At 60.7% G+C, this 115343-nt stretch carries 98 protein-coding genes, 1 tRNA gene, 1 pseudogene and 1 riboswitch (2 of these 101 running past the window's edge); of the genes and pseudogenes, 44 read left to right on the top strand and 56 right to left on the bottom strand.

Annotated elements, in window-relative coordinates; all coding sequences use genetic code 11:
• Both CRI93_RS01175 and CRI93_RS01170 read right to left on the bottom strand, forming a co-directional pair.
• A protein-coding gene (locus CRI93_RS01175; protein WP_098061047.1) for a 3-hydroxyacyl-CoA dehydrogenase NAD-binding domain-containing protein crosses the window boundary here: on the bottom strand, nucleotides 1-372 show its 5' end (the start). Its footprint begins 1779 nt before the window's first position; only the first 372 of its 2151 coding nucleotides appear in the window; its start codon is at nucleotides 370-372; its stop codon lies off the left edge, out of view.
• 200 nt (nucleotides 373-572) lie between these two features.
• Nucleotides 573-1871: an acetyl-CoA C-acyltransferase gene (locus CRI93_RS01170; RefSeq protein WP_098060767.1), complete on the bottom strand. Its 1299-nt coding sequence runs from the start codon at nucleotides 1869-1871 to the stop codon at nucleotides 573-575.
• A 128-nt stretch (nucleotides 1872-1999) separates the two neighbouring features.
• Here CRI93_RS01170 and rlmB point away from each other — a divergent pair, with 128 nt between their 5' ends.
• From rlmB to CRI93_RS01140, 6 genes are all read left to right on the top strand, one after another.
• Nucleotides 2000-2782: a 23S rRNA (guanosine(2251)-2'-O)-methyltransferase RlmB gene (gene rlmB, locus CRI93_RS01165; RefSeq protein WP_098061046.1), complete on the top strand. Its 783-nt coding sequence runs from the start codon at nucleotides 2000-2002 to the stop codon at nucleotides 2780-2782.
• A gap of 486 nt (nucleotides 2783-3268) precedes the next feature.
• Nucleotides 3269-4531, top strand: coding sequence for a hypothetical protein (locus CRI93_RS01160; protein ID WP_141491510.1), 1263 nt, complete (start codon nucleotides 3269-3271; stop codon nucleotides 4529-4531).
• A 100-nt stretch (nucleotides 4532-4631) separates the two neighbouring features.
• On the top strand, nucleotides 4632-5507 hold the full coding sequence (locus CRI93_RS01155) for a hypothetical protein (protein WP_141491509.1): 876 nt from the start codon (nucleotides 4632-4634) through the stop codon (nucleotides 5505-5507).
• Nucleotides 5508-5588: 81 nt separating this feature from the next.
• Nucleotides 5589-5873 (top strand): hypothetical protein, encoded by a 285-nt coding sequence (locus tag CRI93_RS01150; protein ID WP_098060764.1) that lies wholly within the window; start codon nucleotides 5589-5591, stop codon nucleotides 5871-5873.
• Between the two features lie 449 nt (nucleotides 5874-6322).
• Entirely contained in the window at nucleotides 6323-8245 is a 1923-nt protein-coding gene (locus tag CRI93_RS01145) for an Hsp70 family protein (RefSeq protein WP_176521602.1), read from the top strand.
• A gap of 107 nt (nucleotides 8246-8352) precedes the next feature.
• Nucleotides 8353-9747 carry an alpha-amylase family glycosyl hydrolase gene (locus CRI93_RS01140; RefSeq protein WP_098060762.1) on the top strand — a complete coding sequence of 465 codons (1395 nt, stop codon included), beginning with the start codon at nucleotides 8353-8355 and terminating at the stop codon, nucleotides 9745-9747.
• A 250-nt stretch (nucleotides 9748-9997) separates the two neighbouring features.
• Here CRI93_RS01140 and CRI93_RS01135 read toward each other — a convergent pair whose 3' ends face one another.
• From CRI93_RS01135 to CRI93_RS01075, 13 genes are all read right to left on the bottom strand, one after another.
• Nucleotides 9998-11782 carry an ABC transporter ATP-binding protein gene (locus CRI93_RS01135; RefSeq protein ID WP_098060761.1) on the bottom strand — a complete coding sequence of 595 codons (1785 nt, stop codon included), beginning with the start codon at nucleotides 11780-11782 and terminating at the stop codon, nucleotides 9998-10000.
• A gap of 282 nt (nucleotides 11783-12064) precedes the next feature.
• Nucleotides 12065-12751 carry an HD domain-containing protein gene (locus CRI93_RS01130; protein WP_098060760.1) on the bottom strand — a complete coding sequence of 229 codons (687 nt, stop codon included), beginning with the start codon at nucleotides 12749-12751 and terminating at the stop codon, nucleotides 12065-12067.
• Nucleotides 12752-12780: 29 nt separating this feature from the next.
• Nucleotides 12781-14427: a bacillithiol biosynthesis cysteine-adding enzyme BshC gene (bshC, locus tag CRI93_RS01125; RefSeq protein WP_098060759.1), complete on the bottom strand. Its 1647-nt coding sequence runs from the start codon at nucleotides 14425-14427 to the stop codon at nucleotides 12781-12783.
• Between the two features lie 288 nt (nucleotides 14428-14715).
• Nucleotides 14716-15318 (bottom strand): bifunctional nuclease family protein, encoded by a 603-nt coding sequence (locus CRI93_RS01120; protein ID WP_098060758.1) that lies wholly within the window; start codon nucleotides 15316-15318, stop codon nucleotides 14716-14718.
• Between the two features lie 67 nt (nucleotides 15319-15385).
• Complete coding sequence (gene hisC / locus CRI93_RS01115; RefSeq protein ID WP_098060757.1) at nucleotides 15386-16489, bottom strand: histidinol-phosphate transaminase; 1104 nt, start codon at nucleotides 16487-16489, stop codon at nucleotides 15386-15388.
• A gap of 30 nt (nucleotides 16490-16519) precedes the next feature.
• The gene (gene hisD, locus CRI93_RS01110) at nucleotides 16520-17818 is read right to left on the bottom strand and encodes a histidinol dehydrogenase (RefSeq protein WP_176521601.1); all 1299 of its coding nucleotides are present in this window, start codon (nucleotides 17816-17818) and stop codon (nucleotides 16520-16522) included.
• Nucleotides 17819-17914: 96 nt separating this feature from the next.
• A complete protein-coding gene (locus CRI93_RS01105) occupies nucleotides 17915-18778 on the bottom strand; it encodes a purine-nucleoside phosphorylase (RefSeq protein WP_098060755.1) in 864 nt (287 codons plus the stop codon).
• Nucleotides 18779-18971: 193 nt separating this feature from the next.
• A complete protein-coding gene (locus CRI93_RS01100) occupies nucleotides 18972-20138 on the bottom strand; it encodes an AI-2E family transporter (RefSeq protein WP_098060754.1) in 1167 nt (388 codons plus the stop codon).
• 34 nt (nucleotides 20139-20172) lie between these two features.
• Nucleotides 20173-20826, bottom strand: a complete 654-nt coding sequence (locus CRI93_RS01095; protein WP_141491508.1) for a RecX family transcriptional regulator — start codon at nucleotides 20824-20826, stop codon at nucleotides 20173-20175.
• 163 nt (nucleotides 20827-20989) lie between these two features.
• On the bottom strand, nucleotides 20990-21439 hold the full coding sequence (locus CRI93_RS01090; RefSeq protein WP_141491507.1) for a hypothetical protein: 450 nt from the start codon (nucleotides 21437-21439) through the stop codon (nucleotides 20990-20992).
• A gap of 163 nt (nucleotides 21440-21602) precedes the next feature.
• Nucleotides 21603-22187: a hypothetical protein gene (locus tag CRI93_RS01085; RefSeq protein WP_098060751.1), complete on the bottom strand. Its 585-nt coding sequence runs from the start codon at nucleotides 22185-22187 to the stop codon at nucleotides 21603-21605.
• A gap of 94 nt (nucleotides 22188-22281) precedes the next feature.
• Nucleotides 22282-23538 carry a hypothetical protein gene (locus CRI93_RS01080; RefSeq protein ID WP_141491506.1) on the bottom strand — a complete coding sequence of 419 codons (1257 nt, stop codon included), beginning with the start codon at nucleotides 23536-23538 and terminating at the stop codon, nucleotides 22282-22284.
• Between the two features lie 478 nt (nucleotides 23539-24016).
• A complete protein-coding gene (locus CRI93_RS01075) occupies nucleotides 24017-25009 on the bottom strand; it encodes a cation diffusion facilitator family transporter (protein ID WP_245850243.1) in 993 nt (330 codons plus the stop codon).
• A gap of 87 nt (nucleotides 25010-25096) precedes the next feature.
• On the opposite strand from CRI93_RS01075, the gene mce reads away from it, so the two are divergent.
• From mce to CRI93_RS01055, 4 genes are all read left to right on the top strand, one after another.
• Nucleotides 25097-26257 (top strand): methylmalonyl-CoA epimerase, encoded by a 1161-nt coding sequence (mce, locus tag CRI93_RS01070; protein WP_098060749.1) that lies wholly within the window; start codon nucleotides 25097-25099, stop codon nucleotides 26255-26257.
• Between the two features lie 136 nt (nucleotides 26258-26393).
• A complete protein-coding gene (locus CRI93_RS01065) occupies nucleotides 26394-27680 on the top strand; it encodes an OmpA family protein (RefSeq protein WP_098060748.1) in 1287 nt (428 codons plus the stop codon).
• Between the two features lie 185 nt (nucleotides 27681-27865).
• Nucleotides 27866-28717, top strand: coding sequence for a mechanosensitive ion channel family protein (locus CRI93_RS01060; protein ID WP_245850241.1), 852 nt, complete (start codon nucleotides 27866-27868; stop codon nucleotides 28715-28717).
• Nucleotides 28718-28912: 195 nt separating this feature from the next.
• A complete protein-coding gene (locus tag CRI93_RS01055) occupies nucleotides 28913-29341 on the top strand; it encodes an OsmC family protein (RefSeq protein ID WP_098061044.1) in 429 nt (142 codons plus the stop codon).
• A gap of 228 nt (nucleotides 29342-29569) precedes the next feature.
• Here CRI93_RS01055 and CRI93_RS01050 read toward each other — a convergent pair whose 3' ends face one another.
• Nucleotides 29570-30664, bottom strand: coding sequence for a serine hydrolase domain-containing protein (locus CRI93_RS01050; RefSeq protein ID WP_217992480.1), 1095 nt, complete (start codon nucleotides 30662-30664; stop codon nucleotides 29570-29572).
• A 44-nt stretch (nucleotides 30665-30708) separates the two neighbouring features.
• Nucleotides 30709-31740 (bottom strand): metal-dependent hydrolase, encoded by a 1032-nt coding sequence (locus tag CRI93_RS01045; protein ID WP_176521600.1) that lies wholly within the window; start codon nucleotides 31738-31740, stop codon nucleotides 30709-30711.
• 133 nt (nucleotides 31741-31873) lie between these two features.
• On the opposite strand from CRI93_RS01045, the gene CRI93_RS15270 reads away from it, so the two are divergent.
• The 3 genes and pseudogenes from CRI93_RS15270 to CRI93_RS15555 all read left to right on the top strand — a co-directional run bounded on the left by CRI93_RS15270 (nucleotide 31874) and on the right by CRI93_RS15555 (nucleotide 34648).
• Nucleotides 31874-32335, top strand: a complete 462-nt coding sequence (locus CRI93_RS15270) for a hypothetical protein (protein WP_176521599.1) — start codon at nucleotides 31874-31876, stop codon at nucleotides 32333-32335.
• Nucleotides 32336-32607: 272 nt separating this feature from the next.
• Nucleotides 32608-32883 (top strand): annotated as a pseudogene (locus CRI93_RS15655) (amino acid permease); the annotation flags it as partial.
• A gap of 13 nt (nucleotides 32884-32896) precedes the next feature.
• Nucleotides 32897-34648 (top strand): amino acid permease, encoded by a 1752-nt coding sequence (locus tag CRI93_RS15555; protein WP_281252673.1) that lies wholly within the window; start codon nucleotides 32897-32899, stop codon nucleotides 34646-34648.
• A 120-nt stretch (nucleotides 34649-34768) separates the two neighbouring features.
• On the opposite strand, the gene CRI93_RS01030 is transcribed toward CRI93_RS15555, so the two are convergent.
• Complete coding sequence (locus CRI93_RS01030) at nucleotides 34769-35425, bottom strand: hypothetical protein (protein WP_098060743.1); 657 nt, start codon at nucleotides 35423-35425, stop codon at nucleotides 34769-34771.
• A 181-nt stretch (nucleotides 35426-35606) separates the two neighbouring features.
• Between CRI93_RS01030 and CRI93_RS01025 the strand changes: the two genes are divergently transcribed.
• The 3 genes from CRI93_RS01025 (at nucleotide 35607) to CRI93_RS01015 (ending at nucleotide 40018) form a co-directional block, all read left to right on the top strand.
• The gene (locus tag CRI93_RS01025; RefSeq protein WP_098060742.1) at nucleotides 35607-36350 is read left to right on the top strand and encodes an SDR family oxidoreductase; all 744 of its coding nucleotides are present in this window, start codon (nucleotides 35607-35609) and stop codon (nucleotides 36348-36350) included.
• Nucleotides 36351-36689: 339 nt separating this feature from the next.
• On the top strand, nucleotides 36690-39284 hold the full coding sequence (locus CRI93_RS01020; protein ID WP_098060741.1) for a M14 family metallopeptidase: 2595 nt from the start codon (nucleotides 36690-36692) through the stop codon (nucleotides 39282-39284).
• Nucleotides 39285-39631: 347 nt separating this feature from the next.
• Complete coding sequence (locus tag CRI93_RS01015) at nucleotides 39632-40018, top strand: hypothetical protein (RefSeq protein WP_098060740.1); 387 nt, start codon at nucleotides 39632-39634, stop codon at nucleotides 40016-40018.
• A 45-nt stretch (nucleotides 40019-40063) separates the two neighbouring features.
• On the opposite strand, the gene CRI93_RS01010 is transcribed toward CRI93_RS01015, so the two are convergent.
• A complete protein-coding gene (locus CRI93_RS01010) occupies nucleotides 40064-40729 on the bottom strand; it encodes a hypothetical protein (protein ID WP_141491503.1) in 666 nt (221 codons plus the stop codon).
• A 45-nt stretch (nucleotides 40730-40774) separates the two neighbouring features.
• Entirely contained in the window at nucleotides 40775-41326 is a 552-nt protein-coding gene (locus tag CRI93_RS01005; RefSeq protein ID WP_141491502.1) for a hypothetical protein, read from the bottom strand.
• A 264-nt stretch (nucleotides 41327-41590) separates the two neighbouring features.
• Between CRI93_RS01005 and CRI93_RS01000 the strand changes: the two genes are divergently transcribed.
• From CRI93_RS01000 to CRI93_RS00990, 3 genes are all read left to right on the top strand, one after another.
• Nucleotides 41591-43549: a T9SS type A sorting domain-containing protein gene (locus CRI93_RS01000; RefSeq protein ID WP_176521598.1), complete on the top strand. Its 1959-nt coding sequence runs from the start codon at nucleotides 41591-41593 to the stop codon at nucleotides 43547-43549.
• A 189-nt stretch (nucleotides 43550-43738) separates the two neighbouring features.
• Nucleotides 43739-46900: a sensor histidine kinase gene (locus CRI93_RS00995; RefSeq protein ID WP_176521597.1), complete on the top strand. Its 3162-nt coding sequence runs from the start codon at nucleotides 43739-43741 to the stop codon at nucleotides 46898-46900.
• Nucleotides 46901-47040: 140 nt separating this feature from the next.
• A complete protein-coding gene (locus CRI93_RS00990) occupies nucleotides 47041-47730 on the top strand; it encodes a response regulator transcription factor (protein ID WP_098060735.1) in 690 nt (229 codons plus the stop codon).
• 66 nt (nucleotides 47731-47796) lie between these two features.
• Here CRI93_RS00990 and CRI93_RS00985 read toward each other — a convergent pair whose 3' ends face one another.
• Complete coding sequence (locus CRI93_RS00985) at nucleotides 47797-50217, bottom strand: S9 family peptidase (protein WP_245850240.1); 2421 nt, start codon at nucleotides 50215-50217, stop codon at nucleotides 47797-47799.
• A gap of 145 nt (nucleotides 50218-50362) precedes the next feature.
• Nucleotides 50363-50458, top strand: a riboswitch (TPP riboswitch).
• 266 nt (nucleotides 50459-50724) lie between these two features.
• Between CRI93_RS00985 and CRI93_RS00980 the strand changes: the two genes are divergently transcribed.
• Complete coding sequence (locus CRI93_RS00980) at nucleotides 50725-51654, top strand: ABC transporter substrate-binding protein (RefSeq protein ID WP_098060733.1); 930 nt, start codon at nucleotides 50725-50727, stop codon at nucleotides 51652-51654.
• A 91-nt stretch (nucleotides 51655-51745) separates the two neighbouring features.
• On the top strand, nucleotides 51746-53050 hold the full coding sequence (locus tag CRI93_RS00975) for a hypothetical protein (RefSeq protein WP_098060732.1): 1305 nt from the start codon (nucleotides 51746-51748) through the stop codon (nucleotides 53048-53050).
• Nucleotides 53051-53359: 309 nt separating this feature from the next.
• Here the strand turns inward: CRI93_RS00975 and CRI93_RS00970 are convergent, their stop codons facing one another.
• Nucleotides 53360-53644, bottom strand: coding sequence for a hypothetical protein (locus CRI93_RS00970; protein WP_098061042.1), 285 nt, complete (start codon nucleotides 53642-53644; stop codon nucleotides 53360-53362).
• 200 nt (nucleotides 53645-53844) lie between these two features.
• Here CRI93_RS00970 and CRI93_RS00965 point away from each other — a divergent pair, with 200 nt between their 5' ends.
• From CRI93_RS00965 to CRI93_RS00950, 4 genes are all read left to right on the top strand, one after another.
• Nucleotides 53845-54399: an RNA polymerase sigma factor gene (locus tag CRI93_RS00965; protein ID WP_098060731.1), complete on the top strand. Its 555-nt coding sequence runs from the start codon at nucleotides 53845-53847 to the stop codon at nucleotides 54397-54399.
• Nucleotides 54400-54628: 229 nt separating this feature from the next.
• Nucleotides 54629-55822 (top strand): FecR family protein, encoded by a 1194-nt coding sequence (locus tag CRI93_RS00960; RefSeq protein WP_098060730.1) that lies wholly within the window; start codon nucleotides 54629-54631, stop codon nucleotides 55820-55822.
• A gap of 78 nt (nucleotides 55823-55900) precedes the next feature.
• Nucleotides 55901-58534: a TonB-dependent receptor gene (locus tag CRI93_RS00955; protein WP_098060729.1), complete on the top strand. Its 2634-nt coding sequence runs from the start codon at nucleotides 55901-55903 to the stop codon at nucleotides 58532-58534.
• A gap of 2 nt (nucleotides 58535-58536) precedes the next feature.
• Complete coding sequence (locus tag CRI93_RS00950; protein ID WP_141491501.1) at nucleotides 58537-59436, top strand: hypothetical protein; 900 nt, start codon at nucleotides 58537-58539, stop codon at nucleotides 59434-59436.
• A gap of 65 nt (nucleotides 59437-59501) precedes the next feature.
• Here the strand turns inward: CRI93_RS00950 and CRI93_RS00945 are convergent, their stop codons facing one another.
• The 7 genes from CRI93_RS00945 to CRI93_RS00915 all read right to left on the bottom strand — a co-directional run bounded on the left by CRI93_RS00945 (nucleotide 59502) and on the right by CRI93_RS00915 (nucleotide 63890).
• Complete coding sequence (locus CRI93_RS00945) at nucleotides 59502-60155, bottom strand: CvpA family protein (RefSeq protein ID WP_098060727.1); 654 nt, start codon at nucleotides 60153-60155, stop codon at nucleotides 59502-59504.
• Between the two features lie 30 nt (nucleotides 60156-60185).
• Nucleotides 60186-60644, bottom strand: a complete 459-nt coding sequence (locus tag CRI93_RS00940; protein WP_098060726.1) for a GatB/YqeY domain-containing protein — start codon at nucleotides 60642-60644, stop codon at nucleotides 60186-60188.
• Nucleotides 60645-60786: 142 nt separating this feature from the next.
• Nucleotides 60787-61086 (bottom strand): HPr family phosphocarrier protein, encoded by a 300-nt coding sequence (locus CRI93_RS00935; RefSeq protein ID WP_098060725.1) that lies wholly within the window; start codon nucleotides 61084-61086, stop codon nucleotides 60787-60789.
• Between the two features lie 28 nt (nucleotides 61087-61114).
• Nucleotides 61115-62095, bottom strand: coding sequence for a polyprenyl synthetase family protein (locus CRI93_RS00930; protein WP_098060724.1), 981 nt, complete (start codon nucleotides 62093-62095; stop codon nucleotides 61115-61117).
• Nucleotides 62096-62107: 12 nt separating this feature from the next.
• Complete coding sequence (locus tag CRI93_RS00925; RefSeq protein ID WP_098060723.1) at nucleotides 62108-62743, bottom strand: adenylate kinase; 636 nt, start codon at nucleotides 62741-62743, stop codon at nucleotides 62108-62110.
• Nucleotides 62744-62846: 103 nt separating this feature from the next.
• A complete protein-coding gene (locus tag CRI93_RS00920) occupies nucleotides 62847-63341 on the bottom strand; it encodes a hypothetical protein (protein ID WP_098060722.1) in 495 nt (164 codons plus the stop codon).
• 36 nt (nucleotides 63342-63377) lie between these two features.
• Nucleotides 63378-63890 (bottom strand): phage holin family protein, encoded by a 513-nt coding sequence (locus CRI93_RS00915; RefSeq protein ID WP_098060721.1) that lies wholly within the window; start codon nucleotides 63888-63890, stop codon nucleotides 63378-63380.
• A 205-nt stretch (nucleotides 63891-64095) separates the two neighbouring features.
• Here CRI93_RS00915 and CRI93_RS00910 point away from each other — a divergent pair, with 205 nt between their 5' ends.
• A complete protein-coding gene (locus CRI93_RS00910) occupies nucleotides 64096-64371 on the top strand; it encodes a NifU N-terminal domain-containing protein (RefSeq protein WP_098060720.1) in 276 nt (91 codons plus the stop codon).
• 134 nt (nucleotides 64372-64505) lie between these two features.
• On the opposite strand, the gene CRI93_RS00905 is transcribed toward CRI93_RS00910, so the two are convergent.
• From CRI93_RS00905 to CRI93_RS14995, 4 genes are all read right to left on the bottom strand, one after another.
• A complete protein-coding gene (locus CRI93_RS00905) occupies nucleotides 64506-65297 on the bottom strand; it encodes an ATPase, T2SS/T4P/T4SS family (protein ID WP_176521596.1) in 792 nt (263 codons plus the stop codon).
• Between the two features lie 236 nt (nucleotides 65298-65533).
• Nucleotides 65534-65809 (bottom strand): hypothetical protein, encoded by a 276-nt coding sequence (locus CRI93_RS15000; protein ID WP_141491500.1) that lies wholly within the window; start codon nucleotides 65807-65809, stop codon nucleotides 65534-65536.
• Nucleotides 65810-66354: 545 nt separating this feature from the next.
• On the bottom strand, nucleotides 66355-67167 hold the full coding sequence (locus tag CRI93_RS00895; RefSeq protein WP_098060717.1) for an RHS repeat-associated core domain-containing protein: 813 nt from the start codon (nucleotides 67165-67167) through the stop codon (nucleotides 66355-66357).
• Nucleotides 67137-67538: a hypothetical protein gene (locus CRI93_RS14995; RefSeq protein WP_141491499.1), complete on the bottom strand. Its 402-nt coding sequence runs from the start codon at nucleotides 67536-67538 to the stop codon at nucleotides 67137-67139. The genes CRI93_RS00895 and CRI93_RS14995 overlap by 31 nt, the downstream gene beginning before the upstream one ends.
• Between CRI93_RS14995 and CRI93_RS15550 the strand changes: the two genes are divergently transcribed.
• Complete coding sequence (locus CRI93_RS15550) at nucleotides 67526-67648, top strand: hypothetical protein (protein ID WP_281252671.1); 123 nt, start codon at nucleotides 67526-67528, stop codon at nucleotides 67646-67648. The genes CRI93_RS14995 and CRI93_RS15550 overlap by 13 nt on opposite strands.
• A 144-nt stretch (nucleotides 67649-67792) precedes the next feature.
• Here the strand turns inward: CRI93_RS15550 and CRI93_RS15265 are convergent, their stop codons facing one another.
• From CRI93_RS15265 to folP, 10 genes are all read right to left on the bottom strand, one after another.
• Nucleotides 67793-68365, bottom strand: coding sequence for a hypothetical protein (locus tag CRI93_RS15265; RefSeq protein ID WP_098060716.1), 573 nt, complete (start codon nucleotides 68363-68365; stop codon nucleotides 67793-67795).
• A 297-nt stretch (nucleotides 68366-68662) separates the two neighbouring features.
• Nucleotides 68663-69694, bottom strand: a complete 1032-nt coding sequence (locus tag CRI93_RS00885; protein ID WP_098060715.1) for a hypothetical protein — start codon at nucleotides 69692-69694, stop codon at nucleotides 68663-68665.
• A 36-nt stretch (nucleotides 69695-69730) separates the two neighbouring features.
• Entirely contained in the window at nucleotides 69731-70354 is a 624-nt protein-coding gene (locus tag CRI93_RS00880; protein ID WP_176521595.1) for a redoxin family protein, read from the bottom strand.
• 38 nt (nucleotides 70355-70392) lie between these two features.
• Nucleotides 70393-71892 (bottom strand): sodium-dependent transporter, encoded by a 1500-nt coding sequence (locus CRI93_RS00875; RefSeq protein WP_098060713.1) that lies wholly within the window; start codon nucleotides 71890-71892, stop codon nucleotides 70393-70395.
• A 130-nt stretch (nucleotides 71893-72022) separates the two neighbouring features.
• Nucleotides 72023-72766 (bottom strand): 6-phosphogluconolactonase, encoded by a 744-nt coding sequence (gene pgl, locus CRI93_RS00870; RefSeq protein WP_098060712.1) that lies wholly within the window; start codon nucleotides 72764-72766, stop codon nucleotides 72023-72025.
• 102 nt (nucleotides 72767-72868) lie between these two features.
• Complete coding sequence (zwf, locus tag CRI93_RS00865; RefSeq protein ID WP_098060711.1) at nucleotides 72869-74359, bottom strand: glucose-6-phosphate dehydrogenase; 1491 nt, start codon at nucleotides 74357-74359, stop codon at nucleotides 72869-72871.
• Between the two features lie 73 nt (nucleotides 74360-74432).
• Nucleotides 74433-75344 carry a phosphogluconate dehydrogenase (NAD(+)-dependent, decarboxylating) gene (gene gnd, locus CRI93_RS00860; protein ID WP_098060710.1) on the bottom strand — a complete coding sequence of 304 codons (912 nt, stop codon included), beginning with the start codon at nucleotides 75342-75344 and terminating at the stop codon, nucleotides 74433-74435.
• A gap of 593 nt (nucleotides 75345-75937) precedes the next feature.
• Nucleotides 75938-76588 (bottom strand): protein-L-isoaspartate(D-aspartate) O-methyltransferase, encoded by a 651-nt coding sequence (locus CRI93_RS00855; protein WP_098060709.1) that lies wholly within the window; start codon nucleotides 76586-76588, stop codon nucleotides 75938-75940.
• A 73-nt stretch (nucleotides 76589-76661) separates the two neighbouring features.
• On the bottom strand, nucleotides 76662-77456 hold the full coding sequence (gene cdaA / locus CRI93_RS00850; protein ID WP_098060708.1) for a diadenylate cyclase CdaA: 795 nt from the start codon (nucleotides 77454-77456) through the stop codon (nucleotides 76662-76664).
• 17 nt (nucleotides 77457-77473) lie between these two features.
• The gene (gene folP, locus CRI93_RS00845) at nucleotides 77474-78382 is read right to left on the bottom strand and encodes a dihydropteroate synthase (RefSeq protein ID WP_098060707.1); all 909 of its coding nucleotides are present in this window, start codon (nucleotides 78380-78382) and stop codon (nucleotides 77474-77476) included.
• A gap of 206 nt (nucleotides 78383-78588) precedes the next feature.
• Here folP and CRI93_RS00840 point away from each other — a divergent pair, with 206 nt between their 5' ends.
• From CRI93_RS00840 to CRI93_RS00815, 6 genes are all read left to right on the top strand, one after another.
• Nucleotides 78589-80160 carry a GH3 auxin-responsive promoter family protein gene (locus tag CRI93_RS00840; RefSeq protein ID WP_098060706.1) on the top strand — a complete coding sequence of 524 codons (1572 nt, stop codon included), beginning with the start codon at nucleotides 78589-78591 and terminating at the stop codon, nucleotides 80158-80160.
• A 463-nt stretch (nucleotides 80161-80623) separates the two neighbouring features.
• The gene (locus tag CRI93_RS00835; protein ID WP_098060705.1) at nucleotides 80624-81463 is read left to right on the top strand and encodes a sigma-70 family RNA polymerase sigma factor; all 840 of its coding nucleotides are present in this window, start codon (nucleotides 80624-80626) and stop codon (nucleotides 81461-81463) included.
• 178 nt (nucleotides 81464-81641) lie between these two features.
• Nucleotides 81642-81938, top strand: coding sequence for an Asp-tRNA(Asn)/Glu-tRNA(Gln) amidotransferase subunit GatC (gene gatC, locus CRI93_RS00830; RefSeq protein WP_098060704.1), 297 nt, complete (start codon nucleotides 81642-81644; stop codon nucleotides 81936-81938).
• 49 nt (nucleotides 81939-81987) lie between these two features.
• On the top strand, nucleotides 81988-84552 hold the full coding sequence (locus tag CRI93_RS00825) for a glycosyltransferase family protein (RefSeq protein WP_098060703.1): 2565 nt from the start codon (nucleotides 81988-81990) through the stop codon (nucleotides 84550-84552).
• A gap of 109 nt (nucleotides 84553-84661) precedes the next feature.
• Complete coding sequence (locus CRI93_RS00820) at nucleotides 84662-85972, top strand: glycosyltransferase (RefSeq protein WP_245850238.1); 1311 nt, start codon at nucleotides 84662-84664, stop codon at nucleotides 85970-85972.
• A gap of 70 nt (nucleotides 85973-86042) precedes the next feature.
• The gene (locus CRI93_RS00815) at nucleotides 86043-86879 is read left to right on the top strand and encodes a deoxyribonuclease IV (protein WP_098060702.1); all 837 of its coding nucleotides are present in this window, start codon (nucleotides 86043-86045) and stop codon (nucleotides 86877-86879) included.
• Nucleotides 86880-86911: 32 nt separating this feature from the next.
• On the opposite strand, the gene CRI93_RS00810 is transcribed toward CRI93_RS00815, so the two are convergent.
• Nucleotides 86912-86997 (bottom strand) — tRNA-Leu (locus tag CRI93_RS00810).
• A 303-nt stretch (nucleotides 86998-87300) separates the two neighbouring features.
• Here CRI93_RS00810 and CRI93_RS00805 point away from each other — a divergent pair.
• Entirely contained in the window at nucleotides 87301-88569 is a 1269-nt protein-coding gene (locus CRI93_RS00805; RefSeq protein WP_098060701.1) for a hypothetical protein, read from the top strand.
• Between the two features lie 167 nt (nucleotides 88570-88736).
• Here the strand turns inward: CRI93_RS00805 and CRI93_RS00800 are convergent, their stop codons facing one another.
• Both CRI93_RS00800 and CRI93_RS00795 read right to left on the bottom strand, forming a co-directional pair.
• Complete coding sequence (locus CRI93_RS00800) at nucleotides 88737-89744, bottom strand: choice-of-anchor J domain-containing protein (RefSeq protein WP_098060700.1); 1008 nt, start codon at nucleotides 89742-89744, stop codon at nucleotides 88737-88739.
• A 106-nt stretch (nucleotides 89745-89850) separates the two neighbouring features.
• Nucleotides 89851-93207, bottom strand: a complete 3357-nt coding sequence (locus CRI93_RS00795; RefSeq protein ID WP_098060699.1) for a TonB-dependent receptor — start codon at nucleotides 93205-93207, stop codon at nucleotides 89851-89853.
• 917 nt (nucleotides 93208-94124) lie between these two features.
• On the opposite strand from CRI93_RS00795, the gene CRI93_RS00790 reads away from it, so the two are divergent.
• Nucleotides 94125-94508 (top strand): high-potential iron-sulfur protein, encoded by a 384-nt coding sequence (locus CRI93_RS00790; RefSeq protein WP_098060698.1) that lies wholly within the window; start codon nucleotides 94125-94127, stop codon nucleotides 94506-94508.
• 211 nt (nucleotides 94509-94719) lie between these two features.
• On the opposite strand, the gene CRI93_RS00785 is transcribed toward CRI93_RS00790, so the two are convergent.
• The 5 genes from CRI93_RS00785 to CRI93_RS00765 form a co-directional block, all read right to left on the bottom strand.
• Nucleotides 94720-95475, bottom strand: coding sequence for a glucose 1-dehydrogenase (locus CRI93_RS00785; protein ID WP_098060697.1), 756 nt, complete (start codon nucleotides 95473-95475; stop codon nucleotides 94720-94722).
• Nucleotides 95476-95526: 51 nt separating this feature from the next.
• The gene (locus tag CRI93_RS00780; protein ID WP_098060696.1) at nucleotides 95527-96000 is read right to left on the bottom strand and encodes a CBS domain-containing protein; all 474 of its coding nucleotides are present in this window, start codon (nucleotides 95998-96000) and stop codon (nucleotides 95527-95529) included.
• A gap of 477 nt (nucleotides 96001-96477) precedes the next feature.
• Nucleotides 96478-98007 (bottom strand): 4-alpha-glucanotransferase, encoded by a 1530-nt coding sequence (gene malQ / locus CRI93_RS00775; RefSeq protein WP_098060695.1) that lies wholly within the window; start codon nucleotides 98005-98007, stop codon nucleotides 96478-96480.
• Nucleotides 98000-99757 (bottom strand): PH domain-containing protein, encoded by a 1758-nt coding sequence (locus CRI93_RS00770; RefSeq protein ID WP_098060694.1) that lies wholly within the window; start codon nucleotides 99755-99757, stop codon nucleotides 98000-98002. Before CRI93_RS00770 ends, malQ begins: the two co-directional genes overlap by 8 nt.
• An 88-nt stretch (nucleotides 99758-99845) precedes the next feature.
• Entirely contained in the window at nucleotides 99846-100412 is a 567-nt protein-coding gene (locus CRI93_RS00765) for a PH domain-containing protein (protein WP_098060693.1), read from the bottom strand.
• A gap of 1180 nt (nucleotides 100413-101592) precedes the next feature.
• On the opposite strand from CRI93_RS00765, the gene CRI93_RS15260 reads away from it, so the two are divergent.
• The 6 genes from CRI93_RS15260 (at nucleotide 101593) to CRI93_RS00735 (ending at nucleotide 107647) form a co-directional block, all read left to right on the top strand.
• Entirely contained in the window at nucleotides 101593-102657 is a 1065-nt protein-coding gene (locus CRI93_RS15260) for a sensor histidine kinase (protein ID WP_176521594.1), read from the top strand.
• A 53-nt stretch (nucleotides 102658-102710) separates the two neighbouring features.
• The gene (locus tag CRI93_RS00755) at nucleotides 102711-103601 is read left to right on the top strand and encodes an SDR family oxidoreductase (protein WP_098060691.1); all 891 of its coding nucleotides are present in this window, start codon (nucleotides 102711-102713) and stop codon (nucleotides 103599-103601) included.
• A 185-nt stretch (nucleotides 103602-103786) separates the two neighbouring features.
• Nucleotides 103787-105118, top strand: a complete 1332-nt coding sequence (gene egtB / locus CRI93_RS00750; RefSeq protein ID WP_098060690.1) for an ergothioneine biosynthesis protein EgtB — start codon at nucleotides 103787-103789, stop codon at nucleotides 105116-105118.
• 88 nt (nucleotides 105119-105206) lie between these two features.
• Nucleotides 105207-106220, top strand: coding sequence for an L-histidine N(alpha)-methyltransferase (egtD, locus tag CRI93_RS00745; RefSeq protein WP_098060689.1), 1014 nt, complete (start codon nucleotides 105207-105209; stop codon nucleotides 106218-106220).
• A gap of 72 nt (nucleotides 106221-106292) precedes the next feature.
• Complete coding sequence (locus tag CRI93_RS00740) at nucleotides 106293-106916, top strand: hypothetical protein (protein WP_141491497.1); 624 nt, start codon at nucleotides 106293-106295, stop codon at nucleotides 106914-106916.
• Between the two features lie 185 nt (nucleotides 106917-107101).
• Nucleotides 107102-107647 (top strand): inorganic diphosphatase, encoded by a 546-nt coding sequence (locus tag CRI93_RS00735; RefSeq protein ID WP_098060687.1) that lies wholly within the window; start codon nucleotides 107102-107104, stop codon nucleotides 107645-107647.
• A 311-nt stretch (nucleotides 107648-107958) separates the two neighbouring features.
• On the opposite strand, the gene CRI93_RS00730 is transcribed toward CRI93_RS00735, so the two are convergent.
• The 3 genes from CRI93_RS00730 to CRI93_RS00720 form a co-directional block, all read right to left on the bottom strand.
• Nucleotides 107959-108522, bottom strand: a complete 564-nt coding sequence (locus CRI93_RS00730) for a hypothetical protein (RefSeq protein ID WP_141491496.1) — start codon at nucleotides 108520-108522, stop codon at nucleotides 107959-107961.
• Between the two features lie 33 nt (nucleotides 108523-108555).
• Nucleotides 108556-109389, bottom strand: coding sequence for a ParA family protein (locus CRI93_RS00725; RefSeq protein ID WP_176521593.1), 834 nt, complete (start codon nucleotides 109387-109389; stop codon nucleotides 108556-108558).
• 477 nt (nucleotides 109390-109866) lie between these two features.
• Nucleotides 109867-110709: a ParA family protein gene (locus CRI93_RS00720; RefSeq protein ID WP_098060684.1), complete on the bottom strand. Its 843-nt coding sequence runs from the start codon at nucleotides 110707-110709 to the stop codon at nucleotides 109867-109869.
• Between the two features lie 472 nt (nucleotides 110710-111181).
• On the opposite strand from CRI93_RS00720, the gene ruvB reads away from it, so the two are divergent.
• Nucleotides 111182-112219, top strand: coding sequence for a Holliday junction branch migration DNA helicase RuvB (gene ruvB / locus CRI93_RS00715; RefSeq protein WP_098060683.1), 1038 nt, complete (start codon nucleotides 111182-111184; stop codon nucleotides 112217-112219).
• 334 nt (nucleotides 112220-112553) lie between these two features.
• Here ruvB and mltA read toward each other — a convergent pair whose 3' ends face one another.
• Both mltA and CRI93_RS00705 read right to left on the bottom strand, forming a co-directional pair.
• Nucleotides 112554-113732: a murein transglycosylase A gene (gene mltA / locus CRI93_RS00710; protein WP_176521591.1), complete on the bottom strand. Its 1179-nt coding sequence runs from the start codon at nucleotides 113730-113732 to the stop codon at nucleotides 112554-112556.
• A gap of 116 nt (nucleotides 113733-113848) precedes the next feature.
• The gene (locus CRI93_RS00705; protein WP_098060681.1) at nucleotides 113849-114247 is read right to left on the bottom strand and encodes a methylglyoxal synthase; all 399 of its coding nucleotides are present in this window, start codon (nucleotides 114245-114247) and stop codon (nucleotides 113849-113851) included.
• A 151-nt stretch (nucleotides 114248-114398) separates the two neighbouring features.
• Between CRI93_RS00705 and fdxA the strand changes: the two genes are divergently transcribed.
• On the top strand, nucleotides 114399-114743 hold the full coding sequence (gene fdxA / locus CRI93_RS00700; protein WP_098061040.1) for a ferredoxin FdxA: 345 nt from the start codon (nucleotides 114399-114401) through the stop codon (nucleotides 114741-114743).
• A 253-nt stretch (nucleotides 114744-114996) separates the two neighbouring features.
• Nucleotides 114997-115343 carry the start of a fasciclin domain-containing protein gene (locus tag CRI93_RS00695; protein ID WP_176521590.1) on the top strand. 1249 nt of this gene lie beyond the right edge of the window, so only the first 347 of its 1596 coding nucleotides appear in the window; the start codon lies at nucleotides 114997-114999; its stop codon lies off the right edge, out of view.

Raw genomic sequence — 115343 nt, 5'->3', positions numbered from 1 at the left:
GCCGAGCGTCATTTCGAGGCCGCCGCCCATCGCCGCGCCATGGACGGCTGCCACCGAGGGCGCATCGAGCGCTTGCAGGCGGTCGAGCAGCGCATGGGCCCGCCGCGAAAGCGCCCGCACATCGGCCGGCTGCTCAAACGCCTTCAACATGTCGAGGTCGGCCCCGGCGATGAACGTGTCGTCTTTCCCACTGATAAAGACGAGCGCCTCTACCTCGGACGTCGTCTCTGCCGCGTCGATCACCGCCTCAAACGCCGCAATCATCGTTTCATCGATGGTGTTCACCCGTGCATCGGGCGTGTCAATCCAGACGGTGAGCACGCCGTCGTCAAGGTCGGTACGGAGCAGGTCGGTATTGAGCGTTACAGGCATGGCAAGTTCAGGCATGGATTAAAAAAGGAGGATATGGGAGCGGAGCTGTTCTGCCGGAGGCGCACGCGGCCCCAGCTATGGCGTACATCATACGCTACCTCGTCGCGAGGCTCCGCCTCGTGACGGTGCCGTTTAGAGGCACTGCCCCGTTCTCTTCGAAATAGAGACAGCCGGAAGCGCCGGAGACGTGCACACAGGCGCTACCCCAGGCGCTCAATAAGCAAGGCGTGGCCCTGTCCGCCCGCGGCGCAGGCACTGACGAGCGCCCACTGACCGTCTTCTTCGTAGAGGCGGTTCACCGCAGTCGTCACCAGGCGCACGCCGGTCGCGCCGAACGGATGCCCAAGCGACACCGAGCCGCCCCGCGTGTTTAAGATGTCCATGTCCACGCGGCCCACCGGGTCGGCACGGTTCAAATGCTCCTCGGCAAAGCGATCCGAGGCCAGCGCTTCCAGCACCGCAAGCACCTGTCCGGCAAAGGCTTCGTGCAGTTCAATCACATCGATGTCGGCGAGCGTCATGCCTGCGGCATCGAGCACCTGCGGGATGGCGTACGCCGGGCCCAACAGAAGCTCGGCACCCGGATCCTGTGCCACATAGGTGTACTCACGCAGCGCCGCCCGCGGCGTGAAGCCTTCGGACTGGGCGTGCTCGTAGCTCATAATGAGCGAGGCCGAGGCGCCGTCGGTCAGCGCCGAGCTGTTGCCTGCGGTTACCGTGCCAAACGGCTTCACAAAGGCCGGACCGAGGCCGGAGAGTTTCTCCAGCGTGGTATCGGGGCGGACCACGTTGTCTTTCGTGATCGGGTCGAAGTCGGGCGGCACACTGGCCGGAAAGAGTTCTTTGTCGATGCGTCCGTCTTCCTGCGCCGCAGCGGCCCGGTGATGCGTAAGCAGCGCGTACTCATCCTGCTCCTCGCGCGAAACGCCGAACATCGCCGCAAGCTTATCCGCGCTCTCACCCATTACCTCTCCGGTCGAAAACTCCGCAATCGAGGGCGACTCAGGCAGCAAATCAGATGGGCTCAGGTCTTTCAGAAGCGAGAGAAACTCTTGCGGCGACTTGTACTTGCGCGCCTCAAACAGCTTCTTGCGCAGCGGACGCCGCACTCGAATCGGCGGGTCCGAAAGCGTTTCCGTGCCGCTGGCAACGACCACATCGCCCTGTCCTGCACGAATCAAATCCATGCCCGACGTGACCGCCTGGTTGCTGGAGATGCAGGCTTGCGTGACGGTGTGCGCGGGCACTGTGTTCGGAATGCCCGCCGCCAGCGCCGACTCGCGCGCCACGTTGCTCGTCTCTACGTCTTGCACCACCGTGCCCATAATGACCCGGTCAATGGTGGAGGCATCGAGCCCGGTGCGCATCAGCAGCCCTTTCAGCGCCATGCGGCCCATGTCGTACGCCATCAGGTCGACGTATCCGGTACCCGAACGCTGAAACGGGAGGCGTCCACCGTCAATGAAAACAGGAGTGCGTGCATCAGGCGAGGCAGCCATACGAACAGAACGGTTTGGGGCGAAGAATAGTCGAGGACTAACTTAACGCCGTTAAGTCTTAGAATCAACCTGTAAATCGGCGGGTACGTGCGTATCCAACATACTTTTCGCTCAACATGCCGCTCCACATGGCTTCCCCCGACGCAACCCGCTCCCGCATCATTGGCCGCCAGCCCGTTCTTGAGGCGCTGGAGCGTACTCCCGCTGCCATCGACAAGGTGATGATGCGCCACGCGCTTTCCGGGCCCGATGCCGATGCGGTACGCTCCCTCGCCGAGGCCGCCTCGGTGCCCGTGCAGTACGTGCCCCAAAAGCGTCTCGACCACGAGGCCGACGGCGCCGCACATCAGGGGATGGTGGCGTGGGGGGCGCCCGTGTCGTATCTCACCGTGAACGCGCTCATGGAGCAGGTGGCCCCCACGTGGGACGATGTACAGGCCCAGAAGCCGCTGCTGCTCGTCATCGACCACGTCACCGACACACGCAACTTTGGCGCCATGCTGCGTTGTGCCGTAGCGGCTGGCGTTGATGGCGTCATTGTGCCCAACAGCGGCATGGCCCCGCTTACCACCCCTGCCATCAAGGCCAGTGCCGGCACCGCACTGCGCATCCCCATTGCCCGATGCAGCGACCTGGCCGAGACGCTCATCTCGCTCAAAGAGCGCAGCTACTGGGTTGTGGGCGCGCAGCAGGCCGATGCCACCTCGATGTGGGAAACGGACTGGGACCGCCCCACCGCCCTCGTCATGGGCAGCGAAGGCAGCGGCCTTTCGCACTCAGTGGCCACCGCCTGCGACACGTTTGCCCGGATCCCCATGCGTGGCTCCGCCGACAGCCTGAACGTCTCCGTAGCCACCGGCATTCTCCTTACCGAAGCCACCAAATCCCGCGTAGCGGCTGAATCAGAATAGCAAGCAACACCATGTTTTTTTAGGGGGATGCGAAAGTCAAAAGCTGCGCCCCCATTCAGATGCAGCTCCCGTGCCTATGCGTGTCTGTGACGTTTGCCCTCATGCGTGAAGCCTCCCGACGCGGTGAGAGGCGTTGGCAGGCGTGGGGGAGATCTTTCGACTCCGCGTCTCCGGGGGGAGCCGCTTCGCTCAAGATGACAAGCTATGAGGGGTGTTGTACTGAGCGGGCGGCCCTCCCCCTTCAAAAAAAGATGTCATGGTGAGCGGACGGCGACGGAGGAGCCGGGAGTCGAACCATCTCCTGCTCAGTTGGCAGACGCTTTCGGGAGCGAGCCCCGCGCGAATCCCTTGCAAGCAATAGTCATTTTCGCTGCCTGTACCCCAGCAATTCGTCGACTGCCCCGAAACGATAACCCTCCTCGTACGTGCGCCTGACGTACCGAAAAAGCGCTTCGCATCCGTCATCCGCCATCTGCCCCAACGCCGATGTTGATCCGATACGCGCTCCGTTGCTTCGCCCTCCTGGCTCTTTTGCTTGTAGGCCTCGCGGCATCTCCCCTCCACGCCCAGGAGCTCGATTCGGCCGCCGTGCGAGCGGCATTTGACAGCACCGTCGCGGCCCACACCTACACAGCGACACTCGATGGCGACACCCTTACCGGACCAGGCGCCGACTGGCTCGTAGAGCGCGGGCGAGAGGCCGACCACTTCCTGATGGGCGAGCGCCACGGCACTGCCGAAATCCCCAAAGTGGCTGCCAGCCTCTATGAGCGGCTTGCCGAACACGGCTACGGCCCGGTCGCCCTGGAAATTGGGCCATTCGCTGCTCAAGCAACAGACGAAGCGCTCGAAGAGGGCGGCTACTCCACCCTTGAATCCCTGATCACCCGCTACGAAGGACCTGCCATCCCCTTTCTGAACCGACGGGAAGAATCGGAGATGGCCGCTCGCATGGCCGAGGCCGGCGCCACGATCTGGGGGGTCGACTACGAGTTCATTTTCAGCCTGCCCATGCACCTCGATGCGCTCGCCGAACAGGCCGAAACCAACCAAGAGCAGGAGGCTGTCGAAACCGCGCAGCAGCAGATGCGGGAAGAGTGGGGTGGAGCGGGCGGACGAGCCGTAGCCGCTGCCGATCCTGCCGCTCTCCAGTCGCTTCGTGCCGCCTTCGAACCCCGGGGCGATGAGACCGCACTGGCCCGTATCGACGAACTCCTGGAGAGCAACACGATCTACGCACCCTACGTCCGAGACGAAGGCACCTTCTTCGAGAGCAGCAACCGCCGAGAGTCACTTATGAAAGAGCGGCTGATCGACTCCATCCGGGCGTGGGAGGCCGAGCACGAGGAGGCCCCCAAGGTCTTTCACAAAAACGCCCATGTGGCCAAACACCACTCAGACCATCGATTTATCACCCTTGGGGGCTTCATGGCCGAGTGGGCACGCAGCCGCAGCGAGGAGACCTTCCATGTGGTCGCCGACTGCAACGGCGGGGAGATCCCACAAACCGGCCAGGGCGGTGGCGGCAGTTGTACGGCCTGGATCGGAGGGGAAGACAGTCCGTTTGCCGACCACCTTCGTGATGACACGGTTACCGTTATCGACCTGCAGGCGCTCCGCGCCGAGTACTTCGACTCCGATGTTTTACCGGATGAGTTGCGCTACACGCTCGTGGCATACGACGCCTACGTGGCCATCCCCGACGTTCAGCACTCCGAACCACTGAATCCCGTCCCACGAGGGGAATAGTCTCATCAAGCGGAGTCAGGACCTGTTGCGAGCAATCCAAGCAAGTACGCGAAGAGAGAGTATGCAAAGAAGCAGTCGTCCTACGATCTTCGCCTCTCTTGTGCTCGTGCTGCTCCTGCTGCCTGAACAGGTCGTAGCGCAGCCAGAAGCGGAGACGGATTCCTTGCGCCTGGAAGAAGCGCTCCAAACGCATCGGTATCCAGTCCACCTCAACGACGGAATGCTTCGCGGGAAGGGAGGCCACATGCTGCGTACACGGGCTGCCGAGGCCACAGTCACGGTTCTCGGGGAATCGCACGGAACGAAAGACATTCCCGCTCTCATGAGCGCGCTCCTCACGGATCTCCAGGCGCAAGACGAGGTGGACTATCTCGCGCTGGAGACAAGCCCCTGGACGACGGCCCGAATTGCCGACAGCCTCCAGAAGGGACAGGCCGCATACACCCGGCTCGTTGAGGCCTACCCCGAGGCCATTCCCTTCTACAATCTCCAGGCCGAGCGCGACCTCATTGCAGAGTTCGTTAGCCAGAGCGAACGAGCCCATCCGCTGTGGGGCCTCGACCAGATCTTTGCGTTTGCGGGTCCGCTCGCATTCGACCGGCTGGAGACGCTGGCGCCGTCCCCCCAGGCGCGCCGGTCGATAGACACGATCCGAGCCGCAGGAGTAGAAAAGAAGGCCGACGACCCCCGACTGCAAAACCTTCCTCCTTCGGTACCGGTGCCCATTACAGTGTATCCGCCTGCCACCTTCGATACACTACGCACCCAGTTTGCAGATCAGCCCGAGGCGATGGCCCTGCTCAACGAGCTTTCAACCAGCACAGAAATCTATCGTCTTAACGACACCGAAAACTACCAGTCCAACCAGATACGGGCCCAGTACCTCCAGGCCAACCTGCGCCAACACGTCGAACAGGCCACCGCCGCAGATTCTGCCCAGCTTGCGATCAAGATTGGAGGGCGGCATGCCTTCTGAGGCCGCACCCCAAACAACGCGCTGGATGTCGGCAACCAGGCAGTCGAACTCGCTCGACAGCAGGGCGGAGACGCCTTTAACGTGGCCTTCCTGTGCGGCCCCGGCTCCGAAGGCCGATCCTTCCCCAACCGGACCGCCCCATGCTGGCCCGACCGGCTCGGAGACCCGTTTCGGACACTCACCGAAGACCCGCCCAATGAAGCAGACGCTGTGTTCTTCGACCTCCAGGCCCTGCGTCCGCTGCTGCACGAAGGAACCGTACGCCCAGACGAACCGATCGAAGAACTTATCTGGGGGCTCGACGCCCTCGTGCTCATCCCGCAGGCCCGCCCTGCCGACCGCATCGTGCCCCTGCGTCAACCGTAGAGTTGGCCTTGGTGCCCCAATGCAGACTGGACTGGCGCAAGGTACCGCCTTTTAGGGGGTTGGAGGGACACACAGGCCCCAGCCTACGCCCTCACTCCGATGCAGCCCCATTGCCCCTACATTGCTACAACATGCGGCCTCGGACGTGAACCCGCCCGGCACGGTGAAGGGCGCTGGCAGGCGTGCAGGAGATCCTGCGACTTCTGCCGACGGCTGTCGGCATCCACTCAGGATGCCCCCCTATCAGGATGACACCCTATCAATAGAATGTGTCATGGTGAGCGATAGATGTTGACAATTTTTGCAATAACGGGTTTCTATGAGCAAGTCTGCGGGAATCTGTGGGGTACGCGTAACCATCTGGAAACTTGCTCCCGCCTCTTCTTTTCCACAGCATGGGCTATTGGTCGTTATCAGTTGGTTTTCATCATCGCTTTCCGTGCGTCTGTATGGCAATTGTTGGCATTGATCTGGGCACCACGACATCCGAGATCGCAATCTTCGATGAGAAGGAAGGCCCCCGCATCCTCAAAGATGCACGCGGCCACGAGATCGTCGATTCGTACTTCGGGTTCGACCAGAAGACCAATCAGCCCGTCGTGGGCGAGGGCGTAAAGTCCATCGCGCAGTCCGATCCCGAACTCGTCGTGGAGCAGGTGAAGCGCTACATGCGCGAGGATGTGGAATTCACCGTGGGCGAGCAGCGGTTCACCCCCGCCGAGGTCTCCGCCCAGATCCTCACGCATCTCAAGAAGAGTGCCGAGCAGCAGCTTGGGGAGACGGTGGACCGATGCGTGATTACGGTACCTGCCAACTTCCCCGATCCGGCGCGCCGCGCCACCAAGCAGGCGGGCGAGATTGCCGGTATGCGTGTGGAGCGCATCATCAACGAGCCCACCGCTGCCGCGCTCTCCTACAGCTACGAGGAGGACCTCGGGAACGAAACGATGCTCGTGTACGACTTCGGCGGCGGCACCTTCGACGTGTCGATTGTAGAGTATAAGGGCACTGTCATCGACGTAAAAGCGTCTTCGGGCGACACCAGCCTCGGCGGCAAGGACTTCGACCAGGCGCTCGTGGCTCATGTGGCCTCGAAGTTCGAAGAGGAGCACGACGTGTCTATTGCTAAAGATTCAGGCAACTACTACCGCCTCCTCTTTGCGTGCGAGGCGGTCAAGAAAGACCTGAGCGTGAGCACACACGCTACGGTCAACATCCCGTACTTCATGGTGAAAGACGGCGAGCCCATCAACTTGCAGGTGGATGTCCGGCGCGAAACCTTTGAGGAGCTCATTCGCCCCATGGTGGAGCAGACCGAAGCCGCCATCGATAAGGCCCTCTACGATGCCGAGATGACGCATGCAGACATCGACCGGGTGCTCATGGTGGGCGGAAGCAGTCGCATCCCGTTTGTGCAGCAGTTTGTGGAGCAGGTGATGGGCCTCGTGCCCCATAAGCAGATCGATCCCGACAAGGCCATTGCCCTCGGCGCTGCGGTCCAAACAGCCATGCTCGACGGTACCACCGACCGCACCATCCAAGACGTGTGCCCGCTCTCGCTGGGTACCGTGGTCGTGCGCCGCGACTACGGTCAGCTGGTGGACGGGCAGTACTCTGAGATCATTCCGACCAACAGCAAGGTCTCCAAAGAGTACACACGCGAGTATACCACGGCTGTAGAGGGCCAGGAATCTATTACGCTGGCGGTCTATCAGCGAGACTCACAGTCCGATTCGCTGCAGGCCGAGATCAACGAGCGACCGAATGAGGCCGAGGGTTTTACGCGTCTTGACCGCCGTACCATCGACATTCCGCCGGAAGCCAACGGCGACGACATCGAAGTGACGTATGTCTACAACCCTGACGGCATGCTCGATATTTCGGTGACGTTCCCCGGCACCGACATCGAACACACATTTCAGGCCCATGCCGGGCTCGACGATGCCGCCGTGGCTCGCTCGCGCCAGAAGGTCGAAGCCACGTACGCTGCTTCTGAATCCGGTTCGTCGTCTGCCGACGCAGCATCCAGCGATGAGACCGACTGGGACAACATCGACTGGCTGAGCGGTCTTGACACGGATGAAACCGCAGATCCTACCTCTCCGTCAGAGGCCGCTCCGAATGGCAGCACGGCCTCCGCATCCGACCTGCCCGACAAAGCCGCATGGACGAGCTCGGACTACTTTTCGGATGTCAAGTCGCTTCTCGATATGGCCGAGTCGGAGCTCAACAGCGGGCACCTGCATCCCAACGAAAAGGACAAGCTGCGCGGGCTCATCACCAAAATGAAGCACGCCCTGGCCGATAACGACGAAAACCGCGTGTATGGCCTCGAAGGGCGTATCATGGATATGGTGCTGGGGCTGTCATAGCAGCTGCAGGACAATTTTAGGGTGCGGGTAGACAGCGTCCCGTCTGGAGCTTATATTCAAATCTACGCCTAACTCGCTCCGCTTTTCGCACGCCCCTGCTGTCGTCTATGCCTACCCGCTCTGCATCACTCCGCGCGTTTGGTGCGGTGCTGCTTCTCGCTCTTCTGCTGGTTGTTGGATGCAATACGGAGACGCCGCCCAACACGCCCTCCGCATCCACGGCGGACTCCGCTTCGGTGCACGATGCGGTCATCTACGAAATGTTCATCCCCGACTTCTCGGAGGAAGGTACCTTTCGGGGCGCGATGGAGCGCTTTGATCATCTCGAAAAACTGGGCGTCAACACCATCTGGCTGATGCCGATCCACCCCATCGGCGAGGAGCGCGCCAAGACCGACATTGGGCCGCTCGGCTCGCCCTACTCCATACGCGACTACTACGCTGTAAACCCCAATTATGGCTCGGAGGCCGACTTCCGCGCGTTTGTCGATTCGGCCCATGCCCGCGACATGCGTGTGATCATCGACCTGGTAGCGAACCACACCGCGTGGGATCATCCGTGGCTCGACGAACACCCCGAATGGTACGAAGACGGCCCCATCAACGGCTTCACGGTGCCCGTGATGGACGGCGACACGACCGACTGGACCGACGTGGTGCAGCTCGACTACGACAACCCGGAACTGCGCAACGAGATGATCGCGATGATGCAATACTGGGTCCGTGAGTACGACATCGATGGCTACCGCGCCGATGTGGCGGGCCTGGTGCCCCAGGACTTCTGGACGCGCGCCATCGACTCGCTTGAAGCGGTCAAGGACCCGGTGTTCATGCTGGCAGAAGACGAAAGTCCCGCTATGCACGACGCCGGGTTCGACCTGACGTATGCATGGCCGTTCTACGGCGAGATGGTACAGACCTGGGAGGAGGGGCGCTCGCTCTCGGAACTGGTGGAAACTATCGAATCCGTTGAGGACGACCTCCCCGACGGCGCGCTGCGCATGCGCTTCTCCACAAACCACGACGAAACCGCTTGGGATGCCCCGCCGCCGGCGCTCTTTGGCGGCCTGGAAGGCTCGAAAACGGCGTTTGTCTTTGCCACCACGCTGCCGGGCGTGCCGCTCATCTACAACGGGCAAGAGCTCGGTGTGCAAGAACCCATTCCGTTCTTCGAAGCCACGCCCTACGACTGGGAGGCCGACTCTACTCTGATGCCGTTCTACACCGAGTACATGCAGGTATACACCGAGAGTGAGGCGCTGCGCCGTGGCACGCTCGACATCCTCACGCCCAATTCCGACGACGCTCTGCTGTATCGCCGCGTCGCCGATGCGGAGGAGCTGCTCATCGCGATCAATGTGCGGGATGCTGAGGTCCGCATCGACCTGCCGACCGATCATCAGGGACGCACGTGGACGGATGTGTTCTCGGGCGCAACCCTCACCCCCAATGGCTTCACGCTTGTTCCGTATGAGTATCGGATTCTGCGAGCGGCGGAGTAACCGGTCACTAACGCGCGGGACCGCACCACATGACGGTCATGTGCCGTGCTGACAGCTCCACAACTTGTCATGGTGAGCGGACGGCGACGAAGGAGCCAGGAGTCGAACCATCTCCTGCACAGATGGCGGAAGCCTGCGGGGTGAGAGGTTGTGCCAGACGTGAGGGGATGCTTCGACTGCGCTCAGGATGACAAGTTCACGAAACGCTGTCATGATGAGCAAAGGCCAACGCAGGATGCCTGCGTGGGCATCATGCTTGCTCGGGCCGAGTGGCCTCGTTGCGGCGGTGCTGCAACGTCCACAGTTCGGCGTAGCGCCCGCCCTCGGTCAGGAGCCGGTCGTGCGTGCCGGACTCAACAAGCTGTCCGTCTTCCATCACGAGAATGGTGTCGGCGGCTTCGATGGTGCTCAGGCGGTGCGCAATCACCACAGAGGTGAGGCCGTCGCCGCGAGCAAAGAGGCCGTCAAGCGCATCCTGAATGACCGCCTCCGACTCGCTGTCGAGGTCCGAGGTCGCTTCATCCAAAAGCAGCACCTGGGCCTCCTTCAAGATGGCGCGGGCAATGGCCACGCGCTGCTTCTGTCCACCCGAGAGCCGGACGCCGCGTTCGCCCACCTGAGTGTCGTAGCCGTTGGGTAGCGCCTGGATGAACGCGTGGGCGTTGGCCATGCGTGCGGCGCGTTGCACGTCGGCGTCGGTGGCGTCGGGCTCGGCGTAGCAGATGTTGGAGGCCACCGTCCCCGAAAACAGGGTTGGATCTTGCGGTACGAGCGCGATCTTGCGACGCAGCGCCTTCAGGTCGAATGTGCGCAGATCGTGACCGTCGAGCGTCACGGCGCCGTCTTGCGGGTCCCAGAAGCGCCCAATCAGGTTGGCCACAGTGCTTTTGCCTGCGCCCGAGGAGCCCACCAGGGCCGCTGTCTCCCCATGCGGAATCTGCATCGATACGCCACGCAGCGCGGGTTCCTTCACATCCGGATACGTAAAGCGCACGTTGTTGAGGGCAATCGTTCCTGAGGGCACATCGGTCCTGGATCCCCCCGACTCCGGCTCCGCATCCATCAGGTTCGAGAGGCGCTCCAGTGCGGCCATGCCCGACTGCAGCTTGTCGTTGAAGAACATAACGGATTTCACCGGACCCTGCAGCTGGCGCTGATACATGATGAACGCCGTGAGTTCGCCCAGCGTGAGCGTGTCGCCCACGACCATCCAGCCGCCAATTACAAGGAGCGCGCCCAATCCGTAGTTGGCTGTGATGTTAACGAAGCCCTCCATCTTGCCCACGTCTTTGCGGCGGTCCAGGTTGAGATCGACATAGGCCTGATTCTGCCGCCCAAAGCGCTGGCGCTCTTGATCTTCGCCCACAAAGGCTTTTACGACGCGGATGTTAGAGATCGCCTCGGTGGAGGTGGCGGTGAGGCGTGCGACCGTCTCGCGGATGTCGCGCGAGGCTTCGCGCAGCGGCTCCTGGTAGTGGTACGTGATGACCGCCATAAGCGGCAGCACCACCAGGTTCACCATCGCCAGTTGCCAGTTCATGACAATGAGGATCGCCGCCACCACCAGGATCGCGACCAACTGGCCCGACAGGCGCGACGCCGCGGCCTGAATCATACCCTCCAGCGCATTCGGGTCGCTTACCACACGCGAGCTGAGCGATCCTGACTGCTCATTCGAGAAGCGCGATACGGGCAGCGTCATGAGGTGGTTGTACGCATCCATGCGCACATCGCTCACCACATGCTGCGTGAGGGCAAAGCTCCAGTACATGCCCGCGTACTCAATGACGGCGCGGAACAGGTAGAATCCAGCAAACGCCGCTGCAAACCACAGGAAAAGCTCCGCATTGCCCTCCGGAATGACCGTGTCAAAGGCGTAGCGCACAAACTGCGGTCCGACGGCTTCAAGCGCCGCCGTAAAGCTAATCAGCGCCACCAGCGACAGCACCCGCGTTTTGTACGGAGCCAGCACGCCCCACAGCCGCTTCAAGATGGCGAGGGTGGACTGGCGCGGCTCGGTGTTCGGATCGGACATACGGGGTTATTTCGGATACAAAAAGAGGAGGCGGCGTCGAACGCCCTCAGCAGGGTTGAGAAGCGGCTTCTGTTTTTGGTGTATGCTATTGTGTGTGCTCATCGATCGGGAGATGGTTCGACTCCTGGCTTCGCCGTCCGCTCACCATGACAGCTGTTCGTAAGATGTCATCCTGAGTGGATGCCGACAGCCGTCGCTCCGACTCCTGTCGGAGGAAGGATCTCCCGCAATCCCAGCACCGCCTCACATCCGACAGGTATCTGCCCTGCGAGGGTGCAGCTGCTACACCGCCGGGGCATCGGTATCGGTGAGATGCGCCAGGCGGCGGTATTCAGCGTGCAGTCCCTCGCGGAGTGGCACCAGCTGCTCGGTTGCACGGGTAGCGGCTTCGGTGAGCACTGCGTGCAAGAACCAGCACTGCTGCTCGGGACCCGCACTCAGCGCCGTGCGTCCCGGTGCCGGGGTAAAGATGTCGATGCCCTGCTCCAGCGTCTGGTTCATCGTCCACACGTTGTGATGCTTATCCGCCAGGCTGATGGCCAACGCTTCATCGGGAGCGTCGGTCAGGTGCTCCACGTACGCCTCCTTGCGCACGCGCCACGGCAGCTTGTTGCCCGCGTCGTCGAGTTTGGGCTCGGTAACATCCACAACCAGGCGCGTCACGTCGTCTCCCACCAGCTCACGCAGTTCGTCCGATGTCATGCGCTCGCCGTGCGTGTTGGGGTCTTCGATGATATCGTGCAGATACGCCGCCGCCACAACCGGAGGCGTCCACCCCGCCCGGGCCACCGCCATGGCCACCGCCGACAGGTGCGCAATGACCGGCACCCGCACCGGCTCGGGCTGCTCAAAGGGCTCAGCGCGCCATCGGCTCTTGCGATAGCAGTCGTTGTGCCACTCCGATGCCAGTTCGATGGCATGCTCTACAAGCGGACTAAACAGCGGGGCGTTCGAGGCCGAGTCGGACATAGTTGTAGCGGATGCGATGCAATGAGACGTTACAACTGAATCAGGCGATGCGAGGCGTCATCCACGTCGATGTGAGCGCGGATCGTATCCAGCAGGTCCATGCTGTACTTGTTGAAGAAGTACGTCGGGTTCAGGGTTCGTTCTTGCAGATTCTGCGTGGGCATGAGGTTGACGCAGACCTTCTCAATCTGCGCGCGCACCTCGTCTTGCTGACGCTTTTCGGCCCGCACCACGCGTTGCTTCAGGTCGTTCATCTCGTTCACCACGGCTGCACGCGTCGCTTCTACCGAGCGCCCGAGCGTAGCATCCACCGCCTCGGCCGTAGGCTTTAAGTCGTTCAGCGCCTTATGGATACGGGAAGCGGTCTGCCCAAACGTCTGGTCGATATCCACCTCCATCGCATCCACTACGACCGATTGGAAAAGCTGCTCGGCGGTCTGGTGTTCGACGTCGCGCACGGACAGCTCGTACTTGTCGAGCACCTTCTGCACCTTGCTCTCCACGAGTGTCATGCTAGCACGCGGCACAATGAGCGGCATGGTGGTGTCTATCCACTCGTACACGCCTCGATACTGCGCAAAGTACGAAATCTCGCCCGGCCCCGCCACGTATGCCGCCGTGGGCAGCAGATGATCTTGCACGAGCGGACGCGTGACCACGTTGGGGCTAAACCGCTCGGGCTGCTCGTCGATGCGGCGCTGCAGTTCGTCACGGCTCCAGGTGCGTCCGTCGTGGCGCAGGGTGAAGGTGCCATCGTCGTTTGCGTCGATGGCGTAGCGGCCGTCGTCCTCCATCCAGAAGAAGTTGGTCGGGCGCGCCTGCACCTGCATGTGGTAGCCATCGGCCTGCAGCGCCTGCCCCGCCGTGTGCACGGCCTCAACGGCGGCTGCGCTGTGGTCCATGTCGTGCGCAATGAGCGGACGCACCAGTTGTTTGAGGCGGCGGTCGTCGGGATTCAGCAGCACGAGCCCGGTATCGGCAAACCAGGTGGCAATGAGTCGGGCAAAGGCGTCCTCCAAGGTACGCTCGGAGGTGTAGGCATCGGCGATGGCGCCGTAGACGCTCGGTTTGAAGTCGGACGGTGGCAGCGCTTCGTCGAGCGCGTTGAGCGGTGCACGGATGGCGTCACCCAGTGTGTGGGGACCTACGGGTCCGGCAGGAGCCGGGTCGGGAGCGTAGTCAAGCGTCACCACGTCGTTGCGGGACAGCACGTGCGTGTGGGCGATCTCCTCAAAGTCGTGGTCTTCGCCCTCAATCCAGAAGACGGGCACAACGGTGCGCCCTGTGGTGTCGGCCAGGTGTTTGGCCCACGCGAGGGCCGTGCTGGTTTTGTAGAGCGTGTAGAGCGGTCCGCCAAAGAGCCCGACCTGCTGCCCAGTAACGACCGCGATCGTGTCCGGGTCGCGCAGCGCGTCGATGTTAGCCTGCACCCCGCCGCTGTCGTTGCCCCAGGCCGCGTTCTGCTCAGCGAGGACATCGGCCAACACGGTGCGGTCTTGCGGGCGGGTGGCTGCCACGTCTGCAGCGGCCTGCTGGTCGCCTATGTCGTGGCGATCGTAGGCGAAGTACGAGGCGGCGGTGCCGGTGCCATCGGCGTAGTCGGCAGCAAGGGCAGGGATGGCGTCGAGATCGGCCCAGGGCAAACATCGGGCGGGGGTGTCGAGCGTGTTGGGCATGGCGGTCGGTCGGGGTCGATGCGAAAGGCAGGCGGCGGGGCAATGTGCGGGCAGCGACAGGTGCGCCCGGTAGGCATGTAGGTGCAGGCACGCGGCTGCTCCTGCGGCGGCCCATTGGCGGATTCAGCACCTCGTTTCTGTGTCGGAACACACGTTGTGTGACGAAAGACTGTAGGTTTTCCCTAAACTGATATTTTGGGGCTGGGCTCGTGCACTGCTGCACAAAAAAAGAAGCTCCGTGGGGCGTTCCACGAAGCTTCTTGGAATGCAGCGGGCCACGACGAGCGATTAGTTCTGGCTCTGTTCGCTTTTGAGCTGTTCAATCTGATCGCGCAGTTCGGCAGCGCGCTCGTAGTTTTCTTCTTCGATAGCCTTGTCGAGCTGCTTCTCCATGCGTTCGAGAGGCGTTGCATCGGAGGAGATCTCTTCCTCGGCACCGCCTTCTTCGGGCGCAAGGCTTGACATACCCTCGGCGCCCTCCTCGTCGGCCACGATACCGGCTTCGTCGAGCACGCCAGGGGCTACAAAGATCGGTGCATCAACGCGCACGGCCAGCGCGACGGCATCGCTGGGACGGGCATCGAGCTGGTCGTTGCCCCCGTCGTGGCTGTAGCGAATCTTGGCGAAGAAGGTGCCCTCGCGCAGTTCGTCGATGACCACTTCGGTTACGTCGGCCTGCATGGAGTCGAAGGCATCGCGCAGCAGGTCGTGCGTCATGGGACGCGGCGGCTGGATCTTTTCGAGCTCCAGTGCAATGGCCTGCGCCTCGAACGCCCCGATGATGATAGGCAGGCGCCGGTTGCCGTCTTCCTCGCCCAGCACCAGCGCGTAGGCGCCGCCGCTGGACGGACTGGTGGACAGGCCAATAATTCGTACCCGAGTGAAGTTCATTATACAGCGTGGAATATCAGTACAAAAGGGAGCGCCAGGGGGCGCAAATGCGGGGGCGTTGGGCTGATTAGAGCACAGCATCCAACGCATCCAAAAATGCCTTGTTCTCGGTTTCGGTGCCTGCACACACGCGCAGGTAGCCTTGCAACGCGTCGTAGCCGCCCATGTTACGCACGAGCACGCCGCGTTCGGCCAGGGCGTCTTGCACGGCATCGGCGTGCTTCGTTTGCGGCGCAAAGAGCACGAAGTTCGCCTGCGTGGGTACGGTGGTTACGTCGGAGCGCGCCGATAGCGCATCCACCAGGTGGCGCGTGTGCGCCTTGAGCTGCTGCACCCGCTCGTTGAGCAGGTCGGGATGCTGCAGTACGGTGCGCCCCACGGCCTCCGAAAAGCGGTCGACCATAAACGGCAAGCGCGCCTTCATAAGTTCGGTGACGACCGATTCGTGCGCCATGAGGTAGCCCAGTCGCAACCCGGCCAGCCCGAAGGCTTTCGAGAGCGTGCGCAGGATGATGAGGTTCGGATACGCATCGAGCAGTTCGGTAGCCGGCGGGTGCTCGTTGAACTCGACGTAGGCTTCATCAATCACCACAATGCCGGGCGTGGCCTGCAGCACGCGCTCCAGATCGGACGGCGGGAGTGCGAGTCCGGTGGGGTTGTTCGGGGTGGTGAGCACCGTCATGGCCGCGTTGGTGCGCGTTACGGCTGCAACGAGCGCGTCGATGTCGAAGTGCAGGTCGTCGCGCGGCGGGATGGTGGTGAGGTCGGCATCGTGCAGGCGAGCCACCTTCTCGTAGAGGGAGAACATGGGCGCGGGCAGCACGACCGGCGTATCCGGCGCAATAAATGCGAGGCCAAACAGGTACGTTAGCTCATTCGAGCCGTTGCCCACCAGCACTTGCTCGGGCGATACGTCGTTGTGCACGGCAAGCGCTTCCGCCAAATCGGACGGCTGCTCCGCCGGGTAGCGGTTAAACGCCAGGTCGTTGAGCGTCTCGATGAGCTCGGCCTTCAGCGCGGGCGGCAGGTCGTACGGACTCTCGTTCTGGTTGAGCTTGACCTCGGCACGGGGCGGCGCGCCCACCAGGTACGGCGATTCGTTGCGCACGCCGGGGCGAATGCGCTCCATCACGGTGTCGAGGGTCGCGGGGGATGCGGAAGCAGTATCCATAGCAATCGGGGAAACGTGGATGCAAAGGCGTTAGGCGGAGGCGTTGAGCTGCTTCAGGCGCTCACGGATGGCGTCGGCATGCGCCTGGAGCGACTCGGCTTCGGCAAACTGTACGATGTCGGGACCGGTTTTCGCAAGGCGGCGCGCCGAGTACTGGATGATGGACTGCGTACGCACGAAGTCGGATACGCGCAGCGCCGAAGCGTAGCGCGCCGTGCCGCCGGTAGGCAGCACGTGGTTCGGCCCCGCAAAGTAGTCGCCCACCGGCTCGGACGAGTACGGCCCGAGAAAGATAGCGCCGGCGTGCTTGATGTCGGAGCACACCGTCCACGGCTCGTCGGTAATGATTTCGAGGTGCTCGACCGCAAGTTCGTTCATCATATCAACAGCCTGCGCCATCGTATCGGTGACGATGCAGGCGCTGTAGTCGCGCAACGAAGCCTCGATGATATCGGCGCGCGGCAGGTCGGGCACGCGGTCGGCGATTTCGTCGCGCACGGCTTCGGCCAGTGGACGATGGGGCGTGACGAGCAGGGCGGAGGCACGAGGGTCGTGCTCGGCCTGGGAGAGCAGATCCGCAGCTACGAAGGCCGGATCGGCGGTATCATCGGCCAGCACGCCAATTTCGCTGGGCCCTGCCACTGAGTCGATATCGACACGCCCAAACACCTGCTTCTTGGCAGCGGCCACGTAGGCGTTTCCGGGTCCTACAATCTTATCGACGGACTGCACGGTGTCCGTGCCAAAGGCCAGCGCGCCTACAGCCTGCGCGCCGCCCAGGGCATACACGCGGTCGAGGCCCAGCAGCGCAGCGGCGGCCATGATGTGCGGATGCGGCAGCCCATCGTCTTGCGGGGGCGACACCATCGCAATATGCGGTACGCCCGCCACCTGTGCCGAAATCGCGTTCATGAGCACGCTGGACGGATACGCCGCCGTGCCGCCGGGCACGTAGAGCCCGACGCGCTCCAGCGGCTGCACGCGCTGGCCGAGCATCACGCCGTCGCCGTCGTCTTCGAACCAGGAGTTGGGGCCTTGCCGCTCGTGGAACCGACGAATGTTCGCCGCGGCCTCATCCATAATGCGCCGCAGGTCGTCGTCGATCTCGTCCAGCGCCGCGTGCAGGGCGGATTCGGGGACCTGCAACGCCTCCAGCGCTACACCGTCGAACTGCTCGGTGAAGCGATGGAGCGCCGCATCCCCCTCGGTGCGCACCGCGTGTAGAATGTCGCGCACGGCGGTGTCCACCTCATCGCTGAACGAGGCGCTGCGGCTGAGCACCGCTTGCAGGCGGTCAGCACGGTCGGCGTAGTCAATGACAGGAATCATAGGCGAAGGCATTGGGGCTATGGAGCGACGGCAACACATGCTCTATTCCGTGCGCCCGCCGAAAGGTTCAGCGGGGCGGTTCGGAGAACGTCATTCTCACGTCTTTTCTACGATGGCGCGCACCAGCGTACGCAGGTCGCCGCGCACCTGTTGGCCCACCTTGAGCACGTCTTCGTGTTCGAGGACCTCGTGGCCCAGCCCGGCCGCAAAGTTGGTGATGGTGGAGATGCCCAGCACGTCCATGCCCAGCGCGTGGGCCTGCAGCACTTCGGGCACCGTGCTCATGCCCACCGCATCGGCCCCCAGCGTGCTCAGCATGCGAACCTCGGCGCGCGTTTCGTACGAGGGGCCACGCGTCCAGGCGTAGGTGCCGCGCACGGTAAGCACGCCCTGCTCAGCCCCCACCTGCTGCGCCTGGCCGGTCCATTCCAGGTCGTAGTAGCCGGTGTGCAGCGGCGAAGCGGTAGATGCATGCACATCGCGACGCGCAGCGGTGTCGCGTGGGGACGCCATCTGCCCCTGCCCCGGATCGGCAAAGGCCATGTTCAGGTGGTCGGTGATAAACATGAGCTGCCCCGGCTGAAATGTGCGGTTGATGCCGCCTGCCGAGTTGGTTACGAGCAGCCGGGTAGCCCCGAGTGCGTGGCACAGCTCCAACGGGAAGGTGAGCCGTGGTGTGGGGTAGCCCTCGTACGCATGCACGCGCCCCTGCACGAAGACGACCGAGGTGCCTTCGAGCGTGCCAAAGACCAGCTGCCCGTGGTGACCGTCGACGGTGGACTGCGGGTAGTTGGGGATGCTATCGGCCGGCACCACGGTGGGCGCATCGGCCTCATCGGCCAGGTCCCCCAGCCCCGACCCCAAAATCAGGACCAGTTCGGGCGTGTGGTCGGTGCGTTGACGCACGGCATCCACAGCATCGGCAAGGGCAGGGGCAGGTTCGGCGGCAAGAGCAGACATCGGCAAAGGAGCATGTGAGTAGGACTACGAGAGTGCCAACCGCATAGGCGGTGCCTTCGCATCCCCCCGACTATTTCGTGCACACTTTAGGCACTTGTGTTTTTCAGGGGATGCGAAAGGAAGACGCCAACCGATTCGGCTTCAGTCGGACTATATAAGGTAGCCGTCTCATGCCGCACGATCCAGTCTCAGATTAGGGTGCGGTACGAAATATGTGGTAGTTTCGAACGCTCCACAGAATCTGGGCCCCGATCACGCGCACGATGGTGGTAAGGGGGATGGCCACGAGCATCCCAATGAGCCCGGCCAACTGCGCGCCTATGAGCACGACAAATAAGATGACGAGGGGGTGTGCGTTTGCTGCGCGCGAGAAGATATACGGCTGAAACAGCACGTTGTCGGAGAGCTGTGTGAGTGCCATAGCGGCCGCCACACCCAGCACCAGGCTCAGGTCGCCCGTCTGCGCAATGCCCACAACAGTGCCCACCAGAAATCCGAAGAACGGCCCAAAGTACGGAATGGTGTTGGCGATGCCCACGAAAATGCCGATGGCGAGCGCGTTGTCGAGCCCCACCATCCACAACGCAAACCACGCAACCAGCGCCACGCTCGTCGACTGCACCAGCAGCGCACGTCCGTATCGCCCAAGGCTTACCTCGGCTTTGGCAAGAACCGCAAGCGTAATTTCGAAGTAGCGATTCGGCACCCATTTCAGCAGACTGCGCTTGAGCTCCACCCCATCTTTCAGCAGAAAGAATGTGATAAACGGAATGATGATGACTGCATAGACGATGTTTGTAAACACCGACACCAGCGAGCTGATGGTCTGCGCCACGCGGTCGCCCTCCACCAGATCGCCCTGTGCCAGCGCCTGAAGCGCATCGCGCACCGTAGCTTCGATCTGCCCCGGCTCTACGGGCGCAAACTGCCCAGCCCAGGCTTCTACGTAGCGCGCAGCCTCGGTCGCCGCTTCCACCGACACCAGTTGGGAGAGGTCTTGAACCTGCTGTGCAAGAAAGGGCACAATGAACGTGAGTAGGATGGCAAACAGCCCCAGAACAAGCACAAACACCAGCAGGATGCTGGGCACCCGCCGCACTCCCATGCCCTGAATGCGATCGACCATGGGATGCAGGAAGTAGGCCAGCAGGCCACCTACGGCCAGATACACAAACAGCCCTGCAAAGTACCACACCGTAGCCACGGCCAGCGCCACGCTGAGCGCGCCCAGCCCCCAGCGTAGCGCCCGCTCACTACTCGACAGCCCGGGCGGCGGCTCGGGCGGCGACGGGGCGACCGTGGGGCGCGCCTCGTCTTCGGATGCTGCAGAAGACCGAGAAGGCAACGAAGAGATCTCCATGAGCGGTTGGAAAGTCGAAAAAGAGAGACGCACGCTATGGGGTCGCGTGTTCGCCTTGTACCGTTTCAACCGCTGCCCGTGCCATAGACGTCCCATAGCCACGGCGCACCAGATAGCCTTGCAGCTTCTTGGCCTGCTTCAGCGGATGCGACTCGTCGGCCACGCGGTGCCAGTACTTCTCGGCCAGGGCATGCGCCGCCTCTTGAAAGTCGACCGTTTCGTGGAGTCCAGCCAGGGCCTCTTCAATAAGCCCCGCATCCACTCCGCGCTCGCGCAGGTCGCGGCGCAGGCGGTGCGGACCGTAGGACTTGTTGGCGAAGCGGGCCTTTACGAAGTCGTGTGCGTACGCTTCGTCGTCAAGGTACGATAGCTCGTGCAGCCGCGTAATGACCTGCTCAATGATTTCGGACTCGTAATCGTCGCGCGCAAGGCGATCCCGCACCTCGCCCTCGGTACGCGGCTTGTGCGCCAGGTATTCCAGCGCGCACTGCTTGGCGTCAATGAGGCGCTCATCGGCCTCCAACTGCGCTTGCTCCTTGGGCGTGAGCGTGCGTCCAGTGTGCAGGTCGTATTTCACCACCAGGTCCTGATGGATACCGAGGGCAAACTCGCCATCCAGAAAGAGCGACACCCGATCGGGGTTATTCTTCTGTGCTTTCAGTGCAGTAACCGTGGCAGAAGGCGGCATGGCAAACGGGATAAGCAAAGGCAGCAGGCGGATGTCTGCTGTACGCCACACCGCAGGCGAAACGTTCCGGACGCCTGGCAGAGGAATCGAGCGTGTAGCTGTTCATTTCCGCGAGGCGCCCGGCGTCCCAGGATAGCTGAGCACTGCCTAACGGATTGTCACGTCAGGGCATTGTCAGAGCAACAAATGGCGTCACGATATAGCCCCCCAGTCCATCATTATACCGAAGATGCGTATCGAGGCGAAGTCCGACACGAAGCGGACGCAGGTCGTACGTGTACTGAAGGCCAAAAAGCAATCCGCCATACTCGCCCTGTATAGGGCGGCCCTGAAAGTTCTCGTAGTAGCGCCGGTACATCAGTCCGCCGTTGAGCCCTATCTGTTGACGTTCCTTTGTGACAACCGGGTACCGAAAGCGCAGCCGGAATAGGTAGTGGGTGGTATACTGACGGTTACCCGGGAAAAACTCGTCGTCATTCCGATATCGTTCATATGTGTGCCCAATGCCAAGCTCACCACTTACAATGAACCCCGTTGAGAGATGGCGCCCGGCCGCAACCGATATCAGGTACCCGTGATTACTGTCCTCCAAATCGGGAGTGAAGTATCCCACACTCCCTTCCACATCCCATGCTCCCACAGACTGTGTCTGGGCATATGCACGTGTTGGAGTCAACCAACCGAACCCCAAAAATACCAGTAGCAACGAAATTATCAGAGTAGACCGCATATCGACATAGAATAGCTTCAAATATAGTAGGCAACCACGTTGCTACCTACAGCGAAAACGAACTCTGAAGGCCAAAGAAGAAGATCCCAGTTCCGTCGTTATAATTGTACCCTTCCATATAGAGACCGAGTCGAAGCGCGGTCGTAATTCGTGTGCTATACATGACCTTGATGCGGGCCCCCACATCAGCCGAACGGCGTCGATCGAAGAAGATTTCTTGCTCGATAATTTCTCCTCCTCGGCGCCGGATCCGAACGCGATAGGCGTCATATTCCCATCGTCCTCGTGACGTTACCCCTGCCTCAAAGGAGAGCCGATGCCTTCCCAGTTCTACAGGATGCACGCCAATTCCCAGACTGGCGTCAAGATATGTGAGTCGATCACGACGCAGTAGATCCTCGTGATCCAATGTTGACAGGCGTGAAAATCGAATCTGTCCTTCCACATCCAGTACCGAAGCGACCGGATGAGCGTATCCAATATGCACAGATGGAATCAGCCGGTCTCCCTGCCCGACGATGCCCATCGACGTACCCACAGTTGTACGGAATCCCTGTTGCGCCTGAGCTGAGCCACAGAAAACGACAAAAAGAAAAATTGTTGTCAGCAGCGTGTAGTTTTTTAATTTCATTATTGCACACAAGTTAATTAGAAGCGTCAATCCGATAACAGAATGGGGAGAGCGGGCAACCGCCCTCCCCACCATAACCAGTCTTCAACCTTAATCAGTTAATCAGATTGGCCCCGAGGGTGAACCGGACGCTACTTCCACCTCCACGAATACAATTGCCGTCTCGCGTACCAAGATTGCGGCAATCATCTTGGTTAGTAGATGCAAATGCGTCTCGGTTTATCTTGATGTTGAATAATGGACTGCCGTTGTTGATGTCAAACGAACCCTCAGCACTTGCATCCACATCAACGCCGCCGACTTCTCCATCATAACCCACGCTGTACTCGATCGTCGTTTCTCCAAACCGGTCCCAATCGTAGACCAAAAAGCCATTTTCCTCATCGATTTGCTCCCAGTTCGAATCCCACACCGTCCCGACTTGCTCCCAGTCGTGATTATCGCAGTCATTACCGGAAAATTGGTTGACCTCAAAGTAGTTATCATACGTGTCCTCAGATGGGTCAACGGGATATTCATCAATGTCGGGCTCGTAGATGAACACACGATAATCTGGTCCCCCGCTAAAGATACTATCGGTGTCTTCACGACACTGCATCCAGTCGAGAAATGCTCCGAATTCGTCATCGGGAGAGATATCGTCTCCTGAGCCTTCATCCCCATCGTCTCCGTCACCAGGGCCACCAACACTTCCCCCTCCACAGTATGTGGTTATACCGCTTCGTACTCGGCTTAGCGCTGACTGCACTTCCAACCCATCACATGGAGCAATGATATACGTTGGATTTTCCATCGCATATGCCCTGTTTACCGGAACGCTATTGTGCTGCTCAACTTCTTCTTCCACCGGCTGCAGGCCATGAACTGTTAGCTCCGGGTTTGCTTTCTCCGCTTCAGGAGTCAGGGGATGAGCGGCCACAGTTGGAGACTGTGTCACATTTCTAAACCGATCATGGTAAGGCAGACGTATAATCGTACCACTATTGATCAGGAAAGCACGAAGTCCCTTAGCAGTAAATGCTCCTTCGCTTTTCTTAGCAGCTCTCGTAAGTGCCTGGTTGAAAGTGGCTGCAAACGGATCACGAATATCTACGTATGCCTGCAAAATCTGTGAATCGCGGGCAAGCATATGGGCAAACGATACGTTTTCATCGAAGCCCTGATCATCGCGCAGCTTCACTGCGCGGTAAAGCGCGTCTACTGCTTCTGGATCTCGCATTACGTCACTCATGACGCGTGTGGCCTGATTTAGGCGCTCACGCATGAATTCGACATCAGCCCCAGAAATCTGAACTGATGCGTCTTCTGGATTTGACGTCTCCGACGAATTTTCGGTATCAACTGGAGTCACTGCATCACATCCAGTAATGAATATGGCACCAGCTAATAGGCACCAAAAGATTGTACGATATTGCATGTTAACATAATGAGATGTTTATATTTTTGACTTACTCCACCGGATACTTTAAGTCTTCATCAAATCAATATCAAGCGACCAATATTTACAATCATGTTACGCGGAAGGGTTACAATTTAATTCTGTGATACCAATCAGGAATGAACCATACCTCGCACACGCCGACCGTCTCATCAGGAGTTTAGAGACGGGGTAGTGGATCACTACCAGAGGCCGAATCCTGGAATAGGTTCACAACGAACGTAAGCCCTTAGGCTCCGCTGAGACGTTTAAAGCTACCAAGCAGACGATCTTTGGGCATTAAGGAATCACCGCATTAGAGAGCAAGCGACGCTGAAGGCTTCTTAAGTGCCTTTAGGAAGAAAGACTAAATCGACGGATCCCACTCATAATGAACTGAGAAAAGACCTCCTTACCGCGAAAGGTCGTACAGCGGATCGTGGGGTTCGACGTGGTCGGGCGGGTGCGCCTGGTTGTGCTGACGGGGCTCCAGATGAGCGGTTACACGGACCTCGTCGTTGGCGAAGGCCTCGTGCAGGGCCGCTTCGACCTCGTGTGAGCGGGCGTGGGCCTCGCGCACCGACATCTGGCCGGGAAACAGCAGATGGTACTCAATCCAGAGTTGGTCGTCGGTGCGGCGGTGGCGTACCTGGTGGTAGTTGGCGATGGTATCGTCGGACTTTGCTTCGTTGAGCACGCGCAGCACGCGGCGGGTGGTGTTCGTGTCGGCGCGGTCCATGAGTCCACCCAGCGAGCGGCGCAGCAGGCGCCCGGCGGTCCACAAGATGTTGGCGGCCACCAGCAGCGCAGCTACCGGATCCAGCCAGAGCACACCCGTAAGTCGTACCAGGCCCACGCCCACGAGCACGCCCAGGCTCGTCCACATATCGGTGAGCACATGCTGGCCATTCGAAATGAGCACGAGGCTATTGTACGTGCGTCCGGTGCGTACCAGATAGAAGCCAAGGGCTGCGTTGCAGAGCGTGAGCACAGCGATGATGAGCAGGCCCGCATCGAGCTGCTGCAACGACGGGCCGCGCACGAGGTCGCCGATGGCCACCCAGGCAATGACGATTGCGGCGGCGCCAATGAGCACGCCCTCGAATGCCGACGCGAAATATGCGATCTTGCCATGCCCGTACGGATGCCCCTGGTCGGGCGGGGTTGACGCATACCAGAGGCTGAATCCTGAGAATCCAGTAGCAACCAGATGGATGACCGACTCCAACGCATCCGAAAAAATGGCAGCGCTTCCGGTGTACCATGCCGCCAGCGACTTTCCCGCCAGCATGACCACGGCGACCGCGAGACTCCATATCATGGCGCGACGCCGGGCGCGCTCGGCTTCTGAAGGCATGGCAATGACAAGATTATTGCGAACTGTATCGGAATCGGCTTGACGCACAGCGGTGGCGGATGTTCATTGAAATGGTGTGTTGCCGCTTGGGCACGCATACGAATCGCCGATTTTCCTTCTAATATAGCCGAATGCATGCTTCGCCTTGAACATGTGGGGCTGGCTGTGCGCGATGCCGACGCTGCACGAGCCACCTACGCCGCTGTTGTAGACGCCCTCTCCTACAAATCGGAAACCGTTGCTGAGCAAGGGGTTACGACACACTTTATGGCGGTAGAAAACACCAAGCTGGAGCTGCTGGAAGCGCTCGGGGAAGACTCGCCCGTGCATCGATTCCTGGAGCGGCAGGGCGAAGGCGTGCACCATCTGGCGTTTGAAGTGCCCGACATCGACGACGCGTTTGAGCGGATGACGGAGGCGGGCTTTACTCCGCTGTCCGATACGCCGCTCAACGGGGCCGATGGCAAGCGCATCTTTTTTTTGCATCCGAAGTCCACCCACGGCGTGCTCATAGAGTGCTGCAGCGGACAGCCTGTGATGCCTGATCCAGCGTATGCCGACACACCTGCTGGGGCGGTAGCATACTACACATGGGGCAACCCGAACCGTCCGACGCTGCTTCTGCTGCACGGCGCCGCCGGAAGTACGGAAACTGAAACGCATCGCCTGGTGCGCTATCTGGAGCCGTGTTTGCATGTAGTGGCGCTCGATTTTATTGGACATGGCGCGTCGGCCAATGCCTCCCCCAGCCAGCCGCTCACCCCCGAACTGTTTGCGCAGAATGCGCAGGCCGTGCTCGATGATGTAGGCGTGTCGCAGGCGCATGTATTTGGCTTTTCGATGGGCGGCAACATGGCGCTTCAGCTGGCTCATGACGCGCCCGACCGCGTGGCGCGGGTGATGGCCCACGGCGCCCACATCGACTGGACGACTGCGACGGTAGATGCGATGACACGCCGCCTCGATCGGGCCGATGCCCAGACCGATCGCATGGATGCGCTACACGGCGACTGGGAAGCGCTCGCAGAGGCGCTGCGCATCTTTATCGAACAGCTCCCCGGCGCTGCACTGCGCCTGCGCCGCCAGATGCAGACGGTACGGCAGCCCGTGCTTGTAAGCATGGCCGATGCCGATGACCTCTTTCCGTTGCAGGCCGCCCTCACACTGCATAATGCCTTGCCGAACAGCCGACTGGCCATTCTTCCGGGCGATCATCACGCGCTTCAGCACCAGCGCATCGCCCCGCTTGCCAACCAGATGCGTGCTTTCCTGGCGCCAAGTGAGCACGCCGACTGACATTCAAATACGACAGCATCACCGATGCAAATGCAAATGTCCTGAATGCAGGCCGGTCGGAACAGGATGTGAAGGTTTCATTGCTATGTTGTACCTTTAGCTTCCACTGCATAGCTCTTTTGCTCTTCTATCTGCCATGACAGGCCGTATCTGCGCCGTAATGGGTGTACTTCTGGTCGCCATCATTGGTCTCAGCGGAATCGGCGTCCATGCGCAAGACCTTACGCCATCCAGCCAAAGCTACCCCGATGGGCACGGCGGCGAGATCACGTTTCCGATGGGCGATCAGTCCTTTGCGGATGCGATTGAACACCAGATGGTAGGAGACCCCAGCGGCGGTGCGTTTTCGGAGCGCCCGGAAGCGCTGGTGGGGCCGCCTCGCTTTGAGGACGATGGGGCCGACGCGGTGTACACGCTTGGCTGTGGGGGAACCATAGAGGTCGCGTTCACCCAAAACACCCTCATCGACATTCCTGGACGTGACCTGTACGTCTTCGAGGTGGGGCGCGACATTGAGGCCATGGCCGTGGCCGTGTCGCAAGATGGGCAGACGTGGACCCGCGTGGGCATGGTAAGTGGAGGCAATGCCTCGCTCGATATCGGTCCGTTTACCCCGGCTGGCCATCACTACCGCTACGTGCGGCTGGTAGACCTGAAGGAGGTGTGCGAGGGCCGCACGCCCGGCGCCGATGTGGATGCAATTGGGGCCATTGGGGCGGCTACGCGACTGCAGGTCGACAGCGCTGTGCTCTTTGACACCGACGATGCCACGCTCAAAGAAGAGGCATTCAGCATCCTTGACGACATCATAGCGCGTATTCCCAACCCGCGCCAGACGCAAATCGAAGTGCTCGGGCATACAGACAACACCGGCGCAGCTGCGTACAATCAGGGGCTGTCAGAGCGGCGGGCCGAGACGGTGGCCAACTACCTGAGGCGTGAATCGGGCTTTGTTGATGATATGGTTGTACCGCGTGGATATGGAGAGACGCGCCCCATTGCATCAAATAACACTGCCGAGGGGCGCCGCCGCAACCGGCGCGTTGAATTTAACGTGCGCACCATGCACACCGTCCGCGACACCACCGCTGATGTACGCCAGGAGGTGCTTGGCGTGTGGAATACCACCGAGTATGGGATTCTTGAGATTCAGCAGCGCCTGGATAGCGGACGCGTGTTTGGCACATATAGCGAACAGCCCCGCACCATGACAGGCACCTTCACGAGTGCAACGGTTTTCGAGGGGATCTGGATGCAGCCGAACTCGCCCCGCACCTGCGCAACCGAGGAAGGCGGCTATCAGCACTGGGGCCGCGTACGCATGGAGTTCGACAGCACCGACCGCGATACCTTTACAGGTAGCTACAGCTACTGCGATGACCCGCCCGGCGAACATGTCTTTGAGGGACGCCGCATGATGTAGACAGCTAACCATTTGCATGTCAACGCGATAACGGTCTCGAACCGTACGATGCATAGATTGCCATACGAAAGCAAAACGCACGTTACAACAAGAAAACACCTCTCCATTCATTTGATTATGTGCTGTATCCTCTTAACTTTAGAGGGATCATATTCGCCACAACTTGAATGAACACCGCGAGCCTTATGGAAGCGTTACTGGAGCAGCTAAGCAACATCGAAGTGTCTACCGTTGTGTTTTACGCCGGTCGGTTGGCGGCAGCGATAGGTATCTTTGTGATAGCCCGGTGGATTGGCGGGCGCCTGCGCGACACGGTCCGATCGATGCTCGACAAGCCCGAGTACGACAAGACGCTGGCACGGTTTGGAGGCAACCTGCTCTACTACGCCATCATTATTCTGGCGGTGCTGGCTGCACTGAGCACCGTGGGCGTTGAGGTTGCAAGCTTCATTGCTATTTTGGCTGCGGCTGGATTCGCTGTGGGGCTGGCCTTGCAAGGTACGCTCGCAAACTTTGCTGCAGGCGTCATGCTGCTGGTCTTCCGTCCGTTTGATGTAGACGATGTGGTTGAAGTGGGTGGTGAGCGCGGACGTGTGCGCGACATCCAGCTGTTCTACACCCGATTGAATACCATGGACAACCAGCTGGTCATTATCCCAAACAGCGACGTGTTTGGCTCCAGTATCCGTAACGTGCTCTACAACGACGAACTGCGCGTAGCGTGCGAGGTGGGCACCGACTATCCCGCCGACTTAGATGAGGCGCGTGCCATCATCAAACAAGCGGGCGAAACTATCGACGAGCGCATCGAAGAACGGGGCGTGCAGGTGCTGCTTACCGAACTCGGCGGCTCATCCATCAATTGGGAAGTGCGCGTGTGGATCCGCCCGAATGGCTATGGCGATCTGCTCCGCGTGCGCGACGAACTGGCGCGTGCTGTGAAGTATGAGTTGGATGCGGCCGACATTGGCATCCCCTATCCACAGATGGATGTGCACCTGGATCGCGTTGACGCGGGTGGAGACGGTGCTGCATAACGTCGGCGTACCACACGGCACTGCCAGCACGTCGACACACGTGTGCGCCGCCTGCGCCTTGGACTGAAGATATGACGAGGGGCAGACCGGCCCACGCTGTGTAACGCATCTTTTGCGTTGCACCGGGAACGGATTTGGCGGCGCGCAGGTGTGCCTACTGACTACATACTTATCTACTCAGACAACTACCCCCTTATGCCAACACATTCCGCACAAGCCACCTGGAACGGAAACCTGCAAGATGGAAAGGGCACTTTTGAAGGCAGCACAGGAGCCATCAGCGGGGCCTACTCCTTCAAGTCGCGCTTTGAAGGCAACGACGATACGAGTCCTGAAGAGCTCATTGGGGCGGCCCACGCAGGTTGCTTCTCGATGGCGCTCTCAAACATCCTGGCTGAGGCAGGCCACACACCCGAAGACGTAACCACCGATGCCAATGTAACACTGGAAATGGTGGACGGCGACCCGACAATCACAACGATTCATCTGACCACCAAAGGCGTGGTGCCGGGCATTGACAACGATACGTTTGTACAGCATGCTCAGGCCGCAAAAGAAGGCTGCCCCGTTTCGAAAGCGCTGGCGGGCGTCACCATTAAGCTGGATGCAGAATTGGTTGGATAACCCTGCACGGTCTCGTGTGCAGCGAACCGCTACATGTTGATGCGACGCGCTCCCCATTACCGGGGCGCGCCCGAAAACTGAGCAGGAGTCCTCGACATGAGGCTCCTGCTTTTTTTGCGTTGGGTGGTGCTATACGAGCGTTGCTGTGGGATACGCGCGACCGTCCCTTCGGCGAACGAATCCGCCCTGTATCCAACATTCCTGCATAGCTAAGGAAGCTGGACCTGCTCATCCCCCTGTACCCTGCTCAGCAGCAGGGATAATCTCCTCCGTTACAATGGCCTGTAGCCGACGCCGGTGTTGGCGTCCGCCACTGGCGTAAGGCTGCGAGGTAGCCACGATTGTCAGCTCCAGCGTGGGCACAATAAACACGTATTGTCCGCCGTAGCCCCAGCCGTAGTGCATGCGGTGCCCCTGCTCGCGGCGCGTAAACCAGCTGTATCCGTACCCGGCACCGCTCCACCGCGACTGCGAGCGCTCGACCCACGACGCCCGCACCCAGTCTTGCGGCACCACGCGCTGCCCGTTGTACCAGCCGCCGTTGCGATACATCTCGCCAAAGGCAAGCAGTCCGCGTGCCGAGATACGCATGTCATTCCCACCGAAGTAGATGCCCTGCGGATCCGCCATCCACTGCGGAAGCGCCATGCCCATGGGCTCAGCCAGGTGCTCTTGCGCAAACGCCCAGGTGCTCTGCCCCGTGGCCTGCGTAAGCACTGCCGACAGCAGGTGCGAGTTGCCGGTGCTGTAGCTGCGCTCGGTGCCGGGATCGGACTGCATGGGGCGCTGCAGGGCATTGCGCACCCAGTTGCTACTGGAGACCCACGCGCCGTAGTTGCTTCCGGAGGTGCGCTGCAGCCCCGAGCGCATCGATAGCAAATCGCCCACGGTGATGTCGCGCTTGCGTGGATCGCTATCCTCACTCAGGTACTCCTCAAAAAACGGAGCGATGCGCTGGTCTACGCCCTCCAGGTGGCCCTTTTCAATCGCAATGCCCACCAGCGCCGACAGCACGCTCTTCGACACAGACTTGACGTTCACGGGCGTGCTAAGGCTGGGCCCATTGGCGCGGTGGGCCAGTTCGACCTGCCCATGACGCGCCACCATCAGGGCCTGGAGGTTGGGCAAGGTGTCAGCGCGATCGCGAGCGCGTTGCATGCGGTCGGCAGCCAGGCCCAGTGGATACGGAGCGTGTGCTGCAGCATCAGTCTCGGCGGGACTCGGTAGCGGATCGCGGTCGGGCGCGCAGCCTGCAAGCAGCCCAATCATGCAGACGCTCCACAAAAGATAGAGAACAGCACCGGAACGAGACGGAAATATCATGCACCGCATAAAAGAAGCTGAAGAAGGCAGTGAAGGCAACCACGTTACGCACTGGGATTCCCCCAGATGCGGTCCCAGAAGCGTGCCAGCAGCTCGCGGTCGGTCTGCATAGGGGGGCGGTCCTGCTCGAATCCGGTGACAGCCCCTGTGTCTGAGTCTTGCTCCAGGCGGAACGTAAAGATCGGCTCACCTTCGGCGCTGAGCCCCATATCCGAGCGCCCAAAGCGCAGGTCGTGTATGTAGAGCGTGCCGTTGGGGGACTGCGAGACGGTGTAGTAGCCGCGCGAGAACCAGCGGAGCCGCTCCAGCGCTTTCGTATCCGGAAGATCGGCCAGGAGGTCGTGGCGCTTCGGAATCCGCTCGAAGTCGGTGGGCACGCGGGGGTCGAAGTGCGAATACGATCCAACATAGAACGCCTCATCGGTTTCGCCAACGACCTGCCACAGCACGTTGTTGAATGCGGTGGGCTTGGTGAACATGCGCCCAACCGAGAGGCCGGCCTGCTCGAATCCCTTGCTAAATGCCTCTTGCGCCAGCATCTTGCTCGGAATGGTGAGCATGAGATATGCTGTGCTGATGAGAAGACCCGTCATGTTGGCCCAGTAGCGGATGCGGCTTCTGGGGGCGCGGCGCCAAGCCACAACGATGCCCAGCAGCATGGGCAGCGTGTACACCGGATCAATGATGAAGATGGTGCCGAAGATGACCGGGTAGTTCGTAATCGGAACGAATAGCTGCGTGCCGTAGGTTGTGAAGGCATCGAGCAGCGCATGCGTCGAGAGAATGAGTCCGGTGGTGAGCGTCCACTGCGTCCAGGGCACGGCCTCGCGCCGGTGCAGGCGGTGCAGCGCTGTACCGATGAGCAGCGCCCCCAGCACCCAGAAGACCACCGAGTGCGAAAGGCCTCGGTGAATCCCCAGCGCCGTCACGTTCGAGATGAACGGGTTCAGCAGCACATCCAGGTCGGGCAGCGTACCCAGGGCAGCGCCCCAGTACAGTGCTTTATTGCCGATCTGACGGCCCAGCATGGCCTCGCCCACGGCGGCGCCCAGCGTAAGTTGAGTTAGCGAATCCACAAAATGAAAGCGGTTAGTAGAAGCGGTGATCGGGTTGTCATTGATCTTTACGGTGTACGGCGGAAACGGACTCCCGGCGCTGCGGTGTATGCTGTGACAACTCCTTAACGTTTTCTGTGCTACGTACTTTCTTATGGACACCACCCCCGGATTTTTGCATAACGCGTCGGTGCGTGCCGATCGCGCCAACGATCTCGACGCGCTCATTCGTGCCCTGTTTGCACGTCGCCATCTGCGCTCCTCAGGCGCAGGTAGCCAGCAACAGATGTGGATGGTGGCGGAGTTTGTGCAACAGTTGCGCAAGCGAAGTGCCGTGTTCAAGCGCATCAGCAGCAAGATGGAGGGGCCAATTCCATTTGGGCTGGGGCACTGCACCGTGAAAGATGGCGCACTGGTGCCGGTGGCGCGTCCGCTGCCGCTGCATCACCCCGAGGTGTTTGCACGCGTTGTCAGCGAGTTTGTGGAGGCAGGGGCGGTCTGCTACGTGGCGCCCCCCGATGCATCGCCGCACGGCTGGCGCATCGACGGGGTGGATACACTCATTCCCTTGGATACGGAGGCACTGAAGCAGGTCGACACCTCTCTTGAAACGTAACAGGCCAGGGGCCAGGAAAAGATGCGGGACATCCCGTGCACAAACTGCGCGCTCCTGCTTGAGCCCGCTCATCATTGGGACGTGTACTGGGGGAAATACAAACATCTAAAAAATACGCGTCCATATGATGTTACGCCCCGAGCCGCACCCGCTCGCTGATTGACATTGAAGGAGGCGCCCCCTACCCTGCAACGGTAGATTCACTACACAAAAGCGTACGCTGCGTAGCAGGCGTGCGTCCTCTCGTCTTCTATTGCCTTATGTGATGGTCAATGGCCAAACAGGCAGGATTTGAGCGCAACGTCGGTCTTTTCATGGCGGTGATGATCGGCATCGGGGCCATGATGGGGCCGGGCGTCTTCGCCTTACCCAGCGAGGTTGCGCAGTCCATCGGGCCGCTCGGCATTATTGCGTATCTGTTGATGGGTGGACTCACGCTCTTCACAGCGCTCAGCTACAGCGAACTGGGAGCAGCCATTCCCATTGCGGGGGGCGGCTACTCGTTCGTGAGCCGCACACTGCCCGATCCGGTGGCATTCTTGACCGGATGGTTTTTCCTGGATTGGCAACACGCTGGCGTGTTCGCTCTACGCGGTCATCTTCGCGCTGACGATCAAGAACTATTTCTTCCCCGAAATCAGCGTGGTGCTGGTTGTACTGGCTACGACGGTGCTCTTCACGGCATCGAACTACCGGGGACAGGCCGAGGCACTGAAGGTGATCACGGTGATGAACATCGTGGAGCTTGCCATACTTATCGGGGTAGGCGTGCTCGGCGTAATGCAGGTGGAGCCCGCGAACCTGGAGCCGTTTGCTCCGATGGGATTGGGCCCGCTTCTGCCTACCATGGCGTTTATCTACATCTCGTATGTGGGATTCGACCTCATCACCGTGGCCGCGGAAGAAATCATCGAGCCCGCAAAGAACATCCCGCGCGCAATTCTCATCACGCTGGGGGTGGGCGTTGCGATTTACTTGCTCCTGCTTTACGTGATGATGGGCGTTGTGAACTACACCGAGTTAGCCCAGACGAGCACGCCGTTTATCTTCGTGGCAGATGTGTTATTCGGACCATGGGGCCGTTGGGCGGGCGTCATAGCAACGATCATGGCCAGCCTCTCGGCATTTAGCGTCACGCTGGGGGCCAGCTCGCGGGTGCTCTTCGCGCTGGGGCGCGATGGCTACGTGCCCGAGGTCCTGTCGCGGCTCCACCCAACGCACAACACGCCCCACATTGCACTCCTCGTGTGCGCGGGTATCGTCGTACTGCTGGGCGCGTCCGGTATCGTGCGGCTGTTGGCATCAGCCAGCAGCTTCGGCTACCTGATTGCGATTGGGGTCGTCAACTATGCGGTCATTGCACTGCACCAGAAGATGCCCGCCTTGCGGCGGCCCTTCAAGATTGCGCTTTACCCCACCATTCCCATTCTGGGCATCATTTCATGCTGGTTCTTCGTGCCCCTTCTGGAGCCGCAGAGTCTGCTGCTGGGAACCGGGCTCACGGCCGTCGGGGGCGTGCTCTACCTCATCCAACCGGAAAACCGCCCCGACCTTGGCGCACTCCCGGCGGTGGTTCATCGACTCAAGCTTCGCATTCAATCGTACTGGAGGCCTCACATGAATTTACTCATCATCGGCGGCGGCAGTCAGGGCCGCAACATTGCCGACCGCCTGCTCAAGCAAGACGAGTTTCGGATGGTCTTTCGGTCGTCCGAGTACCAGATCACCTTTATCGAGCAGGACGAGGCGACGTGCGAGTCGCTCGAACAGCGCTACAACGTGCCCATCTACCAGGGCGACGGCGCCAAGCAGGAGATCCTTGAGCAGGTGGAGCCGCACAAGATGGACGTAGCCATCGCTGCCACCAACAGCGACGAGCGTAACACCATCATGGCGCTTCAGGCCAAGCGGATGGGCATCGAGCGCGTGATCGCCATTGCGAGAGACCCAGACTACGTCTCCCTGATGGAGGACAGTGGCATCACCTGCATCAGCGCGCCCTACGCTACAGCAGCGATGGTAGAAAACTTCCTGGATCGCCCGGGCGTGGCTGATCTCTTTGAGATTGAGAGCGGCATCGCCAGCCTGATTGATATGGAGGTGCCTGTAAATGGAAAGGTGGTTGGGCGCATGATTCAGGACATAGACATCCCGGAGCAGTGCGTCGTTGCTGCGATCATCCGTGATGACAACTTCGTGGTGCCCCGAGGCCGCACAGAGGTCCGCAGCGGCGATCATGTTGTCTTCGTAGGACCCAGTGATGCCGTCCAAGAAGCACACAACACATTCTCGTCTGAGCAGGAAACGGCGTGACGGCGCAGAATGGGCTGAGACACTGCACCCCGCCTCGTTAGAAGCGGCTCCCGCCCGGCGCCCGTTCCCATTGACTGGTTCCAGGAGGCATCATGCACCTGCGTGGGCCCATGCCCCGCCTCACGCCCATCGGTTCAGCAGCTGTGTGAGGAGCGCGTCGCGCTGCAGGTCGGTGGTGGGTTTCTCGTTGGGCGGAAGCAGCGCGAAGGTGTGGCGGTGTACATCGTCATTAGGATGATGGCGGTGCACGCGTACGCCGATGCCTTCGCCGCCATGGGCCCAGAGTGCCGTGCGGGTGTGCGGACGCCGTGGAAACGGCTCGCTCTCGGGGAGTTCGTTCTGCATCGCGTCGAGGTGCGTGTTCAGCACGCTACGGGTGGCGTCATCCACGCGTACGAAGGCGTCCACGTCGTAGTCGCGGTTAAAGGTGACCTGCACCTGGCTCAGGTGCGGCGAAAAAGGCCGCCAGTCCAGGTCGAGCGCGCCCAGGCCGTCGGTTGCGGTGCGGATGGCGTCGCGCAGGTCCGGGAAGCTCTCGTTCAGCGCGCGGCGTGCGGTGCTGTAGCCGTGCATGGCGTGGGTGGCATCTTGCATGGCGGACGGCGGCTGCTCGGCAGCGATTTCGGAGGCGGTGGTGCGCATCCACTTCTGAACGGCAGATACACGCGAGAGGGCCTCGTTCGCCGCCCGCACCGACACCGGCAGGTGCGTGCGCAAGAGCTCGGTCCAGTTGGGCGAGGCGGTGTCGGCAGCTTCATTTTCGGGGACAGCGCACATAGCACAAGGGGAGACGGGAGGAGACGATCGTGAGCACTGCGTTGCACGAACGGAGGGGCAGGCCGTTTCACGTACGAGGGCGTCAGCGCTTGTGCAATAACGTTACGGTAGTGGGGCCGGATACGCTGTACGTTTAACATGCAATCGTTCCGATTTCCTCCAAACCAATCGACAACACACTATGGCAGAGCTGACGGATCAGGTTATCGTAATTACGGGTGCATCCAGCGGGATTGGCGAGGCCACGGCCCGCCTGCTGGCCGAGAAAGGTGCCCGCGTGGTGCTGGCCGCCCGCCGCGAGGAGCGCCTGAACGAACTGCGCGATAGCATCGAGGCCGACGGCGGCACAGCGCTTGTCGTGCCCACCGATGTGACAGATCGCGAGGCCGTGGGCCATCTCATCAACACGGCGCACGAGACGTATGGACGCCTCGATGTGCTTGTGAATAACGCGGGCCTTATGCCGCTTTCGATGATGGAGAAGACCCACGAGGACGAGTGGGAGCAGATGGTCGACGTGAACATCAAGGGTGTGCTTTACGGCATTGGCGCTGCGCTGCCCATTATGACCGAGCAGGGCCACGGGCACGTTGTGAACGTCTCCTCGGTTGCCGGGCGGCGCTTATTTCCGGGCGGAGCCGTCTACTGTGGCACCAAGTTCTTCGTGCGGGCGCTCTCGGAGGGCATGCGCAACGAACTGTCGAACAAGCACAACATCCGCGTCACCAGCATCGAGCCCGGCGCGGTGGCAACTGAGCTGACGCACACGATTACCGATGAAGACATCCTGGCCAACTTCGAAGGCATGGAGATGACGCCGCTCGAATCCATCGACATTGCTGAGTCGATTCTGTATGCGATTTCAGCGCCCGACCGCGTGAACGTGGAGGAACTGCTCGTCATGCCCACCGAGCAGGCGATGTAGCGCTGAAGTGTGCTGTGACTTGGCAGGCGCCCGCCAACTGAGCGGAGATGGTTCGGCTTCGCTCACCATGACATTTCTCGTAAACTGTCATCCTGAGCAAAGCGGCTCCACCTTGGAGACACGCAGTCGAAGGATCTCCTACACGTCCGGCAGCTTCCTGCGTCGGTCTTCGCTTCTCATGTCACCGGCGCCCCGATGCATGCCATCGGCGGGGCCGGTGGCGTTGGTGATTGCCCCGCGTGTCTGTTATTTTTGGAGATGCGAGGAGCGCCGCGCTGCGCCCTCATTGCACTCGCGCTCCGAACGATTCGCTGCTTGTCCACTTGACCAATCTCGTTTATGACTGCTTTGCCACTCCGTTATTTCGTCGCATGTGTGCTGGGCCTGCTCTTGGTGGCTGCGCCCGACGCGCAGGCGCAAGAGGTGCCGATTGCCATCGACACGCCGGTTGAGGGCATCGACCGCTACAACCCCGACATCCCCACGCCGCAAGACGTAATCGGCCACGAAATCGGCACGCGCCACACGCGTCCGGCGCAGGTGATCGACTACTTTGAAGCCGTCGCCGAAGCCAGCGACCGCGTCGTGATGGAGCGCCACGGTACCACCTACGACCACCGTCCGCTCATCCACGCCGTGGTAGCCCCGCCCGAGGACCTGAGCCGCCTCGACGAAATCAAAGCCCAGAACCAGGCGCTGTCGTCAGATCCCAGTTCAGTATCGGATGCAGACCTTGCCGACCTGCCCGCGGTGGCGTACATGGGCTACTCCATCCACGGCGACGAAGCCAGCGGCACCGAAGCCGCCGTCCTGCTGCTCTACCACATGGCCGCCGGTGAAGGCCCCGCCGTTGACGCTGTGCTTGGCGATGTCGTCACGATCATCGACCCGCTCTTCAACCCCGACGGGCGCGCTCGCTTCGTGAACTGGGTCAACGGCAACCGTGGCGAAACCGCCACCGCCGACGACCAGGACCGCGAGCACAACCAGCCCTGGCCCGGCGGACGCACCAACCACTACTGGTTCGACCTGAACCGCGACTGGATGCCCGTGCAGCATCCGTCCTCGCAGGCCCGCATCGCGCTCTATCAGGACTGGCGTCCGCAGGTGCTCACCGACTACCACGAGATGGGCTCCGAAGCTACCTACTTCTTTCAGCCCGGCGTACCCAGCCGCACGAATCCGAACACGCCCGATGAAAACCAGGAGCTGGCGGGCGAACTCGCCGAGTACCACGCCGACTTCTTGGACGAAATCGGCTCGCTCTACTACACGCGCGAGCAGTTCGACGACTTCTACTATGGCAAAGGCTCCACCTACCCCGATGTGCAGGGCACCGTGGGCATCCTGTTTGAGCAGGCGTCCTCGCGGGCGCTCAAAAACGACACTGACAGCGGTGTGATGAACTATGCCTTCACCGTGCGCAACCAGTTCCTGGCGTCGCTCTCCACGCTCCAAGGCACGGTTGAACTGCGCGAGGACCTGCTGCGCTACCAGCGCGACTTCTTCGCCGACCGCGACGAATTCCTCGACGACGCGCCCATGACGGGCTATCTCATCAGCAGCGAGCGCTATCCGCAGCGCGCCCAGGCGCTTGGGCAACTCCTCATGCAGCACCGCGTGGAGCTCTTTGATCTGGAGGAGACCGTTGAATCCAACGGACGCACCTATCGTCCCGGCTCCGCCTACTGGGTGCCGCTCGACCAAGAGCAAGGCCGCTTCGTGAAAGGCGTCATGGAGCAGCGCACTACGTTTCAAGACTCGCTCTTCTACGACGTGTCTACGTGGACCCTGCCGCTGGCCTTTGGCACCGACTACAGCGAGCTGACGTCCACACCCGATGGCGTGCGCGGCGAGCGCATCACCGACATGTCGTACGACGGCGGACGCGTAGTTGGCGGCGAGGCCGAGGTCGCTTACGTGATGCCGTGGGGCCGCTACTTTGCTCCGCGCGCGCTGTACCAGCTGCAAGACGCCGACATCACCACCCGCATGATGCCTGATCCATTTGAAGTGGAGGTCGGCGGCACCACACAGTCCTTCGACCGTGGCGCCATCGTCATTCCACTCCAGCAGCGCAACGCCACACGCCAGGAGGTCCACGCTGCCGTGCAAGAGGCCGCTTCGGCACACCACGTCGAAATCATGGCCGTGAATCGGGGCCTCACCCCGCAGGGCCCCGACCTGGGCTCGGCCAGCAGCACCGTGCTTCAGAAGCCCGAAGTCGCACTCGTCACCGGCAACGACGGACGCTCCCGCTGGGGCGGCGCCAGTGCAGCCAACGCCGGCGAGGTGTGGCACCTGCTTAGCGAACGCTTCGACATGCCCGTATCGCTGCTCGACATCAGCTACATCGAAAGCCTCGACCTCAGCGAGTACAACACGCTCGTAATGGCCGGCGGCAGCTACGACGGACTCGATGCCGAGCGCGTGCAGGCATGGGTCGAAGACGGCGGTACGCTCATCGCCTCCCACACCGGCGTGCGCTGGGCCGTAGACCACGAAATGGTCGAACTCGAAGCCAAAACGCTCGACGTCGACTCGCTCGTGGCCGATCAGGACTACGCCGACCTGGGCGAGGCCCGCGGTGCGCAAGGCATTGGCGGCTCCATCTTCGAGGCCCAGCTCGACACCACCCATCCGCTGGCCTTCGGATACGACGAAACGATCCCCGTCTTCCGGCGCGGCACACGGTTCTACGAGCCGCATGAGGAGCCCGGACACACCGTGGGCACGTACACCGACACCCCACGCATCAGCGGCTACATCTCGGATCCCGTTGAGGAAATCGCCCAAGAAAGCGCTGCTCTCGTGGCCGAACAGCGCGGCAGCGGACAGGTTATCCTGCTCATGGACAATCCTAACTTTCGCGCCTTTTGGTACGGCACGAACGGCCTGTTCCTGAACGCCTTATTCTTCGGCGACACGTTCTGATGGAACGTCACGCAAACGAACTGTCATGGTGAGCGGAGCCCCGCCCCCAGTGGCTCCGACCACTGTCGGAGGAACCATCTCCTGCTCAGTTAGCAACGGCCTCCGAACGGGCAAAGCTAACATCCGGCTACGTTTTTAGGGGGAACACAAGGCATTACGCCCCATCCGCAGGATCTTCCGCGCTCCGGGAGGTCCTGTTTTTTGTGATAGGTCCTATTCCAGCGGTAAAGCGATGGCGCGCTGCTCCCCCATGCGTCGCAGTTGCCCAGTCTCCCGAACCCACCGCGCAGCGTCTCGTTAAGGCAAATCGCTTACGCAATTTTACGTACTGCATCCCCTGCTCAACCATGCTATCCGACGACGCCATTGCCGCGCTCGAATCCGCCGTATCCACCTGTGATGCCGCCCGACGCGACCTGGAGGCGGCCCTTACCCGCGCCGAAAAAGCCAGCGACGACACCGACCACAACGAAGCGCTGCAGGCCATTGCCACCGCCATCCAGGAGTGGGGCGCCGGACAGGAGCAGTTCGCCGACGCCGTGGACGCCTCAAACGCGCCCGACATTCCGATGGCGGCGCTGCTCCTCAAAAACGAAACTGGCACCGATGCCATGAACGCCCGGCGGGGAGTGCCCGGCGTCTCGGTCGACGGCACCGACCAGCCCTTCGACGTCGACCTCTCGGGCATGCGCGGCAGCGCCCTCACCGATGCCATTACCATGTACGTGGAGTAGCGGTACAAGCACAGACATGCATGACTGGGAGATCTTATGCCGTCGCTAAAATGCGCCCACAGTCAGCGTCAGAGTAACCATAGGGCGGTGCACAGTTGGGGCATACCCGGCATAGGCGCTCACCTTGATGCCGCCCCTTGTATCCCCCTGGGCGCGGATGATGGACAGGGCACGCATCCCCAACGAATGAACGCCTGCTTCGCTTACACCAATGCCGATTGGAGAGGGGGATTTGAACGCAAGTGTATCATACCGGTACCCGAGACCCACCGCAGCGCCCAGCCGGGGGCTGTTGTAGGTGCGATGCTGAAGAATGATCTGTCCTTGCTTCAGAGCAGACAGAGAGACTGTCAGATAGTTACGCCTCCACAGTTGCGTAGTGGCATCAACGCCGACCGTAAACAGACCAAGCGTAAGCCCCGCCCCATATCGGCCCGCTGAATCAAAGCCGGCAAGGTAGAGTCCGCCACTGAAGCGGCTGGGATTCACAGGCTCCCGCGACAGGTTCTCATCTGTCGCGACATCTCGGGCCAGGTGCTGCGTGGGCGAATATGTGCCCGTTACACCTACGCCCATCGTGTTCTGATGCGAAGGATACGTGGCCCGATCATGAAACATGGCCGACTCGCTAACGGGCGTATGCGAGACACATCCGCTGGTAGCAATGAGCAGCACTCCGAGGGCGAGAATAGGCTTAACACGACATATCATATTCTGTAGCAGAACTGATGATGGGAGATTGCATCCGCATCAATACTAAAACGCATATCCGAAGCTGATGCCGCCAGATGGCACAAACCGCCCGTTGGATCCCACAAACGGGGTAAACCCGATACGAAAGAGGAAGCCACGTTCGATCGGCTGGTAGCGGTAGCCCACGACAAATGACGCCGCGATCCCCGAAGTGCTGGTGTCATCCGTGTTATGCGGTCGCAATCCAGACGGGCCGTTGCCCCTCACCAAGGTGGCACCGGCGCCGAGTTCGAGGCCATGTGTGGTGTTGGATACGAAGGCCAACTGTACGGGCACCATGTGGGCGCGACCATTAAACAGGAAATCGCTCATCAAGGTGGCGTAGCCTCCGCGAAGGTGCAGGCGCCCAACGAGATGACGATCGTAGTTGATGCTGTACAATAGACCCGCACCGCCCAGTTCAACATACAGAGCATTGCGAGCAGGCTCCGCCGCCGCTCTGGCTGTCGAATCTGAGACCGCGGTAGTCTGCTGCGCATAGGCTGGGGCAGACAGTACAACGAGGCCGAGCAGCCCGATGATAAAGGCGACACGTCGTGCTGGAAAGAGAGACAAGGGTATGTGAAAACTGTGAGACAGAAATATATGAAAGACTACATGTCTTCACGATGAAAATATAATTGCCCGTGCATCGTATTGCAACAAGACAGCTGCGCGTAGGGCGGACTCATATCCTAAAATAGAACCGCAGTTCTAAGAGAACGACACACAGGTAGCATGTAGCGGAAGTATGGGGGCAGTACGTTCAGAGAGCATAATGGAGTGCACCAATGCGGCGCTCTATATCAGCCTGTTTTCCCTCTCTGTGATGATATGCCCATGACACATACCATACAATCCTCGCAAATCTCTCTTGACTCCTGCAGCGCGTTTTGTGCTCCACAGCGCTGGCTTGTAGCGCTCGTATTGGGCCTGCTGCTCATGGTGGGCACGCTCCACAGCGCATCAGCCCAAACCACGACCATTGAGCGCCTGACGTCGCCCAATGCACGGGGCGGTGGCTTCTACGGCTTCAGCGTCGACTTCGACGCAGCGAGCGGCAACTTCATGGTCGGCGCTCTGGCAGAAGGGGTCAACGTTTCGTCTCCACGCGGGCGGGCGTACATCTACGGCACCTCCGTAACCGCACCTCCGTTTTTACGTGCCACGTTGGATCCTCCCATAGGTCCAATCGAAGGCAGTTCGCAATGGGGGCGAAGCGTGGCTGTAGGGACGTCCGCTTTTAGCACGTCCTACTTCGTTGGTACACCGCTTGACAACAACACCACACTTACACCGGGTTTCCCCGTCGACAACACCGGCTCTTGGTCACGGTTCGAGTTTCTGAGCGGAAGCTACAGTCGGGTTCGGACGTACGAACTCGGCTCCAGAGACCGAGCACGGCGTTTGCTTGGCATCGGGCTGGCACTCGACGGCACGACGCTCGCCGCCGGGGCGTCCACAAGTGCCGACTCGTTCAGTCCTGGCGGACGCGTGCACATCCGCAACCTGACCGGCGTCACATCGGGGTCTAACGGGGCTACCATTGCCAGCCCGTCGCCCCAGGAGAATGCGCAGTTTGGGCGCGGCCTGGCCCTCGATGGGGACCGCCTCGTCGTCACGGCGCTCAACTACGACGATGGAGGCCTCACGAATCGAGGCAATGCCTATTCGTTTATCCGCGATCCGGCGACCTCGACATGGAGCCAGGAACAGCAACTCGTGCCCACAGGCCTTACCGACGGGGCTCAGTACGGGCGTGCGGTTGCGCTTGCTGGAGACGTCGCGTTCATCTCGGCCTCCGCACAGGACGTAGGCGCCACGCCCGATGCCGGAGCCGTCTACGTCTGGATGCGCGACCCCGCAACGGGAACATGGAGCTATATGCAGACGCTCACGGCGGCCACGCCCGAGACGGATGCCATCTACGGCTACGACCTCAGCTACGACACATTCACCGGTACGCTGTATGTTGGTGCTCCGCGCGAAGATATTTCCTCGCCCAGCGCTGTTACTGATGCTGGGGTTGTGTATGCCTATCAGCAAGATGGGAGCGGTACGTGGCAGGAGCAGCTTCGCTTCGCGTCCACCAACCCGCAGTCGGGGGCGCTTTTCGGTGCGGCCCTCAGTGTAGACAGCGACAAGCTCATTGCGAGTGCTTACAGCGAAGACATTCCCGATGGCGCAGGCGGCACGTTCACCGACGCGGGGGCCGTCTACGTCTACGACATGGTCTCGGCGCTACCTGTTGAGTTGGCCACCTTTGAGGCACGCCTGCAGGGCACCACCGCTCATCTGCAGTGGCGCACCCTGAGCGAAACGGACAATGCGGGCTTTCATGTTGAGCATCGCGCTCCCGGCGCGCGCTTCCAGGACGTGGACTTTGTGTCCGGGGCCGGAACGACGGGTGAGCCGCAATCCTACGCGATTCGCATCAAAAACCTGAGCGCGGGCACGCATGCGTTCCGCCTCCGTCAGGTCGACCTCGACGGCACCGCAACGCGCAGCGATGTCCTCACAGTCGAGGTGCGCACGCCTGCTGGCGTCTCGCCAGTATGGCCCAATCCGAGCCGCGGACTCGCACAAGCCGAAGTTACGGTTGGCGCACCCGGGCGGGTGCAGGCAGCCGTGTATGATTTGCTCGGGCGCCGCGTGCTCACCGTGCACGACGGCCTTGCCCGGCCCGATGCCCCTGTAGCGCTTCAGATTGCGACCGATGCGCTGCCCAGCGGTATGTACCTGCTGCGTGTACAAACACCGCAGGAAACCACCCTGCGCCGGTTTACCGTGGTGCGGTAGAGGGTACATGCCAGAGAGAAAGCTGCTGTCTGCCCAGGATCCACGATAGCAACCCACAACAGAGCTGCCGTCTGGACGATCCAGGCGGTGGCTCTTTTTCTTTTTGGATGACAGGCCATGCGACTTGAGTCCGACGGATGCGGCGCGTAGCTTAGGGCATCGTATTTCCGCATGCGGCTTTCATTCATCATGACCTATCATCTTTTTTTGGTTGGGCTCATTCTGGGGCTACTTGGCGCCGACCTTGCCGTGCAGGCCCAGCCCCAAGGGCAATCGTACCGGTTTATGCATCTGGGCGTTGACGACGGCCTCTCGCACCGCACGGTTACTGCACTCGCGCAGGATAGCACCGGCTACCTGTGGATTGGCACCAAAGCCGGGCTGAACCGCTTCGATGGACGCGCCATGCGGGGGTACCATCATGTGCGTGGGGATACGACTGCCTTGCCAAGCTACCACGTTGCGGCACTGCTTGTCGATCCGGAAGGTACGCTGTGGGTGGGCACCAACGGGGGATTGAGCCGCTTCGACCGGACAACCGAGTCGTTCCGCTCGTATCGTCACGTCCCGAACGACCCGGCTGGACTCTGCGGGCCTACCGTCCGCCGCATTGCGCAGGATGGCGCGGGGGGGCTGTGGATCGGTACCGAAGAGCACGGCCTCTGCCACTTCGACCCAGCGCACGAGCGGTTTACGCGGGTCTCGGTGCTGGGGAATACGCTCGACCGAAAAAGCATCATCATGGATTTTGCCCCCACGCCCACAGGGGCCGTCTGGGTTTCTGTTGCCGTGACGCGTGGACCGCGGGTGACGTGCCAACTCGACCGGCGGACCATGTCGTGCGCATCCAACCCACCCCAATTTTCAAATGGCTGGCATGCGATATGGAGCGATGCACGGGGCCAACTCTGGGCGCTGCAGAAGCAGCGCGGCTTGCTACGGCTAAATACGGACGCTGGCACCGTAGTAACGCACACTCCGAGTGCAGCACAGTGGGGCGATGGCGCTGTTGCTATGCGTCCCAATGGAGCGATATGGGCTGGTACGCCGCGCTGGGGCGTGGTGCGCTTTCACGCTGGGCGGCGCACAGCGGACCCGATTCGGCACGATCCGGGCGACGCGGCGTCGCTGGGGGGATACGACGCGCGGACCCTGTTCGTAGATCGACAGGGCATTGTATGGGTCGGTCATGAGCGCGGCCTAAGCTACTGGACGGACGCCGGCAGTCCGTTCCAGCTATATCGCACCTCCGATGGACTCAGCGACGAGCGCGTCAACGGGATACACGAAGCCCGCGACGGCACAGTGTGGATTGCCACAAATGGTGGACTCAACCGCCTGTGGCCCGCCGAAGATCGGTTTCGGGCCTACAATCCCGCCGAACAAGGCCTCGCCGACGCCGACGCGGTGTGGCAGGTCTACGAAGACCGCAGAGGCACAATCTGGGTGGGCGGCAAGCGCGACGGTCTGATGCGCCTTAACCCCGAAACGGGGCGGTTCTCGCTCGTTGCTGGGGTGGCACCCGGCGTGCGGTCTATCAGCGAAGACCGTAGCGGACGCCTGTGGATTGGGACCAGCACGGGGCTCTTTGTGCGCAATCCGGCAACAGGCATCTTACGTACGTTTCGTCACGACCCCACTCGCCCAAACAGCCTGCCCAGCGACCGTGTAAACCGCGTTTACGAATCCACCGATAGCACGCTGTGGGTGGCCACCGACGAGGGCATTGCGCGAATGACACACACGCGCCGCGACACGGTGCGCTTCCATCGTCTCGGATACGACGCGCAGGATCCAGCCAGTCTGGGAGCACCCGTGGTGTGGACCATGACGGAGACCCCCGCCGATCCGGGAGCCCTGTGGGTGGGTACGTTTGGAGGCGGCATGTGTCGCCTTGACATAAGCACAGAACAGTTCGACTGTCTAACTGCTGCGGAGGGCCTACCGCACAACGTGGTCTACGGGCTGATGACTGATACCGCAGGGCGCCTCTGGGCAACCACCGATGGCGGCCTGGCCCGCATCGATCCGCATACGCAGCGCATTGTCGCGTTTGGCGCCGACGATGGGCTGCAGGACGACGCGTTCGACCTGATGGCGTACCATCAGGGGCGCAGCGGACGGCTGTACGTGGGCGGGCCGCGTGGTTTCAACAGCTTTACCCCGGAGGCCACCGGCGTCGATCAGTACGCGCCTCCGGTATTGATTGCAGGCGTTCGCATCGTTGGAAAGCGGCGCCCCGGCTTCCTGGCACCTGCGAACGACACACTGCGGCTCCAACCCCATGAAACGCACCTGACCTTCGACCTTGCGGCGCTGGACTACATCAATCCCCAGGCTATTCGATATCGATACCGGCTGCAGAGCGCGTCCGCCCCCATACGCGCCCGTCCCGATTCCGATGCGCAGACATGGCGCCAGACGCATGCCACACAGCCAGTGGCCACGTATACCAACCTGGCTCCTGGGGCGTACACATTTGAGGTGCATGCAACCAACCATGCCGGCGTGTGGAGCACCAAAACGACCCAGTTGCACGTCATTGTGCAGCCTGCGTGGTGGCAGACGGTGTGGGTACGGTGGGGCAGCTTGCTAGCGATGGTCGGGCTCGTTGGAGGCGCTGTGCGGTGGCGCATCACACGTCTGCGCGCGCAGCAGATGGAGCAGCTACGTGTGCAGCGGCGTCTGGCACGAGAGCGCCGCCAGGAGCGCCATCGCATTGCACGAGACCTGCACGACGGGCCCATTCAGGACTTGTACCGCGTAGGTCACGACCTGGACCGCCTTGCTGATGCGGCACCGGACCACCAGCCCCGTGTGTTCGAGACGCGGAATGCGGTAAACGAGGTTGCGCAGCGCCTGCGCTCTGTGCTGGTGGCACTGCGTCCACCGCACATTGAGGCGCTTGGGCTGTCCGCTGCCCTGCGGCGCCTGGCCCGCATTACAGCAGAGCGAGCGCCAACATGTTGTATCCGCATGGAGAGTGCTGCCCACAAGCGAACCCTTGGCCTCACCGATGAGGCGGAGTACGCGCTCTACCGCATCGCACAGGAAGCGTTGACCAACGCCGTGCAGCATGCGCAGGCCACTGATGTGACGCTCCATCTTGTGTGCATGCCCGCATCTGTACAACTGACGGTCTCCGACAATGGAGAGGGATTCCGCGTTCCGGCGTCGCTGTTTGATCTCGCGCGCGAGGAGCATTTCGGACTCGTAGGCGCTGCCGAGCGGGCAGAGGCGCAGGGCGGCACCTTTCAGGTGAAAAGCACACCGGGCCAGGGCACTACGGTGCGCGCCAAGCTTCCCCGAGAGCAAGGAGCAGCTCACCCCAAACAGACCGCGGCGTCGTGAGAAACGGCACGCCCGATCTATTCAGAATAGCACGAGGGTTCCATATCAACGGAATCTGAAATCGCGATACTGTAAAGACCGTACCCGGAGCCCCATCACTACTCAACGTCTATCCACTACTTTTCTGACGTCTCTACGCTATGTCTGTCATCCGCCTTCTGTTAGCCGACGACCATCCGGGGTTTTGCGCGGGGTTGCGTACACATCTTCAGCAAGAGCCCGACATGGAGGTCGTCGCGGTGGCGCACAATGGGCAGCGCACCCTGGCACTGGCCCAACAGCACCATCCCGATGTGGTGGTCTTGGACATGGAGATGCCGGGCAACAGCAGTTTGGCCGTAGCGCAGACGCTATGCACGCTCGACCCGCCGATACAGGTGCTCGTCTTGAGCGCGTATGAGGACGAAGAGTACATCTTTGGCGTGCTCGACGCGGGGGCTTCGGGATATCTGTCGAAGCAGGAGCCGTTGCGTGCAATCACCGAGGCCGTACGTGGCACCGCCCGGGGCGAAACAGGCTGGCTGAGCCGCAAGGTGGCCGCTATGTACATGCAGCGGCACCGGAACCCGGCGTCGTCGGCGCAGCACCTTGTCAGCGATGCGCTGAGCCAGCGCGAGCGCGAGGTATTTCAGTTGGTGGCGCATGGGATGACGAATCCCGCGGTGGCCGATCGTCTCTGCATCGCTGAGAACACGGTCAAAAAGCATGTGCATGCGCTCTACACGAAGCTCCCGGTAGATACGCGGGCGCAGCTTGTGGCGTGGGCGTGGCGCAGCGGCGTGGTTGCGCCTCCAGCCGAAAGCAAGGACGACAGCATACCCCGTCCATGAATCGGTAGATAATGTAGGGGATGCACAGCTGCTTCTGCATCCCCAAAACAAACACTGCTACATCTCTTACCACGCCTGCTCAATGCGCTCCGGGCCCACGCTGCGCTCAATGTAGTAGAGGATGCGGCGGTACTCATCCGTCCAGCTGCTGGGCTCGGTAAAGCCGTGCGGCTCCACTGGGTAGGTGGCCAGCTCCCAGTCGGTCTTGCCCAGCTCGATGAAGCGCTGGCTGAGGCGAAAGATGTCCTGCGGCTGCACATTGGCATCGACCAGGCCATGGGCCATGAGCAGCGGGTCGTCCAGCCCCTCGGCAAAGTAGATTGGTGAGGAGCGCTCGAACGCGACGGGGTCGACCGCCGGCGTGTTCAGGATGTTCGAGGTGTACGGGTGGTTGTAGTGCGCCCAGTCGGTCACGGAGCGCAGGGCCGCACCGCCGCCAAACGCATCCGCCTCGTTGAAGAGCGCCATCAGCGTGATGAATCCGCCATAGGAGCCGCCGTAGATGAACTGCCGCTCGGGATCAATGCCATGCGTCTCTTCGAGATGCGCGGATGCATCCGCATAGTCCTGCAGGTCGCGACCGCCCATGTGGCGGTAGATGGCCGTGCGCCAGTCGCGTCCGTAGCCCGCGGAGCCGCGATAATCCACGTTGATGACGGTGTAGCCCTGTTGCATCAGCAGGTTGTGAAACATGTACTCGCGGAAGTAATTGCTCCAGCCGTTGTGCACGTTCTGCAGGTAGCCCGCGCCATGCACAAAGTGCACCGCCGCGCCGTTGGGATTCTCCGGTTCGAAGATCTGCATGGGCACGTCGGTACCATCGTCGGCCTCGAAGGTGGTGAGTTCACCCGTGCTCCAATCAACAGACTGCCATTCGTCGGTGGGCGAGGTGGTGATGCGGCGCTCGCCGTTGTCATCGCGAATGTAGACTTCGGGCGGCTGTGTGATGTACTCGTAGAGCAGGCCCAGCGTGGTGTCGTCGGGATGCGGAGCAGCGGCGTACTGCCCGTCTTGTCCGCTGGTAACACGCGTGCGCTCGCCCCCCTCGGCGGGCATGCGGTACCAGTGGCGGTTGTGGGGCGAGTCCTCGGTGCTGGCAAAGAGCCAGGCGGATCCGTCTTGCGTGAGCTGTGGATCAAACACCTCGAAGTTGCCTTCGGTGAGCGCTGTTTTCTCGCCGGATTCGACGTTGATCGTGTAGAGATGGCTGTAGCCGGTTTCTTCGCTCTGAATGTAGATCGTTTCGCCGTCGGGCATCCAGCCGAGCGTGCTGGCGCCGCCGTACCACGAAATGCCCGGACCCGCAATCCATGCGTCGTCGTGCTGATGGTTGAGCGAGGTCACCGATCCGTCTTCGGGATTCAGACGCGCCAGCCAGCGGTCTTTGTTGTCGGCGGCGCGGACGTCGAGCACAGCCAGCGAGCCATCCTCGTTCCAGTACGGACCGAACGCGCGCAGCGTACGCGTGGAGTCGACGCCGTCGATGGTGTCGGGGTCTGCGATGGTGGGCATGGGCCACTCGTCAGCGCCGGGCAGCGTACTGAGATCGACGGTGTAGGTAGTGTCGCGCTCCGCATCGGCCAGATGCAATGTGTAGCCGCTCGGGGCGCGTCCTACTTTGGCGCGGGCGTTGATGACATCGGCAAACCCGGTTTCGGTCACGTAGTCGATGACCTGCGTGTTTTCAACGTTCTCTGCATCGGAGGTGCCCACCGCGGTGTATCGCTCCGACGGGTCCATGGACAGGTGCACGATGCTGTCGTCGCCCACGTAGAGCGTCGTCGGGTCGGGATCGGCGGCTTCGTCGGCTTCCTGCGCCTCTTCGGCGCGTTCTTCTTCTTCCTGGCGCTCGCGGATCGTCTCGAACAGCTCGGTCTGCTGCTCCTCAAGGTAGCGCTCTTGGGGGGAGGGCTCTTCCTCCGGCGGTTCATCAGAGGCCCGCACGTCCGTAAGCTGCTGCAGGGTGCCGCGTTGCAGGTGGAGGGCGAAGAGGTTGAGCCCGTCGCGGAAAATCACGCGCGCACCATCCGACGAAAAGCGCGGTTGGGTGAGTGCGTTGGGCGTGTTGGTAAGGCGCGTGGTAGTGTCGCTTGCTCGATTGTAGAGGTAGACATCGCCGTTGTGAGTAAATACCTTGCGCGCAAAGTCGGACGTGTAGGTGTGGCTGCCGTGCTGCCATCCTGCGAAAAACGGAGTGGGGGCACGACGGGCCTCTGCATCCACCTTGACCGGTTCATTGCCGTCGACGGGCACGCTGTAGAGCGAGTCGCTGGGGAATTGTCCCTGCGGGTTCCAGTCGAAATAGAGCGCGGAGCCGTTTTCGTGCCACCGGATGTTGGTGGGCCAGTCGCCAATCCACGTCTCGGGATCTTGCATGATCTGTTGGACCGTGAGTGAGTCGCTGGGCGCTTGGGCGTGCACAAGCACAGGAGCAAGGCTCACAAGAAGCAGCATCAGCCCGCACAGGCGGCGTAGCAAAGAGGTCATAACACGCGGTGGTGGGTTGGGAGGAAGGCGCATTGTTCTGAAAACGTACAAAACAGGAGGCACCCATGCAGGCCACACGTTACAGAGAAAAGCAACGCATTACAGAAAGTTGGTTTTACTTTTGACGGCGACGGCGGTACACTGAATGCGAAGCTGGGGGTGCCTCACGACCGAGGCTGAGAACATACCCTTTGAACCTGAACCGGATTGTGCCGGCGTAGGGAAGCATGGTCGTTTGGGATGCGGAAGCATCGCATCTGGATGGAGGCACTGCCAGCTAAGAACCTGTTTGGGTTTTGGTTTGATGGCGAGAGCAAGGGCCGCTGAGGCGAAAATTGGACCCCAATCGAGGTTCGTAGCCGGGGCTACGGGCCGAGATTAGGGGCAATTTGCACCAGGGGCATGACCTTCGGCCCCAGCCCAGCGGAGCTGCTCGGAGCCCAAAGCAAAAAATCAAAACAGGTTCTAAATCACTGTTCTTGCTGGTACCCACACTCCACACTCGCTATGGATACGCTTCGTTTAGGACTCGAATGGTTCTTGAATCCGGACCATGCTCCGCTTCTCATTGCGCAAGAGCATGGCTGGTTTGCCGAGGCGAACATCGACCTCGACATCGTTGAGCCTGACGCGCATATGGACGCCGTCGACGCTATCAACGATGGTACGCTCGACATGGCAATCACCGAGCCGCTGCATCTTGTGGAAGACCGGGCTGAGGGCGCTTCGGTGGTTGGGTTTGCTCGCTTCTTGCACACCAACGGCGGCGTGATGTATCTGCGCGGGCGTGGTATCGAACGTCCCCGCGATATGGTGGGTGCGCGCATCCAGTACCCCGGTGCGCCGGGTCCAGGCGGACCCGCTATTGTGCAAACGATGATTGAGCACGACGGCGGCACCGCCGAGGCCGACGACTTTACACCGGTCAACAACAGCTTCTACCACACCGACGCGCTTGCGGAGGACAAAGCGGATGTGGCGACGCTGGTGTTCTACAACTTTGAACTGGTAGAGGCGCAGCATCGCGGTCTGGATGCAGGGTTCTTTGCATTGAAGGACTGGGGGATCCCCGACTTCTGCCAGCTCATTATGATTACTACGCCCGAGCACCTTCAGGCGCGTCATGACGCGTTTGCCCGGTTTGTGCGCGTGCTGCGCCGCGGGGTTGATTTCCTGCATCAGAAGCCCGAAGCCGCTGCGTCCATCTACCGCCGTCGTGCCCACGTGGAAGACGACGACACGCTCACGCCTAAGACGTTTGCCGCTACGCTACCGTGCTTTACGTACGACTTTGGCATGACGGATGCCTACTACGCCGCACTTGAGCACTGGATGTTCGAACGCGGCCTGATCGATGCGCAGCCAGGTGCAGACGTCTACTGGACGAACGAACTGGCGCTTCCCGTAGCCGCGCCAAGCACATCAGCAGCCATGTAACGAATGGTTCGTTCGTCGCGTCTATGTGAGTGCCTGTGCCGAAGACTTTGCACAGCATTCAACGATTCACCACAGCTGACGACATGCTGCTATGACAACGCGCTTGCTTGCTGGATGCCTGTTGCTGCTTGGAACGATTGCGCTGGCGCCGGAGGCTTCCGATGCTCAGGTGCCTGACACAACGCACACCGACTCTACTTCGGCGCAGCAGGGCACCATGGATCTGGTGGGCTGGCCCGAGCGCGATCAGGTGGAGGCGTGGGCAGATGACCTCGACGACCGGTGGCTGCCGCAGTTTGACCGCATCCAGGTCGACTATGCCTACACGGCCCGCGACTCAGTGACCGACTGGCAGTTTACGCTGGCGTGGTCGCCGGGCGCGTGGGTGCACACCGGAGCCGATGGCATCCAGCCGCTGAACGAGGTTGACGGGCCGGGACGGCTGGAGCAACTCTACGTGGTGGCCAACGCCGTCGTGGAGGACTCGACTCGCGCCACCGCGCTCTTTGCGTTTGACCAGATGAACGTGGGCCCGCGCCCCGACTCGGTTGAACTGACATGGCGCGATGTACCACACGAGGAGTTGTTTTTGGAGCTGGATGCGGAGGCAGCGCGTGCGCTACTGGCGCAGAATCCGACGTTTGAGATCGTAGAGGTGGAGCGCGTGCAGGCCCTCCCACCCGACCGCCGGTCGGTGGCGTCGGGCGAGCGGGAGACGCGTGAGGAGCGGCGCGCGCCGCGAACCAACGAGCCGCGTACACGACGGTCAAACACCGTGTTTGTGATTCGCACCGGATACATATTTGGACGCACATGGCCCCGCACGGTGGCGCGTCCGCCGAGTGCCGAGCCCGCGACACCTGCCGACGAAAGTACACGGGGCGGACGCGGCAGCACGACCACCGCCGACGGCGACGAGTCTGATGACGACCGCCCCCGCCGCGATGATGACGATGATGACGATGACGCGCCCAGTCTCGGCCCGGCTGCGATGGGGGCTGCGGCGGTGGTCGGCATTGCGGCAGTAGCCGGAGGCAGCATCGGGCTCTCTGGGTCAGGCGATACGCCGCTGGGCCTCTCGGCGGGGTGGACGCGTCCGCGCGGTGGGGTATGGCTCGAAGCGGCCATTAACGGAGCGGTGCTCACCGACGATTCGGGGCAACGCTTTGCCGCGCAGCTACGCGGGTTCACAGACATTGGCGGACGCGAGGTGCAGCCCGCGCTCGGGCTGGGGCTGCGCTATGAGCAAGAAGAGGGCGACCTCGTCTCCAATGCCATTGTGGCACCCGGATTCGTCTGGAATCGCGACCCGGTGGCGGTGTCCGTCAGCTATGATCTGGTGAATACCACGCCGCAGTTTGGGCTTGTGTTTAACCTGCGTTCAGATGCGTGGTGAGCAAGGCTGTTGCCGCAACGTGCTGCAATGGATTAAAGGCGATAACGAGATAGCACGTGCGCTGCGAGCTCTATACAAAAAGGTTGTTGATTGATACGATGGAGAGCGACTTGTGGAATGGAGACTGAAGTTTACGGGGGCTGTAGGCGACCGGGCACCAGAGCACCGCATAACGTATCTGTCCCCACAAAAAAAGCGTGCGAACAAGACTCAGGGCCTCATCCGCACGCTGCAAAGCATACAACACGAGCGCTGCGCCAGCTGTGTAGCAAGCGCACTACGCAGCTGGCAGCACTGTGATACGCAAGGTTACGGCTTTTCAGTGGCCACAAAATCAGCGCGCTCGCCCGTGGGGGTACTAATCACATTGGTAACATCCACCGTGAACGACTTCTCGCGCTCGCGGCTACGGTCGTACAGGATGCCCGTGAACGTGGCATCCTCCTCGCCATCGACCAGCCCCTCGATGTCGCCAGCGCTTTCAGCGAAAAAGACGCCTTTGTAGGCCTTTCCGTATACGGTTTTTTCTGAGTAGGCAAAGCCCTCTCCGTCCATGTCATCCAACTGGGCGTCGTGCAAATCGTACAGGCTCATGAGTGCAATGGTATTCTGAATGACGAAGTACAAGTGCGATTAGCAGCATCGGCGGCAAGCGTGCCCGTGACCCCTGCAATCCATATGCGTTCGCAGTTCAATTCATGCGGAACGAATATCGTAGGGTTCACACTTAAGATGCCATGTTGTAGTGTACCATGTTCACCCATTCATCGTTTCCGACCACTGCCCCTGTGCCTATGTCTGACCCCGCCGACTTTGCGCCCGAGCGGGTTCGTGCTGCCCAAAATGGGGATGAGCACGCGCTCAATGCCTTGCTCAACGCGCTGGAGCCGATCCTGCGTGGATACTTCATTAAACGCATTGGCCGGGGGCCCGATGTGGATGACCTGGTGCAGAATGCGCTGCTACGTGTGCACAAGGGGCTCGACGACCTGCGTAAGCCGGGCAGCTTTAAGTCGTTTGCAATGAAGGGGGCGCTCTACGAACTGCAGGACTTCTACCGCGGGCGCTACGACATGAAGGAAAACCTGTTCGACCCCGAAAAGCCGCTACAGCGCACCACCGAGGCCAACGATAGCCTGCCGGGTATGGACGTGGAGCGGGCACTGGAGGCTCTTTCGCCGAAGGCACGTCGCATTATTGAACTGCGTGAGTATGGCTACCGCTATCGTGAGATTGCCCAGATGATCGATACCACCGAGGCCGCTATCAAAATGCAGGTAAAGCGGGCGTTCGACAAGATGCGCGATGCGCTATCGAGTCTGCTGGCCTTCATCCTGGTCGCAGGCTGATGTGTTGCCATTGACCCGCTGTGTAAACGAAGCCGCATGAGCAAGCCTGCAAAGGGAAGCCAAAACATAGCGCGCAGTCGAGCACCAGTGCAGCTTCCACATACGCGTGTGGATACAGGGCTGTTACTCTTTGTCAAATGAAGGCGGCTTTATTCACGTACCGGCGCTACATCACACAAGCTGCCCGTTGCTTCCCCGTAGATTTTTACTGATCCCTCGCTCTTGACTCATGGACCGTCTTTTCGAAGCTGTTCTCTTCTACGACGACCTGCCCGATGAGCGGCAGTCGGACGTGCGCAGGCAGCTGGCTGAGCACCCCGACCTGCGCGATACGCTCGTGCAGTGGATGCAGGTGCGTACGGCCATCCGCCGCGAACTGGAGGCCGATGTCCCGCGCCGTGAGCTGCTGGTGCTCTACGCGCTCGACGAATCGGGCATGACCAATGCCCTGAATGCCGATGAGCAGGCGGCACTAAACGAAGCACGTCCGGCGCTGGAGGAGGCGCTGGCGGCGCACCCTGGCCTGCGTGATGTGGTGGCGCGCATCCAGGAGGAGCACGCCGACTTCAACGCTGTGTGGGATGCCGAGGTGGGCGCCTCCCACAATGCCTCTGCCAACAACACCCTGACCGAAGAGGCCCTGCGCCATGACGCTCCAGACCGGGCTGCCGACGACTACTCGTGGGCGCTACGTCTGGCAGCAGGTGTCGCGCTCATCTTGGTGGCGGTGTCGGTGGCGTTTTTGCTGCCGAGTTCACCCGATAGCACCACGGTCGACGTAGGCGCTGGTGAAGCCGAAACCATCACGCTGGCCGACGGGTCGTCGGTGCGCCTGAGTGGCGTAACGCGCTTCACGTATCCCGAAGAGGTGCCCGATGACGATGCCCCGTACGTGGTTTCCATCCAAACAGGCAAAGCCTTCTTCGACGTGACGCCGCGTGCGGAGCGCACGTTCGTCGTTGAAACGCCCACGGCGACCGCCGAGGTGCTGGGCACGCAGTTCGGCGTAGACACCGCGCCTAATCATACCGACATTACGCTGGCCGAGGGCGCACTACGCGTTGGGGCTCCCGATGCCCCCAACACGGCCCGGCACGAACTTGCTCCGGGGCAGGCCACGCGCGTTGCTCGCGATCAGGCGCCTACGCCTCCGCAAGACGTGAACGTGAACGACGCACTGGCGTGGACGGGGCTCTTCCTGTTCCAGCAAACACCGGTGGAGCGCATCGCCGCGTCGTTGAGCACCGCCTACGATGTCTCTATCACGGTAGATTCGGACCTTGCGCAGGAGCCGGTTACGGGTACCTTTGAGCGGGAGCAGCCCGTGGACGATGTGCTCGATGCGCTGGCAGCAACACTGGGGGCCAGCGTAGAGCGCTCTGCATCCACTCCCACAACCTACCGACTCGTGGCAACGCCGTAACGCCATGCGGTAGAACAGGGAAGCATGCTATAGGTACGATTCCATCCGCCGTTTGTCGTACCAAGCTGCCCTTCTACCGTGACGCGCTGGATTCTTGTGTGGTGTGTGATTGTACTGTGCGGAGCCGGATCGTCCGCTACCGCGCAGTCGATCTCGGTAGAAAACGGACAGCCGCTGCGCGACGTGCTGGAGATGCTGCGTACCACCACCGCGCTCGATCTGGTGTATGCCGACCGCCTGGTGCGGGAGCGCCGCACTACATGTGCATACACAGGCGAAGACGCACGAGCCGCGCTCCGGTGCGTACTGCAAGACACCGGACTGGAGGCTGAGCGCATCCGCCGAAACCAGTATGTGCTGGTGGCAGCCCCCACAGCTTCCAACGATACCACCGCCCAGACCGTGCGCCGCGTGGCTCTGACGGGGCGCGTCCGCGATGCGGAGAGCGGCGAGCCGCTGCCCGGGGCCAACGTCATTATGCGCGATCTGCAAGCCGGGGCCTCCACCGATCGGAACGGCTACTTCGTGCTCTCCTCCCTACCGCCCGGGCCGTATCGCGTACGCATCTCATATCTGGGATACGCCACCGCCGACACCACGCTGACGGCGGGCCACAGCACGGCTGCTATCGATCTGGCCCCGCAGTCGCTGGATGTGGAAGGGGTCGTCGTCAACGACCGCCTCACGTCAGTAGCCGCCCAAGAGCCGATGGCGGGTCGCGTAGAGGTAGCCCTGGAACAGGTTGATGCATTGCCCTCGCTGGGCGAGTCGGACCTGCTTACGGCACTGCAATGGACGCCGGGCGTGCGGCGGTCGGGCATTTTGAGTGGCGGGCTTAGCGTACGGGGGGCGTCTACCGACCAAAATCTGTACTTGCTTGAAGATGCGCCCATCTACCATCCGTGGCATGCGTTCAGCCTCATCTCTACGTTTCAGACGGAAACTCTGAAGCGCACAACGCTCTACCGCAGTTCGTTTCCGGTGGAGCACGGCGGGCGCCTCTCCTCGGTCGTGGATGCGCAGCTCAAAGATGGGAATCGTACCGAGCCGGAGGCCCGCGCAGCGCTAAGCGCACTGAGCGGGCGCTTCTACATTGAGAGTCCGCTGTCGTCGAGCACCTCGTTTATGGTGTCGGGGCGGCAGTCGTACATCGATCGCATCATTGGGCGCGAGCATGCAGTGGAGCAGGGCGGACGCCGCGACACGATGCGCACCGGCTACGTGTTCTACGATACAAGCGCAAAGCTCACCACGCAGTTCAACGACCGCAACCGCCTGTCGGTAAGCTACTACCATGGGCGCGACGAAGTCGACCTGCGCCTTCCGTTTAACCTCTCAATCGACTTTTCATCGTGGCTGCGCCCCACCAATCTGTTCTTTGAGGTCGACCAAAACTGGTCGAATCGAATGGTAAGCGCGCAGTACCAGAGCATCCCCACGCCGTCGGTCGTGGTGAATGCCACCGGCTACTACTCGGGGTACCGGGCCCGCGAATCCTCGTTTGTGCAGCCCACCACCGCCGCCTCCCTGGCCTCGGATTACAGCGTTTCGGTCAATGATGTGGGACTGAAAGGGGACGTGAGCCTGTACCCGTCGATGGCGCACCAGTGGAAGCTGGGCGGCAAAGTGGCGCATCTTGCGTTTTCCAGCGCGCTCGATAGTGAAATCCGGCGCACGATCACCTCCACCGATACAGAATCGCAATCCACGAACCGTCGCGCGGTAAAGCTATCAGGCTTTGCGCAGCATACCTGGATGCCCACCCCCCGCCTGGAGGTGCAGAGTGGCGCGCGCCTCAGCTACTTTTCGAGTGGCCAGTACCTGCATGTACGTCCGCGGATCAGTGCCCAGTACATTGTACATCCGCAGTTTCTGACGCTGCAAGGAGGAGTCAGCGGACACGTGCAATCGTTGCATCAGATGCGTGACCGCTTCTCCCTGGCGTACGATTTGGTATCCACCCGATGGGTGCCTGCCGATCGTACTGTGCGTCCGGCTGAAAGCTGGCAAGCCACAGCAGGCGCGCGCAGCCGTCCATGGCGGAGTCTGCTGGTGCAGGGCAACGTGTACACACGGATGAGCCGCCATACGCTCATTCCTGAAGACAATACGCAGACCAAAGATGGCTTGCAGGGGCCGGGCATTGAACTGGGAGCGCTGCTGGGGCAGTACACGCCAGCTCGCGAGCGTGCCTTCGGGGCCGAGGTCGAACTGCGGTGGGAACGGCCCCACTGGCGCATCCAACAAAGTGCATCGCTGAGCCGCACGTTTGTGCGTGCAGCCTCGCAGAATGGTAACCGCTACCGCCCGGCCGATCTGGACATTCCGTGGTCTACGCGGAGCGCAGTTACATGGCAGCCCGGCGCGCTTGAGGTGACCCTGGCGGGTACGTTGCGCAGTGGCTACCCGCTCTCGTCGCCCATAGCGCGCTATCAGATTGGCGACGGTACCGACACCAAGCCGACCACGTTTCTGTATCGCCCGCATGTCAACAACAATCGCTTGCCTATGTACGGGCGGCTGGATGCGTCGGTGGGCTACCAGTTTCAGGCGCTTGGTGCAGCGTGGCAGGTGCGCCTCCATATGCACAACGCACTCAACTACCGTAACGTGGTGGGCCGCACATACGAGGCCACCGAGCGTGGCATCACGTCGAGTGATCAGCGCGGACTGCCCATCCTTCCGCTCTTTGAACTACAACTGGCGCTTTGAACATGACTGCTTCTTCCTTTTGGACAGGCGTTGGTGTGTTGGGCGGAGTGCTCCTCCTCGTGCTGAGCATCAGCGGCTGCGACCTGACCGATTTTGAGGCGACCGAGTCGGTGGTCGTAGAAGCATTTGTGGAGGCCGAGCGTCCGCTGCCTCCCGTATTTGTGCGCGCAGTGCAAGGCTTGGGCGACACCACCGCCAGCGGTATCGAAACCGCGCAGGTGCGCCTTATGGTGGACGATCCATCGCAGGGCGAGCAGTCGGTGGCCTACGCACCGGTACCCGGGGCGCCGGGCCGGTACGAGCCGGTCAATGCGTCGGATTCGATCGGCATAGGCATGCGGTTTCGGCTGATGGTGGAGCATGCCAACGGGACTGCTCAAGGTCGGAGCCGCACGCCTGCCCCCATCCGTCTCGATAGCATTGTAACCAGCGTGCCCAATAAGCCCGTAGAGGCCGTGCGCGTGGACTCGCTGCGCCGCGACTCGCTCGACATTCCCACGACCACCAATTTTATCTATCCCATAGACGTGGAAGCGTACTGGACCGCCCCTGAAGCCGACACCGCCTGGGTGCGCACGGCGCTACGGCCCGAGAATCAGCCTTTCACACCGCGCCTTGTCGATTTCTTTATTCAGCCCGAAGCTGTGTTTCAGGAATCCACAGCAGGCGACACAGATCTCCGACGCTGGCGCGGCGTGTACGCCATCCCCGTACAGGAAGCCACCGACCCACTCCCCATCCACCGCCTGGTGGTGTGGATTGCGCGGGGCGATGCCGAGTATGCCTCGTTCATGGCCGAACGCGACGACCCCGACCGCCGCGAGCCGCCCTCCAACGTTACGGGCGGACTGGGCATCATCACTGGCGTGGCCATGGATTCGGTAGAGGTGGAGGTGCCGTAGTAGAGATGCATTGTCTCCAATAGCGCTTAATCCAGGCAGGCCATGCACGACAACAATGCAGGATGCTACCAGCCACTGCGGGGGGCGTCTGATTTGCCGGTAGCTGCAGGGGGCGATGCTTCGCCCGTGTCGAAACGCATCAGATCTGTGGGCAGCAGGCGTTCTATGCGGGGAGCCGTAGGGTCGTTTGGAGGATACGCCGTGCGGTCGTAGGCATCGGGAAAGAGGTGGTCGAGCTGCTCTGCATTGCCAATATACGCAGCCGTGTAATCCCACGCAGCAGGCAACGCCTTCCGTACAGGCTCGTACAGCGCCGAGGCCTCGCGCATGTCGGGCGTTGGCCACCCGGCACGGGCCAGCAGCAACAGCACGCCGCTAATTACCAGCAGCACCTTACCTGCCGAAAGCACGCTTCCCAGCACATGGTCAAGCACGCCCAACCGCAGCGCTTTGATAAGGCGCTCGGCCAGATGCGTAACAAACGAGACTCCTACATACACCACCAGGAAAATCGTCGTGAACGCCGTTAGCTCTGCAAATGTAGGCGGCACGCCCCACGCCTCCATCTGCACGCCCATCGGACGCATGTACTGCACGGCTACGACAAACGCCAGCACCATCCCGATAATGCTTGTGATCTGTCGGATGCCGCCCACCATGTAGCCGCGTACCAGCGCCAGCGCCAGCACAACCAAAATACCCAGGTCAATAAGGGTCATAGTATCCACACAAGATATGAGAACGACAGGTTAACCCATCAGCTTGTCTTTCACGATCTGCTGCACGCGTCCGCCATCAACTTGGCCGCGCAGCTTGCTCATGGCCGGGCCCATCACGCGGCCCATATCCGCCATGGAGGAGGCTCCGGTCTCTTCGATGATATCGTCGATAATGGCATGCAGCTTCTCATCCGAGAGCGGGTCGGGCAGGTATTCTTCGAGCACATTGAGCTCTTCCTGCTCCTTCGCCACAAGGTCGTCGCGCCCGCCTTCCTCAAACTGCTCGATGGACTCCTTACGCTGCTTTGCTTCCTTACGGATGACCGTGAGCACCTCCTGCTCCGAGAGTTCGGCTTCCTCGCCCGAGCCATCTCGCCCGTCAATCTGTTTCTTCTGCAGCGCGGCTCGAAGCGACCGCAGCGTGCGCAGGCGCACCTTGTCTTTGGCACGCATGGCGTCTTTGATGTCTTCCGTGAGTTGGTTAAGCATAAAACAAAGGAAAATTAGAGTAGCGGTACATGTAGACGCCTCGGCAGGGTACCTGACCCGAATGCTGGCCTCAGTGTCCTCCGTGGCTCTTTGGATGCGAATGTTCGAGTGGGGCGGCGGCAGCTTTTGCAGGCGAATCTCGTTACGAATCGTCATTGGCAGATGACTCGTCGGGAGCGGTCTCGCCGAAGCCCCGCGCAAATAGATCGGCAAGCGCGGCAAGGGCCTCGCTTTCATCGGGCCCGTCGGCGCGGAGGGTCAGCTCGACGCCTTGCTCGGCAGCCAGCGTCATCACACCGATCACGCTCTTGCCGTTGATCTCGTAGGCCCCGCGCTGGATGATGATCTCGGCCTCGAAGTTCGACGCCGTGCGCACAATGATTGAGGCCGGACGCGTGTGGATACCGGCCTGGTTGGTTACCGTAACGGTTCGTTCGGTCATGGGATGCGAAGCGCAGACGGAACAGACGTTAGTACGAGCGGCGTTGCAACTGGTTGAGGAGCTCCACGAGCGCCGTGCGGGCCGCCCCCTCGGGCAACACATCGAGGTAATCGTGGGCCCTGTCGGTGTGCTCGGCCACCGCGTCGCGGGCCGCGTCGAACACGCCCAGATCACGCATGGTGGTCTGCACGGCCTCAATCTGGTCGGGCGGGCAGCCGCCATTCTCGAAGAGCGTACGGCGGAGCCAGCGTTCGGTATCGCCGGTAGCTCGTTCGAGCGCGGTCAACGTCACGAACGTTTTCTTTCCCACCTGCAGGTCGCCGCCAATGGCTTTGCCCCAGGCGTCGTGGTCAGCAATGACGTCGAGCAGGTCATCCTGAATCTGAAAGGCGCGTCCTACGGCCATTCCGGCTTCGTGGAGCTGCGTCTGCTCGTTGGCTGAGGCCCCGCCCACAATGCCTCCCCATGCCATACACGCAGCGATCAGCGCACCCGTTTTGCCGTCGATCATGCGCATGTAGTCGCTAACTGACACCGCATCGCGCGTCTCGAAGTCGGTGTCGAGGGCCTGCCCCTCGCAGAGCGCATCCATCGTGGGATGATACACGTCGAGCAGCGCGTCGGTGGGCGCATCGGACTGACGGAGCAGGCGCGTGGCGCAACCCATGAGCCAGTCGCCCACCAGAATGGCGGTGCCTTCGTCCCACTTCACGTGCACGGTGGGGCGACCCCGCCGCGCATCCGCCTGATCCATGATGTCGTCGTGCACCAGCGTGAAGTTGTGGAAGACCTCGGCTGCCAGCGCTACCGGCTGCGACGCGCTCGGCGGGGTGCCGTAGGCCTGCGCCACGAGCTGCACGAGCACCGGACGCACGCGCTTGCCACCGCCCTGTAGCACGTACCGGATGGGCGCGTAGAGCACCTCGGGTGTGCGATCGGGGGCCACCAGCGCCACCAGCGCATCGTTGCACTGCGTGCGCAGCGTATCTACGGATACAAGATCAGCCATGAGGAGCGGGGCTTACGCCAACGTGGTGAGCGTATCGGCAATGCGCTCGTGCACGTCGTCGGGCGTGCCGGTGCCGTCAACGGGGACGAGCAGGTCGCGCTCTTTGTAGTACGACTTCAGCGGCTCGGTCTGATCGCGATAGACGCTCAGGCGGTTGCGCACCGTCTCGGGCTGGTCATCGGGCCGCTGGATGATGAGCTCCTCGTCGACATCGGCGGGCGGGGGGTTCACATCCAGGTGGTAGTTCTCGCCGGTCTTGGCGTGCACACGGCGTTTCGAGAGGCGATCCACGATCTCCTCGTCGTCTACCTCCAGGCTAAGCACGGCCTGCAGCGAGGCGTCGTGCTCGCTCAGGAACGTGGTGAGCCACGTGGCCTGCTGCAGCGTACGCGGATAGCCGTCCAGGATGAAGTCGTCGTAGCCGGCGTCGGCAATGGCGCCCTCGGCCAGCTTACGCACCACGTCGTCGGGGACGAGTTCGCCCTGCTCAACGTACGATTTGGCTTCGCGTCCCACCGGGGTGTCGTTCTTCATGGCAGCGCGAATGATGTTGCCCGTCGCAATCTGTGTGAGGGTGTAGCGGTCAACGAGCTTGCGGGCTTGGGTGCCTTTGCCCGCACCGGGCGGGCCAAACAGGAGTAAACGCATGAGGCGAAGCAGCAGGATAAGTTTGTGTACAAGGGATGCGAAACGAAGCCGCCCGGACACGTGGTCGCGGGCAAGCGTTTAGCAACAGGATATCGGGCGCTATCTATTCGTCGGAGGCACCCGGATGGTTCGATTCGAAGGCGCGGTCGGCCAGGCGGCGCGAGAGTTCGATGAGCACCACCTGAATCACGATCTGCAGTGCGCTGCCTACGGCGCGGCGCAAGAGGCTGGGCGCTTCGGGCTGCGGGGCGGCCTCGATGAGCACCGGCACACGGTCGCGCAGCACATCGTCGACGATGGTGTCGGCATCGGCGCCCGACTCGATGGCGGCGCGCAGGTCGTCTTCAACCGCTGTGGCGTAGCGCGTGGCCCACTGGCTGCGCGTGCGCGGACGGCTCAGTAGCCGGCCCACGACCCACCCGACAGCCAGCGCGCCCACCCCGCTTACCAGCGGATACGCGCGGAGCGTCTGCCGCACCGAGGCCTTGATGTCGTCGGCCTCGCCGCGTAGCGCGTCGACCCGCTCCATGAGCGAGTCTTGCGCCGCGTCGAGCTGCGAGGAAATGTCTTCGCGCGAAGGGGAGGAAGAAGTTGGCATGGGAGCGGGAAACGGGACAAAGGGATGCTAAAACGCTTACGAGGCGGCGTTCGACGACGCCGTATCGGATGCGGTTGCGCCGTTGGACTTCGGCTCCGAAGGCGGTGGGCCCTCGGGGTCTGCGTTGGATGGAGCACTGGATGCCTGCGCCTCGGCTTCCGCCCGTGCCTTTTTCCACTGACGGTAGAGCTGCGTCTGCACAAGCGTGGGCTGCACGCGGCGCACAATGGCAGCCGTGGCGCCAAGCCCGGCAGTGACGATGAGGAAGCCCCAGAACGGATGCCCCAGCAGCCAGCCCAGCCCCAGCGCGATGGTAACCAGCGTAAAGAACGCCGCGAGCCCGCCGAATACGGCAATGATGATGCCGACAGCGACGGCGTTGAGGCGCTCGTCGAGCTTATCCTCCAGGTCGATGACCGCCAGGTCGATACGCAGGTCGACCCACTTCCGCAAGTCAGCCACCACGCCCTGAGCGTGAGTAGCGATCCGCTTCATGCGGGGACCGGATTCAGCAGCCGGGGTGTCAGGGGAAGAGGGTGATCGCTCCATAGGAAACGGCGTGATGCAAGTTCACAGGCAGTGGTAATATAGCGGTTTTCGGGCGCATCGCAAATGAATACCCCGTTCACTCTCCCGGTAGGCCCAGCGCCGGGTGGGCACTTTCTGTAGCACTGCCAATAGTACCCCACGCCCCGCCGCAGTTGTTCGGTGGGATTCGTTTGCTTTGTGGATTGTTCAGCGTTGCACCTGCCCCATGACCATTGATACCGCCCCTACGCCCAACCCCAACAGCGTAAAACTGACGCCGAGCGCGGGTTCGCTCCTTAGCGATCATCCGATGCTCGCTATTAAAACGCCTGCAGATGCACAGGGCCATGCCCTGGGCGAGGCCCTAATCGGGCTCGACGGCGTGATCGACGTGTTTATGACGCCGGGGTTTGTGACCCTCACCAAGGCCGACGATGCCTCGTGGGACGGCGTGCTCGACACCGCGCGGTCGCTCATTGCCGAGCATGTAGAGGGGGTGTAGGCAGATGTGTTAGCCGTACTTGGTGTTGGATGATGGGCGCTGTTTGGCGGGCTGTCTGCTGCTGCGGCGCGGCCACCGAGTCCATAGCCACGCCGGTGATGATACCCAGCCCGCCTGTGACGTTCGAGGGCGGTTCACGCCGGTCCAGATCGTCGAGTTCGGCGCGCGGTCAACTCTGGCTGGCGGCGAAGGGCCAGCTCGGCGACTTCGTGCAGCACGCCATCAAGCCGGTACCGGACGCGATAGGTCTCGGCGTAGGGCTCAATATGAATGTCGCTGGCTCCGCAGGCAATGGCCCCCTGAATGATCTGATACACCTGCTGAGGCGCCGAGCCCTCCACCCGAAGGTCTTGTAGACGTCGTGACGCGGCGGCCTGGCGAGGCGCGCCCTGCTCTGCGGGCGGCGCCTTCGCCTGTTTGTCTGCCGTTTGTTTGCGTTCTGTGGGGTGATCTTGCTGCTGGCGATCGTCCGGCGGCATGTCGCCTCCGTTGGCGGGGGCAGGCGTCCCTGGTTCAGGAGTTGCTGTTTCGAGCGCTGCTGCTTCAGAAGTTCCTGTTTCAGACACTTCGGGCTCAGGGGACGGATCGCTGCTCCCATCTGGAGAGGTTGCCTCTGGAGGGTGGTCATCGGGGCCGCAGTACGCTGCCACGCGTTCATCCGCCACGCGCTCAACAGCAATCGCATGGCCGGTTGCAAAGGCGATTTCGTTCCGGACCGCGGGCGACACCGGGCGGGCCGCGCCGATCACAAGCGTATCGCCTTCCTGGCGGAGCGGCACCACGCGGTGCTGCCGGGCAAGTGCGCGGCTACACGCCACCGCCTCCTCCTCCGATGGAACCGGATCGACGTAATCGGAGGCCGCCCCGGCGCGGCGCGGCGTCTCGGGCGATGGTTGGTGAGAAGATGTCGGGTGGGAACGGGACATGGGACGGTGAGCCATTCATGAGGGCCACGGGCATAAGGGCCACAGGGGCAGAAGACTGCGGCGATCAGCGTACATGCTCAAAGAACGGCCTCGCTCAACTGAGATTCATGAGCAGACTATGAGCAAAGATGAGGAGCAGATTAGGAGATGGGGCTGTACGTCATTGGGATTGGGTCACTTCGTTCGCCGTCTGTCCTGCTTACTTCCAGATCTGTTTTTGTAATCTACGCTGTGCGTTAGCGGGCGCGTTCAGCAGCAACTCGTTGGGCTGCTGCCTGCCGAATAGACGGGGCGCAGATAAGGTGCTGGCAGATCTCGTGTTGCAGGGCCCACTTCAAGCGCTCGCGGTCCGCTTCGGTTGCAAGCGGGCCGTTGGTCTGTGCAATACCTCCATTTCTGCGGGTATTCTCTTCAGGCCCAGCTTGGCCTTCAGGGGGTGCCCCACACGACGGCTCGATCTCGGACGTTACGTATCCCTTGTCGTCGAAGTAAGGTGTGACCTTGAGCGTCATCGGGCAGTGGTCTTCCCGAAGACGGATGTCGGTCCAGGTCGTCTCGTTAACTCGGCGACCCAGCGTGTCGAATAGCGGTCCGTAGTTGCGTCTGAAATGACCTGAACGGGTTGTTACGACCAGACGATAGCTTTTGGGAGTGGAAATCGTCTCTAAGATCCCTACTTCGTTGCAGGTGGGTCCCTTACAATCCAGCCAACTCCCTTCTTCGTACTCTGCTACTGGAGCGGCTCTCTCATCTGGGGATACCATACCTCGCTCTTGGTCCTCACTTGGCATGCAAGCTAAACTGCCACTACACAGGAGCGCCAGCAGGACGAGGGGTAGTAGCTGCGTGCGTATGTACTCAAGAACATAAACTAAAACGTAAAACCCTGACACAATTGCGACGATTGAAAAGAAAGCCAAGTACACTTTTGACATATGTTGGACCGGGCTGAGGTGGTGGCCATCCGTTTTATCTGATGGCAGTTCTATGTCTTTCCAACTCATGTATATCATTGCTAACGAGAACGCCAAGCAACTGACAGCATATAGCAGATTGCTCATCGTGGCTCCTCATCGCTGTTCATCCGGCTGTTCGCTTCTTTAGCCGCCCCTCCAACAGCAGATCGCCATATGGAGTGGAGAGATTGAAGTATTGTTTCCTGCTGTTCGGTGTCAGTGACTCGACGAATTCCCCTATCTAACGTTTTACCCAACCCGAAGAAACCAATATCGGTAGCAAAGTTGAACCGATTAAAATCTCCCCTGACAGCATCTGCTGCATGCTGCATGATGGTACCGCCTGTGCTCAGTGTGTTGCCTAAGAGCACCATGGGTATCGCAAGCTTTGTCCCCAGTCCGCCCGATTTTGCAGCCAGGGAGTAACCAGCTGCTGCTGTCCCTTGCCCTACTGTGCTCGCCGTTTCTCCTGGCACCTGTAAAAAAGCCGCGAGTGATTGTGTGCCTCCACCTTGCACGAGGAGTTGCCCCATACCCTCCGCGGTAGAAAGGCCTCGTTGTTCGTTCTCGGTTACCGACCCCCATATATGATGGCGTAAATCGGAGTTCCTTGCAACCGCATTCGATAGCTGTGTACGTCCGCTCTGCGTGCTCAAGTCGAGTCGCCTCTCATTTCCTGCTTGATCTACCAGAGTATACGTGTTTGCTCGGTTTGTAGGCTGGACGGTAGCACTTCCATCCTGATGGATACGGTAGTCATCCATCGGTGCTCGCCCATCAGGATCGACGAGACTCACCGGGTTGTTTTGTACATAATTATAGGGACTCCAGGCGGGAAAGTCATCCGCCAGCGGATCGGTGGTGCCCCACCGCCCGAGGGCACTCATGTAGAAGCGGGCGCCGGCATAGTGCATGCCGGTCTCCGCGTCGAGTTCGTGGCCGGTGTAGTCCTCGTCGGCGCGCGGGGCCCCTGCGCGAGGGTGCGGCCGGGCATTTGCAATCCAAAGGGGTAATGGTCGCGACGCTCAACGACGGTTCCGCTCTGGTCGGTCACCGCGCGGGTGGAGCCTAAGTGGTCGGTGTGGTAGTAGCGGCGGTCATTCGAGGACCCATCCACAAAGCGCCCAATGGGGGTGCCGCTGGGGAGGAGGACGTTCCAGTAGTCCACCGAGGGCTCCCCGCCGGAGTCTGCGGGGCCGCGGAGCTGCCCGAGGGCCGCTGCGCCATCGCGAACGGTGAAGGTGGGGGCGCCGGTTTCGTTGGTACGCAGGCGTGTTTCCGCCACTCACCCAGGTTATCGAACCGGTACTGATTGTCGTGATTGGCGGAGTGATCGGGGCCATTGTCATCGCGCTCTACCTGCCGCTTTTCGACCTGATTACGGTGGTGGAGTGATGGTTTCTGTGGAGTAAACGAGATGATCGTGGGGAGGACATCATGTGGGGAGGACCAAGCGCTCCCGCGAGGACCAAACGCTCCCGCAGAGAGCGTCCCTGGCGCAGGATTTTGACTCAGAACAGCGCCTGATGAAGCCTGGCCTCACGCCCCAATTCGGCGAATGTACTCCTGGAAACGGGGGCTGTCACTAATTACCTCGTCGGGAGCGTATTTATAAACCAGTCGCAGCGCCTCCTTTCGATTCGTCATAAACATCATAACTGACACTCCCTGACGAATTGAACGTCCATTTTCGATACGGGTGCCCCGAACAAATGCTGTGTAATAAGGGTCCAGCCCCGTGATCGTCGAATACCGGATATCGTCCACTTGCTCCCATGGAATGCAATGGTCGTTCTCATACAGCGTAAAAGATCCGATCCCAATGCGCCATGTCCTTCGAATCCACGCGTCCGTGATGATAACGCGATATGAGGGGAAGATAAATAATCCCCCTCCAATGACAAGTACGTTTCCAAGTACAAAAAATATAAGAGATATACCATGTTTTTCAGTCACCCCGACCCAGAGGCCGAATACGCCGAGTGCCGCAATTATATATCCAAACAACTTGAACCAGACTGAAAAGCGGAATACATGAGCGGAGCTCTCGGACTCAGGGCCCTCCGGTGCAGGGTCTGATGGTGGCGCAGCCTCTGGGTCGGAAGATGGCATAGGCGTATTAATGAGGAGCGTGGAAAGGAAGCACAGGGATAGCTAAGATGTGTATGCTTTTAGGTCCCCTCAGGCGGCCTGGATCCGGTGGTGTATACATCGGCCTGGAGGATGAATTACGGACGTGAACTCGTGCTGCTCGTTTCCGGGTCAAGTCCGGAATGACAGGGTGTGGGGTTGAGTGCCTGCCCCGCCGCTTCGTCATCCTGGACGGAGTGAACCCGACCGCTGTCGGCACAAGCTCTCCGTCTATGTTTGGACCCTATCTTGCAATAACGGATGCAAGGCGTGCCCTACCTACTGCTTCAACGCATCCGCCAGGGTCTGCACGGCGGGCGGCCACCAGGTGGCGCGGTGCAGCGTGCCCAGCGGCTCGACACGTACATTGGCAGGCAGATGGCGCTGCACGCGTTCGGTGATCGCGACGCGGCATCGCACAGACCCGACGGGCGGGGCGGTGCCGTCGAACGCCTCTGAGATCTCGGTGAGCGCGTCGTAGGGCGTCCACCGCACGTGCAGGCCGCGCTGGGGCTCGGGAGCGCCCTTGCTGAAGAGAAATGTGAGGTCGTCGGCGTAGGCATGCGGAGCGTCTTGGGCGTCGAGCAGGGCCTGCTGCATCTGGAGCGTGCCGGGAATGCGCTCGTGGGCAGGCACCGCGGCCCGCATGTGGGCAAGCGCTTCAAGATAGGCGTCAGGCAGTACGTCTTCGGGGGCCCAGATCAGGTCCACGTGCTGCGGCGATTCGCCGTCGTACACGAGGAGGTCCTCGGCCAGCGCCTCGCGCTCGTCGGCAGACTCGTTGCCGTCGAGGACGACCCAGGCGGGATGGTCGGGACACGCATAGTCGGCAGCGTCCATCGCGTCGGCGTCGGGCGCACCCATGACGGCGATCGGAGCGGATTCAGGGGCAGAGGTCTCCCACTGCACGGGGGCGTGCTCCGCCTCCACCGACAGCGCCTGCTGCGCGGCGCTCAGCACAGCATGGAGCACGGGGCGCTCCGACGGCGCATCCGCAAGATACACGCGTGTGCCCCGCAGGGTCAGGTAGGCGATCAGTGACAGTCCGTAGAGTGGCACGTGGGCGGACAGTTCGACTTGCATGGCTTCTGGCCCCGCAGGTTGCTGTGCGACATCGTGGAGCGACGCCTGCACCGCCGAATCCATCTGCTGATTCACAGCAAAGGCGATATGAGCTTCGGTGAACGGATAGGCTTCAGCGTCCGCAGCCGCCTCAATGGCCGCTTGACGCGGCTCGTGGTCGGGGTCAGTCCAGCGGTGGGCGGTGGCGTGCAGGGCATCGGCCCAGGCGGAGCGCGAGAAGGTAGGCATGCGAGGGGAGCGTTGTAAGGGAACAGCGATGCGCCTTCAGCGGGGCGGTTTGAGCATGCATCCGAACGGGCGTGTATCAGGCTCGGACACCGACTCGCCGTTCAGTGTGGCTTGAAGTGCCTCGCGCAGATAGGCTACTTCCACGTCATCGGGACTGCCGGGGCTATCGTCGATGGCCCCACGGTAGACGAGCGCGCCCTCCGCATCAAACACAAACGCGTGGGGGGTGCGCTCGGCCCCGAGTTGACGGGCAAAAGCAGCGTTTTCATCACGCACGTAGCGAAGATCGCCATACGACTGAGCCTGCTCGGCACTGGTGCTACGTCCTTCATCGGCAAAGGCATCGGCGTCGTTGGCATTCACAAGCACAAACTGCACGCCGCGGTCGGCGAAGGTGTCGCGCAGGTCGAGCACCCGCTCTTCGTAGCGGTCGATCCACAGGCACTGATTGCTCCAAAAGAGCACCACCGTTGCCTGGTCGCCGCGCAGGGCGCTGGTGGAGACGGAGCTGTTTTGCTCCACGTCGTAGAGCGTGGCCTCGGGCAGAGAGCTACCCAGCGACAGTGCATCGGTTTGCGCGTGGGCTGGCGTCCCCCCAAGCAGGAGCGTGCCGAGCATAAAGATACCGGGCAGCAGCCATCCAGCAGAAAGCGTACGCATGACGATCAGCAGTCTATGAGGGATGCATTGAGAATGGGTTACGACGACGGCGCGCGCTCCATCATGCGGCTTACGTACCGGTCGTTCAGCGCCCACAGCACGATGCCAGCCAGTCCCCATTGCAGCAGGCAGGTCATGAGGCTGAACGGATCGAGCGGGTTGAACCAGGTGTCGGGCGCAAACACAAACACCGATTGGTAGATCCACCAGCCTAATACGATAACGGCTTGCAGCGGAATAAAGTATGTAATGAGCGCATCCCATGTGGTGCCGGGGTTGATTTCGCCGCCGTGCCCCATGGTTTCCGTGCGGAAGGCGCGCGGTCCGTAGATGATCACCGCCAGCGCCACGAGCGCACCCGAGATGAGCAGCCCCACGCCCCACACAAAGTCCTGATTGGCGAAGATGTTGAGGTTCACCGCCGAGGGGATGCCCAGCAGAAAGCCGAGTCCGGCAACCCACCCGACTGCCGTGGAGCGCCGAACCCCCGCATCCACAAACGACCGCGTGGCCAGTTCGATCATAGAAATGAGCGAGCTTAGCGCCGCAAACGCGAGTCCCAGGAAGAAGAGCATCGCGAGCGGACGCCCAAACGCCATCTGCTCAAAGAGTTGCGGCATCCAGATGAAGGTGAGTCCGGTACCGGCGGGACCGCTGGTCTGCATCACGTCGAGCACCTGGCCCTGCGACATGTCGGTGCCCAGCACGGCGAACACGGTGCCAAAGATGATCACCGCGGCCATGAGCGACACAATGTTGTTGCCGATACCGGTGATAAGCGCGTTCGACACCACGCCGTGCCGCGCCTGCATGTACGCGCCGTAGGTGAGGATAAGCCCCCAGCCCGCGCCGGTATCCCACGCGTTCTGCGTGAGCGCCTCCAGCCAGAGTCGTGGATCCGCCAGCAGCGACCACTCGGGCGTAAACAGGAAGGCAATGCCTTCCCATGCGCCCGGTAGCGTGAACGTGCGGATGAGCGCGACCACCAGAATCCCCAGGAGCGCCGGGACGAGCACGCGGTTTACGCGCTCAATCGAGGAGATGCCCTTCCACACCGCCAGCGTGCCTGCGCCCATGGCCAGGGCATGCACGATGAGGGGTGTACCACCCGACTGAAACGCATCCCATCCGGCCTGGGCGGCTTCATTCGAAAGCGGTAGCGGCGACGACAGCGCCTCCCAAAAGTAGAACAAGCACCACCCGGCCACCACGGCGTAGTAGAACATGATCGCGGTCGTCACCACGCCAATGAACCCGCCCATCCAGCCGCGCTTTTCGCCCGCCATCTGCACATACGAGCCCACCACCCCCATGCGGCCCTTGCGCCCGATGGCGTACTCGGCGATGATAAGCGGGATGCTCCACAGAAACAAGAACATAACCCACGCCACCAAGAACGCCCCGGCTCCCGACTCGCCACTGGTCGACGCTGCAATACGCGGGAACCGCCAGATGTTACCGGTACCCACCGCAATGCCCAGCACGCTCAGAATGAGCGTCCACCGCGTAGAAAATCGTGCGTCCGAGGAAGAAGCCATAGCCGTTGAGCCACGTTGAATTCAAAATACAGGGGGATGCGCAGGGCGCGTGCCCCAATGTATAAAAGAACCGACCACTTACGCACATTCGGTAGCGATTCAATGCTAAGTAATTGCCATGTGGACTACATTATCGGTCAAGATCATGGGCATTGGGCTGTGGGCGCGCACTTGTGTCCAGGAACCAGGCCAGGTGTTCGCGAGGCGAAATGTGGGTTGCCGGAAGCGACGCGTCGTTCTCATCTAAGACGGCTCGGACGGCACCTCGCTTTGCTTCTCCCGACACCAGAAAGAGGGCCTGCCGGGATCGGTTGAAGACCGGAAGGGTGCAGGTCAGGCGCTGCTTCACGTCGTGGCGTGCCGGTGCGGTGACAGCGCGCACCTGCTTCGGGTCCGTGGTCAAGGGGTTGTGCTCGGGAAAAAGGGACGCGGTGTGTCCATCGCTGCCTAACCCGAGGAGGGCGCAGTCGAACGTGTGCGCCTGGTCCGCAAACTGGCGCTGGAGGTGGGCTGCGTACGTGGAGGCTGCTGCCTCGGGGGTACCAGCTGTCGGCATCGGGTGGACATTGTCGGCTGGAATAGCCAGATCTGCCAGAAGCGTCTCTCGAACTAATTGCACGTTGCTCTTCGGATCGTCGTGTGGCACGAACCGCTCGTCGCCCCAGAACAGGTGAACACGCTCCCACGGCAGATCCGCATGGGCCAGATGCTCATAGAGGCGACGGGGCGTGCTTCCACCTGCAAGGGCAAGGGCACACCGGTCCTGCTCGTTCAACGCACGTGCGAGAACGGACTGCACATGCGCTGCTGCCGCCTGACTAAGGGCCTCATACGTTGAGAACACGGTGACATCTACAGAGGGTGAATCAGGCATAATGGAAGGACGAATCGATGAGCATATGCACGCTTCTTCGTATCGGGTATCCGCACGAGGCGAAGACAACCTGCAAGGGATAGCTATTTGGCCCGTGCAGACTTATTCTGCCGACGGGCCGGTTCGAGCCGTTGAGGTCCACTGCGGAAGCAGGCGTTCCACCTCGTTGGGCCCCCAGGTGCCTGCCTCGTACGCATGCACTGGCGATTCCGCTTCCAGAAGGGGCGCATAGAGTTGCCATGACGCCTCTACCTCGTCAGCGCGGACAAAAAGCGTGGGGTCGCCCAGAATGACGTCGCGCAAGAGCGTCTCGTAAGCGTCGGGCACGGGACCAAAGGCATCCTGGTATGAGAAGCTGAGCTGTTGCGTTTCCAGCTCCATCTTTCCGCTTCCGCCTGGCGCCTTCACTTCAAAGCGCAGATCGAAGCCCTCATTCGGCTGCAGCGTGATGAGGAGTTCGTTGGAACGCATCTCGCAGCCCGCATTCTGCGGGATGCAGGGCTGGCCACTTTCCTGAAAGAGGGACACCGGGGCCCCTTTAAATCGGACCGCGATTTGCGTGAGCTTTGCGGACAGCCGCTTGCCCGTACGCAGGTAGAAGGGCACGCCCTGCCAGCGCCAGTTGGCTACGTTGAGGCGCAGAGCCGCAAACGTCTCGGTGATCGACTCGTCCGGTATGTCTGGCTCATCGCGGTAGGCGGGCACCGACTCTCCATCTATCGTTCCCGCTTCGTACTGGCCGAAAACAGCGTCAGTCGCAGGATCGGGCTGCTGCACGGCATTGAGCACCTTCACTTTCTCTTGCCGGATGGCCGTAGCGCTCATGCTGGTAGGCGGCTCCATGGCCGTGAGCGTGAGAAGCTGCGTGAGATGGTTCTGGACCATGTCTCGCACCTGACCCGACTGGTCGTAATATGCACCGCGTCCGCCCACACCCAGGCTTTCCGACACGGTAATCTCGACGCGTTCGATGTGATTCCGGCTCCAGATCGACTCGAAGATGGCGTTTCCAAACCGGAAGGCCAACAGGTTTTGCACCGTTTCCTTCCCCAGATAGTGATCAATCCGGTACACCTGGTCTTCGCTGAAGTACTGGTGGACGTGATCGTTTAACGCACGGGCCGATTCGAGGTCATAGCCGAACGGCTTTTCGACCACGAGCCGCGTCCACCCCGGACTTGCGTTCAGCCCCACTTCTCCGAGTTCTTCAATTGCCGACCGGTAAATGCTGGGGGGAAGCGACAGGTAAAACGCGCGATTGCCCGGCAGGTCGCGGTGCCGTTCAAGCTGTTCAATACGGCGGCGCAGCCCCTCGTAGTCGTTGCCTTCCTCACCCAAACACTGGTAGTAGAGGTTGCGCGTACACCACTCGCTGACTTCCTGCTCGGCGTATCCCTTGTCGCGAAGTGCCTCGCGAGCGTTCTCTCGAAACTGCTCGTCGGTCCAGTCGGTGCGTGCTGTGCCAAGGACGTAGCAGCGCCGGGCGACCTCCTCGCTTTGCATCAGCCGGTAGAGGGCTGGGAGGAGCTTGCGCCGGGCCAGATCTCCCGAGGCCCCGAAAATAACGAATAGGTGGGTTTGTATGTCGGACATAGGGCGTTATGCGCTTCGTACTGGGTAAGGCTCATACATGGATCAGGGCCTGCAGAACGTGTGGAAAATACGCCTACTCATCTGACGCCTTCACGTCGTGGCCCCCAAACTGATTACGCATGGCGGCGAGCAGCTTGTGGGTGTACGAGTTTTCCGCGCGAGAGTCGAGCCGCGAGATCAGGGCGTCGGTGATGACCGGTGCAGGGACGTCGAGGTCAATGGCCTCCTTGACCGTCCAGCGGCCCTCGCCAGAATCGTCGACCCAGGGGGCAATGTCAGGCAGGTCCGGGTCGTCGTCAAGCGCACGAGCGGTGAGGTCCAAGAGCCACGAGCGGATGACGCTCCCAAAACGCCAGGTTTCTGCCACGTCCTTCAGGTCGAGGTCGAACTCTTCCTTCGCCTGCAGGATGTCGAAACCCTCCGCGTAGGCCTGCATCACGCCATACTCGATGCCGTTGTGGACCATCTTCACAAAGTGGCCCGATCCGACCGCACCCATGTGCCCCCACCCTTTGTCTGGGCCCGGCGCGAGGGTTTCGAAGGCCGGACGCAGGTGGTTGATCGCTTCATCGGGGCCGCCAACCATCATCGAATAGCCCTCTTTTAAGCCCCACACCCCGCCCGAGGTGCCTACGTCGACATAGTGCATACCCGCCTCTTTCGCCCGGTCGGCCCGGCGGAGGGTATCCTTGTAGTTCGAGTTGCCCCCGTCCACAAGGATATCGCCCGCATTGAGATGGGGCAGTACCTCGTTAATGGTGGCGTCCACGGCCTCGCCAGCGGGCACCATCATCCAACACACGCGCGGCGGGTCGAGCTGGCCGACCAGTACGTCAAGCGCAGTGGCGCCGTCGGCCCCGTCTGATTCGAGCTCCTGGACTGCTTTTTCGTCAAGGTCAAAACCAACGACCTCATGACCGTCGTTCATGAGCCGACGCGACATGTTAGCGCCCATTTTGCCAAGTCCGATCATTCCAATCTTCATAGGTCGCAGGAAGGTTTGTGCAGAAAAGGTAGTTCGAAAAAGAGGACGGTAGGTGCTCCCTCGCAGCGTAGCGGATTCGAAGTCAAGGTGCTGTTTCAATGCTACGTGATGGAGGAAACACACCAGTAGCTGGAGACTGGGCGCGCCGCTGCCCAGCACGGACATCTCCGGCATAGGCTTTTCCGACATGCCCAGTTTATGTTTTACTGGTTTACGTACCCGCAGACAACCGGCTTTGATGATCGTAGCATGGGATGATCTTGTATGTTTACCCAGTTCGCTGCCCGGATCACCCGCAACACACCCTCGATAGCGCTGATGCTATTTGCGACGGGCTACCGGACGACCGTCACGCGGCGGGGTTTGGAAAACGCATCACCGATCGCCCCCGGAAGTACAGTCGGCCCAAAAGTCGATGTCCCTCGACAGTGAGATTGTAGCGGCGCCCCGGCGCCATCGGACCGTTGTGCAAGGTCTGCACCGTACGGCCCAGTAGGCTGCTTTCCCCGTTGGGCACGTCATATCACCGCCCCCCAAACGCTGGAGAGAAGAACAGAGCGCGCAATGGGGAGATGAGTTGGAACAGGCGCACCCTACGACTCGGGTACCAGCGGGACAAAGCGAAACGTGCCAAGCGTTTCGTGCTCGTAGGTATCCTCGTCGGTGCGTACGATGCGGTGCATGACATGCTCGCCCTCCGGCCCCACAGGAATGATGAGGCGTCCGCCATCGGGACGGAGTTGATCGAGCAGCGGCTGTGGCACCTCCTGAGCGCCTGCGGTTACGAGGATGCCGTGGTAGGGCGCCAGGCCGGGCCAGCCCTGGGTGCCGTCGTTGTGACGCGTGCGCACTCGGTAGCTTAGCTGCTTCAGCGTGCGTTTGGCGCGCTCCAGAAGCGCCTTGTGCCGCTCCACTGAAAACACCTGCGCCTCCATCTCACAAAGCACCGCCGCCTGGTAGCCGCTCCCGGTGCCCACCTCCAGAATACGCTCGCCGGGCTGCGGGTCAAGCAGACTGGTCTGGTACGCCACCGTAAACGGCTGCGAGATGGTCTGGCTGCGCCCAATGGGCAGTGCTTCGTCTTCGTACGCGCGCTCCTGAAACGCCGGTTCAACGAACGCATGGCGTGGTACCGCCTCAATGGCGTTCAACACCCGCTCGTTCGAGATACCACGCTCCCGCAAATGGTCGACCAACGCCCGGCGGCGCGTACGGTACAAACGATCGGCATAGGAAGCAGGCATGGCAGAAGGCCAACAGGGAAAAGACTGACGAAGCGCGGTTGAAGCGCACGGCTTGGGTGTGTTAACGGATCCACTACGCAGCGCGTTGCTTGGCGCGGCGGCGGTCTGAAGACGAGCCCAGCGCATTGCGCAGGTACGTGGAAAGTTCGTTGGGCGTGATGTTGGAGATGAGCGCGCCATCGCGCGAGATGGAGATGTTGCCCGTCTCCTCCGACACAATCACCACAAATGCGTCGGTCTGTTCAGTGAGCCCAACGCCTGCTCGGTGCCGCAAGCCCAGTTGCGGACTCAGCTTCATGCTGGTCGACACGGGCAGGATGCAGCGCGCCGCCTCCAGTCGCCGGTCGGCAATGATGACGGCACCGTCGTGCAGCGGCGTCTCCTTGTTGAAGATCGTCAGCAGCAAGTCGCGCGTGACCTCCGACTGAATGACCTCACCGGTTTCAATGTAGCTGCGCAATCCGGTCGTGCGCTGAAACGCAAGAAGCGCCCCCTGCTTCGTATCGCTCATATGATCGACGGCAGACACCGTGGCCTTGATGACCTCTTCCTGGCTATCGGTTGACACAAATTGGCGGATGAGCGGGTTGCGGCCCAGCAACAGAAGGAGACGCCGAATCTCGGGCTGAAAGATGATGATAATCGCCAGCACAAAGACCTGATTGAAGTAGCTGAATACCATGTTCAGCACCTTCATGTCAAGCACCCACACCACCAGTTGAATGGCGAAGAGCGCCCCCAGACCGAGCGAAATTTGCACCGCGATGGTGCCCTTCATCAGCCGGTAGAGCTGATACATCAGAAACGACACCAGCGCGATCTCAAAGAAATCGCCTGCCCCAATATCCAGGATCTCAAGAAGCGTCACCAGTGGCAGGGCAGTCGTTAGTCCAGAGACAGGCGGTCGGGGTCGCGCACGGCGTCGGCCACGCGGAGCGCTTCGGCGGTGGCGGCTACGTCGTGCGTACGCACCAGGCGGGCGCCCTGCTGCACCGCCAGCGCCGTAGCGGCGAGGGAGCCATGTAGGCGCTTGCCTACCGGTGCTGGTGCATCGGGCGTTCCAAGGGCGGCTCCGATACTGCTTTTGCGAGACACGCCTATAAGGATCGGGCGTTCCAGCGCCGTGAGCCTGTCTAACGCGTTAATCAAGCGCAAGTTATCGGCATGCGACTTTGCAAACCCGAATCCGGGGTCCACCACAATATCGTCTACCCCTGCAGATGCAGCGCGCGCCACGGCCTGTTCGAGTCCATCACACACCGCCTGCATCAGGTTGCCGTACGTCTGGCCGTGCGGCATCGCGCCGGGGCGCCCCAACGAGTGCATCACAATGAGCGGCGCCCCGTGATCGGCCGCTACCTCCGCCGTTTCGGGGTGGATGCGCAGGCCAGTGATGTCGTTAATGATGTGCGCGCCCGCTTTCAGGGCCGCCTCTGCGACCTCGGGCTTGTACGTGTCCACCGAAAGAAGCAGCTCGGGGTCCTCCTCATGCAGCCGTTTTACCACCGGCACCACCCGGTCGATCTCTTCCTGACGGGCCACCTTTGCCGCCCCGCTTCCGTACTCGCGCCCCGACGGTCGCGTCGACTCGCCCCCAATGTCGATTACGTCAGCCCCGGCATCACGCATCGCAAGGGCGCGTGCCACCGCATCCTCTACCGCCATATATTTTCCGCCATCCGAAAACGAATCGGGCGTCACGTTCAGCACGCCCAGGATGCGCGTGGTGGTGCGGCAATCGAGCGGGTGTGCTTTGCATTGAAGCACGTGGCGGGTGGAAGCCGTGGCAGTCATGCGGTTGAGGCAGCGCTTGAAATATTGACCGGTGAGCGAACCTTTCAAACATGAAAGAATACCAACGATCGCGCTAAAAAGGCAGATCCCATGCCAGGTTTGGCGGAAAATTGGTAGGCTGTGCTGGTGCTGTGTGTTTACAAACCAGGAACGTGACGAATGTGGCTCCGGCGCACTCGCTGTTTCTCTCATTGACTGTGCCTCTTATGTTCGCTCTTCTTCGTGCGCTGCTGCACCGCGTAGGCCCCCTTGAGCGCGTACGAACGTTTCTGGATGATCCCGTCGATACGCAGCGTCACCTGCTGCGCTCTATGCTCAACCACGCCGCAGCCACCGAGTGGGGCCAGCGCTACGGGTTTGCCGACATTGCCCGGCAGCGCGACGTGGTGGCGGCCTACCAGGAGCGCGTGCCATTGCACAGCTACGACGACCTTGCTGCTGACGCCACACGCGTTCGTGAGGGCGCCGAAGATGTTATGTGGCCGGGCCGCGCCACGCACTTTGCGGTGTCCAGTGGCACCGTATCAAACGGCAAGGTGCTGCCCGTCTCGCAAGCCACCATCGACGCCAACCGGGGCTTTAGCGTGGGCGTGGGGCTGCATTACCTGCTCGACACCCACAAGTGGCAGTACCTGCTGGGACGCCACCTAACGCTGCCCGGAAGCGTCAGCGAAGATCCCGATTATCCAGGCACCTATGCGGGCGAGGTGAGCGGCATCCTGGCCAAACACGCTCCGGGCTTCTTTAAAGCGCTGTATCAGGCCGTACCTAACGAGATCGCATTCCTTCCAAGCTGGGAAGAGAAGCTGCGTACTATTGCCGAGCGCACCGTTGACCAGGACATCCGGCTGATTGTGATGGTGCCCTCGTGGGCCAAGAAGCTCTTCGAGCACGTCATTGCGGCGCACAACCGGCGCTACGATGCACATGCTACCACTGTACACGAGGTGTGGCCCAACCTGCAACTGTATATCTCGGGCGGGGTGGCGCTCAGTTCGTACCGCGACCAGCTGGAGGATATTGTGGGCGGCCCCATCGACTTTATTGAAACCTACGGCGCATCGGAGGGCTTTTTCGCCTTCCAGAATGCCCGCGATGACGACGCCCTCCTGCTGCATCTCAACAACGGCGTGTTCTACGAGTTCGTGCCGATGGATGAGTACGGGTCTGCGAATCCCACGCGCCACACCATTGCCACCGTAGAGACCGACGTGCGCTATGCATTATATGTGACGTCGTACAGCGGGCTGTGGTCGTACGATGTGGGCGATGTGGTGCAGTTTACCCAGCGCCACCCGTTCAAAATTGAGGTGGCCGGGCGTACCAGCGAAATGATCGACACGTTTGGCGAGGCCATTTTTGCCGATGAGGTGCGCGATGCGCTCTACGAAGCCTGTGACGCGACCGGCGCTTCGTTTCACCACTACCATGTGGCTCCCGCCCCCGCCCACGACGACGCTCCCCCGCAGCATGAGTGGATTATCGAGTTCGATAAGATGCCGGGCGACCTTGATGCCTTTCGCGACACGGTTGATACGTATCTCGACCGTGTGAACCGGCACTACCACATCCGCCGCGAATCGGACGTGATGCGCGCACCACAGATTACAGCCGTCGCAGAAGGCACGTTTTATGCCTGGCTGCAAGCAACGAAAGATCGCATCAGCGGGCAGACCAAAGTACCTCGTATGAGTACAGAGCGCACCGTGGCCGAGGGGATTTTAAGAGCACAGCCCTCGCGCTCGACAGTAGTCTCATCGTCGATTACGCTGCAGTAGGCTACTTCGTCTTCTCACCTAACGAGAGCCGGGAGAGCCGCTGAACACCGATAGGTACACGTATGTTTGGAACAAGCCGTTACATGGTACGTGCTGAAATGGCACCGCGCGCTCCATCCATTCCTGTAGGAAACAGCAATACCGCAGTGGTCCCCTACTTCTCTTCTCGAACGGACAGCGCCCGGCTCGTTTCGCTCTTTCCTTTGTGCCTGCCCCGGCGGCACGCTACTGCTGATACGCACGCCCCTGGCACGCCCCACGCTACTGCACGCAGTGCGGTATGCCGCGCCCGTACAGGGCTCTTTCACCTTCTGCTCTCGACCGTTCCCAGGGCCTCTGATCGGCATTCTTACCACACAGCCTCCGGCCAGGCCTGACCGGCCTGCTGTATTACGGATGCTGTGCCGCGTAGGCCCCTGCATCCTTCTCGTACCCCTTGCATCCACAAACCCCCAGGCGTTATATGTACGTTCCGCGCGAGCAACGCATGTTGGACCAGTACCTCCAAGAGATCGGCAAAATCGACCTGCTCGAAGCCGAAGAGGAAGTGGAACTGGCCCGACGCATCAAACAGGGCGACGAAGAGGCCCTGCACGAGCTCACCCGCGCCAATCTGCGCTTTGTCGTTTCGGTGGCTAAGAAGTACCAGGGCCAGGGGCTTTCGCTCTCTGACCTGATCAACGAGGGCAATTACGGCCTCATCAAAGCCGCGAAGCGATTCGATGAAACCCGTGGCTTCAAATTCATCTCCTATGCTGTCTGGTGGATTCGCCAGGCGATCTTGCAAGCGTTGGCTGAGCAGAGCCGCGTAGTGCGCCTGCCGCTCAACCGCATCGGCGTGATCTCGAAGATCCGCAAAGCCAGCGCCCGCCTGCAGCAAGAGTATGAGCGCAAGCCCAACATCGAAGAGCTGGCCGACGAGCTCGAAATCGAACCTAAGAAGGTGCGCGAGGCTCTGCAGCACACCAGCCGCCACCTCTCGGTCGACGCCCCCTTCAACGAAGAGGACGACAACAGCCTCCTCGACGTGCTGCCCGACGACGAATCGGATTCGCCCGACGACGAAATGCTCGGGGAATCTGTCAAGATCGACATCGAGCGGGCGCTGAATCTGCTCGAAGACCGCGAGGCCGAAATCACGCGCCTCTACTTCGGCATTGGGCGCGAGCACCCGCTCACCCTCGAAGAGATTGGCAAGCGCTTCGGCCTCACCCGCGAGCGTGTGCGTCAGATCAAAGAGAAAGCGCTCCGCAAGCTCCGCAAGCGTCACCGCCGCGAAGACCTGCAAACCCACGTCCGATAACTGCCTCTGATACACGGCTACTACGCGTAACTCCTTAACGCTCCTGCTGCACAGGCTGTCCTCGCTTTAGCGCAGCCGCCTGTGCGCGTATCATTTGCTCGCGCACGCCCTGCAGCCTTACGCTGTGGGGCGTGCTGCATTGCCCTCGCGCCGCTACTGCTTACTTGCTTCGGATTCTATGCCTGTAACTCCTGACGATGTCGACCATGTGGCTGAACTGGCCCGCCTCTCGTTCGACGATGAGGAAAAAGAACGGCTCGCCCGCGACATGAGCCGTATCCTCGACCATATCGATACGCTCAACGAACTGGATACGGCAGGCGTACCGCCCATGTCGCACGGCGTGACCCGTGAAAATGTGACGCGCAGCGACGAGCCCAACGCACGCATCTCCAGAGAACAGGCCCTGCAGAACGCCCCCGACACCGACGGCGAGCACCTGCGTGTTCCACGCGTCATCGACACCGACGCATAGCCCCGCCTGTCGCCGCTCCACACTCTCTTGAGTTGCTGCCCCCGCCTGCATGGCCGATTCGCCTGACGCCTCCCCGCTCACCGACCGCCTCATGCGCATGGCGCAGCGCCACGGGCTCCCGCTGGTCGGATTCTTTGTGCTCTCGCTGCTCTACTTTGCGCCGATTCATTTTGATGGAATGGGCCTGCACGGCTCCGACATTGTGCAGTGGCGCGGCATGGCCGAGGCGATGATGGAGTACGAGGCTGAAACCGGCGATCCCGCGCTCTGGGCCCCTAACGTATTCTCGGGCATGCCGGGCTACCACATCCGCTATGCGCCCGCCCCCCCCCAGCTCGACACCATCGTCGACGCGCTGCGCCCCTACCTGTGGCCCACCACGCACTTCTTTTTGTTGATGGCAGGGCTCTACGCGCTGGTCCTCTACCTCGTGCGCGACCGCTGGGCCGCGCTCCTGGCTGCACTCGGATTCGGGTTCACTACCTACCTCTTCATCATTCTGGGCGCCGGGCATCAGACCAAGTTCGTGGCCCTGGCCTACGCGCCGTATCTGCTCTTGGCCTTTGCGTATGGGATGCGAAGGCCCGGCCTGCTTAGCAGCCTGCTCTTTGGCGCCGCCCTGAGCCTGCACCTGCGGGCCGACCACCCGCAGATCACCTACTACGTGCTCATGGTGGCGCTGGTGTGGTGGATCGTGGAGACGATACGCGCCGGACGCCAATCTGACTGGATGCCGCATCTCAAAACCACGGCATGGCTCGCGCTGGGCACCGTCGTCGGGCTCATCATGGTCATCCACCCCTACTGGTCCACCTTCGAGTACAAGGACTTCTCCATTCGCGGCGCGGCTGCTGGCGGCGAGGCTGGGAGCGGGAGTCTTGACTGGGACTACGCCATGCGCTGGAGTCAAGGGCCCAGCGAGTTCCTTACGCTCTTTGTGGCCGATGCCTTTGGCGGCGGCGGACAGACCTACTGGGGCCCGAAACCCTTCACCTCTGGACCGCACTACGTGGGCGGGATTATCGTGGCGCTGGCCGGACTGGCGCTCTGGAAGGTGCGCTCACGCATCGTCTTGAGCCTTGGGCTGGGTGCGCTCGCGACTGGTCTCTTCGCAATGGGCCACCACGCCGCCTGGCTGAACCGCCCGATGTTCGAGTACTTCCCTTATTTCTCAGCCTTCCGCACCCCCGAAACGTGGATGAGCATTACCGTGCTCGCCATCGTGCTGCTGGCTGCATTTGGACTGCGAGCGCTGCTCAAACGTCCCGCCCCCAACCGCAAAAAGCGGCGCTCCACGCCAGCCCCAGATGCCCTCTCCATGCGCGACAGCTTGCTCCCCTTCGGCGTTGTAGCCGGGCTCACCCTCCTCTTGTGGGTCGGCGGCGACGCGCTGCTCTCCTTCGAAAAACCCGACGAGCGTGCCCGTATCGAGCAGGCCATTCAGCAGCAGCGGCCCGATCTTTCGTTGCAAAATCCGCAAGTGCAGCAGTTCATTCGCTCACAGCTGTCCGATCAGCGCCAGGAACGCCAGGCCTTGCTTCAGGCGGATGCGCAGCGCACACTTATTTTCGTGATCCTGGCGATGGGGCTCATCTGGGCCTACCGCTCCGAGCGCATTACGGCCCCGTGGGTCGTAGGTATCGGGCTCGCTGCGCTCGTGCTCGTGGATCTGTGGGGCGTAGGCAAACGCTACCTGAGCCGCGATGACCTCTCGCCAAACCAGCGTGCCGAGGAACAGATTGCGACGTACGACTTCGACCGCTTTCTCATCGACGAGCGCGAAGACGCAGGCGGGCCAGGGCACTTCCGTGTCTACCCGATGGCGCTCAACCCCATGAACAACGCCGAGCCGTCGTATCACCACGAGTCGATTGGTGGATACCACGGCGCTAAGCTGCGGCGCTACCAGGACTACATCGACTTTATTCTGGAGCCCAACCAGCGCTCCGGTCCCAACAAAGGCGCGCTCAATCTGATGGCCGGACGCTACATCATCGGGCAGCGGGCGCTTCCTGGTACCGAGCCGGTCTACCGCGACGAACGGACGGGCCTACAGGTCTTCGAAAATCCTGATGCGCTGCCCCGCGCCTTCTTCGTAGATCGCATCACCGTCGAATCCGACCAGGACGCGCTATGGGAGCGTCTGGGCGATGCCTCCACCAACCTGCGTGCACAGGCCTTCCGCGAAGAACCGCTCGATGTGGACCTCGACGCTATTTCGCAGGATAACCCGCCTTCAGTCGAACTTCAGACGTTCACTCCGCCCGAAATCGAGTGGAGCGTCGAAACTGGCGGGCAGCACCTCTTGGTCGTGAACGAAGTTTACTACCCGGCGGGCTGGAACGCCTACCTCAATGGCGAGCCGGTGCCCATCCACCGCGTCAACTATCTGCAGCGCGGCGTGGTCATTCCCGAAGGCGAGCACACGCTCACGATGCGCTTCGAGCCGACCTCCGACCGCGTGGGCGGCGTCATTGCGCAGGTGGCTACGGCCAGCGTGTACCTCACGATCATCGCACTGGTCGCGCAGCCCTGGTGGCGGCGTCGCAATGATGCATCGGACCCCGACGCTCCGCATCCCCCTGACCCAGACGCTGATGAGCCTGACGCATAACCTGCCTCAGAGACTGCCGGAGATGCACGTGGCGTCCGGCTATGGAAGCATGACGGAAGCATCATCCCTCCAACCATCCATCCCTCGATCTCTCTAACCATCCCTCCGCATGCCTGCCCCCCGCCGCGTCCTGCTCGTTGCGTACTACATGCCGCCTGCGGGCGGACCCGCGGTGCAGCGCATCCTGCAATTCGTGGAGGGGCTGCCCCGTCACGACTGGCAGGTGGATGTGCTCACCGTGCAGGCTGGTGCGTATCCCACGACGGATCCGGACTTGCACACGGTCGTGCCACCATCGGTCACGGTGTACCGCACGCCCGCGCTTGACCCGTACGCGCTCTACGCCCGCCTGAAAGGAACGAGCACGAAAGACGCCCTGCCTGCCGGATCGTTTGACCCGAATGCCGCCTCGTGGATTGAACGCCTGGCCCGGTGGGTTCGCGCCAATGTCTTTCTGCCGGATGCACGCATTGGGTGGTGGCCCTTTGCCGTCCTGCGCGGGTTGTGGCTGCTACGCAGGCAGCGCTACGACGCGGTGCTCACCACGGGCGCCCCGCACTCGGTGCACTGCATTGGCCACACGCTGCACAGTTGCAGGGGCACACCGTGGGTCGCCGACCTGCACGACCCGTGGACGGATATCGGGTTCTACGACGAACTTCCCCACACCGATTTTGCCCGTCGTCTCGACGCTGCCCTGGAGCGCCGCGTGCTGCAAACGGCCACGCGCGTCACGACCGTGAGTCCATCGTGGCAGCAGCTCTTTGCTTCCAAAGGCGCTACCGTAGGGCCCGTCATCGAAAACGGCTTTGACCCGGTCGATTTTCGCGCCCTGGATGTGCGCGTGCGCCGCGACCGCTTTGTGATCTCGCATGTGGGCACGCTCTACGCCAACCGGAATCCGGTAGCGCTGTGGGATGCGTTGGCCGCGCTTCGCACCAGAGGCGCGCTGCCTACCTTAGAACTGCAACTCGTAGGCCGGGTGGCGCCTGTTGTAGAGCAGGCCCTGCGCAAGCGTGAGCTCTGGGACTGCACAACTGTGGTGCCCTTTGTCCCGCACCACAAGGCGCTCCGCTACATGGCCGAAAGCGCTCTGCTCCTGCTCTGCATCGAACCGTTTCAGGCGGATGCAGGCATGATTACCAGCAAACTGTACGAGTACCTGGCTACCGAGCGCCCCATTATCGGTGTTGGGCCGCCCGATGGCGACGCTGCTGCGCTTCTCGATCAGCATAGTGCCGGAACCATGATTGCCCGCACCGATGCCGACACCGCCGAGCAGATCCTTCAAACGCACCATGACGCGTGGGCTGCTGGAACGCCGGCCTCGGGTGCACAGCGCACGGCCCTGACCGCCCACGCACGTCCCCGCCAGTCCCAGCGCATGGCTCAGGTGCTGAATGCGATCGCAAAGAGATAGCCGAACACTGCGAACCTAAGAGCGCACCGTGCGCCCCGCATCCTCCATCCCTCCATCCTTCTATCCCCCCATGCCCATTGGAGCCCACGTATCCGTAGCCGGTGGCATTGAGCACGCCGTAGACCGTCAGCGTCAGATTGGCGGCACCTGCGGACAGATCTTCACGCATGCCCCGCAGATCTGGGCCCACACGCCCATCAGCGATGCGCAAGCCGAGGCGTTTCGCACCACCACAGACGCGCACCTCGACGGGGCCTGGCTCATCCACAGCTCGTATCTGGTGAACCTGAGCACGCCGAAGCCCGACCTCCGCCGCAAATCCATTCGGTCGATGCAGCAGGAACTTGACACCGCTGCCCGGCTGGACATCCCCTACGTGAACGTGCACGCCGGGGCCCATACCGGCGCAGGCGCAGAAGCTGGACTCCAGAACGCAGTCTCTGCGCTCGATGCCCTCGACGTACCGGAGGACGTGACCATTCTCATCGAAACGGATGCGGGCAGCGGCACCAAGCTTGGCGCGCGCTTTGAGGAGCTGGCCTACCTGCTACACGAATCGAGGCACGCACTGGGCATCTGCCTCGACACGGCGCACGTCTTTGCTGCTGGATATGACCTATCGACTCCCAAAGCCGTCGACACGATGGTGCAGACTTTCGACGACGTGATGGGCCTGTCGCATCTGCAGGCAATCCACCTAAACGACTCGAAGCACGCCTGCGGCACGCACCGCGACGAGCACGCGCACATCGGCGAGGGACACATTGGACTTGAGGGGATGCAGCGCCTCGTCACGCATCCCGCCCTCCGCGATCTGCCGTACGTGCTGGAAACGCCCAACACCGACAACTTCGGCCACGCGGATAACATTAAGCGGGTGCGCCGGATGCAGGTGGGGGCAGCATAGCGAGAAATGCCGTGTCCAACGTAAGGAGATAGTACCCGAGGTGGGACTCGAACCCACACGGTGCACAAGCACCAACGGATTTTAAGTCCGTTGCGTCTGCCGATTCCGCCACTCGGGCATTGAGGGATATGCAGAAGGGCTCGCCAAAGACAATCCGCATCCCGATACCCATGCATTCCGATGGGGTTTCGGACAACCGATAGGTCCCGATTGCTCCCGTGCGGGCCCCCTGTTCTTCGACTGACTTTGCATTGATCTTGCCTAATCCACTGCGTATTGTTGAAGCAGTTTGTCCTACACGCTGTCATCTATGATTGTGTGCAGGACCGGCGTCCCGACTTTTTCGCCTCTCAACGATTAACACATGCGCTTCGTAGCCTTCTGTGTTTGCAGTGTCGTCCTTTTTGTTGTAGGAGATGCGTTGCCCCTCGCCGCTCAGCACACTGGGCAGACCCAGCGGGCCGTTGCACCTTCGGTTGAGGCGCTCGGTCGCGGCGATGTAGGAGCGGCTCTCCCCGGACGGGCGCATCCCTTTGCCTACAATCCAGCACACCCTGCGGCGCTTCCCACGCAGATCACCGCCTTTCGCATTCAGGGTGCGGGCAGCGGACACGTCTCCGACCATCTCCGTCACATGTCGCGTGGTGCGCCTGGCAACCTCCTGAATGGCGAGCCCAGCGAGTTTGATGACGACTTCCAGACCTTTGCCGATAGCACACGCCGCGTCGGGGCGCGTCCGTCGCTCCTGGAGGCAACTATCGCTCTCCCGTCGTTCGTCTACCGGCGCGGCCCCTATGCGGTGAGCGGCGGGGCTACGGTGCACAGCCTTCTCAACCAGCGCTTCCGCTCGGACGGTCCTGATTCGGTTCCGATCGCTGACCACCGCGCGCGCACCGATGTCACGCTGTCTGGTACGGTCGGATACGACGCATCGGTGCACGTTCCGGGGCTTCGGCTGGGACTTACGCTCAACGCCGTGCAGCGTTATGTGTCGATTCTGGAGCGCCGTATTGACCAGGTGCGCCCCACCGACAAAATGCCCGTAGTCGAGTCCACGCCGCTCCTCGACCAGCTCACGTTTTTCGACAGCCGCGCTGCCCAAAACCCGGTGTGGGTGGGCCGCTCCGTCAGTCTCGACATGGGGGCCATGTACACGGTCTCGGCGTTCGACCTGCCGGGTACGCTTCGTGTGGGGGCAGCAGGGTTTGACCTGTGGGCGTCTGACTTTACCTTTGCGCTGCAAGACACGGCCCCGCGCATCCCGCTGCTTGGTCCGCTTCTGCCCGACCAGTCGGCCCCGGTTACAAACGGACGCGTATCGCCCTCAGACCCGCTCTCTAACGCACAGGCCGAGCGCTTTCAGATTGACCCGTCGGTGCGCGTGGGGGCGGCTTACACACAGGAGGCCTGGGGCCCCTTTCGTAATCTGGCGATAGCGGTCGATTACCAGGACTACCGTCGCCCATCCGTCGAGCAATCTGCACTGGCCCACCTTCACATTGGAGCGGAAGCACAGTACGACATCCTGATTGCGCGCCTCGGCATCAACCAGGGCTACCCAACGGCAGGCGTGGGGCTACGCATGGGCCACATCCATGTTGATTATGCGTTCTACGGGCGTGAGGAGGGGACCTCGTTTCGCGAGACGTACAACTACGTGAACACGCTGCAGGTGGCACTTCGGTTTTGATGGGGCAGGTCATGCCAGCATGTAGGTAGGGACACGGCGCGACGTGTACCTACACCCATCAATGGTTCTTCCACCGTCCCAACGCAAAAAAGCGCCCTCCTCCCGAAAGGGAAGAGGGCGCTTCGGTGTTTAGGTCGTATCGCCATCACGGCGATGCTGGGGTGCGATTACTGCGCACGCACCAGGATGTCATCGACCTGCCAGAGCTCCGTGGTACCACCATCGGTTCCGCTGGTAATGTACTGGAACGCGATGTAGACCTCTTCGGCCTGGAACTCCTCGTCGCTGATGTCAATGGCACCGGTGGACACAAATTCGTATCCGCCTTCCGAATAGACAGCGCCTTCACGGTTCGTGATGTCCGTCCAGGTGAAGTCTTCCGGATTGCCTTCTCCGTCGTAGTCGGTCGACACCTTCACGAGCAGCCCTTGCTCCACGCCGCCATCGTCAAAGTTTTTCGCGTTGGCGAAAGACAGCGTCTCACCGTTTGTTTCGGTGAAGTCGAACGCCGGTGAGATGAGCCAGCTGTTCGATGGCGTATCGGCGCCAAAGCCGTTCGCCTCCATGTACGGCGACTGGTCGTTGTCGAAGGTCGCGAGGAACCAGGAGCTTCCGCTATCGGGCGCATCAACCACTGCAAATGGTGCTGGCTCCTCATCGCTGAAGTTTTCTTCGAGCAGCGTGATGGCTCCGAGTACCAGTTCGAAGCGATTGCGTGAGCCAATCGTAGCGCCCTGCACATTTTGCAGCGTGAAGACCGCCGTGAGCTGGTCGTCAACGTCTGAGGTGCCCGAGAGCGGAACGTCTACCGTAGCGGTGGCCGCATCGCCTTCGGCGTTAGGCGGAAACGTGACGCTTCCGGCTACATAGGCGTTGCCATCACCGACCACTGCATCGCCCGGAAATCCGAACTCGGTGGCTTCGGTTTCGCTGATGGCATTTGCGTAAAGCAACTCAGCCGTAACCTCACGGTCCGGGGCATTGCTGATCGTCACCTCGATCGGCACACTGTCTGCCGAGCGCGAACTGGAGACCGACGAGGTCGCAAATTGAACCGCAGGCTCGTCATTTTCGGTTTGAAGGTTGGGGTCAACGCCGCTGTCGCAGCCCGTGCCCATTACGAGCAGGAGCGCTGCTACAACAAGCGCAGAAAGTCGTGAAAACGTAGAATACATAGGAATAGAATCCAAACTGTGGAGAAATAGGGGTAGGGCTTTGCGATGCGCAGGAGCGGCTCGTGGGCCATATTTCGCCCACGAGTCCGCCTACGCGTCGCTCATCTTAAAAGATGTACCGCACGCCCAACTGCAGACGCCAGCGGGAAGCGATGTTCGACGTTTCCAGGAAGTCTTCCGTGATGCGATCGCGCACGGTTCCTTCGTCGAACTCAATGAACGGCTTGCCAACGTCGTCTTGCGTCAGGAGGCGTCCTCCGATTTCTCGGCCTACATCGCGCGCTTCAACATACGCACCGCCCGACTCGGGGTCTTCTGCCACCGACCAAGCATTGTTGTTGTTGAAGCCGGAGAACTGAATCTCACCCCAGTCGTCGTTGAGTAGATTCAGAACGTTCTCCACCACAGCGGTCACTTCGAGGCGCTGGCCTTGGAACGTTGCGATCTGCTGGTTGACACGCAGATCAAGGATGTTCTCCCAGGGATCACGGGCACTGTTCCGATCGGCAAACTCGCCGCGGAACTCGTTCAGGCCGTCTTCGCTCTCGATGAAGGCGTCCATCAGCTCCCAGTTGTCGCTCAGGAGCACCACGTCGTTCTCGTTTTCTGGAACGTAGACGAGGTCGTTGAAGCTCTCGCCGTCGCCATTAGCATCGCCTGCGTAGATCCAGCTAAAGGGCGTGCCGGAGCGGCCCTCATAGATCAGCCCAATCGAAGTCGCAAACCGCTCGAGATACTCGATACGATAGTCGAGGTTGAGCAGCACGCGATGGCGGCGCTCAAAGTCGGCCGTCCCAATGTCAGGATTGTTCACGTCCACGTTTTCGTTGAACTGCCAGTTCGAGATCGCCCGGCTGGAGGTGCCGTTGTTGACGTTCTCGGCGCGGCTGTACGTGTACGACAGCGATCCGCTCAGGCCATTCGGCACGCGGCGCTGAATCTGACCCGTCAGGCTGTATTCGTAGCCTTTGTCCGAGTTTTTCAGGAGCAACGCATCGGTAAAACGATCGTCGACCAGGTTGCGGTCGCTCCCAAAGGCGCTGACTTCACCATTTTCAGCGTAGATCGGGCGCCCGTACGCACTCGTCGTAGACTGCTCCAAGTTAATGTTTTCGAATACCACCTCGTTACGCGAGTTCGAGTACAGCGCTTCTGCGGTGGCAATGAAGCCAAACGGCAGGTCCTGGTCAATCGCCAGGTTCGAGCGCCACGTCTGCGGATACTTGAAGTCATCATCCAGCAGGTTGATCTCGGTTGTCGTGATCGGGTCGAGACCCGGGCAGTCGCCGGGGCGCGGGTGGGCACGCGGATCTCCGCTTCCAGCGAAGCAGCTTATGGTTTCCTCGTAGCTGCCACTTCCATCGACAAAGTCCTCCCCAGGATTGAAGTTTACATCCAAGCGAGCAAAGTCAACGCCGGTGTTGCTGTACTGGTTTGAGATCCAAACGAACGGCGGGCGTCCACTAAAGATGCCGGTGCCACCACGGATCTGCGTCTCCAGTCCGTCGCCAAAGAAGTTATTGGCGTAGTTAAACCCAACACGCGGCGACCAGAGCAGATTGCCACTGGCTACGTTGGTCGTGCTACGGCCAAAGGCATCGCGGGCATCGGGATTATCACGCGGCTCATCGGGCAGGATGGGCATATCGGCACGAAGCCCGGCGGTCAGCGTCAGGTCGTTCGTCGCGTTCCACTCATCCTGAACGTAGAGGCCGAACTGCATACCCGTGAACTCAGCCTCAGGCTGCGGCTCGCCGTCAAGCAGCGAGTAGCTCAACTGGTAGCTGGAGGGCTGACCGCGTTCAAATGCGGTGAGCGGGTCCACGGCTACCGTCTCGCCCGCTTCGTTTTCGTACTCAAACCCACGGAAGGTGTACGAGCCCACGGCATCCTGAATAAACAGGTTTGAGAACGAGAAAATCTCGTTGTTCGTACCGATGGTAAGCGTGTGATCACCCTGCGTGAAAGTGAAGTCGTTTGTGATCTCCCAGATGTCCTGGTCGAGACGGTTGGCCTGGTTAAAGCGACCAATACCCATGTTCACCGACTGCGTACCGTTCAGGTCGATCTGCGTATCGGGCCAGAGCAAGTCCTGCACGTCACGCTCATCGCGAATACGGGTGTACACCACACGCGCTTCGTTGAACATGTTGTCGCCGATCGTACTGTTCAACTGCAGCGTCGAAGAGTTCTGCACGCTGTTGAACACGTACTGACGGTTTGCAAAGTCGAAGCTGTTGCGGCCACGTCCCAGACCGCTGTCATCACCGGCGTTCACGTAATTGTGACGAGCGGTGAGGCGGTGATTGTTGGTGATGTTCCAGTCGATCTTCGCCAGGAACTTCTCATTGTTCTGCTCTTGCGAAAGCGGCGAGATTCCCCCCGGCGCAAAGCCATACTGATTCTGTGCAATGTTCTGAATCTGGTTAAGCAACTCCGAAGTGCTCCCGATGCTGCTACCGCGGCTCTCGTTGATGCTATTGAGCGTGCCAGACCCAACCTGAAAGGTGTTCGGACCGGATACATCGCCGACCTGTGTGTCGAGCGGCGAGCTTTGACGACGGAATTCGCCATTCACGAAGAAGAACAGCTTGTCTTCGATGATGGGGCCGCCGAGCGTACCTACGTAGTATTGCTCCTGGAATTCGCCTGTGCCTACACCGTCGAGGTCGCCAGTGAACTCTTCATCGCGGTAGATCGTGCGCAGCGAACCGGAAAACTCGTTGGTTCCGCTTTTCGTAATCGCGTTGATCTGTCCGCCAGTAAAGCCACTGGAGCGCACGTCGTACGGGGCAATGTCGACGTTGAACTCTTCGATGGCGTCGAGGCTAATCGGCTCTGCGCCGGCCTGACTGCCGGGTACTGCGTCGCCGAGGCCAAAGACATCATCAAGCGTGGCGCCGTCCACCTGGATCTTGTTGTAGCGTCCGTTACGTCCGCCCAGGCTATTGCCCCCGCCGGACTGCGGGATGAGGCGGGCGAAGTCGGTGAGGCTTCGGTTGATGGTCGGCAGGCGTTCAATCTCTTCCTGCGACACGTTGCGGCTGGCGCCGGTGCGGTCGCTGCTGATGACCGAGCTGCGTTCGCCCACCACGCGAACCTCTTCCAGTTCAGCGGATTCGGGAACCATGTCGAAGTTGAGCGTCAGGTCCTGGCCCAGTTGCAGGTTGATATCCGTTTCTTCCAACGGGCGGTAGCCGACAAAAGAAGCCGTTACGGTGTAGGGGCCGCCTACGCGAAGCCCGCGAAGATTGTAGCGTCCGTTCGACTGCGAGGAGGCGCCGTATTGCGTGCCCGAAGGCTCGTGCACCGCAATGACATTTGCGCCGGGAAGAGGCTCGCCCTCTTCATCGACGACCGTGCCCGAGATGGAGGCACGCGTGCCTTGCGCCTGCACGTCGACGACTCCCATCGTCAGCGCCAGCCCAAGCAGCATAAATAGTAGCGATCGAGATAACTTCATTGTGTACATCGCGTCATGTTTGCAGAATATCGATCTGGCAGGCGACAGGAAACTCAAGCGTAAGCTAACAATCCGTTCGATTTTGGCTCCGTGGTACAGGCGGATTATCACGTGGGTAGAACGTAGCCTACAACAGCAGTCCGTAGCCAGAGCCACGAGCCGAAGTTAGAGACACGTTGTTACCCATTAGGTCCGTCTGCACCCCCAAGTAGAACATCGAAACAGGGTAAGATAAACGCTTAACTGCAAACCGTCTGCCAGTGCAAGGTTGCAGGGATACGTATTGCAGAGGTACGATGGGTGGTGGGAAGCACATTGCCTATTGTCGTTATGCGTAGCAACTCACAAATGGTCGTTGCCTCTGATATATCCGCAAAAGCACATGCTGTCCGATCCGTGCCGGAGAACATGTTACGTGCGGTTTGTGTGCGGCCTGCATGTGCGCAGGCGGAGCGGGAGACACCAAAAGTGAATCACTGGTACGTATCGTACGAAAACAGGCTATAAGCTCACAAACCCATTGCCGGTGCTATCGTCACGGTTCATGATAGCTGCTTTTGCTACAGAAGGCAATAAAGATATCATGCATTAAGGTATGGTAATGGTCGCGATACTGTGAAAAACCCTTTGTATTTGCCTTGCTGTAGCCTTTTACTCCTTAATCTCCCTCTTTTTAGCAGGTACTTACAGTGGCTTGCTGATATAAAGCTCCTAATTTTACTGCTTCGAGTCTTTCGCAAACCGCCATCTTACTGGGCATCGCATCCTCTCTATTGGGCCTTTGTGGGGATCGTTGCTACAATTTTGCAGGGGAATCCCCGCATCCACTTGTAATTACGAGTCAAATCAGGAAACCTGTAGGTACGGAAGTGTAGCACTTCCTCCGATCACCCTCCTACTCATGAACCCTTGAACCTATGAGTGACTCCTTGAAGGTCTCTCGACGCTCGTTTCTTCAGCGCATTAGTGCGCTGGGCATTGCGGGTGTAGGCGCCAGCACGGTCCTCTCAGCTTGTGGCGGAGGCAGCGACGATGCCTCGTCCACGGGCGATGATTCATCCGGCAGCGCTGACTTCTCTTGCGATGACCTGTCTGGGCTTAGCGACCAGCAAATTAGCCAGCGCGAGACGCAGACTCAAGCGCTGCAGTATGTCGAAGAGTCGCCAAACCCCGACCAGAACTGCGCGAACTGCTCGTTCTGGCAAGCCCCCGAAGGCAACGCCAACTGTGGCGGATGCCAGCTCTTTCCGGGCCCGGTGCACCCCGACGGTTGGTGCAACTCGTGGGTGGCTGCCAGTTAACCGTGTGGCTTCACTCCCAGCCCATCGCCCCGCTTGCTGTGCTTACCCGGCACCTGGCGGGGCTTTTTCTGTTTGGTGGTGGATAGGAGGGGAGTGATTGCTGAAGGCTGCATCCGCAGGTCATCCGGCCCCCAACGATTGTCGAGCCGCACGGCGGAGCCCTGCGACGAGAGGACTGCTCAGGAACTCCGTCCGCGTGACCTGCGATGCTTCACTGCGCCGTGTAGCCGCCGTCGAGGACGAGCTCAGCGCCCGTCACGAATCGAGACTCGGTAGACGCGAGATACACGACAGCATAAGCAACATCGTCGGGCTGTCCCATAAACCCAATGGGATGCATCGCATCAAGCTCGTCTTTCGACACGTCGTTCATTTCCGCGCCGTAGTCGGCCATTCCGGTGTCTACGTAGGCGGGGTGTACCGAATTCACGCGAATGCCCGCATCGGCCAATTCGATAGCAGCATCTTTGGTCATGGTACGCACCGCGCCCTTGCTGGCACCGTAACACACGTGCCGCGCCGACCCGACGAGTCCAGCCACCGACGACAGATTGATGATGGAACCCTGTCCGGCCTCTCGCATTGCGGGAACGACGTGCTTCATACCAAGGAAGACGCCGGTCACGTTCACATCCATGAGGCGGCGCCACTCCTCCACGGTCGTCTCTTCAAGAGCTTTGATCAGATAGATGCCGGCGTTATTGACGAGCACAGTCGGGGGCCCTATATCGCGTGTTACGGCGTCCACGACCCGTTTCCAGTCGTCTTCCTCGGTCACGTCGTGGGAATAGAACTGGGCCGATCCTCCGGCGTCGCGAATCTGGGCGGCGGTGGCTTCGCCTTCCTCTTCGTTGAGATCCGTAATGGCCACGGCAGCGCCTTCGTGCGCCAGATGCTGGGCCGCTGCTCGGCCAATGCCGACTGCGCCTCCCGTTACGATAGCAATGTTGTCTTGTACGCGTCCCATAGAGCAATGTGGTTGGATGATGAGCGGTATCGATCGGATGCCAGGGGAGGACTACAGGTCACGGACAACCTTCATCATGTCGGTTGCGGTAATGACGCCCTCGATGCGCCCGTCACGCGTTACAAACAGCCGACGGATGTTGCTACGGAGCATCACATCGGCAACCTGCTGGACGGATGTGTGTGGATTCACATCGTAGATCTCGGGCGTCATAACATCGCGCACGGTCGCTGTGCTCGTTTCCGTGATGTGAAGCGCTTCCAAGTCTTCGTCGGCGTAGTCGGCGGCGAGCTCATCGTAGTACGCAGTGTGCACCCGCGCGGTGCTGCCGTTGCTGCCGTCGCGGACATGACGGGCCAGATCTGTCACAGAGACGACGCCAATGAGGGTGCCCTCGGTATCTACAACCGGAGCGCCCGTAACGTCGTGATCAAGGAAAAAGTCGGACAGCCCGTGCAATGTGCGGTCGGCCTCCACCGTGTGCACGGCACGCGTCATGACGTCTTTGGCCTGGGTGTACTTCATGGGTCAGCTTGCGCGTCTGTTGAGCGTAATAGAGCAGTACGCACAAGCATACACGATAGGGAATAGACGCGCCATCAGGCGTTTCCCCGCATTGCCTGTGGGGATAACGCGCAATTGCTTCTACACGAAGGCGCAGGCAACTTCCAGCAGGCCATCGCGAACTCCGTATCCTTCGACGAAGCGTGTCATGGTGAGCGCAGTCCCGCCCCCTGGGGCTCCGACCACTGTCGGAGGAACCATCTCCTTGGGGCTTGGCAGATACAGCGGGACACAGGGCCCTGCCTATCTCGAGGGAGATCTTTATTCACTGCGTTCATCAGTCGCTTCGCTCGTGTCAGGACTTCGCTTCGCTCCAAGATGACAGCGTACGAGAGGAGTACGTTGCTGCTCCAAGATTCACGCGTAACACAGCAGTAGAGGGCTATCCCGCAGTGCTACAACCGGATTTGGTATTACTTATTGACAAAGCACAGCCTCTTATCGGTCCATCTGGGCGAAGCGGTTGTGGGGCGTTGCACGGCCGTAGGCGAGCGTCCAATCCGAGAGGCGGTCGAAGGCGGCGCGGTCCAGAGCCGTAGGAGCAAAGCGCCACTGCCAGTTGCCGGTAGTGGTGCCGGGCGTGTTCATACGTGCGCCCGAAGGCAGCTCCAGCAGGTCTTGGAGGGGCAGCACCACGCGCTCAGCGGTCGAGGCCCACAGCGCTCGGTGGGCGGCGTGAACAAGCGAGGGGGCATGGTCAAGATCGAGGTAGCGGTGGGCTGCACGCTGTTCCTTGGCGGTGGCATCGTCGGACCACCAGCCGCGCAGGGTGTTGTTATCGTGCGTACCCGTGTAGGCGACCGTGTTCGGTCGGTAGTTGTGCGGCAGGAAGATGTTGCTTGCATCTGTCTCGAACGCAAACTGGAGCACCGCCATCCCCGGAAAGTCGAACTGGTCGCGCAGTTCGTACACCGAATCGGTGATGTCGCCGAGGTCTTCGGCCACAATGGGCAGCGAGCCCAGCGTCTCCTGCAGGTGCTCGAAGAACGGCGCGCCGGGGCCATCTTCCCAGTAGCCATCAACGGCGGTGTCGGCGTGGGCCGGTACCGCCCAGTACTGGTCAAAGCCACGGAAGTGGTCCAGGCGCAGCAGGTCAACTTGATTAAAGGCATGGCGCAGGCGGCGCGTCCACCACGCAAAGTCGTTGTCGGCCATACGGTCCCAGCGGTAGAGCGGGTTGTCCCAGCGCTGTCCGTTGGGACTGAAATAGTCGGGCGGAACGCCGGCTACTGCAGTCGGCTGGCCGTCGTCATCCAGTCGAAAGAGATCCTGGTGCGCCCATACGTCGGCGCTGTCGTGCGCCACGTAGATGGGCAGATCGCCAAAGAACTGGATGTCGCGCTGGCGGCAGTACGCGTGCAGCGCCTGCCACTGCTGAAAGAAGAGAAACTGCCAGTAGGCATGCTTGCGACATGCTCGGGCATGGATGTGGCGCGCTTCGGCAACGGCGTCGGACTCGTAGCGGGCCAGGGGCGCGGGCCACTCGGTCCACGGTGTGTTGCCGTGCGCCTCACGCAGGGCCTCGTAGAGCGTGTAGTCGGCCAGCCAGTCGGCATGGCGGATACGAAAGCGGCTCAGGTCGGCCTGTTGGGCTCCCATCGTGCGTGTGTCGAAGCGCTCGAACGCGGTGGTGAGCGCCGCCGTCTTGTGTTTGAGCACAGCCGGATAATCGACGCGCTCGGTAGGCAGGTTGCGGAGCGGAGCCACGTCTCCGTCGGTGAGCAGCCCATCATCAAGCAGCGGGGTGAGGCTGATGAGCATGGGGTTGCCCGCAAACGTAGACCGGCTGCTGTAGGGCGACCCGCTCGGCCCGGTGGGTCCGGTGGGGAGCACCTGCCAGAGCTGCTGGTGCGTTTGGTGCAGGCGATTGGCAAACGCGTAGGCCGCGTCGCCCAGATCGCCGATGCCGTGTGGGCTGGGCAGCGAGGTAATATGGGCAAGGAGTCCACTCTGGCGAGGGTTAGGCACGAGACGAGTCGGTTGGATTGGGAAGAGGGAGCGCACGAGGAACAGCGGCAGCGGCTTGCCGGAGGTCGAGCGGAGTAGTGGGAGAGGCAGAATGCTTCGCCTCCGAGACCATGGCCCGGTACAAAGTGTGGAACTGGCCGTAAATCGTGTCGACAGCATCGTCGGCAGTATCGGCCTCCACATCCACAATATCTGGATACGCAAACGCCGACGCCCCTGCGGTATCCACAAAGAGCGTTTTGAGGTTCAGGCGGCGCTGCAAGAGGCTATCGGTAGCATAAGCCACCTGGTAGCGGTTGATGGGAATCATCCACAGGTAGTGGCGCAGCACACCCCGGCGCACGTACAAGCCGTCGTGGTGGATGGCAAAACGGTGGTAGTGATAGTGCAGGTAGGCGGCTACGCCCAACGCTGGAATAACGAGCAGGCTCCACCACGGCAGCGCCACGTCGTAGGGCGCCCACCAGTCGTGGGGCCAGAAGTAAGCCGCCGGGGCCAGGGCTGCCAGCAGCACGCCCAGGCGGCGCAAGAAGTGGCGGCGGATGGTAAGGGGCGAGACACGATCGAACGTATCGGGCATTTCCATAGGACGCACATGGTCGGCCAGGCGCATGACGGTTTCCCACTTTGCAAACGGGGCGACCACGCGCTGCCCTTGCTGGTCGGTGTTGAGGCCCATCGTCTGCACTTCGAGCGTGTGCCAGCCAAACAGGCGCATCAGCGGGGTGGTTTGCACGATAAGCACTTGCACTTTGGCCAGCGGAATGGTGCCTTCGGTGACGGTAAAGAGGCCATGCCGTTTGCGCAGCTTACCGCCGTCCAGCCACAAGGTAAAGCCGTAGTAGCGGTTGAGCGTAAGCAGGATGCCGGAGAGCCATCCCAGGAGTGCAGCTACGACCACGGTGCCCAGGGCCGTAATCACAGGCGATTGGTACATGGCGTCGACAATGACATCAATGCGGTCTTGCGACAGGAGCAGCCAGTTGGTGAGGGTCTCCGGATCCACAAACTGAAGCACCGAGAAGATCAGCGCCAGGTAGAAGAGCGAAAACCGAAAGGCTCCCGCCAGCAGCACGTGGCGCAGCGACATCGAAAAGAGCGTTCGGGGGGACGAAGTCGGGGCATTGGGCGCTGTTGCGTTTGCCTCTGAGGGGGTGGCATCGCGACTGCTTTGTGCATCTTCGTCGGCCCGTTGGAACGCCCGCACAGAGGATCGAATCTTCTGAGCCTGCTGTACCGACACGTATTCGATGCTGGCCTCGGTAGAGGCGCTCCCGGCGGTTTCTACACGAACCTTTGCCAGGCCAAGCAGACGCGCCAGAAGCTGCCGCTCGATCTCCACGTTCTGAACACGCTCTATCGGGATGCTGCGGTTCTGTCGTTTCAGTACCCCGCTTTGAATGACAATCTGCTGCGGGGTGATGCGGTAGCTGAACCGCAGATACTGCAGGACGATAGCGGGAAGCGCAACGAGTCCATAGACGGCCCCGAAGAAGAGCGGCAGCCACACCTGGGCGTCGTCGTTCGTGAGCGTGGGCAGCAGAACAAGAGCAAGTGCGGGCAGGCTTGTAAGGAGGCGCACAAACAGCGTGAGCGGATGTAGCCGCTGGGGTTCACGCACCGCACCAAGCGGAGCGGGCGAGTCGGATGATGAGTCGCCAGAGGGGCCGTTCGCTGCTGTCGACTCTGAGGCCGAGGGGTCGTGCACCGACGAGCCAGCAGGCGATGAGTCAGAAGACGGGGCGGCCATAGGCAGAATGCAGTGAAAAACGCAGTGGAAAGAGAGACGAGCGGAGGGATTGGGAGGCGTACACGCCGTTGCGTGCTACAGCAGCGTGCTACAGCACGTCTTCGGTGAGCGGGTCGTCTAAGATGTACTGCTTTACGTCGTCGCGAATCTGCTCGGCGGTGGTCAGCGGCAGGCCCGGAATCACGACATCGCTGGAGCGTGTGCCAGCGGTGTGGATGACCAGACGCCCCAGATCGAACTCGCGCTCGAAAAGGTCTTGCGATACATCCAGATGCTGGATGCGGCGCAGCGGGACCACCGAGCGCACATGCGTAATGACGCCGTGCTCCAGCACCAACTCATCCTCGTGCAAGTCATAGCCCCAGGCCTGATAGCGCCAGCGCGGCCAAAACACAATGTAAAGTGTCATGAGAAGCAGCAATCCGCCCAGCACACTCAGAATGACCGCACCATTGGCCCCAGAAAACCACTGCGTAATGCCGAAAAACAGGGCTGTCAGGAACACCACGGTGTGAAGGAGGCAGAGCTTAATGCGCCACACCGACTGCAAGTCAGCCTCCAGCGCTGTGAGGCGGCTTGTGGGGAGCAAGGCGCGCCGCACTCCGTCTGGGGCAGACGATGCATCGGGCGACGAAACGGCTGAGGAGGAAGCCATGAGGCAACGAGGAAGGCGAAATTAAAAGCTTTACTCATAGCAGTTCGGTGCAGACAGGTTTCAGAAGAGCAGTCGGGGCTGCCCTGCGGAAATCACTGCGCAAGATCCGGCCCAAAGGGCACAAACGCGTGGCTCGGCCCTTGCTTGGCACGTTCCTCTGCAATAAGCCCACCATATGTGCAGGTTACAGCAAGATGCGCCAAAAGAGCACAAGAAACCATCCTGCTTTTCCAGAGATGCGTTGCATGTTTGTGTGAATATGTTGTATGATAACATGCCATAGTACAAATACCCTGTAGCACGCACTGTACAAACTGTCCCCGTCTATGCAGTGCGGCACTGTTTCTCTTGGTAGTGGGTAGACGCTAAGTGATAAGGCTATCGTAGAATGTAGGTTTGTCTTATTCGAAGCCCCTCTCCCTTTTATTCCGCTGCGCTCCATGAGTCGTCCTGCGGACTCGTTTGGGTTTCTCCCCCTCTTCCAAGGGGGAGATGTCGATAGACAGAGGGGGTTGTCTGGCTCCGATGATGTCGGCCATATGACAATCACTTACCATTGAACCGCTACCCCCGTAAGCAATCCAAACAGGCTCTAAATTCGCTGTACTGTGCTCCGTTTGAAAATCCTTCGCAAGTTGCACGCGCCAAGAGGGCGCCAAAAGAGCAGCATACATGCATAGCTACCATACCAGTATATGGGTCATGGGTAATGCACTGTAGAAGGTCATCTAACTATTACAGACAGCAGTTCAGGGACGAGCGTGGTATATCATTGAGCTATGGGAGCATCCGTTTCAAAATACGAACTCAAAAACGGGGGACAGGCATGAAATTACGTGTTGACACAAATCCCAAACATTTTTACGCACTAAGAACAGAGTTTGACACGTATAGGAAAACATTTGGCACATACAGAGAAGCATTTGAATCCACATACTGCGTTATTGCTACTGTGTCGATGCGCAAATCACGCACATGGCATAGATCTCCTGACTACTGTACAGCTCCGAAACGACCTATGCAGCGTACTACCAATATCCCTTCTTCGCTATCTCGTAATCCCTTAACTGCATGCCGGACAACTGAAGGCAAGCTCTCGATGTCTGCCGATAAGTATGACTCTTCCGGAATAAAAGATCGGGTGCTATCGGGGCAAAATCTCTGCGACCTCCCTATACATGTGCTCTCAGCGTCCGTGCTGGGCGTAGGCGTCCCCGCTCTCCTCGGGTACGATGTGGCCTGGTCTACAGTGGCGTATATCGTGCTCATTATTGCTGCTATGGCGGCAGCGACGTGGGGGGCACGCAAGCTGGTGAAGCGCAACGAGCAGTTGGAGCAACTGGTTGAGCAGCGCACCGCGCACATTCAGTTGCAGGCTCGCCAACTTGCCCGCTACAACGCCGAACTTATCCGCAGCAATAAGGTGTTGCAACAAACCATGGATGAGAAGTCGAAAGTGCTCGGGGTGGCGGCGCACGATCTTAAGAACTCGGTGTTCGGCATCTGCGCCCTCTCGGAGGTTATGCTGGAAGAGGGCGTAGGCAACAACCACGCTGCGCGGCGGCTGTCGCTGATTCATAACTCGGCAGAAGAGGCCATGACGCTTATCAACAATTTGCTTTCCTCGGCAGCCAGCAGCGTGCATGGCGAGCTCGAAAAGCAGGCCGTTAATGTGGATTCCATGGCCCACCTCGTAATGCATAGCTTTGCCGATCAGGCCAAGCGCAAGCAGCAGCAGATTACCTGCGATGGGGCCGCCACCAATGTCTTTGTTGAGGGCGACGAAGACCGACTGCGCGAGGCACTCAATAATCTGGTTAGCAATGCCGTCAAGTACGCGCCGCTCGACAGCACCATTCAGCTTGCCGTGCAGGCAACGGACGACGAGGTGTATGTGTCGGTTGCTGATGAGGGGCCGGGCCTGAGTTCGCACGAGCAAGAGGCGCTCTTTACACCGTTCAAACGCCTCTCGCCGGAGCCAACCGGCAACGAAGGATCTTCGGGGCTTGGGCTCTACATTGTGAAGCAGATCGTTGAGCGCCATCAGGGCACCATTCGCGTCGAATCGGAAAAGGGCGAGGGCAGCACCTTTACCATCACGCTCCCCCGCATCGAGTCGCCCGAAAGCGCGGTGAATCTGGAGCCGTCTGCACACGAGCCGACATCTGAACAGGAAACCGATACAGACGCGGGGACCCCGGCATCGTCGCCCTCAATGTCTGTTATGAGCGAACTACAGCAGTAGCTTCTAATACGAGGGGATGAACCGCACTATCCCTTTCGAAGCACACTATTGGCATGTCAACGTCAGACGTTCGTAGAGAGCAGCCACATTCTGCAGAGTCCCCATCCGTTAGCATAGTGGGATGCGGATGGGTGGGGCTGGCTGCCGGACGTGTACTGGCGCAACAGGGCTACACCGTCTGTGGCAGCACCACCCGCCCCTCCCAACGCAGTGTGCTTGCCGACGCAGGCATTGAGCCGTTTGTGACTACCTTTGGTCCCGATCCGGAACCTGCCGTCCCAGATCTGTTCGACAGCGATGTGCTCATCTGTACCCTGCCGCCAGGACGCTCCAACGCCGATGAAGCCCCGTATCTCGACCAGGTCGCGGTGCTCATGGCACAGGCGCAGGCCCATGGCATAGAGCGGGTCATCTACACCAGCTCCACAGGCGTGTATCCGCCTACGAAGGTCCCCGTCACCGAAGAGGCCATTGACCCACGCGCGCCGCATGGGGCCGCTGCGCCCCGACGATCCACCGCCGAAGCCGTGCGCTCAGCCGAACAGATTATTGTTACCGCCTACCCGGAACGAGCCGTAATTCTGCGCCTGGGTGGGCTGTTTGGTCCCGACCGCCACCCCGGACGGTTTATTGCCGGGCGCACGGATGTGAAACGCCCCGAGGGCCCCGTTAATATAGTGCATCAGCAGGATGTTGTCGGCGCAATTCAGGCGGTTGTTGAGCAAGAGGATGTACAGGGCGTGTTCAACGTGGTTGCCCCCAAGCATCCTACGCGGCGCGCCTTTTACGAGGCGGCAGCTCGTGACTATGGGGGCGATCCGCCCACGTTTGCAGGCGACTCTAACACCGAAGGAAAGCGTGTGGTGTCCACCAAACTCATGGATACGCTCGGGTATGTGTTTACCTATCCCGACCCAACGGCCGCATTTCGCCAAGAAGCATAGCCCTCAATACGTCCGCTTCATGCGTAAAATAGGCTACCTGTCATATCTCAGGAAGACAGAGGTGTAACGTTCTGTACAAAGGCGTGTACAGACACTGTGTACGCTTTCTTTTATCCACGTGCACACCGTTTGTGTACATGTGCCTTGAACGATGAATCGCTTTTCCACTTTCGCCCGAACGCGCTATGTCTACTGCCGTCTCCCCGACCGATTCTTCGGCCCGCTTACGATGTACCGACCGCGCCACATTGCCCAGCCGGTTTGCCACGGTGCGCGCACAGACAGAGCAGTTCTGTGAGCCGCTGCACACCGAGGACTTTGTGGTGCAGACCGAAGAACATGTCAGCCCCACCAAGTGGCACCTGGCTCACACCACCTGGTTTTTCGAGACCTTTGTGCTGGAGCCCCACCTGGACGGCTTCGAGCCGCTGAATGAGCAATATGCGTATCTCTTCAACTCTTATTACATCCAGGCGGGTGAGCGCCACTGCCGCGATCGCCGCGGGTACATCTCGCGTCCTACGGTGAGCGAGGTCTTCGAGTATCGTGCTTTTGTGGATGAGCAGGTCCACACGCTGCTCGACCAGGCCGATGCGGCCACGATGGACACCATCGCCCCGCTGATTGAGCTCGGCATCCACCATGAGCAGCAGCACCAAGAGCTCATGGTTACCGACATGAAGCACGTACTGTCGGTCAACCCGCTGCGTCCGTCGTACCGCGACGACTTGCCCGAAGCGCGTCCCGACAAGCCCATGCCGCTGCGCTGGGTCGGCTTCGACGAGGGCCTCTACGAGATCGGATACGATGGCGATGGCTTCCACTACGACAACGAAACGCCCCGCCACCGCACCTACGTACAGTCGTTTCAGCTTAGCAATCGACTGGTAACCAACCGCGAGTACATGGCGTTCATGGACGATGACGGCTACGAGCGTCCTGAGTTGTGGCTCTCGGCGGGCTGGTCGACCGTGCAGGAGCGCGAGTGGACCGAGCCGTACTACTGGGAGCGCCACGACGACCAGTGGTACGTGTACACTCTTGGGGGACTGCGCGAGGTCAACCCCGATGAGCCGGTGTGCCACCTCAGCTACTTCGAGGCTAACGCCTTTGCCCGCTGGGCCGACGCGCGCCTGCCCACCGAAGCCGAGTGGGAAGTTGCCGCCGAAGGGCTCCCCGTGCAAGGCAACTTCGTAGAAGACGACGCCTACCACCCTCAGGCCCTCTCGGCAGATGCACCCGGCCACACGCCAACCCACGGCAACGGACCGCTGCATCAGATGTACGGCGACGTATGGGAGTGGACGCAGAGCCACTACTCGCCGTATCCGGGTTACAAGCCGCTGCCCGGTGCCATTGGCGAGTACAACGGCAAGTTTATGTGTGGACAGTTCGTGCTGCGCGGCGGCTCCTGTGCCACATCGCAGACGCACATCCGGCCCACCTACCGCAACTTCTTCCATCCCGATGAAGCCTGGCAGTTTATGGGCCTGCGCCTGGCCCGTACACCACAGTAACCCGCGCTTGATGCGTTATGAGAACGGGGCGAAGCTGCAGCACGCGGCTTCGCCCTAATTCGTATTATCCGACTTATCTTTCCGTTGTATGGCTTCCTCAATTCCTTCAACCGCGCTCAAGCCGGGGGTTCACCCGCTGACCGACGGCCCGCGCACTACGCAGTCCATGAAAGACGACGTGCTTCATGGGCTGTCGCAGACGCCCAAGCAGCTTCCGGCCAAGTATCTCTACGACGAACGAGGCTCCTCGCTCTTCGACGACATCTGTACGCTGGAGGCCTACTATCCCACGCGTACCGAGGTACAGATCTTAGACACACATGCCAATGACATGGCCGCTCATGCAGGATCGAAAGCGGCGCTCATTGAGTACGGCAGCGGCACCAGCCAGAAGACCCACCGGCTGCTGAAGGCACTGCATGACCCGGCAGCGTACGTGCCCATTGATATTGCGCGAGAGCACCTGCTGGCTGCCTCTGAGCGCATTGCCGAGGCGTTTCCTGCGCTTCCCGTTTTTCCCGTGTGGGCCGACTACACTGCTACTGTGCCCATGCCAGTACCTGCCGAGGCATACACCCGCGCAGTTGCGTTCTACCCTGGTTCCACCATCGGCAACTTCTTACCTGAACAGGCTATCGCGTTTCTGCAGCAGGTGCGCACGCGAGTCGGAGCCAGCGGCGGGCTGCTCATCGGGGCCGATCTCAAGAAAGATCCCAACCGCCTGCGCCATGCGTACAACGATCCCCAGGGCGTAACTGCTGCATTTAACAAAAACCTACTTATACGCTTAAACCGCGAGCTTGACGGCGATTTTGCAATCGACCAGTTCGCTCACGAAGCACGCTGGGTGCCCGAACACAATCGCATCGAGATGCATCTGGTCAGCCAGACCGAACAGACGGTTCAGGTAGCGGGTCGGTCATTTGCATTCGAGTCGGGAGAGTCGATCTGCACCGAATACTCGCACAAGTACACCCTTGAAGGATTCGAGGCCCTGCTCGCCCGGGCCAACTGGCAGATTCGTGCAACATGGACCGATCCCGACCGATTGTTCAGTGTGCACTATGCTGAGCCTACAACGATGGACGTTGCGGATTCATAACTGTTATGGGAAACGAAGCCGCGATCCATCGCTTCCAACGGTACGCTTCTTCGAATGAACCTTTATACGATTATGGCAAACGCATTTGCATTTGGGCTGGCTATTGAACCAGGCACTCCCGATGAACTGGCACTCACCATTGTTGAGCGCGATGACGAAGACGACCAGGTTTTTGTCGTGCGGCGTACGCTCACAGAGTCTATTGATGGCTCGGTAGAAGATGTGGCGAAGCAGGTGCAAAATCGCCTGGCCGAGAGTCCATACACAGCACGGTCGTCCGTCATTGTGTATGTGAACAACGAATCTGGCACAGCCCTGGCCGACGCGTTAAGCGATCGGGGCGTGCGTCCGGTGCGGGTACACGTGCGGGTGACCGACGAAGGGGCTGCTGCTGAATCGGAAGGGGAAGCAGTTATCGACGCCCGGGAGGAACTCTTCTCGTTGAGTACAGCCCATCGCACAGGCAACCTACGCCTGGAGCACCGCACCACCGAAGATGCGGCCCGCCTGGCCCGTACTCTGGGGCATCTTATTGACGACAGCAGTGAGGGCACCGAAATCAGCACCGATGTGCTTGATGTGCAGGGTATGAGTGCGCTGCTTGCATACTGGTGGAGCACCGAACAGACTACCGACCCCACCGAACGCCTTCGGGCTGACCTGCCTGGCACCGAGGCGGCGCGTCCAACCACGTAGCGTGTAGTGCCTGATGTTGCACACCGTGTGGTGCGAGGACACCCCACACACCCTCCACCCATTTTGTGTAAAATCATAGGCATTCCATCAAAAAGCGAACGGCGGCGCTGGTTTTCAGCGTCGTCGTTGCGTAATGTTTGAAGCCTACAATATCGCGAATACCCACAACGTCGTAACGCCTTCTTATGGATCACCCGTGGCACGACATCTCCATTGGCCCTGACGCCCCCGACATCATCGAAGTTATTATCGAGATTCCGCAAGGGGGGAAAGTAAAGTATGAGCTCGACAAAGACAGCGGAATGCTGCGTGTCGACCGCATGCTGTACTCGTCGGTCGTATATCCGGCCAACTACGGGTTTATCCCGCAGTCCTATGCCGATGACGAAGACCCGCTCGATGTGCTTGTGCTGGCGCAAGAGCCGGTCGAACCGCTCTGCCTGCTGCGTGCCCGTCCCATCGGCCTGATGAGCATGGTGGACGAAGGACAGGAGGATGCAAAAGTCATCTGCATTCACGTTGACGATCCGGCGTTCAACGACTACTACGACATCTCAGATCTGCCCGAACATCGCCTGCGCGAGCTGCATCAGTTCTTCCAAGACTACAAAAAGCTGGAGGATAAGGAAGTGCTTGTTAAGGATTTCTCAGACGCAGAGGTCGCCCGCGAAGCGGTAGTGAAGAGCATGGAGCAGTATAAGGAAATGTTTGGAACTCCAGCAGGAGCGTAACGGCTCACCACAGAGCAGAAATCAGTAGCGCTCCAATTGTTAAGTGACGAATGAGTCCCCCGGTAGCCGAAGACTGGGAGCACCGCCCGGCGCGAACGTCTCTGGCGGGAGCGAACGGGGAACCGTTCGCTCCAGGTTCGCCCCAGGAAGGATTTTTATCAGGTGAGTTATCATCTAACGTATATCCACTACCCAATTCCTCGCATGCACTCGGAATGGCATGCTGGGGGGCTGGGAATACCGATTCTGCGAAGGCCCACTCAGGTTTTGCGTGTACTTGTGGTAAAACACAACGCGTTCTCAGACCATGCCTAAAAGTCGAACAGCGAGCGTGGTTTGTTGAGCTCCAGCGTAATGATCACCTTCTTGCCTTCGGGCTTGACGGATGCTCGTGCCTTTGTTACGGAAATACGCCGGAACGACCATCCACTTGAAATAGCTTCGTTCACCTCCTCCAGATCGTCAGTGCTCGCGTTATAGGGTACGACAAATTTCTTTGTTCGCCGTGGTGCTTCATCGGCACCGCTGGAGTCTGTGGAGGCGGTAGATGCATCCGTGTGGTCGTTCGCAATGCTATGCCGGAGCACATCGGCCGAAAGCTCCTCAGGAAGAGCAACCTCCAGGCCCGAAGTGTCGGCGGACGCCGGAGGTGGAGTGGTATCAGAAGACACGCCATCACCGCCCACAACTGGCTTATCGCCTGCAGAGGCACCGTTGGGCGCATCGCGGTCAGACGTTTCCGAAGAGCGGTCACCCGTGCTACCTGAAGACGCACGATCTGAAGAGTCGTCGGACGTACTATCGTCTTGTAAGAGCGGATCGTCTTCAGGAGAGTCGAAAAAGTCCTGGAAGATGGAAGACAAGGATAAAAGCATAAGCGTGTAGGCTACCGGGTTCAGGGATCCGGGTTATGAGTTGGAGGCATGAGCGCTGCGGCGCTTCTCATTCTTTTGAATCGTGCGATACACTTCGCCATATCGCTCCAGGCGGTCGCTCACCTCGCGCGTGAGCGCTTCATACTCGGCTGCGCCCTGCGAGTCGGGGGCATATGCGTAGATCGACTCGCCGTGCCCAGGAGCCGACTCCAGTGCCGGGTCTTTGTGGATAACGGTGTCGAAGACCTTGCCGCCGTAATGTTTGCGGACTTGCTCAATAACGGCTTCAGCGTCCTCATCGTGTTTGGGGACACGTGTCATGAGCACCCCCAGCACCGGAGCCGCTTCGCCCATGTTCTGGCGCACGTTATGGACCACTTCGCCCAGGCTAATTACACCTTCGAGCGAGAGATAGGAAGGCGATACTGGGATAATAAACCCGTCGGCGGCTACCAGTGCATTGATGGTAAGTAGCGAGGTAGATGGAGCACAATCAACGATGACAACATCGTAGCGGTCATTGACCTCGTCAACGATGCGCTTCAGATGCTGCTCGCGATGCTCGGTACTGCCCAGCCGGGTGTCGGCGTTAGAGAGGCGGAGCGAGCCGGTAAGCAGGTCAAGGTTCGGAATGGAGAGGTCGCGAATGGAACGGTTGAGCGAGGCATCCCCAAAAAGCACATCGGCGGTTGAGGGGTTGAGTTTGGCACGAGGTATGCCTAATGCAAGCGAAGCCGAGCCCTGGCTATCCAGGTCAATGAGTAGCACGCGCTTGCCCTGGCGGGCAAGTCCCACCGAAAGGTTGATACTGGTCGTCGTTTTTGCAACGCCGCCTTTGTTGTTAACAACAGGTATAGTTTGCAGCATAGTGCCGAAAAGGGCCGTGAAAAGAAACGGGTTAGGGAGACGATCAAACGCTTCCGATAAGACGCGTGGAATGTGCGCCTGAGCAAGAGGCTGCGCGCAGCTTTGACCCAACATTGGGAGGCACCTCTGCGATAAACAAAAGCCTCTATGGCAGAAACATATCTACAACGGTACGACAAACCAGCATAGAAAACTGTTGCGCCTGTGTACAGCGCAAATAGCACACCAAACTGTTACAGTTGGGTAGCCATGTTTATAGAGGCACGGCGGCAAGAACGCTGTTGAGCGCTGTATCGAGCCCATGAAAGCAATGCAGGGCGTGCCGTATGCGTCTGGATACTACCACAAAAGCAGGACAAATGGAGCGCTTGCTACTCTTTTGTCCTACCTTGTGACGGATGCACACGGATTCGACGCGGCGGAAGTACGAGGCAGATCCAGTACAGAGATCCAAAAATTCTGTGGCCTACCACCAGGCTATGAGATTGAGGACGATACGGTGTTCGCCGAAGTTGGCTGTTGAATTCCACCCAGTACCGCATCGTAATTTGCCCATCGTTGGGTAATTTCTCCGGTCAGGGCGCGGTACTGTTTCGCTGCTTTTGAACGTGGCGCGTGCGTAAAGAGCGACTGATGACGCTTCTGGGCTTCCTCAACGACTTCGTCTTCAGGAATCGCTGTTTCGAATACATTGCGGTGGTAGTGATTCCGGATTTCGCGGGTGGCGTCCTCCATTTCGGAGCGATGGCGGTTGATGCGTGTGAGCGCAATACCGGAAAGAGCCAGTGTATTGTCGTAGTCGGAACGAGTACGCGACACGACTTCGCCAATGCTTTTGAGCCCCTGCATCGACAGATACGACGGCACGGTGGGAACGAGCAGATCGGTTGATGCCATCAACGCGTTAAGCGTAACCACGGATATAGAAGGCGGACAGTCAATCAAAACCGTGTCGTACGTTTCGGTGACCGCGCGGCTTGAGAGCGCATGCGTGAGCCGCTTCAGTCCCCCGTCTTCGGGCGTAAGGCGCAGCCCAGCATGCGCAAGGTCGATGGAGGCGGGTACCAGGTCGACCCCAGGCCATACGTTATGATAACATGTGTCGATTATATCGCGCTTGCCGAACAGGACATCGGCGGTTGACGGGCTACTGGTGAGTTCCTGGCGTGAGAGCCCCATTGCAAAAGAAGCCGAGCACTGGCTGTCCAGGTCGAGCAAAAGCACGCGTTGGCCGCTTTCGTGCAGGGCGGCAGCCACGTTCAGGGTCGTGGTCGTTTTGCCTACGCCGCCCTTGTGATTCATAACTGATAAAATGTGCATCGATACGTCCGTATTTATACTACAGTTACGTTAGCACAGCTTGTACTTGCAAGAAACGTATGCGTATGGCAAGCCCCGACATTGCCACACCTAAAAGCGCCGTGCTTTGATGGTGGGAGGTTAACTCCGCAAAACCAAACCGAAGAGAAGGTAAGAAGTGCACGTTCTTTTGGGAATATGATGTTTGCTCCACGCATCGTTACAATCTGAGCCGATGGAGCTTGTTATTACGATGCAACGATTTAGCCTATAGGATGCATTTTCATGAGGATCGGGCAATAAGTAGAGGCGCCTCGATGACACACAGTACCATGCTCGCCATCTGTATCCAGATTCGGCTATCAGATGCGGAGACGTAGTCACCAGAAACTATGCGACGGACGAATGGCTTGAATCACACGTCACAAGGGGTGCTCCGCTACGTATGCCCTTGTGCCGCTCACTGTGCTGCTGATCCATTGTCCGTGTTTTCATGTCCGAATCGCGCTCTCCCGCTCTGCGTCCTGACACAAACGATCCATCTGAATCTGACATCGAGTCGATGCTGCGCCCGCAGCGAATGGAGGACTTTATCGGGCAGGAGAAAATCAAGAAGAACCTGCGCGTGTTCATGACGGCGGCGCTGCAACGGGGCGAGACGCTCGACCATGTGCTTCTATCGGGACCGCCAGGCCTTGGCAAAACCACGCTTGCGCATATCGTGGCCAATGAAATGGGCGCGCGCATCCGCACCACGAGCGGACCGGTGCTCGAAAAGCCGGCGGATGTGGCGGGCGTGCTCACCAATCTGGAGGAGGGCGATGTGCTCTTTATCGACGAGATCCACCGCTTAAGCTCGGTCGTCGAGGAATATCTGTACTCGGCAATGGAAGATTATCGCATCGACATTGTGATCGACTCGGGACCGAATGCGCGTACGGTGCAGATCTCGCTGCCGCCGTTTACAATGGTGGGCGCAACCACGCGCAAGGGACTGCTGACTTCGCCATTGCGGGCACGGTTCGGGATCGACTTCCGGTATGACTACTACACCGCCGACCTGCTGCAAGCCATCACGAAGCGTTCGGCACGCATTCTGGATGTGCCCATCACCGACGATGGCGCGTTCGAGATTGCCCGCCGCAGCCGAGGCACGCCCCGCGTATCCAACCGTCTGCTGCGCCGCACCCGCGATTTTGCGGAGGTCGAGGGCGACGGCGAAATCACCAAAACGATTGCCGACCACGCCCTGAACGCGCTCGACGTGGATGAAGCCGGACTCGACGACATGGACACGCGCATCCTGCTCACCCTGATCGACAATTTCGACGGAGGCCCCACCGGACTCAAGAACCTGGCGGTGTCGGTGGGCGAGGAGTCGGGCACGATTGAGGAGGTGTACGAGCCGTATCTGATTCAGGAGGCGTTCATGGAGCGCACGCCCCGAGGGCGGGTGGCCCTGAAACGCGCCTACAAGCACTTCGACCGCAACCGCCCGTCCGAATCGGGCGATCTGTTTGAGGGCGAGTAGGGCTGTGTCACAGGTTAATGTTTGAGGAGCAACGTACCCCTCTCAGATGCTGCTTTCTTGAGTAGATACCGCCCGGGACGTCCGCCCCGCTCCCAGTCCCGGGTTACAAGTCACCCCCCACAGGGATGTCATTTTGAGCGGCGCAGATGCACCAAGCATCTGCAGAGTCGAAAAATCTCCTTATCGCATCTGTTTTGCTCTCAGTGGAGGAGATTCCCGCAGGGGATGACGGGTTGGCCCCTGTGTACAACAGGCATGACCTGCGGCCCGCGCTTCGCTCCTCCAGAATGACAAAATGTGGAGGATTGGTGCCGTACCTCGCAACTTGGATTCTCTACTCCGGAATGTCCCACAGCGCGGCGCGGGGCACGAGCACATGCCAGGTGGCGGGATGCTGCATGCGTCCGGCACGGGTTTCGGCATCGGGGCCGTGGCCCCAGAACACGTCGCCCCGGAGCGGGCCGCGGATAGCGCCACCGGTGTCTTGGGCAATCATCAGCCGCTGAAACGGGACGGTGCTGCTGTCGTCGGTAGCGGTGGGAGCGCTGCCGTCGATCCAGATGGGCATGCCCATCGGAATGACCTCAGGGTCTACGGCAAGCGAGTACTCGGCGGTGAGCGGTACGCCCTGCGAGCCGATGGGCCCGGCCTTGGGATCGAGGTCGGTGCGCTCTTGGAAGAAGATGTATGAGGCATTGCGATTCATCAGGGCGTCGACGCGGTCGGGGTGATTGGCCATCCACTGGCGGATGCGCTGCATCGACATCTCGGAGCGAGGCACTTCGCCCATCTCAATCAGGTCGCGGCCAATGGCGCGGTAGGGCTGCCCATTCTGTCCGGCATAGCCGACGCGCGTCATGGTGCCATTCGTCAACTGGATGCGTCCAGAGCCCTGAATCTGCAGGAAAAACTTGTCGACGCGGCTGTCGACCCAGAGGAACGCCAGGTTGCGGCCGTCGAGTGCGCCGTTGCGAATGGATTCGCGGTCGTAGTACGGCACCACGCGGTTGCCTTCTCGGCGCCCGATGAGCGTTTCGCCCTCAAAGCGCTCGCGGAATGCGCCCAGGTCAATGCGCAGCAGGTCGCCAGGCACGCGGCGCAGCGGCACGTTATAGCGGGATGAGGGGGCTTGTGCCCCTTGCAGAATCGGTTCGTAGTAGCCGGTGAGCAGCGACGTGGTGCCGGGCACGCTCAGCTGCACGGGCTGAAAGAGCTGGCGGAAGCGGTGGCTGAGCGATATTGAATCGGGACGCTCTGCGAGGCGGCGACAGGCGTGCTGCCAGTCGCCCATGGTGCCGAACCAGGCGCGTTCGGGATGCATGGGCTGGTCGGGATCGGCGTCGTCCCAGGTGGAGCAGGAGCGCTGGAAGGCTTGCGCCGGGGGAGCGAAGTTGGCGGAGGCGCGTCCGGGCAGGGCATGCCACGGCACCGACGTGGCGGTGAGTGCGGGGGCCTCGCTGGATTCGTTGGCGGCGGGCCGTTCCGAGCATCCGGACGCAAGTGCACATCCCAAAAGGACCAAGACGCTCCATGCGGATACGGCAGCAACACGGCGTATCCCCCTAAACAAAAACATACAGCAGATGGCGAATTCGATGGGAGCGAAGAAGGAGTGGAGGCGCAGGGACTTTACGCTACCGAGCCCTCGGGATCGGGTGCGATGTGCTCATCGGTCAGCAGCAGGCGCGCGGTAGACTCGTTAGTGGCAAGCGGCGTATTTTTGACGACGCAGGCGCGCATGAGCGTCTGGATATCAGGTTCGTGCGGGTGTTTGCCCTGGGGGTCGATGAAGAAGATGACGGCATCGACGGTGTCCTCGATCACGCCCGCTGCAATCTGCACATCGCCGCCGAGCGGACCCGATTCTTTGCGCGTGACGGACAGGTCGAGCTCTTTGTGCAGCAGGCCGCCAGTGGTGCCGGTAGCTACAAGCTCGAACTGGCGCAGCAGGTCGGCGTGGTGATGGGCAAACGAGATGAGGTCGGCTTTTTTGCCGTCATGGGCGATGAGGGCCAGAGTAGCAGGCATAGGTGGACGCTAAAAGTGCAAGGAGCGAAAAGCCGCTGTAGGGATACCGTGTAATGGTGCCGCAACGGGGCGGGTGGGGCTGGAACTGCACAGAAGATACAGACTAAGACGCATCCGAATCAACCACTGGATGTCCCTTATTTCGCGTTTCATGCCGTACGTCGTTACCGAACCCTGCATCAACTGTAAGTACACCGACTGCGTGGAGGTGTGCCCTGTCGACTGCTTCTACGAGGGCCCCAACTTCTTAGCGATTCAGCCGGAAGAATGCATCGACTGTAACGCCTGCGTGCCGGTGTGTCCGGTCGAGGCGATCTATCCGGATGACGAGCTGCCCCAGGAGTACGCGCATTACATTCAGTGGAACGAGTATCTGGCCAATCAGTGGCGCGAGATGGGATACAACATCACGGAGATGAAGGAGCCGCCCGAAGATGCCAAGGAGTGGGAGACCAAAGAGAAATCGGAAGAAGACATTCTGACGTGGGATGTGTGACCAGGGATACGTCCCATTGTCACTGAGCGGAAGCAGGCAGATGCGGGGACACCGCGTCTGCCTGCTTGGCGTTGAGGGAAGGCGTTGAGAACGTCTCAAGATGGAAGCGCTTTGTAAAAAGTAGTTAACAAAAGGGGGAGGTGGTGGTATCCGTTCTGTGGAACCAGTATGTTCGTTGTTGAAGCGTACATTCGATTCTATCCTCCGTATCTTTTTTCCTTGTAGCCTGACATATACCATGTTGAATCGACTTATGAAAGGGTCGCGAGCCTTAACGTATGTGCTCGCCCTGGCCCTTGTGTTCTCCCTCACCGCCTGCGATGACAACGGCGGCGGAATGGATGATGACGACGACGATAACGGCGACGAGCCCACGCTGCTCTCAGATATATTGGGAGAGCGGGATGACCTGAGCACGCTGTTTGATGCGGTAGAAGCGTCGGGGCAGCTCAACCTGACGGAAGATCCGAACGCTGACATCACGGTCTTTGCACCGAACAATAACTCGTTTGCCGACATCAATCTGGAAGCGGCCCTGTCTGACGACAACTCTGCACTGCTTGAGGAAGTGGTGCAGTACCACGTGCTCCCGCAGTCGGT

The organism is Longimonas halophila, from assembly GCF_002554705.1.
GTDB lineage: Bacteria > Bacteroidota > Rhodothermia > Rhodothermales > Salinibacteraceae > Longimonas > Longimonas halophila.
This window is presented reverse-complemented; position numbering and strand designations above follow the sequence as displayed.

Excerpts from the sequence above, each read along its gene's own strand:
- CRI93_RS01055 (WP_098061044.1), top strand. The coding sequence starts at position 28,913 with ATGCCAACACATTCCGCACAAGCCACCTGGAACGGAAACCTGCAAGAT.
- CRI93_RS01100 (WP_098060754.1), bottom strand. The coding sequence starts at position 20,138 with ATGGAGATCTCTTCGTTGCCTTCTCGGTCTTCTGCAGCATCCGAAGAC.
- CRI93_RS01135 (WP_098060761.1), bottom strand. The coding sequence starts at position 11,782 with ATGTCCGATCCGAACACCGAGCCGCGCCAGTCCACCCTCGCCATCTTG.
- CRI93_RS00855 (WP_098060709.1), bottom strand. The coding sequence starts at position 76,588 with ATGCCTGCTTCCTATGCCGATCGTTTGTACCGTACGCGCCGCCGGGCG.
- CRI93_RS00755 (WP_098060691.1), top strand. The coding sequence starts at position 102,711 with ATGTCAACGTCAGACGTTCGTAGAGAGCAGCCACATTCTGCAGAGTCC.
- CRI93_RS00915 (WP_098060721.1), bottom strand. The coding sequence starts at position 63,890 with ATGGAGCGATCACCCTCTTCCCCTGACACCCCGGCTGCTGAATCCGGT.
- CRI93_RS00930 (WP_098060724.1), bottom strand. The coding sequence starts at position 62,095 with ATGGCTGATCTTGTATCCGTAGATACGCTGCGCACGCAGTGCAACGAT.
- CRI93_RS01025 (WP_098060742.1), top strand. The coding sequence starts at position 35,607 with ATGGCAGAGCTGACGGATCAGGTTATCGTAATTACGGGTGCATCCAGC.
- CRI93_RS01000 (WP_176521598.1), top strand. The coding sequence starts at position 41,591 with ATGACACATACCATACAATCCTCGCAAATCTCTCTTGACTCCTGCAGC.
- hisD (WP_176521601.1), bottom strand. The coding sequence starts at position 17,818 with ATGATTCCTGTCATTGACTACGCCGACCGTGCTGACCGCCTGCAAGCG.
- CRI93_RS00740 (WP_141491497.1), top strand. The coding sequence starts at position 106,293 with ATGGCAAACGCATTTGCATTTGGGCTGGCTATTGAACCAGGCACTCCC.
- folP (WP_098060707.1), bottom strand. The coding sequence starts at position 78,382 with ATGACTGCCACGGCTTCCACCCGCCACGTGCTTCAATGCAAAGCACAC.
- mce (WP_098060749.1), top strand. The coding sequence starts at position 25,097 with ATGCTTCGCCTTGAACATGTGGGGCTGGCTGTGCGCGATGCCGACGCT.
- CRI93_RS01030 (WP_098060743.1), bottom strand. The coding sequence starts at position 35,425 with ATGTGCGCTGTCCCCGAAAATGAAGCTGCCGACACCGCCTCGCCCAAC.
- CRI93_RS00940 (WP_098060726.1), bottom strand. The coding sequence starts at position 60,644 with ATGCTTAACCAACTCACGGAAGACATCAAAGACGCCATGCGTGCCAAA.
- CRI93_RS00820 (WP_245850238.1), top strand. The coding sequence starts at position 84,662 with ATGCCTGCCCCCCGCCGCGTCCTGCTCGTTGCGTACTACATGCCGCCT.
- rlmB (WP_098061046.1), top strand. The coding sequence starts at position 2,000 with ATGGCTTCCCCCGACGCAACCCGCTCCCGCATCATTGGCCGCCAGCCC.
- pgl (WP_098060712.1), bottom strand. The coding sequence starts at position 72,766 with ATGCCTGATTCACCCTCTGTAGATGTCACCGTGTTCTCAACGTATGAG.
- CRI93_RS00985 (WP_245850240.1), bottom strand. The coding sequence starts at position 50,217 with ATGACCTCTTTGCTACGCCGCCTGTGCGGGCTGATGCTGCTTCTTGTG.
- CRI93_RS00800 (WP_098060700.1), bottom strand. The coding sequence starts at position 89,744 with ATGTATTCTACGTTTTCACGACTTTCTGCGCTTGTTGTAGCAGCGCTC.
- CRI93_RS00735 (WP_098060687.1), top strand. The coding sequence starts at position 107,102 with ATGGATCACCCGTGGCACGACATCTCCATTGGCCCTGACGCCCCCGAC.
- CRI93_RS01020 (WP_098060741.1), top strand. The coding sequence starts at position 36,690 with ATGACTGCTTTGCCACTCCGTTATTTCGTCGCATGTGTGCTGGGCCTG.
- ruvB (WP_098060683.1), top strand. The coding sequence starts at position 111,182 with ATGTCCGAATCGCGCTCTCCCGCTCTGCGTCCTGACACAAACGATCCA.
- CRI93_RS01120 (WP_098060758.1), bottom strand. The coding sequence starts at position 15,318 with ATGAACTTCACTCGGGTACGAATTATTGGCCTGTCCACCAGTCCGTCC.
- egtB (WP_098060690.1), top strand. The coding sequence starts at position 103,787 with ATGTCTACTGCCGTCTCCCCGACCGATTCTTCGGCCCGCTTACGATGT.
- CRI93_RS15270 (WP_176521599.1), top strand. The coding sequence starts at position 31,874 with ATGGACACCACCCCCGGATTTTTGCATAACGCGTCGGTGCGTGCCGAT.
- CRI93_RS01140 (WP_098060762.1), top strand. The coding sequence starts at position 8,353 with ATGCCTACCCGCTCTGCATCACTCCGCGCGTTTGGTGCGGTGCTGCTT.
- hisC (WP_098060757.1), bottom strand. The coding sequence starts at position 16,489 with ATGGATACTGCTTCCGCATCCCCCGCGACCCTCGACACCGTGATGGAG.
- CRI93_RS00875 (WP_098060713.1), bottom strand. The coding sequence starts at position 71,892 with ATGGCTTCTTCCTCGGACGCACGATTTTCTACGCGGTGGACGCTCATT.
- CRI93_RS00730 (WP_141491496.1), bottom strand. The coding sequence starts at position 108,522 with ATGCTTTTATCCTTGTCTTCCATCTTCCAGGACTTTTTCGACTCTCCT.
- CRI93_RS00995 (WP_176521597.1), top strand. The coding sequence starts at position 43,739 with ATGACCTATCATCTTTTTTTGGTTGGGCTCATTCTGGGGCTACTTGGC.
- gnd (WP_098060710.1), bottom strand. The coding sequence starts at position 75,344 with ATGAAGATTGGAATGATCGGACTTGGCAAAATGGGCGCTAACATGTCG.
- CRI93_RS00990 (WP_098060735.1), top strand. The coding sequence starts at position 47,041 with ATGTCTGTCATCCGCCTTCTGTTAGCCGACGACCATCCGGGGTTTTGC.
- CRI93_RS00880 (WP_176521595.1), bottom strand. The coding sequence starts at position 70,354 with ATGCGTACGCTTTCTGCTGGATGGCTGCTGCCCGGTATCTTTATGCTC.
- CRI93_RS01060 (WP_245850241.1), top strand. The coding sequence starts at position 27,866 with ATGGAAGCGTTACTGGAGCAGCTAAGCAACATCGAAGTGTCTACCGTT.
- CRI93_RS01085 (WP_098060751.1), bottom strand. The coding sequence starts at position 22,187 with ATGAAATTAAAAAACTACACGCTGCTGACAACAATTTTTCTTTTTGTC.
- CRI93_RS00965 (WP_098060731.1), top strand. The coding sequence starts at position 53,845 with ATGTCTGACCCCGCCGACTTTGCGCCCGAGCGGGTTCGTGCTGCCCAA.
- CRI93_RS00980 (WP_098060733.1), top strand. The coding sequence starts at position 50,725 with ATGGATACGCTTCGTTTAGGACTCGAATGGTTCTTGAATCCGGACCAT.
- CRI93_RS00780 (WP_098060696.1), bottom strand. The coding sequence starts at position 96,000 with ATGAAGTACACCCAGGCCAAAGACGTCATGACGCGTGCCGTGCACACG.
- CRI93_RS00950 (WP_141491501.1), top strand. The coding sequence starts at position 58,537 with ATGACTGCTTCTTCCTTTTGGACAGGCGTTGGTGTGTTGGGCGGAGTG.
- CRI93_RS01145 (WP_176521602.1), top strand. The coding sequence starts at position 6,323 with ATGGCAATTGTTGGCATTGATCTGGGCACCACGACATCCGAGATCGCA.
- CRI93_RS00925 (WP_098060723.1), bottom strand. The coding sequence starts at position 62,743 with ATGCGTTTACTCCTGTTTGGCCCGCCCGGTGCGGGCAAAGGCACCCAA.
- CRI93_RS01095 (WP_141491508.1), bottom strand. The coding sequence starts at position 20,826 with ATGCCGCCTTCTGCCACGGTTACTGCACTGAAAGCACAGAAGAATAAC.
- CRI93_RS15000 (WP_141491500.1), bottom strand. The coding sequence starts at position 65,809 with ATGACGCTCAAGGTCACACCTTACTTCGACGACAAGGGATACGTAACG.
- CRI93_RS00910 (WP_098060720.1), top strand. The coding sequence starts at position 64,096 with ATGACCATTGATACCGCCCCTACGCCCAACCCCAACAGCGTAAAACTG.
- CRI93_RS00825 (WP_098060703.1), top strand. The coding sequence starts at position 81,988 with ATGGCCGATTCGCCTGACGCCTCCCCGCTCACCGACCGCCTCATGCGC.
- CRI93_RS00795 (WP_098060699.1), bottom strand. The coding sequence starts at position 93,207 with ATGAAGTTATCTCGATCGCTACTATTTATGCTGCTTGGGCTGGCGCTG.
- bshC (WP_098060759.1), bottom strand. The coding sequence starts at position 14,427 with ATGCCCAACACGCTCGACACCCCCGCCCGATGTTTGCCCTGGGCCGAT.
- CRI93_RS01065 (WP_098060748.1), top strand. The coding sequence starts at position 26,394 with ATGACAGGCCGTATCTGCGCCGTAATGGGTGTACTTCTGGTCGCCATC.
- CRI93_RS00975 (WP_098060732.1), top strand. The coding sequence starts at position 51,746 with ATGACAACGCGCTTGCTTGCTGGATGCCTGTTGCTGCTTGGAACGATT.
- CRI93_RS00765 (WP_098060693.1), bottom strand. The coding sequence starts at position 100,412 with ATGGCTTCCTCCTCAGCCGTTTCGTCGCCCGATGCATCGTCTGCCCCA.
- CRI93_RS00835 (WP_098060705.1), top strand. The coding sequence starts at position 80,624 with ATGTACGTTCCGCGCGAGCAACGCATGTTGGACCAGTACCTCCAAGAG.
- CRI93_RS01015 (WP_098060740.1), top strand. The coding sequence starts at position 39,632 with ATGCTATCCGACGACGCCATTGCCGCGCTCGAATCCGCCGTATCCACC.
- CRI93_RS00935 (WP_098060725.1), bottom strand. The coding sequence starts at position 61,086 with ATGACCGAACGAACCGTTACGGTAACCAACCAGGCCGGTATCCACACG.
- CRI93_RS00815 (WP_098060702.1), top strand. The coding sequence starts at position 86,043 with ATGCCCATTGGAGCCCACGTATCCGTAGCCGGTGGCATTGAGCACGCC.
- CRI93_RS01050 (WP_217992480.1), bottom strand. The coding sequence starts at position 30,664 with ATGATATTTCCGTCTCGTTCCGGTGCTGTTCTCTATCTTTTGTGGAGC.
- CRI93_RS00725 (WP_176521593.1), bottom strand. The coding sequence starts at position 109,389 with ATGCTGCAAACTATACCTGTTGTTAACAACAAAGGCGGCGTTGCAAAA.
- CRI93_RS01160 (WP_141491510.1), top strand. The coding sequence starts at position 3,269 with ATGTTGATCCGATACGCGCTCCGTTGCTTCGCCCTCCTGGCTCTTTTG.
- CRI93_RS00785 (WP_098060697.1), bottom strand. The coding sequence starts at position 95,475 with ATGGGACGCGTACAAGACAACATTGCTATCGTAACGGGAGGCGCAGTC.
- CRI93_RS00705 (WP_098060681.1), bottom strand. The coding sequence starts at position 114,247 with ATGCCTGCTACTCTGGCCCTCATCGCCCATGACGGCAAAAAAGCCGAC.
- CRI93_RS15265 (WP_098060716.1), bottom strand. The coding sequence starts at position 68,365 with ATGCCATCTTCCGACCCAGAGGCTGCGCCACCATCAGACCCTGCACCG.
- CRI93_RS01010 (WP_141491503.1), bottom strand. The coding sequence starts at position 40,729 with ATGATATGTCGTGTTAAGCCTATTCTCGCCCTCGGAGTGCTGCTCATT.
- zwf (WP_098060711.1), bottom strand. The coding sequence starts at position 74,359 with ATGTCCGACATACAAACCCACCTATTCGTTATTTTCGGGGCCTCGGGA.
- CRI93_RS00905 (WP_176521596.1), bottom strand. The coding sequence starts at position 65,297 with ATGTCCCGTTCCCACCCGACATCTTCTCACCAACCATCGCCCGAGACG.
- CRI93_RS01105 (WP_098060755.1), bottom strand. The coding sequence starts at position 18,778 with ATGTCTGCTCTTGCCGCCGAACCTGCCCCTGCCCTTGCCGATGCTGTG.
- CRI93_RS00920 (WP_098060722.1), bottom strand. The coding sequence starts at position 63,341 with ATGCCAACTTCTTCCTCCCCTTCGCGCGAAGACATTTCCTCGCAGCTC.
- CRI93_RS00790 (WP_098060698.1), top strand. The coding sequence starts at position 94,125 with ATGAGTGACTCCTTGAAGGTCTCTCGACGCTCGTTTCTTCAGCGCATT.
- CRI93_RS00720 (WP_098060684.1), bottom strand. The coding sequence starts at position 110,709 with ATGCACATTTTATCAGTTATGAATCACAAGGGCGGCGTAGGCAAAACG.
- CRI93_RS00770 (WP_098060694.1), bottom strand. The coding sequence starts at position 99,757 with ATGGCCGCCCCGTCTTCTGACTCATCGCCTGCTGGCTCGTCGGTGCAC.
- CRI93_RS00885 (WP_098060715.1), bottom strand. The coding sequence starts at position 69,694 with ATGCCTACCTTCTCGCGCTCCGCCTGGGCCGATGCCCTGCACGCCACC.
- fdxA (WP_098061040.1), top strand. The coding sequence starts at position 114,399 with ATGCCGTACGTCGTTACCGAACCCTGCATCAACTGTAAGTACACCGAC.
- egtD (WP_098060689.1), top strand. The coding sequence starts at position 105,207 with ATGGCTTCCTCAATTCCTTCAACCGCGCTCAAGCCGGGGGTTCACCCG.
- CRI93_RS01130 (WP_098060760.1), bottom strand. The coding sequence starts at position 12,751 with ATGTCCGACTCGGCCTCGAACGCCCCGCTGTTTAGTCCGCTTGTAGAG.
- CRI93_RS00970 (WP_098061042.1), bottom strand. The coding sequence starts at position 53,644 with ATGAGCCTGTACGATTTGCACGACGCCCAGTTGGATGACATGGACGGA.
- CRI93_RS00945 (WP_098060727.1), bottom strand. The coding sequence starts at position 60,155 with ATGACCCTTATTGACCTGGGTATTTTGGTTGTGCTGGCGCTGGCGCTG.
- gatC (WP_098060704.1), top strand. The coding sequence starts at position 81,642 with ATGCCTGTAACTCCTGACGATGTCGACCATGTGGCTGAACTGGCCCGC.
- CRI93_RS00840 (WP_098060706.1), top strand. The coding sequence starts at position 78,589 with ATGTTCGCTCTTCTTCGTGCGCTGCTGCACCGCGTAGGCCCCCTTGAG.
- CRI93_RS01170 (WP_098060767.1), bottom strand. The coding sequence starts at position 1,871 with ATGGCTGCCTCGCCTGATGCACGCACTCCTGTTTTCATTGACGGTGGA.
- CRI93_RS00895 (WP_098060717.1), bottom strand. The coding sequence starts at position 67,167 with ATGCACTATGCCGGCGCCCGCTTCTACATGAGTGCCCTCGGGCGGTGG.
- CRI93_RS00960 (WP_098060730.1), top strand. The coding sequence starts at position 54,629 with ATGGACCGTCTTTTCGAAGCTGTTCTCTTCTACGACGACCTGCCCGAT.